Below are 115343 nucleotides of genomic sequence, written 5' to 3' on the forward strand. Positions count from 1 at the left end.
GGACCTTCCGTCGACCGCGCTGAGGTCGGAGGGTCCAGGCAGGTTCGAGAGCGGCGAGCACCGGCAGCGGACGGCCCGCGGACCGCCCAAGGGCTGAGTCGACACCGCCTCCGACCCTAGGGTCGGCCTTGCAGCGTCGCAGAGGGGCGCACCGCCGATCGTAGCGGTGTGCTTCCGGGCCGCTGCGCCCCAGCCAACGACCGCCACCCATCGACTCGAATCGACGACGACAGGACCTTCTCGCCATGCACTCTCTTCGACCCAGGAACTCTCTTCTGCTCGCCTTCCTCCTTCTCTTGCCGCTCCCCGCCCTAGCACGGGACGGCGACGTCTCGGGCACCGTGACCGATCAGACCGGCGCCGCCCTGCCGGGCGTGACCGTGGAGGCAGCGAGCCCGGCCCTCGCCGACGGCCCCCGCTCCGCCAGGACGGACGCCGAAGGATCCTTCGTCATCGGCAATCTGCCCGCCGGGGACTACTCGGTCTCCTTCAGTCTCAGCGGCTTCGACACCCTGAACCGGGACGGCGTGTCGATCTCCGGTGCCGGCGGCGCGAACCTGGATGTCCGCCTGCGAATCGAGAGTCTCATCCAGGAGGTCACGGTCGTCGGAAGCAAGCTGGGCACGGGCAGGCAGGAGTTCGGCGTCAGCGTCGCCCATCTGGGCGCCGACCGCATCGACTCCGACGCGATCGTCAACGTCGAGGACGCCTTCCACCGGGCCGCGAACGTCTACGTCGGCGCCGCCGAGCAGGGCGGCTACGCCATCCGCGGGGTGAACAACAGCGGCCTGGAGTCCGACCACTCCAACGGCACCGCCCTGGCCTCCGTCCTCGTCAATCAACTGGCGCTCGCACCGCGCACGAGCGACCATCTGAACCCGTCCCTGTTCGACGCCGAGTCGGTGGAGATCCTCCGTGGACCCCAGTCGACCCTGCAGGGGCCGAACTCCCTGATCGGGTCGGTGCTCATCAACTACAACCGGCCCGCGTTCGACGGCTACGACGGACGCGTCCGGGTCGAGGGCGGCAGTCTCGATACGGAGCGGATCCAGTTGATGCAGAACGTCGAGCTCGTCGACGGGATTCTCTCCGCGCGCGTCGTCCACGAGGACCGCTACATCCGCGGAGCGGTCTCGAACATCGTGAACGGCGCCGACGACCGGCACCGCACGGACGTCGAGACGACCCGCGTTCTGCTGGCCTTGAGACCGCGGGCCGACGAGAGCCTCCGGTTCGACCTCACCTGGCTCCGGAGCGACTCGGACTCGATCCCCTGGGGCTACCACATGGAAGACCCGGCACGGGGGATCACGATGGAGGACCGGCAGCAGGTCTGGAACCGCGAGGACGCGTTTCCTTCCAAGATCGACCTCCTGAACCTGGAGGCGCACATCGACCTCGGCGAGCGCTGGGCCCTCGACGCCGTCGTCGGCGCGAGCGAGTTCGACGGCGCGCAGCTCTTCGACGCCGACTTCACGCCCTGGGACATTCTGAACGTCGACGCGTGGAGCCAGGACGACGTCGCGAGCCAGGAGATCCGCGCCTCGTACCGCGGCGCCGGCGTGAACGTTCTGCTTGGCGCCTTCCACTCGCGGTCCGACTTCGGCTACGGCTTCACAGGCGCCGGCTTCTTCCCCGACGGACTGGGCAACATCGTTCCCTTCAACCGGACGACCAGATTGACCGAGGACGTCGAGCAGACCGACTTCTTCGGACGGATCGAGTGGGATGCGACGGATCGGGTGCACCTGACCGGGGGCGTCCGGCTCAGCCGTGACTCCAGGGCCAACGTCAACTTCGCGGACAACAACGGCTTCATCACCGAGCTGGACGCCGAGACGGACTTCGAACAGGTGCTCCCATCCGCCTCGGTGACCTTCGACGTGGCCCAGAACACCTCGCTGGGCGCGTCGTACGCACGCGGCTTCAAGGCCGGCGGGTTCGCCTTCGGGCTCCTGCTCGGGCTGGCGGAGCCGTTCGACGAAGAGTTCACGGACAACTTCGAGTTGTTCCTGAGGCACCGCATCGCCAACGGCCGCATGATCCTGAACGCGAACCTCTACCGGATCGACTGGACCGATCAGCAGATTCCGTACACGCCTCCGGGAGGTTTCCCGCAGTTCGACTCATTGGTCGCGAACGCCGGCGAGTCGCTTCTTCAGGGCCTCGAGATCGAGACCGAGGTCTTCGTCAGCAACGCGCTGAGCCTCTTCGGGTCGCTCGGCATCTCGGACTCCGAGTTCGTGCACTTCGTCCTCGACGGCGTGGACTACGCCGGCAGGGCGTTGCCGCAGGCGCCCTCGTGGAGCGCCTCCGCGGGTCTGAACTGGCGCTCGCCGGCGGGCTGGTTCGCCGGCGGAACGCTGAGCTACGCCGACGACGCCTACAGCGAACTGGCGGCGCCGGAGATCACGCGGCTGAAGACCCGGACGCTGCTCGACGGCCGGTTCGGCTACCGGCGCGGCGGCTGGGCGCTCTACGCCTGGGGCAAGAACCTGCTCGACCACCAGTACGAACGCCAGTTGTACAACGGCGCTCCGTTCGGACTGCCGGGCGCCTACGGCATCTTCGGTCGGCCACGGTCGGCCGGTGTCGGCATCGACTTCAACTGGTAAGGAGGCGGAGCGCCGGCAACATCCAACGGGGAAGAACCCATGCCACAGAAGAACGAAGGCCTCGAAGTCACCGGCCTGAACAAGACCTACCCGGGCGGCATCCGGGCGCTGGAAGACGTCGACCTGACGGTCGAGCCGGGCCTCTACGGCCTGCTCGGCCCGAACGGCGCCGGCAAGAGCACGCTGATGCGGACTCTGGCCACGCTGCAGGCGCCGGACAGCGGCACGATCCTGCTCGACGGCGTCGACGTCCTGGCGGACCCGGACTACCTGCGGCGACGCCTCGGCTACCTGCCACAGCAGATCGGGACCTACCCGACGGTCACCGGCCGGCAACTCCTGGACCGTTTCGCCAATCTCAAGGGGCGCACGAACGCCGCCGAGCGGCGGCGCGAGGTAGCAGGACTCCTGGAACAGGTGAATCTCAGCCAAGACGCCGACCGGGCCGTCGCGACCTACTCCGGCGGCATGCTGCGCCGCTTCGGCATCGCGATCGCCCTCGCCGGGGATCCGCGCCTGCTGATCGTCGACGAACCGACCTCGGGCCTCGATCCGGCGGAACGGAGCCGCTTTCACCGGGTGCTCGCCGACATCGCGGCGGACAACGTCGTGCTGCTGTCGACCCACATCGTCGACGACGTCGAGAGCCTGTGCGAACGGCTGTCCATCCTCGACCAGGGCCGGATCGTCGCCGAAGGAACGCCGGCGTCCCTGGCCGCGGAGCTCGAAGGCCGCCTGTGGTCGCGCGTGGTTCCCCGCGGCGAGCCTCTGCCGGAGGACGCCCTGCACGTCTCGGCGAAGCCCACGGGCTCGCTGGTTGTCGTCGAGGCGTCTTCCCGCCCCGACGACCGCTGGGAACCCCAGGCGCCCCGCCTGGAGGACGTGTACCACGCCGCCATCGCGCACGGCAGCGGGCGGCGGGAAGCGAGGGTCGCGTGAACACCCTGCGTTTCGTCGCCGCCCAGGCGTGGCAGGAGTTCCGGGCCGGCTGCCGCGGGCCGCTGCTGGCGATCGTCTTCCCCGGGCTCATCGGCTACGCGCTGATCGTCATTCTCAACGCGGACTACATGCGTGAGATGGGCGCCACCGAGGTGCCCCGCAACAGCCCCCACGTGATCTACCTGATGATGGCCGGGCAGGCCGTCTGGATCTTCTTCGTCTGGGCCTGGCTCTTCGGCCTGAACGTGGTGCGCGACCGGAACGCCAGCCTGCACGAGGTTGTCCTGTCTACACCTGTTTCCCTGCCGGCGCTGCTCTTCGGCCGCTACCTGGGCGCCCTGGCTCTCTCGACCCTCCTTCCGGTCGCGACGGCCATCGGCTTCTGGCTGGTTCCGGCGCTCGGCGCCCTGGGGATCATCCCGCCGGACGCCGTGGGTCCGCACCCCTGGTTCGCGATGGCGCATTCGCTTCTGCTGTTCACCCTGCCGACCGCGGCCGGAGTCGGCGCGCTGTTCCTGTGCGCGGCGATCTGGACCCGTAGCATCGCGGGGCCCTTCGCGGTCGCGGCCATGCTGATGCTGGTCTGGATGGTAGCCATGGTCGTCGTTCGCGGCGGCGACGCCAGCCCGGCGGTCGCGACCCTGCTCGACGCCTCCGGCTTCGCCGAGATCGAGGAACAGACGAACCTGATGACGCCGCGCGAGAAGGCGGTCGCCGTCATCGAACTGACGCCGCCCCTGCTCGTCAACCGCCTGATCTGGACGCTGCCGCCGTTACTCCTGTTGGCGGTCGTGCTGCGCCGCGTCAACCGGGAACGCCTAGCGCTCGAGAAGGCGCCGGCGACGCGCCGGCGAAGGTCGCAAGCGAGCGGAGCGCGAGCGAAAGCGCCGCCGGAGTCCACTCTTCCCCCGGGCCCCGCGGCCACGCCGGCCTGGCTCCGGGCAACCTGGACCGAGGCGGCATGGCACCTGAAACTCTCGTTCCGGGGCTGGGGCACGCCACTCGCCCTCGCCATGATGGTGGCGACGGGCGTCGGCGGCGCCTTCGTTCACGTCGTCCTTCACGCCGACGGCCCGCTGCAGCCCCGCTCCGGACTCGTCGAGCGGATGATCATCGAGTACTTCTACCTCGTGGTCGTCTTCATGGTGGCCGCCTTCGTCGGCGTCATGGCGCGCCGCGACGACCGCACCGGCTGGAGCGAGATCAGCGACGCAACCTCGGCGCCGGTCGGCACACGCGTCGTCGGACGGGCGCTGGCGTCGCTCTGCCTGACAGTCGCCTTCGCCCTGACTCCCCTCGTCGCGGTGTGGATCGTCACCGGATTGGCGCTTCCCGGCGCCTTCAGCCTCGCCAATCCGGCACCGTTCTTCGCCCTGCTGCTGGCGCCCGCGCTGCTGGAAGTCGCCGCGGTCGTGCTGCTGGCGCATGCGCTGATTCGCCACGCGGGAGCCGCGCACGCCGTCTCGGTCATCTGCGCGTTCATCATCGTGGTCAACCACGAACTGGCCGTCACGACCTATCCGCCGGCGGAGTTCGGGGTGCCGGCGCACGCTACAGTGTCCGAGTTCGCCGGCTGGGGGCCCTGGATGAACCACATTCTGACGGCCGACCTGTTCAAGCTGGCCATCGTGGTGGTTCTCCTTGCCGTGGCGTGGTTGGCGTGGCCGCGAGGCACCGCGCTGACCGTGCCCCTGCGCTGGCGAACCGCTCTCGGCCGGGTCCCGGGTGGAGCGGGAGTGCTGGCGGCGGCTGGCGTCGTCCTGGCCTTCGGCACCCACACCGTGCTGTACGAGCAGTTCGTCACCCTGGGCGGCTACCAGTCCGAAGCCAGCGAGACCGCGGAAGACGCCGAGTGGGAGAAGCGGTGGTGGGCGTCGGCGACCCCGTTCTCGACCGCCGGCGGCGAAGCGATCGTCGACGTCGATCCCGCGGGGCGCACGGCCACCGCCCGGTGGCGTCTGGACGGCGTCCGCTCCGCCTCAGGGCTTCTTCACGGAGCGCTTCCGGACGGCGCGGAGATTCAGCGCGCGACCGTCGACGGCGAACAGGCGGCGGTGACGGTCGCCCTCGACCAGTTCTCGCTTGAACTCGACGACTGCGGCCGGACTGGAGAGGAGGGCTGCACCGTGAAGCTCGACCTGACCGTTCGCGACGAGGGCTGGGCGGACCACGGCGAGAGCAGGTGGCTGCACGAATCGGGCGTCTGGCTGCGCGCGGCCGATGTCCTGCCGGCGCTCGGCCACGATCCCGACCGGCTGGTGCGCGCGCCGCATGATCGCGAGCTACACGGGCTGCCGGACGATCCCGCCGCCGTCGACGCCCACGCGCTGTCGCCCGCCATGGGAGTGGCCCCCGCGGGCGAATGGAGCTGGACGGTTCGTTTCGCCTCCACCGAAGACGCGGACCCGTCGCGACAGGCGAGGACGGCGACCGCGGGTCAGGTCAGCGGCCCGCTCGACTTCGCCGCCGCCTGGTGGCCGCGAAAGCCCCTGGAAGCGAACATGGACGGTGTGGCCGTGTACCACGGTTCGATGCGTTCGAACGATGTCGAGGTCGTCCTGAACGACGTGACCGGGATGCGGAGCTGCGTGGCCAGCCTGCTCGGAAGGGCTCCGGCCGTCGGCGCCGTGCTCCAGGCGCCCCGTGAGCTGGGAGCGACAGCGCTCCACGGCGGGCTGTTGTGGCTGCCGGAGCACGAGGGATGGGACGTCGCCGCCGACGGCTTCGGCCACTGGCGACGACGCGCGACGCTCGCGGCTGCCCTTGCGGCGCGGCAGCTCGCGGACGATGCCGGCCTGCGCAAGGAGCCCGGCGAGGACTGGCTGCGTGTCGGCGTGTCGGGCTGGATCGGCATGGAGTGCGTGCGCCGCGCGGACGGCAGGGACGCCTGGCTGGCCCTGCACTCCCGAGCCAGTGGTCAGGTCATCGAGGCGTTCGGCGCGCTCGATGCGCCCGCGATCAGCGTCGAGGCCGCGGGCGACGTACCGTGGATTCGTCACTACACGCCCCTGGCCACGGCGGCGTGGGTCGAGTCCATCGGCCCGGCCGAAGCGGTCGCGGCCATCGACGAGGTGATCGCCGCGGTCCGCGCCGGCGGAGCGCTGCCCGAAGCCCTGGCGGCCGCGGTCGGCGAAAAAGACGCCCGCGCGCTGCTCGGACCGCCCGCGTCCTCCGACGTGCTGGTCGCGGAGTCCGGGCGAACGGTGGAGATCGAGGGTCAACGCTGGCTGTGGCGGGACGGCGGTTGGGAACCGCTCACCGTGCCCATCCACGTGACCCAGCGCTACGAGGACGGCAGCGAGGAGCGCCACCGGATCGGACCGGTCCCGACGGCCGCCGACCCCGAGGCGCCGTTCACGATCATCGACGCCTGGCCGTCGTTCGAGCGTTCGCCGACCGACAACGTCTGGCGCGGAGAAGGAGGAGGAGAATGACCGAATCGCACGAATCGAACACGGGGGCCACGCCCCTTCTCGAAGCCCGCGGACTGTCCAAGGACTACGGCGACACGCGAGCCCTCGACTCCCTGGACCTGGCGATAGCGCCCGGAGAGGTCTATTGCCTCCTCGGCCCCAACGGCGCGGGGAAGACCACCACGATCAACCTCTTCCTCGGGTTCGTGGCGCCCTCGGCGGGTCAGGCCCTCGTGTCCGGCCTGAACGTGTCCACTCACGACCGCGAGTCCAAGCGCCGGGTCGCCTACATCCCGGAGCAGGTGATGCTGTATCGAAACCTCAGCGGGATCGAGAACCTCGAGTACTTCGCCGCGTTGGGCGGCCAGGGATCGCTGGGTCGGGAGCGACTGGTCGAGATTCTCGTCGAAGCCGGCCTGGACGGGGAAGCGACCGGGCGACGGGTCTCCACCTACTCCAAGGGCATGCGCCAGAAGGTCGGCATCGCGATCGCCATCGCCAAGGAAGCCGACGCGCTGCTGCTGGACGAACCGACGTCCGGTCTCGACCCCACGGCCTCGAGCGAGTTTTCGGCGCTGGTCGAGCGGCTCAGGAATCGCGGCGTCGGCGTGCTGATGGCGACTCACGACCTGTTTCGCGCAAAGGACACCGGCACGCGAGTGGGCATCATGCACTACGGACGCCTGGTCACGGAGCTGAGCACCGCCGAGATCGGCCATGCCGACCTCGAGCGCATCTATCTCGAACACGTACGCGACAACGGAGCATCGCCATGATCCGTCACATCGTCCGCAAGGAGTTCACCGACACGATCCGGGACGGCCGCTTCCGCTGGTGCGCGATTCTCGTGGGGTCGCTGCTGCTGGTCTCGCTGGCCCATGGGTGGGTCCAAGCGCGGAAGGCACACGAGGAGCATGCGGCCGCGCAGGCCACGGCTCGCGAGCACTGGGAGACGCAGGGCGAGAAGAACCCTCATTCGGCGGCGCACTACGGCGTCTATGCCTTCAAGCCCCGCCTGGCGCTGTCCTTTGTCGACGAAGGCGTGGACCCCTTCACCGGTACGTCGGTGTGGCTGGAGGCGCACCGGCAGAACGACTTCCTGTTGCGTCCGGCCCAGGATGCAACGGCGGCGCAGAGGATAGGGGCTCTGACGGCGGCACAGGTGCTGCAGCATCTCGTGCCCCTGCTGATCATCCTGTTGACGTTCGGCGCCTTCGCCAGCGAGCGCGAACGGGGAACGCTGCGCCAACTGCTGGCCACCGGCGTCGGCTGGAGGGAGCTGGCCCTGGGCAAGGCGCTGGGCACTTCCGGTGCGCTGGCGCTGCTGCTGGTGCCGGCGGCCCTTGCAGGGGCGGCGGCCCTGGCCGTTGCGAACCCGGGTCCGGTGGCATCGCCGCTGGCAAGAGGCGTCGTCCTGGCCTGCGTCTACCTGGCCTACTTCGTCGCCTTCCTGGCGCTGTCTCTCGCCGTGTCCGCGAGGGCGAAGTCGGCGCGAACCGCGCTGGTGTTCATGCTGGCCGTGTGGGTGGTCAATGGGCTCGTGGCGCCGCGCGTCGCGGTGGACCTGTCGAAGTGGCTCTACCCGACGCCCTCCGCCTTCGAGTTCGCCCGTACCGTGGAGAGCGAGATGGCCACGGGCACCGACGCCATCTCCCGTCCGGACCGCGCCGAGTCGACCGAGCGTCTGCTCGCCGAGTATGGAGTGGAACGGGTCGAGGACCTGCCCATCAACGCGGTCGGCGCTTATCTGCAGGAGAGCGAGGAGTTCGGCAATCGGATCTTCGACCGCAACTACGGCGCGTTGTGGGACACCTTCAGGCGTCAGGGCCTCCTGCAGGAAGCCCTGGCGGCTGCGGCCCCGTCGATCGCGGTTCGCACGCTCTCGATGGGGTTGGCCGGAACGGATGTCGAGCAGCACAGGCACTTCGCCGAAGCCGCGGAGACGTACCGCCGCGATCTGATGCGGCAGATGAACGGCGACATGACCGAGAACTCCCTGACCGGCGACTTCTCGTACGCCGCGGGCGCCGAGCTCTGGGAATCCGTGCCTCCGCTGGAGTACGAAGCCCCGCCCCTGGGCTGGGTGCTGGGCAACCGGATCCTGTCGCTTGCCGTGCTCGGCGCGTGGCTGGCGGGCGCCGTCCTGTTCGCGTCCGCTCAGGTCCGGCGGGCGGAGGTCTCCTAGGTGACGGCGCGAACCGTCCTGAGGAACGAGTGGCGTCTGCTGATGGCCGATCGGCCGCTCAAGATCGCCCTCGGGCTCTTCGTCGTCCTGCTCGGCTACGCGCTGACGAACGGGGTCGTCTGGCTGCGGTTCCAGGAACGCACCGTGGAGGCCACGACGAGCGGCAACGTCGAGCGCGCGAGCGCCCTGGAACAGGAACTGGAAGCCATCGAAGCCGGCGGCCAGCCGTCTTCGCCCTTCGCCGACCCGCGCTCGCCCCTCGTGCTCGGCGGCCCCTCAGGCAGCCAGACCGCCGTGCTGGCGCCGGGCCCTCTGACGGCCCTTGCGATCGGACAGAGCGACCTCCTTCCCTACTACTACGACGTCAACGTCTACACCAACGAATCGTCGTTTCACCAGAACGGCGAGGTCGAGAACCCGCTCAACCTGATGGTCGGACGGTTCGACCTCGCCTTCGCGGTGGTTTACCTGCTGCCGCTGCTCGTTCTGGCCCTCAGCTTCAACGTCCTCTCGGAGGAGCGCGAGCAGGGGACGCTGGCGTTGACCCTCTCGCAACCCGTGTCGGCCCGCAACGTCGTGACCGTCAAGCTCGCTTTCCGGGCGCTTCTGGTCGTGGGGACCGTGCTTGGCGTCTCGCTGCTCGGCGCCCTGGCTACCGGAGGCTTCGGTTCGCCCGACCGGATTTTCCTCTGGAGCTTCACGGTCGTCACCTACTCGCTCTTCTGGTTCGTGCTCGCGGCGTGGGTCAACACCCTGCGCCGATCCTCGGCCTGGAACGCGACGGTCCTCGTGGGCGCGTGGCTGGTGCTCGTGGTGGTGCTGCCGGCAGCGATCAACGCCGCGGCCGGCCTGCTGCACCCATTGCCGTCGCGTGTCGAGATGATCACGGCTCAGCGCGAGGCATCGAACGACGCCGTGAACCGGCGAAGCGAGTTGCTCGCCCGCTACCTGGAAGACCATCCGGAGATGGCCGAAGGCGTGGTCGCCGACGAGCCCGGCCTGGGCGCGCTCTCCTGGGCCGCCACAGATGCCGTCAACAGGCGCCTGGAGGAAGTCACGGCGGAACACGATGCACGCCGCGCCGAACAGATCGCCCTGGTGCGCCGCTATCGCTTCCTGTCGCCGGCGCTCCTGGCGCAGGAAGTCCTCCTCGACGCCGCGGGGACGGGTGACGCGCGCTTCGCCCACTTTCAGTCCCAGGTGAGAGAGTTCGCCGAGCAGTGGCGGGAGTTCTTCGTACCCGCAGTCCTCGCCGACGAGCAGATGAACGCCGGCGTCCTTGCCAACGTGCCGAGGTTTGGCTTCGCCGACGAAGGAATCAGCGATGTCGCCCGCCGCGCGACTGCGCCGCTCGCCGTCCTGGGCGGACTCCTCGCGCTGGTGAGCGCGGCCGCGGGAGTCGGACTCGGCCGGGTGCGAGGCGCGGACTGAGCGAGGGATACGATGCACAGCCGAAATGCCCAGAACGATGATCGCCGCCGGCGGCCTGTCAGCCCTGCTGCTCGCCGCGCCCGCGACCGCCCAACGCGGCGCCCCGGCCGGTGAGTGGCCGAGCTACGGCGGTGACGTAGGGTCGACCAAGTACTCGCCGCTCGATCAGATCGACGCCGCGAACTTCGGCGAACTCGAGGTCGCCTGGCGCTGGCGGTCGGTCGACGGATTCCTCAGCAAGTCGGAGGCGGGCGGCGAGTGGTACGCCGGCAGCGACGTCATCTTCAGCCGGCTGAAGGACGACGATCCGCTGCTCTGGCGCGCAGGCCGCGCTCCGTACATCCGCAACCTGAAGGCCACGCCGCTGATGCAGGAGGGGCTGCTGTTCCTGAACACGCCGATCTCGATCGGCGCCGCGGTCGACCCCGGCACGGGCCGGACGGTCTGGGCGTACAACCCAAAGAGCTACGAGAGCGGCACGACGACGATGACCGTCGTCTGGAACCAGCGCGGCGTCGCTTACTGGACGAACGGAGAAGAGGGCGACGACGCGGACAGCCGCGTCTACTGGGGCACGGGCGACGGCTACCTGCTCTCGGTCGACGCCCGTACCGGCCGCCCGAACGAGGACTTCGGCGACGGCGGGCGCGTCGACCTGATGAAGAACCTGCCACGCGCGAATCGCGGCGAGCGGGACTACCTGAACGCTTTGCTCTACTCGATGCAGTCGCCGCCGGTCGTCGTCCGGGACGTCGTCGTCACCGGCGCCTCGATCGCCGACCGCCGGATCACGAAGGAGTCGATCCCCGGCTGGGTGCGTGGCTGGGACGCGCGCACCGGCGAACTCCGCTGGGTGTTCCGCACCGTGCCCCAGGAGGGCGACGAAGGCGTGGAGACCTGGGAGGACGAGTCCTGGCGCTACTCGGGCAACGCGAACGTCTGGACGATGCTCTCCGGCGACAACGAGAACGGCATCGTCTACCTGCCGACCGGCACCGCCACGAACGACTTCTACGGTGGCCACCGGCCGGGCGACAACCTCTACTCGGAGAGCCTGGTCGCGGTCGATGTCGAGACGGGCGAGAAGCTCTGGCACTTCCAGGCCGTCCGCCACGGCCTCTGGGACTACGACTTCCCGGCCGCACCGACGCTCATCGACCTCCCGGGTCGAGACGGAGCCGGCCCCCGACAGATCGTCGCCCAGGTCAGCAAGCAGGGCTTCCTCTACGTCTTCGACCGCGTGACGGGCCAGCCGGTCTGGGAGATCGAGGACCGCCCCGTGCCCCCGGCGACGATGCCCGGCGACACCGCGGCGCCGACCCAGCCCTTCCCGACGAAGCCGGCGGCCTTCGAGTACCAGGGCGTGACGGAAGACGACCTGGCCGACTTCACGCCCGAAATCAGGCAGATGGCTCTCGACGTGATCGAGGACTACCGGATCGGTCCGCTCTACACGCCGCCGTCCCTGCCCGAGCCCGGAGGCAAGCGGGGAACAATCTTCCGGCCGTCTGCCGGAGGCGGCGCGAACTGGTACGGCGCCGCGGTCGATCCGGAAACCGGCTGGCTCTACGTGCCGTCGCGGAACGCGTTCAGCATGGTCACCTTCTACACGCCCGATCCTCTGGAAGGCGGCACGCTCCGCTACACCCACGGCGGCCGCGGCCGGCGTCCCGCGATGCCGGAAGGTCTGCCGCTGTTCAAGCCCCCGTACACGCGGATGACCGCGATCGACCTCTTCACCGGCGAGCACGTGTGGATGAAGCCGCTCGGCAACAACGACACGCTGCGCAACCACCCGCTTCTTGTGGACCTCGACCTGCCCCCGCTCGGCGGCGACACCTACACCGGACCGCTGCTGACGAAGACGCTGCTGATCCACGGCCAGCACGCCCCGGAGGACGACGGCGGCAACCGCCTCGTCGCCCGGGACAAGCGGACTGGCGACGTGGTCGCCGAGGTGCCGCTGCCGGCGCGCGGGCTCGGCACGCCGATGACCTACCTCTGGGAGGGCAGGCAGTACATCGCGCTGACGGTCGCCGGCAGGCGCGAGACGGACGGCGTACCGGAGCTGATGGCGTTCGCGCTGCCTTGACGCTTCCCGAAACACACCGTCCCGTCGGAGCGTCCTGACAGTTATGAAAAACGCTCTCAGCTTCACGATTCTGGTCGCCGGCCTGGCCGGCTGCGGCAGCGACGGCACGCCGCCCGAGGCCGCGGTCGTCGACGGTCCGGGAACCTCCTCCATCAAGGGCGAGGTCTGGGCGGACAACTGGTTCGCCTTCTACCTGGGCGACCGGCTGATCGTCGAGGATTCCGTGCCGATCACGACGGAGCGGTCGTTCAACGCCGAGGCCTTCGTCTTCAACGCCGACTACCCCTTGCAACTCAACTTCGTCGCCAAGGACTTCAAGGAGAACGACACGGGCCTGGAGTACATCGGCCGCGGCAACCAGCAGATGGGAGACGGCGGACTCATCGCGCAGTTCACGGACGCTGAAACGGGGGAGCCGGTCGCGATGACCGACTCCGCCTGGCGATGCCTGGTGATCCACGAGGCGCCGCTCGATCGCGCCTGCGAAGACGAGGCCGACCCGGCGCCCGGCGTCGGCCCTTGCCAGTTCACGGCGATGGCCGAACCCGAGGGCTGGCGGGAGCCAGGATTCGACGACACCGAATGGCCGTCAGCCGTCGAGCACAGCGCGGCGGCGGTCAGGCCGAAGGGCGGCTACGACGCGATCGACTGGTGGGACGACGCGCGCCTGATCTGGTCGGCCGACCTCGAGACGCAGAACACGCTGCTCTGTCGCCTGACGGTGCAGCAACCCCCGACGCGAGTCGTTCGGCCTAACGCCTCGCCATGAACGCGGCGACGGCGTCGCGGTGAGCGTCGCTCTGGTAGGCCGCCTGGAGTTCTTCGATTTCACGGCGGTGGATCTCGTCGAGATCATGCGATGAGCCGTTCTTCGTCAGCAATCGCTTGATGGCGCGCAGCGAGCTGTCGGCGTTCTCGCCGATCCGGGCGGCCATCTCGAGCGCTCGATCCAGCGTCTCGTCGTGCGGCACGACGGCGTTCGCGAAACCCATCGCCTCGAGTTCCGAGGCGTCGTAGAGACGACCGGTCAGGCACATCTCGCTCGCCTTCGCCCAGCCGACCCGCTGCACCAGGAAATGCGAGGAGCAGAGCTCCGGCACCAGCCCCATCCGCACGAAGAACATGCCGACGCGGGCGCGCTCCGAGAGCACGATGACATCGAAGGGCAGAGCCAGCGTGATCCCCACACCGACGGCGACGCCGTTGATCGCGGCGATCATCGGCTTCGACTCCCGCACCAGTTCCACCCAGGGGCGGGGCGGCCTGCGGTCGGCCTCCGCCCCGGCCTCGCCGCCGTCGAGCCGGGCCTTGAACTGCGCTCCGATGTCGGCGCCCGCGCAGAACCCGCGTCCCGCCCCGGTGACGACGATGGCCGCCAGATCCGGGTCGTCGTTGGCGGCTTCGATCGCGTCGACCAGCTCGAGGTTCATCTGCCGGGTCCAGGCATTCAGCTTGTCCGGCCGGTTCAACGTGAGGATGCGGGTACGGCCCCGGTCCTCGACCAGGATTTGCTCGTAGTTCGTCACGGTCATGGATGATCTCCCGATCTGCCCTTGGTCAAACTGTGCGGGGCGCGGCGGGCGCTCAGGCTCCGCCCCGTACCGGCTCGATGCGTGGTGGCGGCGCGGTCGCCTCGGCCTGCCGCCGCGCCAGAGAGAGCCGGGCGCGGCGCGCCACGAACCAGACGCAAACGAGGAATAAGGCGATCGCGTTGAGCCTGAGCGGCAGGATCATCGTCGTATGCACCGTCTCCGGCGACGACTGCATCTGGTGGATGCTCCGCCACCAGTTGACCGAGAAGTAGACGAGAGGCGCGTTGACCGAAGCGACGATGCTCGCCGCCGCCGTCCAGGGCGCGCGCCGGTGCTCTTCGGCGAAGCGGCGCAACGCCAGTACGCCGAGGAAGGTCAACCACATGACGAACGTGAAGGTCAGCCGTGGATCCCAGGCCCAGTAGACCCCCCATGTCGGCTTGGCCCAGACGATCCCTGAGAGCAGCCCCGCCGTCTCGAGGACGACGCCCACCTCGATCACGCCGACGAGCATGCCGTCGATCCAGGCCTTGCGTTTCCACAGCCAGGCGGCGCCCACGAAGCCGGCACCGCAAAAGCAGACCAGCGCGTTCCACTGCAGCGGCACGTGAACGTAGAGGATGCGGTAGACGTCGCCCATGAAGCGCTCCCTGGGCGCCACGAAGAGGCCGAGGTAGACGCCCGCCACGAGCAAGGCCAGACCGACGAGTCCGAACCAGTGCTCCCAGGCCCAGGCGCGCTTGGAGGTCGCGGTCGTCATCGCGCGGGGACGTTAGCACCGGACACCTTGATACGGTCGGCGCTCGATTCCAGGCGGAGGGCTTCGAACGATGGCGGATTCCACAAACATCCTCGGCAGGCTGGGCGTATGGACCGGTCTCGACGGTTTCTCGGCGTCCCAAGCGGCCGAGTTCGCGGCCGCCATCGAAGCCCAGGGTTATGGCGCGCTGTGGACTCCCGAGGCGATCGGCCGCGACCCGTTCGCTCTAGTCGCCTACCTTGGCGCCCGCACCGAGCGAATCACCCACGCGACGGGCATCGCGAACATCTACGCCCGTGACGCGATGACGACGAAGGCGGTCCACAAGACGCTGTCCGAGATGCTGCCGGGCCGCTTCGTCCTCGGCCTCGGCGTCTCCCACCCGCACCTGGTCACCCACCTGCGCGGACACGAGTACAAGCCGCCGGTGCCGAAGATGCGCGAGTACCTCGAGGCGGTCGGCAAGGCCTTCTACCGCGGCCCCGAACCCGAACAGGAAGCGCCGATCGTGATCGCCGCGCTGCGGCCGCTGATGCTGAAGCTCGCCGCCACTGGCGCCGACGGCGCCCATCCCTACCTGGTGACGCCCGAGCACACGCGAAGGGCCCGCGAGATCATGGGCGACGGGCCGCTCCTCTGCCCCGAGCAGAAGGTGATCCTGACCACGGACGCCGAGGCGGCCCGCAAGATCGGCCGCGCCAACCTCTACGTCTACCTGCGAGCCCCGAACTACCAGAACAGCCTGCTCGAACTGGGCTACACCGAGGACGACTGGCAGGAGTTCCAGGCCAGCGACCGCCTGGTCGACGCCCTGGTCGCCTGGGGCACGGAAGATCAGATCCGTGAACGCATCCAGGCCCACTGGGACGCCGGCGCCGATCACGTCTGCATCCAGGCCTTCCGCCCCGACGGCAAGCCCGGAGCGGACCTCGACGCCCTGGCGACCCTAGCCCCGGGCCGCTAGGACTCGTGATCTCAACGAAGGAGACGACCGTGAAGAACCGACCCTCCGCCACCGCCATCGTCACCGCCGCCCTCCTCGCGCTGGCCGCAATCGCCTGCGCGCCGGCCGAGGAAGCCCCGGAACCGGTCGACCTCGAGGCGCCCCTCGCCGATCTCGCCGAAGGCTGGAACACGATCACTCCGGGCGGGAGCACGACCTGCTCCGACGGCTCGCCCTTCCGGTTCTTCGTCCGCAAGGCCGATCCGACCCAGCTCGTGTTCTACCTCCAGGGCGGGGGCGGCTGCTGGAACGCTCAGACCTGCGACCCGCAGGGCCGGCCGACCTACACGATGACCGCCATCGAGGAGATGCGCTCTCCGAGCGGCACGGAACCCGAGGAAGGCGCGGCCCACGGCATCGCCGCCTTCAACCACCCCGAGAATCCGTTCGCCGACCACAGCTTCGTGTTCGTGCCCTACTGCACCGGCGATGTCCACATCGGCGACCGGGACACGGCCTACGAAGTCCCGGCGACCGAGGAGGAACCGGCCCGCCAGGTGACGATTCACCACCGCGGCTACACGAACGGCCGGGCGGCTCTCGACTGGACCTACGAGCACTTCCTGGGCCCCGAGACCGTCTTCATCACCGGTTCGAGTGCCGGTTCGATTCCCTCGCCGGTCTACGCCCGCCACTTCGCGGAGAACTATCCCGACGCCCGCGTGACCGCCCTCGGCGACGGCGCCGGCGGCTATCGCAACCTCACCGACAGCAGGCCGCACGAATCCTGGGGAACCCTGGCCGCTCTCTCCCACTTCGAGAACATGAACGAGGTTGACAGCGACAGCTTCTCGTTCGAGGCGCTGTACATCCAGGCCGCCAAGGCCCACCCCGAGGCGATGTTCACGCGCTACGACACCGCGGAAGACGACGTCCAGATTCAGTTCCTGGAGATCGCCGGCACCGATGTCAGTGGCGGTCTGCAGCCGCTGCTCGACGCGAACGAGGCCGACATCGACGCGGCGCTCGAGGGCCAGGACAACTACCGGAGCTACATCGCGGCGGGCGAGTTGCACACGATCATGCTGCGGCCCCAGTTCTACACGTACGAGTCGGACGGCGTGAAGATCCGTGACTGGGTCGCGTCGCTCGCCGCCGGCGAAGCGGTCGACGACGTCCACTGCGGCGACTGCACCGGTTCACCGGAGCCAGCTGCCATGGAGGCCGGCGAAGCGACCGGGCCCTAGCGCGGCGGGCCTAGTCCGGGAAGAGGCTCCGGTCGAGGCCGGGGATGATCTTCAGCGCGTTGCGGAAGTAGACCTTCTCGAGTACCTCGTCCGACAGGCCGAGCCCGTACATCTTCCAGTGGGCGTGGCGCTTGCGGTAGTAGTCGAAGTACTCGTCCCGCGTCTCCAGCACGCGGAAGTAGACGTGGTACCCGTCGATCGGATCCCAAGAGTCCTTGCCCATCAGGACGCGGTCCTGGTACTTCTCCATGAAGGCCGCGCCCGTTATCGGCTGGCGGCCGAGTTCGGCGAGAACCGCGCCGAGCTCCGTGTAGACGTTCGGCAGTTCGTCGAGCAGCTTGCCGAGCCGTCCCAGGTCGTTGCCGAACCAGCCGAGATGGGCGTTGATGAACGTCGTGTTCGGGTGATTGCGGAACAGGTTGTGCTGCTCCTCCATCGTCTGGTCGAACGGGGCGAAACGGGTCGCGTCGTCGCGGCGCCGGTTCGGGAACTGCTTGAGTTCCAGCCAGCGCTCGTTGTGCTCGTCCCACGGGTCCCAGAACGGCGACGGCTCGCCGACGTGGATCAGGACGGGGATGCCGAGCTCGCCCGCCATCGCCCACACCGGGTCGATGCGCCGATCGTCGGCCGCCACCCGGTTGCCGTCGACGTCGGTCTGGAACATGCTGAGGTTCTTGTAGATCTTGAGCCCCTGCGCGCCGGCATGAAAGTCCGCCTCGAGCTGCGCCGCGGCCGCCTCGCCCCAGCCCGGCTCGCCGATGCCGGAGAAGTCGACGTTCGCGTAGACGACGAACCGGTTCGGGTAGCGGCCCTTCGTCGCGGCGAGGTTCGCCTTGAGACCCTCGCCCGAGCCGCCGCTCAGGTTGACGAACACGGCCATGTTCATCTTGTCCATTTCCTTGACCATCTGGTCGATCCGGGCCGGATCGCCGCCCCGCAGGTGGCCGTGAGCGTCGACGAAGGGGAACTTCGCGCGCGTCACCGGACCGCCCGGCACCTTGAGCGTCGAACGCGGCTCGTAGGCCTCCACGGTCATGTCCTGAGCGGCGGCCGGCAGCGCCGCCACGAGCAAGAGGGAGGCGAGCAGAAACGAAGTCGGACTAGCGACCGAAATCGACGCGTTCGAGCGATATGTGACCGGCATGTTCTCTTCCCTCGGGTTCCTGGTTGCTAGCGCCCCGAAACTCCTCGCAGGCTCGGCGTTTCGGCCCATCCCGTCCTCTCCCAAGGGCTTGCGCCTCGACTCACACGTAGCGTTCCACGGCGCAAGCCCTTGGTCGATGCGGTCGGAGTCTACGGCAGGTTTGTCACATCGCACGCGTATACTCCCCGCGATGTCCATCGTGCGCGCCGCCGAGGTCGTCGTGCTGCTTTGCACCGTGTACATCGCCTGTGGGCTGGTCTTCGCTCCCTTCTTCGCCTGGCGCGGAGTCGGCCGCGTCGATCCCTCAGCACGATCGGCCGGACTCGGCTTCCGGCTCATCATTGTCCCAGGCGTCGCCGTGCTCTGGCCCGTCCTGCTGCGGAGGTGGCTTGCCGGCCGATTGCCGCCTTCGGAGCGCAACGCTCATCGCGATGCGGCCACCGGTCGACCGAGGCAGGAGTCCGGGTGATCCGCGGCCTGCGGCGGCGTCACCGGCTGATCTGGACGGTGCTGTTCCCCATCCTGGCGGTCCTCGTCGCCGCCGCGGTCCTCTTTCGTCCCGAGCCGCCGCTCGTGGACGCTCTTTCCGAACCGCGTGAGGTGGCGGCGGTTGGCGTCGAGGCTCACGCGCAAGATGAAACCGAACCAGCGCGGAACGAAGATCCGTGAGCGCGGAGTACCAGGCGGTCCTCTGGAACCGCAACAAGAAGCTCTACGACCTGACGATCGCCGTGGGCGTGGTGATCTTCCTGGGCCTTTTCGTGGGCATCGGCATCTCGATCCGGCCACAGGCGACGATCGAGACCCTCCTGATCCGCGGTTTCGGCGCCGGCGCCCTGCTGGTGCTTCACGTCGTGCTCGCCATCGGACCGCTTTGCCGGCTCGACCCGCGGTTCCTGCCCCTGCTCTACAACCGCCGGCACCTCGGCGTTTGCGCGTTCCTGCTGGCTCTCGCCCACGGCGGGTTCTCGATCGTCCAGTTCCACGGCCTCGGGGTCTTCAATCCACTGGTCAGCGTGCTGGCGAGCAACGGAAACTACGACAGCCTGACCCAGTTCCCGTTCCAGGCGCTCGGCCTGGCGGCGCTCGTCATCCTGTTCCTGCTGGCGGCGACCTCGCACGACTTCTGGCTCGCGAACCTGACCGCGCCGGTCTGGAAGTCGCTCCACATGCTGGTCTACGTCGCGTACGGACTGATCCTCGTGCACGTCGCGCTGGGCAGCCTGCAGGCCCCGGAGCGACCGCCGGTGCTGGCCATTCTGCTGGGAATCGGCTTCGTCGGCATCGCCTCGTTGCACCTCGTAGCCGGCTGGCGCGAACGCGCTCCGACGCCGGCCGCCGCGGCGGAGGGCTCCACGGTCGACGTCTGCGCCATCGCCGACATTCCACTCGACCGGGCGCTGATCTTCCTCCTCAGCGGTGAGCGAGTAGCCGTGTTCCGCTATCGCGCCGACGGCGGCGAGCGGATCGCGGCCGTCTCCAACGTCTGCCAGCACCAGAACGGCCCGCTGGGCGAAGGCCGGGTCATCGACGGCTGCATCACCTGCCCCTGGCACGGCTACCAGTACCGTCCCGAGGACGGCTGCTCGCCGCCGCCGTTCACCGAGACGATTCCGACTTTCAACGTCCGTGTCGCGGACGGTCGGGTGCTGGTTGATCCCCGACCGAACCCGCCTGGAACCCGCGTCGAACCGGCCCGGATCGACGCTGCGGCCGGCGCCGGAGAACCTGCGTGACCGACGACCGCCATGACGAGCTCTACGTCGGCTACCTCGACGAGGCGCCCCCTGGCATCCGCCGGTTCGCGCGCCGGCTGGCCGTCGGGCTGATCGCCCTGGCCGCGGCGATCGGACTCGGTCTGGCGCTACTCCTCGAGCGGTTCGACGAGGGAGTGTTCGAGTACGGCACCGTGCGCGACTACTCCGGCGAACTGGTCGTCGATCCCCATCCCCGGCTGATCACGGCGGACGGACCAGCGGACGGCTACCTGCTGGTGGGCGTGGGCAAGCGCGAACTCGAGGTGGACGAACCGTCGAGATGGCCCTGGTCGCCCGCGCCGCCCAGGGACATCGAGCTGTCCGGCACACTGATACGGAACCCGGAGGCGACGATGCTCGAAGTGCACTCCTTCGTGATGTCGGACCAGGTCACCGTCGCCGCTGCTGAGGAAGCGTCCGACCCTCCGGGAGACTCGCAGACCCTCATCGGTGAGATCGTCGACACGAAGTGCTACCTGGGCGCGATGAAGCCCGGTCGCGGCAAGCCTCACCGCGATTGCGCCTCCCTCTGCATCCGCGGCGGCATACCCGCGGCACTGCTGGTCCGCACGATGAGCGGAGAGCGGCAACTGGTTCATCTCCTGCACGCCTCCGGCCGACCCGCCGGCCCGGAAGTGCTCGACTGGGTGGGCCACCCTGTCGAGATCACCGGACTGCTCCGGCGCGAAGACGACCGCCTGTTCCTCACGATCTTCGGCGCCGAGGCGATTCGCGCCACGACGCGGACCGGCTCATGACCGAAACGGCCAGCCTTCTCTCCGGGGACGCCGAGTCCCCGGCCATCCCCAGCCCCGAAGCCTTGCCTGAGGGTCGAATCGAGGCAGGCAGCTACCGGCTCCGCTTCGCCCGCACCGCCGCCGACATCGACCGGCTGCTGGCGCTGCGCTTCAAGGTCTTCAACCTGGAACTCGGCGAGGGCCTCGACGACTCCTTCGCCACCGGCCGCGACACGGACGACTTCGACTCGAGTTGCCACCACATGCTGGTCGAACGGACGGACGGCACCATGATCGGCACGTACCGGATGCAGACGGCCGCCATGGCGGCTCGCGGCATCGGCTTCTACTCGGCCACCGAGTACGACCTGGACGCCCTGCCCGGAGGCGTACTCGACCAGTCGGTCGAGATCGGCCGCGCCTGCATCCACCGCCGGCACCGGAAACGGACCGTTCTGTTCCTGCTCTGGCAGGGCCTGGCCCGCTACATAGTCCACAACCGGCTGCGCTACCTGTTCGGTTGCTGCTCCCTGACCAGCCAGGATCAGGCGGCCGGCATCCGGCTCTACCGGCAGCTCGTCGGGGCGGGCAAGGTCCGGCCCGACCTCGACGTACCGGTCCTCGAGCATGCCCGCTGCGAGGCGCCGTCCGAGATCGTCGAGGAAGGTCCGAAGGTCGAGATACCGCCCCTCTTCGCGACCTACCTGCGCTACGGCGCCCTGGTCTGCAGCCGGCCGGCCATCGACCGCGACTTCAAGACGATCGACTACCTGGTCCTGATGGACACGGCCACCCTCAGCCGGCGCATCCGGCTGATCTTCGGACTCGGCGAAGTCCCGCCGCCGGCTTCGGCGACACCGGCCGCCACGTAGAACGGCCAGGCCCGCCCCAGGCCCCGTGTCCGGTCCCAGCCCCCACTTCCCCAAGCGCACCGCGCGGCTGTGGCGGCTGGTCTGGCGGGGCCCGGCCCTGCTCCTGCTCACCCTGGCCGCGTGGTTGCCGCTGTTCGTCCTGAAACCGTTTCTCGCACCCCGCCGTTACCCGGCCTGGCGCAACCTGCGCGCAGGCATCATGCGCCACTGGGGCCACTCGTGCCTGGCCGTACTCGGCTGCAAGGTCACGGCCCGGGGCGCGTCTCCCGCCGCGCCCTGCCTGCTGGTCTCGAACCACATCTCCTACGTCGACATCCTGGTCCTCGCCGCGCACTCGCCCGCTCGCTTCGTCGCCAAGGCCGAGGTCGCGGACTGGCCCCTGGCCGGAACCGTGTGCCGGACGGTCGACATCATCTTCGTGGACCGAGGCCGGCGGCGCGACGTCACGCGGGTCGGCGATCAGATCGCCGGGGCCCTGGAGGCGGGCGATCCGGTCATCCTCTTCCCTGAGGGCACGTCGACCCCCGGCGACGCGGTGGCGACCCTCAAACCCTCGCTGCTGGCGCCCGCCGCCGTCCAGGAACTCCCGGTCCACTGGGCCGTCCTGCGCTACGAGACCCCGCCTGACGAGGATCCCGCCTACCTGAGTGTCGCCTGGTGGGGCGACATGCCGATGACGCCTCACGCGCCCGAGCTGCTCAAACTTCGTCGGATCGATGCCGAGCTCGAGTTCGGAGCAGAGCCGCTACGGAGCGCCGACCGCAAGGAACTCGCAGGCCGGCTGCGGCGCCGGATGACGGCTGTGTTCAGGCCCATGGTCTCGAGTGAGGAAGCAGCGGCATCGACCGGCGACCGCCGCTTCCCATGACGCCCCCCAGGAGGCGCCGGCCCTGGCTCCGGATCGCGCTCGTCGCCTATGCCGCCGCGCTGCTCGCGTCGACCGCCGTTCGCGTCGCGGTGCCCGAACCTCCGCGTCCCGAGCACCGGAACGCGATGGACATTCCCGCGCCGAGCGGCGGAGGCACGCTAAGGATCGCCTGGAAAGAGACGCAGGGTGGCGACGAGGCCGGACTGCCGCTCGTGCTACTCCACGGTTCTCCCGGAAGTGCCGACAACTTCAGCCAACTCCAGGCGATCTGGATACTGAAGGCACTGGCCGAGCAGGCTCGCAACACGGGCCAGAGCAACGAGGTGGAAGACGCCGCAGAACGAGACGCAGACCTTGCAGCGCCGAACTCGCAGGTCGACACCGACGAGGAACGAAGCGTCGTCCGGATCTACCTCAGAATCCCGGACCGTGGCCGGCGGACCATTACGCCCGACCTGCCAGGCTTCGGCGCCTCCGACCATCGCGTCGCCGACTACTCCTCCCGCGGTCACGCCGACTCCACGCTCAAGCTGCTCGATCGGCTGGACGTCGAACGGTTCCACGCCCTCGGCTTCAGCATGGGGGGTGCGGTCGCGCTCCATCTCTCCGACCAGGCGCCCGACCGGGTGGCCTCCCTCATCCTGATGTCCTCGATCGGCGTCCAGGAACTCGAGCTCCTCGGCGACTACCGGGTCAACCACGGGCTCCACGGTCTGCAGCTAGGCCTGTTCTGGGGAGTTCGAAACCTCGTTCCCCACTTCGGCGCCCTGGACATGGCCGTCGCCCGCTCCTACGCCCGCAACTTCTACGACACGGATCAGCGGCCGCTGCGCGGCATCCTGGAGTCCCTCGAGGCGCCGGTCTTCATCATCCACGGCGCGCAGGATCCGCTGGTGCCGGCCGCCGCGGCGCGGGAGCACCACCGGATCGTGCCGCACAGCGAGCTTTGGATGCGACCGGACAGCCACTTCTTCCTGTTCCGCGGCGGCGAGCACCTGGCGGACCGCATCGAGGACTTCCTCAGCCGGGTCGAGGCCGGCGAGGCGTCGACCCGCGCCGATGCCGAACCGGAACGGCTGCGGCGAGCGGCGCTGCCGTTCGACGACCTGGACCTACCGCCCTTCACCGGGCCCGCCCTGCTGATCGTCTTCCTGCTCCTCGTGTTCGCCGCGTACGCCAGCGAGGACCTGACCTGCATCACGGCAGGCCTGCTCGTGGCCCAGGGTCGGCTCGACTTCCCGGTCGCCGTCGCCGCCTGCTACGTCGGCATCCTGAGCAGCGACCTCGGCATCGCCTGGCTGGCGCGTGTCCTCGGCCGGCCGGCTCTCAGGCTGCCACCCTTCAAGTGGTGGGTCAGCGAAGCCAGGTTCGCAGAAGCCTCCGCCTGGCTGCGGCGCCGAGCGCTGGCGGTCGTCCTGGTAAGCCGCTTCCTGCCCGGAACGCGGCTTCCGACCTGCCTCGCCGCCGGCATCCTGCGCACGAGTCTGCTCCGCTTCTGCTTCTACTTCGCGCTCGCCGTGGCGATCTGGACCCCCGCCTTCGTCGGCGTCAACGCGCTCCTGGGACGCGAGGCGGTCGAACGCTTCGGCGGCCGCCTGCCGGGGGGCCTTCTCGGCGCCGCGCTGGCTCTGGCCCTCGTCATCTTCACCGTCCGCAGCGTGGTCGTACCGCTCTTCACCTGGCGCGGGCGCCGCATCTGGCGCGGCCGGCTGCTGCGCATCCGCCACTGGGAGTTCTGGCCGATGTGGGCGTTCTATCCGCCGCTCGCGCTCTACATCCTCTGGCAGGGCCTGCGGCGCCGCAGCCTGACGGCGTTCACCGCGATCAACCCCGCCATGCCGCTCGGCGGCCTGCTGGGCGAGTCGAAGAGCGACATCCTCGACGACCTGGCCGGCATCGGCGAGGCGCTGCCCGCCTGGAGGCGCCTGCCGCCCGGCCGCCGGGAGGAACGCGTCGCGGCTCTACACCGGTTCCTGGAGGACGAGAACCTCGACTACCCGGTCGTGCTCAAGCCGGACACCGGCGAGCGCGGACGCGGCGTCGCCGTGGCGCGCTCCGACGCTAAAGCGGCGACGTTCTTCGAAGTCACGCCCGGGCCCGCGCTCGCGCAGGAGTACGTGGCGGGCGAGGAGTACGGAGTGTTCTGGGCCCGCCATCCAGGCCGACGTGACGGGCACGTCTTCTCGATCACCCACAAGGTACGGCCCGCCGTGACCGGCGACGGAACCAGGACCCTCGAACGGCTGATCCTCGACGACCCGCGCGCCGTCGCCATCGCGCACATCTACCGGCGCGAACAACCCGAAGCGGCGACGCACGTCCCCGCGGCCGCCGAGAGAGTCGAACTGACCCAGGTCGGCGCCCACTCGCGCGGAACGATCTTCCTGGACGCCAACGACCTGCGCACGCCGGCACTGGAACAGGCGATGAACGAGATCTGCGCCGCCTACGACGGCTTCGACTTCGGCCGCTTCGACGTGCGCGTCCCGAGCGCCGAGGCCCTCCGCCGCGGCGAAGGTCTCCGTGTGCTGGAAGTGAACGGCGTGACCTCAGAGGCCACCCACATGTACGACCCCCGCTACGGCTTCTTCGCCGCCCATGCGATCCTGCGGCGGCAGTGGAGGTTGGCCTTCGACCTCGCCGAAGACCGCATCCGCGCCGGCGCCGAACCGGCCACTGTGCCCGAGATTCTCCACGCCGTGCGGGTGGAGCGACGAGCCCGCCGCAAGAGCACGACATAGCCGCGCTCCAGACTGGGTGCGCCGGCGCCCTCGCCGGCATCCGCCGAAGGCGGAATCCGTACTGACGGTCGCGCCTACCCGGTCTTCGCGGGCGCCTTCTTCTTCACCGCCCGCCGCCGCGGCTTCGGCTTCTCCAGCGCGTCGAGCCGCGCCTCGATCGCGCTCAGCCGTTCGACGACGGCCTCCAGGTCCGCCTTGCCGGGGACGCCGAGGGTCTCGAGCCGGCGCTCCAGGTGCTCATCGATTCCCGTCCGCGCCTTGGCTCGGGTCTGTTCGATCCCCTTCTCGGCCGCGGATCGCACCTGCTGAACCTTCTCCTCGGCCTTGTCCCGCCAGTTGCCCAGGGACTCCCGCCCCTGGCTCTCGACCTTCTCGCCGCGCGCGACCAGCCGGTCGAAGACCTTGGCGCCCACATCTGCCGCCTCGCCTGCTACGCCGGCGCCGGCCAGCGCCACCTTGTGGGCCGTTTCAACGGCGGACTCGACCACCGACCGCGGTTTCGAGTCGCTATCCCTGGTTTCCGTCGCGGATGCTGCTGTCATCTGATTCTCCTTAGCCGTCGCTTCACAGTCTCGATGGGGTTGCGGTAGTCCACCGTGCCCAGACCGCGGTTGGTCAGCTTGTAACCGATCAACGCCTGCAGCTTCTCGGGCATTTCCACCACGACGTCCCACGGCACGCCGACGAACTGGTTCTCCCGCTGCTTGAGCCACGCCAGGTTGAAGTTGAAGTTGAGGGAGCGTCGATACCCGTTCTCTGTCGAGTTCCCGCCGCCCCGGTGCCAGACGGCGCCGTCCCACAGGAACAGGGCCCCGGCAGGCATCTCCACCGTCACGGTCGGCACGTCCGGGTCGACCGGATCGGCCGAGCGGTGACTGCCGGGAACGATCTCCGTGGCGCCGTTCTCCGCCGTGAATGGATCGAGCGCGATCAGCGTGTTGGCGATCAGGGGGAAGTGCGGACGCGCAAGCGGATAGTGGCCATCGTCCTGATGCATCCGCTGGGGACGATCGCCAGGCCCCGGCCGCATCGCGGCGACGCCCGAGACCTGGTAGTCCGGGCCGAGCACCGCCTCCACCAGCCCCAGCAGACGGTCGTCCATCAGGAGTTCGTCCACGGCCCGCGTCTTGGCCAGCAGGTTGTGCGTGTGGATCGTCTGCTGGCCGTAGTCGTCCGTCATGCGACTGCCGATCTCGTCGAAGACGGGGGCAAGATCGCGGCGCAGCCGCTCCAGCATCTCTTCGCTCAGAAAGCCGGGCTCGACCGTGTAGCCGTCTTCACGAACGCGGCGTGCTGCTCTCTCGATGTCCATGGTTTCCTGTGAGTGGTGGTCCGATTACGTTGCGCGGCAGCGTAACATTGGGCCAATGAAGAGCTATACGAAGAAACCGAGGTTGTTGTTGGCCACCGTTCTGGCGGCGGTGGTCGCACTGTTCGCCTTCACCGGCGCCTACGCCCAGAGCGAGGCCGTCGCAAAGACGTTCGAGGCGAGCGACGGCACCACGATCCACTACCAGGTACAGGGCCGCGGCGATCCGATCGTGCTCCTGCACGGCATCACGTCCTCGGGCGACTCGAACTGGCGCGCCACCGGCATCATGGACCGGCTGGCCGAGGAGTTCCAGGTCATCGCGGTCGACCAGCGAGGACACGGCGAAAGCGGCAAGCCCCACGATCCGGCGATGTACGGCGAGCAGATGGCCCGCGACGTCGTCGAGCTGTTGAACCACATGAAGCTGCAGCAGGTGAACGTGATCGGCTACTCGATGGGCGGCTACATCACGATGAAGCTCGTGGCCCTGGCGCCGGACCGGTTGATGTCGGCCGTCGTGGCCGGCGCCGGCTGGCCTCACGCCGACCTGCGCGACCAGCACCTCTTCGACGATCTCGCCGGATCGCTGGAGACCGGCAAGGGCGTCGGGCCTCTGGTCGAACTGCTCTGGCCCGCCGAGCAGCCGCCCACGCCGGAGCAACTCCAGGCCATGGGCAACATGATGCTCGGCACGAACGACCCGATGGCCCTGGCCGCGGTTGTCCGCGGCATGGCCGGCCTCGACGTCAGCGCCGCTCTCCTCCGCGTCAACCAGGTCCCGATCCTGAACATCATCGGCAGCGAGGACCCCCTCAAGCCCTCAGCCGACGCCCTGGTCGGCGTCATGGGGGATCACCGTCTGCACGTGATCGAAGGCGCCAACCACCTCACGACGCTGCTCAACCCCGAGTTCTTCGACACCGTCCGAGCCTTCCTCATCGAACTCTGCAACTGCGCGTAGTGGCTCCGGTTCGGAGCCGCTGTCAGGCCGAGAGCTGCGTCTCGACGAGGGTGGTCCAGTAGCGCATGCCGACGGGAAGGACGTCGTCGTTGAAGTCGTAGCGGGGGGTGTGGAGGCCGGCGCTCTCGCCGTTCCCGAGGAACATGAACGCGCCCGGGCGCTCCTGGAGCATGTAGGCGAAGTCTTCGGATCCCATCACGGGAGCAAGGCTGGTGGTGACTTCCCTGCCCACCTCGCGGGCGGCGTTGGCGGCCTTCTCGGTCTGCTCGGCGTGGTTCACGGTGGCCGGGTAGTAGGGGCGGTACTGGAACTCGAAGCCGGCGCCGTGGGCGGTACAGATGCCGCGACCGATCTGGTGCATTCGGCGCTCGACCAGCTTCTGCACCTCGGGCAGGAAGGCACGGACGCAGCCGCCGTGAACGACCCGGCTCGGAATCACGTTGTCCGCGTGCCCGCCGTGGACCCGGGCCACCGTGATCACCGCGCTATGGAGCGGATCCACGTTGCGGGCCACGATCGTCTGCAGGGCAAGCACGATCTCGGCCCCGATCGGGATCGGATCCACCGTGCCGTGGGGAAACGCGGCATGTCCCCCGGCGCTGGTCACCGCGAACTCGAACACGTCGATCGCGGCCATCAACGGCCCGGCGCAGAGGCCGAAGTTGCCGACGTCCATTCCCGGGTAGTTGTGAACGCCGTAGACCTCCTCGGCCGGAAACTGCTCGAACAGTCCCTCCTCGATCATCACGCGGGCGCCGCCGTCCTTCTCCTCCGCTGGCTGGAAGAAGAAATAGACGGTGCCGTCGAAGGACCGGTGCTCGCTCAGGTGCTTCGCGGCGCCGAGCAGCATCGCGGTGTGGCCGTCGTGGCCGCAGGCGTGCATCTTGCCGGGGTTCCGGGAGCGGTGCTCGAACTCGTTCTCCTCCTCGATCGGCAGAGCGTCCATGTCCGCGCGGAGCGCGATGCTGCGATCGGACGAGCCGGACCTGAGCACGCCGACGACCCCGGTGCCGGCGAGGCCGCGATGGACCTCGAGGCCGCCGAAGGACTCGAGCAGCGCCGCCACCTTGCCGCTGGTTTCCACCTCCTCGAACGCGAGTTCGGGGTGGCGGTGGAAGTCCCGGCGCCAGGTGCGCATCTGTTCGTGCAGCGGATCCATGAGCTTGGATGGTAGCGGAGAACTGAAGTCGACGAAGAACCTGACGGTACACTCCGCTGCCGGGCCGCCGCCTCCCTCCGGTGCGCCCTTCCACTCCAGTTCGAGCGCCCGAGATGACGACCCAGGATTCAGAGTCCAGGCCCCGCAGGCACTCGTACGACGCCGCCGTCATCGAGCCGAAGTGGCAGCAGATCTGGCGCGAGCACGAGGCCTTCCGCACCCCGGATGACCCGGAACTCCTTCGGAGCCGGCCGAAGTACTACGTTCTCGACATGTTCCCCTACCCCTCCGGGGCGGGGCTGCACATCGGCCACCCGGAGGGTTACACCGCAACCGACGTGGTGGCGCGCAGGAAGAGGATGCAGGGCTACAACGTTCTCCACCCGATGGGCTGGGACGCCTTCGGCCTGCCGGCCGAACGCGCCGCGGTCCGCGAGAACCAGCACCCCCGGGTCATCACGCAGCGCAACATCGCCAACTTCCGCCGCCAGATCGAACGCCTGGGCTTCTCGTACGACTGGGAGCGCGAGGTCGACACGTCGGCCGTGGACTACTACCGCTGGACCCAGTGGATCTTTCTCGAACTCCACAAACGCGGTCTCGCCTATCTCGAGGACGTGCCGGTCTGGTGGTGCCCGGCGCTGGGGACCGTGCTCGCCAACGAGGAGGTCAAGGACGGCGCCTACGTCGATACCGGAGACCCGGTCGAACGGCGGACGATGCGACAGTGGATGCTCCGGATTACTGCCTACGCCGAACGCCTGCTGGAGGACCTCGACCAAGTCGACTGGCCCGAGTACGTCAAGGAGATGCAGCGCAACTGGATCGGCAAGTCCCACGGCGCCGAGATCCGGATGCCCATCGAAAGGCACGGCGACAGCTTTCCTGTGTTTACGACCCGGCCCGACACCCTGTTCGGCGCCACCTACTGCGTGCTGGCGCCGGAGCATCCGCTCGTCGAGCGGATCACGACCGCCGGGCAACGCGCCGCCGTCGAGGCCTACGTCGACGACGCGACGAACAAGACCGAGCTCCAGCGCACCGACCTGGCGAAGGACAAGTCGGGCGTGTTCACCGGCGCCTACGCCACGAACCCCGCGACCAGCCAGCCGATCCCGATCTGGGTTGCCGACTACGTCCTGATGAGCTACGGCTCGGGCGCGATCATGGGCGTCCCGGGCCAGGATCAGCGCGACTGGGACTTCGCCGTGGAATACGACCTGCCGATCGTGCGCACGGTCGAACCGCCCGCCGGATGGGAGGGCGACGCCTATCTCGATGACGGCCCCGCGATCAACAGCGGCTTCCTCGACGGCCTCCCGGTCGACGACGCGAAGGAGCGAATGATCGAGTGGCTCGCCTCTGAGGGCCACGGCACCCGGCGGATCGAGTACCGCCTGCGCGATTGGCTCTTCTCACGCCAGCGGTACTGGGGCGAGCCCTTCCCGGTGCTCCACGTGCTCGACGACGACGGCCAGCCCACCGGCGAGATCCTGCCCGTGCGGCAGGAGGACCTGCCCGTCGAACTACCCCCGGTCGACGAGTTCAAGCCGACCGCCGACGGACGGCCACCCCTGGCCCGCGCCGGCGACGACTGGCTCATCGTCACCCTGCCCGATGGCCGCAAGGCGAGGCGGGAAACGAACACGATGCCGCAGTGGGCCGGCTCCTGCTGGTACTTCCTGCGCTACATCGATCCGAAGAACACGGAGGCGCCCTGGGCACGCGAACTGGAGCGCTACTGGATGCCGGTCGACCTGTACATCGGCGGCGTCGAGCACGCGGTGCTCCACCTGCTCTACGCGCGTTTCTGGCAGAAGGTCCTCTACGACGCGGGGCTGGTCTCGACCTCGGAACCATTTGCCCGCCTGTTCAACCAGGGGATGATCCTGGCCTACAGCTATCGCGACCGGGGCGGCAAGTACCACCACCCGGACACGGTCGACTGGCGGGACGACCGCGTGTTCCTCGCCGGCACGGACGAGCCGCTGGAGGCCCGGGTCGAGAAGATGTCCAAGTCGAAGCTGAACGTGGCCAATCCCGACGACGTGATCGAACGCTGGGGCGCGGACACCCTGCGGCTACACGAGCTGTTCATGGGGCCGCTCCACCAGCAGAAGCCGTGGCAGACCAAGGACGTCGATGGAGTTCACCGTTTCCTGAGCAGGACCTGGCGTCTGGTCGTCGACGAACGGGCGGGAAACGTCTCGTCCAAGGTAAACGACGCCGCACCGGAGACCGGCGGCGAACTGAACCGCCTGCTGCACAAGACGGTGCGCAAGGTGGGCGAGGACATCGACTCGCTCGACATGAACACGGCCATTTCCCAGATGATGATCTGGGTCAACGCGGCGACCGCCGCCGACACGGTTCCCCGTCAGACGCTGATGACCTTCCTGAAGGTCCTGTCGCCCTTCGCCCCCCACCTCGCCGAAGAGTTGTGGTCACGGCTCGGCGCCGAGGGACTGATCTGCCACCAGGACTGGCCCGCCTACGACCCGGCCCTGGTCGTCGACGAGACGATCAACGTCGTCGTCCAGGTCATGGGCAAGAAGCGCGACGTCCTCCAGGTTGACGCCGGCGCCGATCGGGCGACTCTGGAAGAACTGGCCCTGGGGTCCGAGAAGGCCCGGCGCTTCATGGACGGCAAGGAGCCACGCAAGGTGATCGTCGTTCCGGGGCGGCTGGTCAACATCGTCGTGTGAGTCGGAGAGTTTCGGTTATCATCGCCCGCCCTCGGAGCTATCTCGGTTCGTCCGCCCTCCGAGCCCCTAACCCAGCGAGACCACCATGAAGAGCGACATCCACCCGAAGCTGCACCCCGTCGTGTACATCGACCCCTCGGCCAACGCCGAGTTCATCTCCCAGTCGACGATGACCAGCGACACGACCCGTGAGATCGACGGCGTCGAGCACTACGAGATCCGGCTCGAGATCTCGTCCGCGTCCCACCCCTTCTACACGGGACGCCAGCACTTCGTCGACAGCGCCGGCCAGATCGAGAAGTTCCAGCGCCGCTACGGGAAGAAGTAGCGCGCGGCGCCGCTAGCTCAGCGCCCTCCACACCTGGGCGACGGCGAAGCAGAGCACGAAGCCCATGGCGACGGGCAGGAGGGCCGAGACGGCCGTCCAGCGGACGCTGCGCGTCTCCTTCCAGATCGTGTACAAGGTGGTCGAGCACGGGTTGTGCACGAGCGAGAAGAGCATCAGGCAGACGGCGGTGAGCAGGGTGAAGCCGCCCGCTTCGAGCACGGCCGCGGTCGCCGTCTGCGAGTCGAGCTCGAACATCACGCCGGCGCCGGCGCCGACTCCCGGCACGCCGGCCACCAGCACCGTCAGCATCAGGATGGTCGGGATCACGATCTCGTTCGCAGGCACCGCGATGATGTAGGCGACGAGGATGATCCCGGACAGGCCGAGCACGAAACCGAACGGATCCAGGGCGTCGATCAGCCACACGGCCAGGGACCCGTCGCCTGCCCGGATGTTGCTGAGCAGCCAGATGACCGCCCCGGCCGGAGCCGCGAAGATGACCGCGCGCCAGAGCACGATCAGCGTGCGGTCGATGATCGAGGTGTAGATCGTCTGTAGCACCCGCGGCGGTCGGTACGGCGGCAGCTCCAGTGAGAACGCCGACGCCTCGCCGCGAAGCACGGTGCGCGACAGGAACCAGGACACCGCGAAGGTCAGGATCACGCCGAGCACCGCGACGGCAACCACCGATAGCGCTGAAACGGCGCCCGCGACGTGCGCCGGCACCAGTCCGCCGATGAAGATCGAGGCGATCAGGATCTGGGTCGGCCAGCGTCCGTTGCAGAGCGCGAAGTTGTTCGTGATGATCGCGATCAGGCGCTCGCGCGGGCTATCGATGATGCGGGTGGAGACCACGGCCGCCGCGTTGCAACCCCAGCCCATCGCCATCGTCAGCGCCTGCTTGCCGTGAGCGCCGACGCGGTGGAACATGCGGTCGAGGTTGAACGCCACCCGCGGCAGGTAGCCGAAGTCCTCCAGCAGCGTGAACAGCGGGAAGAAGATCGCCATCGGCGGCAGCATCACGCTGACCACCCACGCAGTGGCGAGATAGACGCCGTCGATCAGGAGCCCGTCGAGCCACCAGACGAGGCCGAAGGCGGCGGCCACATCCTTCAGCAGAGGATGCACGGTGTCGATCAGGAGCGACGCGAGCAGCGACGACGGCACGTTGGCGCCCGCGATCGTCAGCCAGAAGACGACCGTCAACATGAGCAGCATGAGCGGGAAACCGAACACGCGGCTGGTGACCAGGCGGTCGAGCCGGGCGTCGAAGTCGAAACGGCGGCGCTCCCCGTCGTGCGAAACGGCGCGGTCGGCGATGCGCGCGGCCTCGGCGTAGACCGCCTCGGTCAACGCCTGGTGGAAGTTCCGGCCCACCCGCCAGCGCAATTGGCCGGCCAGCTCCAGCACGGCCGCGCGGCGGCCCGGCTCGGGCGCGATGGCGGGTTCCGCCAACTCGGCGGCCGCGACGCGGGTCGCCTCTGGTTCGGCGACCGCAGGGACGCCGCCATCCTCGCGCACGCCCAGATCGACCAGTTCGGCCAAGGAACCGCTCTCCACCGCGGCGGCCAGGGTGCGGTCGCCGTCGAGTAGCCGGAGCGCAACCCACTGCGGATTCGGCAAGATCGGGAACGCGTCCTGAATCGCTCCGGACAACCGGCGGGTCGCCTCGCTCAGCGCCGGCGACCGGCCGCCCACACGCCGCGGACGGCAACGATAGGAACCCGTGGCCACCTCCGCGACGACCCGGTTCAGCTCGTCCAGCCCCTCGCCTGAACGAGCCGCCGTCGCCACGACCGGCACGCCGAGATCCCGCGCCAGACGCCGCGGATCGATGCTTAGCCCCTTGCGACGCGCCTCGTCCATCAGATTGAGGCAGACGACGGCCCGGTCCGTGATCTCCAGCACCTGCAGCGCCAGATTCAGGTTTCGCTCCAGCCGGGTCGCATCGACGACGATCACGGTCACGTCCGGGCGTCCGAAGAGGATGAAGTCCCGCGCCGTCTCCTCGTCGAGGCTGGACGAGAGCAGCGAGTAGGTTCCCGGGAGATCGACCAGCTTGTAGCGGTCGCCGCCGTACTCGAAACCGCCCTCGGCGCGGGTCACCGTCTTGCCGGGCCAATTGCCCGTGTGCTGGCGCAGGCCGGTGAGCGCGTTGAACACCGTGCTCTTGCCGGTGTTCGGGTTGCCGGCCAGTGCCACGACGTAGTCCCAGTTGCTCATGTCGACACCCAGCCGGACCAGGTTGCCGAGGTGATGCGCGGGGCAGTTGGCGCAGTCGTGTGCGAGTGCCGGTTGCGTCATGCCGAGGCCTGCTGAGGCAACTCCTGAACCTGGATCTGATCCGCCTGCGAGCGCCGCAGCGCGATCACGGCCCCACGCACCCGGTAGGCGATCGGATCACCCGACGGGCTGGCCATCTTCGCTTCCACCAGGGTGCCCGGAAGCAAACCCAGATCGAGCAGCCGGCGGCGCTCCATCCCGCGGCAGAAGCGCGAGAAGCCGACCACGAGAGCCTGCTCGCCGACGGCCAGGGCCGACAGCGATCCCGTGGCCTCGGAGAACACGCCAGCGCCGTCGCGCGCTTCGTCCGCGACCGGTACGGCGAAGATGTTCGCCGCGATGACCGGCGCCAGCACGACCTCGTCCAGGTCGGCTTCGAAGCAGATGCGCTCGGGCGCCACGGACGCGATGCGGAGTTTCATGCCAGGATGGACACCCTCGGCCACCAACTGCGCATAGACCGCGGCGGGCTCGTCCTCGACATGGACGACTTCGACCTCATCGCCGGCCTCGAAGTCCGTCAGGGCGCGCCCGGCTCGCGGCGGCAGATCGCCTTCCTCCGTCGGGATCGGGTCCCCGTGCGGGTCGAACGGCGGATGGCCAAGCCGCACCGAGAGTTCCGCCGCCTGTTCGGGGGAGGTCCGGTGCTCCCGGCGCTCGGCCTCGGGGTGCCAACGCTCCGGTTCCAGGCCGGTCTCGTCGGCGAGGTAGCGCTCCCACAGCCGGTGAATCCGGATCACGCGTAGCGCCTCGCTGCGTCCGTCGGCGGTCAGCCGGAATCCGCCCTCCGCCGAGACGATCAACCCCAGCATCTCCATGCGGGCGAGGAGTTCCGTGCTCCGCCGGCCCCCGAGGCGCAGGACGCCGACCAGGCTCTGGTGGGTCGCCTGACGCCCCTGGTACTCGCAGTCGAAGAGGTGCTTGAGCGCGTCCTCGGTGCGGGTCCGGTGCAGGGCACGCCAGCCGGAGCGCCAGCGCCACAGCCAGCCCCGATCCGGCCATGCCACGAGGACGGCCAGACCAGCAACGACCGCGAGAATAACGAGGGCGAGAAGAGGGTTCATGTTCTCGTGGCGGGCGTCTCGTCAACGAGGAAATTCGCTGGTGCGAATCAGAAGTTTAGTCTACACTAATTCTCGGAACCCGACCGCGGGAGCGGTCCGCGACGATGACGATAGAGTGACTCAGCAATGACGGCCTTCATGCAGTCGACCTGGAGTGTGCTCGCGGAGCTCGCACCCTGGCTGCTGGTCGGCGCCCTGCTCGCCGCGCTGCTGCACGTCCTGCTGCCCCGCAACCTGATCCGACGCCAGCTCAGCGGCTACGGCGGCGCGGTCAAGGCCGTGGCCCTGGGCGTACCGCTGCCGCTCTGCTCCTGCGGCGTGATCCCGGCCGGCATCGGCCTCAAGCGCACCGGCGCCAGCAACGGCTCGGCGATGGGCTTTCTGATCAGCACGCCGCAAACCGGTGTCGACTCGATCCTGGTCAGTGCGACCTTCCTCGGCTGGCCCTTTGCCCTGTTCAAGGTCGCGGCGGCGGCGGTGACCGGCATCGCCGGCGGCTGGTGGGTCGAGGCGATGAAGGACGACGGCGCTCCGGTCGAGGACGAAGCTCCGGCTGAGGAAGCCGGCGCCGAGTCGGGCGGCGGCCACCGAATCGGCGGGACGGTCGTTCCGAAGATCCGCGAGATGATCGATCACGGCGGCGAACTCCTGCAGAGCATCTGGCGCTGGGTCGCCGTCGGCATCCTCGTGTCCGCCGCGATCGAGGTCCTGCTACCCCAGCAGGCCTGGCTCGACCTGGCCGCCCTCGGAACGTTCGGCGCGGCCGCGGCGGCGCTCGTCATCTCCCTGCCCCTCTACGTCTGCGCCACGGCCTCCGTGCCGATCGCGGCCGCCCTGGTCGCCAACGGGCTGCCCCTCGGCGCCGCCCTCGTGTTCCTGATGGCCGGCCCCGCGACCAACGTCGCCACCGTGGGAGCGGTCTACCGCGGCTTCGGCCGCAAGGTCACCGCGGTCTATCTGGCCACGGTCATCGTTGGCAGCCTCGCCTTCGCCGTGCTGTTCGAGACGCTGATCGGCGGCGGCGCGCTCCAGGCGGGGCCCGCACACGTACACGGCGTGCCCTGGTGGGCCGCCACGTCAGCGATCCTGCTGGTGCTGATGTTCGGCTGGTTCGGCCTGCAGGAGTTCCGGCGCTGGCGGCGCAACGTGAGAGCGGACCGGTGGTCGACCGAGCAGGTGGCGGCCGGCGAGCCGGGAGGCAGGGCGGTGGAAATCGCGGTGACCGGCATGACCTGCGGCAACTGCGCGGATGCGGTCGAAACCGCTCTGCTGGCCGCGCCGGGGGTCCAGGCAGCGCGTGTCGACCTGACCGGCGGCACCGCCACGGTCTGGGGCGCGGCCGCCGCCGCGACGCTGCGCGAGGCCGTCCAGGACGCGGGCTTCGGAACTCCCTGAGTCATCCGGCCCGTCCGAGCTTTCCTCCGGTTTGCACGCGACGCCTCCCGGACATAACCTTCGCGCGCGGACATGAGAGCCGGAGTCGTACGCGAAACGCATCCGGGAGAGCGCCGGGTCGCCCTGGTCCCCGAGAGCGTCGCACGAATTCAAGCCAAGGGCGTCGACTTCCTGATTGAAGCGGGCGCCGGCGCCCGGGCCGGCTTCAGCGACGACGCGTACCGCGAAGCCGGCGCCGAGATCGCCGCGACGGCCGGCGAGGTTCTGGCCGCGGCCGATCTCGTGGTCCGCGTCCAGGCGCCGGATGCAACAGAGATCGACGCGTCGAAGGCGGGCGCGGCGGTCGTCGGCCTGCTCTTCCCGCTGACCGCCGCAGCCATGGTGCGACAGCTCCGTTCCGCCCGGCTCACCGCGATCGCCCTCGACCGGATTCCCCGCGTCACCCTCGCGCAGTCGATGGACGTCCTGAGTTCCCAGAGCACCGTAGCCGGCTACCGGGCCGCCGTGCTGGCGGCCTACCGCCTGCCACAGTTCTTCCCGCTGTTGATGACCGCGGCCGGGCGCATCGACCCGGCCCGGGTCCTGGTCCTCGGGGCCGGCGTCGCCGGACTACAGGCGATCGCCACCGCCCATCGGCTGGGCGCCGTGGTCGAGGCCTACGACGTTCGCGCCGTGGTCAAGGAGCAGGTCGAGAGCCTGGGGGCCTCCTTCGTCGAGGTGCCGGCGATCGAGGACGCCGAGACCGAGGGCGGCTACGCCCGGGAGGTCTCCGAGGAAAGCCAGCGGCGAGCCAACGAAGTGATCGCCGAGCGCCTGCGCTCGACCGACGCCTGCATCACGACGGCGTTGATTCCGGGTCGCCCGGCGCCCAGGCTGATCACGGCCGAAATGGTCGAGGGCATGCCGCACGGCTCGCTGATCGTCGACCTGGCGGCCGAGCAGGGCGGCAACTGCGAGCTGACGCAGCCGGGCGAAGAGGTCAACGTGAACGGCGTCACGATCCTGGGCCCGCTCAACCTGGCCAGCGACCTCGCCGCCGACGCCAGCCGCATGTTCTCGCGCAACACCGAAAAGCTCGTGCTCTACCTGCTCGTCGACGGCGAGTTGAGCTTCGACTTCGAAAACGAGATCGTCAAGGGTTGCGTGGTAACCCACGACGGCGAGATCGTCGACAAACAGGTCGCCGAAGCACTGGCCTGACCGCAACGGCAGGCCCGAACCCGCGCAAGGAGGAGCAACCGAAATGCTCGAGATCTTCCTTGGGCTGTACATCTTCATGCTCGCGGCCTTCGTCGGCTACGGCGTGATCAAGGGTGTACCCGCCCTGCTCCACACCCCGCTGATGGCGTTCACGAACGCGATCTCCGGCATCTCCCTGGTCGGCTCCCTCGTCGCCGCCGGCGCTCACTACAACAACGTGAGCACCGTGCTCGGCGCGATCGCCGTGCTGTGCGCGACGATCAACGTCGTCGGCGGCTTCTGGATCACGGACCGCATGCTGCGGATGTTCAAGAAGCAGGACCCGAAGGCTGACGCGGCCGGAGACGCCTGATCGTGGTCGACCAGGTCGAGACGCTCTATCTGATCGCGTCGTTCCTGTTCATCCTCGGGCTGCGGGGCCTGACCGCGGCCCATACCGCCCGCCGGGGGCTGATCCTCGCCGAACTCGGCATGGTGTTCGCCATCTGGGGCACCGTGATCCACCCGGACATCATGGCCCACCTCGAGATCGCCGGCTTCTTCCAGACATACAAGTGGATCCTGCTGACCTTCTTCATCGGCAGCGCCATCGGCATCGCGATTTCGGCGCTCATCCCGATGACCCGGATGCCCGAGCGGATCGCCCTCTCCCACGCCTTCGGCGGACTCGCCGCGGCGCTCGTCGGCGTCTCGGAGTACTACCGCGAGCAGGTCATCGCCGGGCACATGGACCACACGACGATGGCCGCGATCGGCTTTGAGGTGCTGTTCGGGGGTCTGACCTTCACCGGCTCGCTGATGGCCTTCGGCAAGCTCTCCGGACTCATCCCCGGCCGCAACATCACCTGGCCGCTGCAGAACCAGAGCAACATCCTGATGTTCGGGGGCACGTTCGTGCTCCTCGTCCTGGTCACGATCGATCCGTCGAACCAGGTCCTGTTCTACGCCATGGCCGCGATGCCCCTGCTACTCGGCATCCTGTTCGTGGCGCCGATCGGCGGCGCCGACATGCCGGTCGTCATCACCCTGCTCAACTCCTACGCCGGCCTCGCCGCCTCGGCTACCGGATTCGCGCTGGACAACAACGTCCTGATCATCGCCGGCGCCATCGACGGCGCCTCGGGCTTCATCCTTTCCGTCGTGATGAGCAAGGCAATGAACCGTTCGTTCCGCAACGTCCTGTTCGGCGCCTTCGGCAAAGTCGACGAGGAAGACGCCGCGATGGCCGCCGCTGGTGGCGAACGCGTCCAGGAGGCCTCCGTCGGCGACGCCGCCATGCTCCTCTCCGGCGCCGGTTCCGTCATCGTCTGCCCCGGCTACGGCATGGCGGTGGCCCAGGCCCAGCACGTCGTCGGCGAGCTCGCCGAGATCCTCGAAGCGAACGGCACGCAGGTCCGCTACGCGATTCACCCCGTCGCCGGCCGCATGCCCGGCCACATGAACGTGCTCCTCGCCGAAGCGAAGATCCCCTACACCTCGCTGATGGAACTCGAGGAGATCAACGAGGACTTCAAGAACACCGACGTCGCCCTCGTCGTCGGCGCCAACGACGTCGTCAACCCCGCCGCCAAGCACAACCCGGCGAGTTCGATCTATGGCATGCCGGTGCTCAACGCCGACCTCGCCCGTTCCTGCATCGTGCTGAAGCGCTCCATGAGGCCGGGCTTCGCCGGCATCGAGAACGAACTGTTCTTCGCGCCCAACACCGTGCTGACGTTCGGGGACGCGAAGGACACGCTGACGAAGGTAGTTGAGGCGTTGTCGTAACCCTGTCCTCCTGGTTCAGGGACACCCACGCCACCCGGAAACCAGCACTACCGTGATCCCTACGGAGACGTGGCCCCTTATCGCTTGCTCGCCGCCAGTTCCGCTTTGAGACCCGCGATCTCCCGCCGGGCCTCCTCCAACTGAGCGGAGCGCTCGAATGCCTCCTCGCAGGTCGGCAGATACGCGTCGCTGTCGGCGTCGAAGAACCGAAGCTCGTCGCGTTCGAGCCGAAGTTCGAGGCCCAGGTCGCTACGGTAGCGGAGGCGGCCGTCCAACTCGGTGACGGCCTTGATCGGCCGATACCGGCCGTCGATCAGCCGCGAACCCTTGAGCGCCGGGTCCAGGTAGTCACCCGTCGGGTCGTACTGCCAGTACTCGCCGACGCCGAGTTCACGGTACAGCCGGCGTTTGCGGCCCTCGTCAACCGCCTGGGTTGCCTTCGACGTGATCTCCAGCACGAAGTCGGGCGTTCTACCGCCCTCCGCCCACACCAGCCAGTTGTCCCTCGGCGGTAGCTTCGGCGAGCCCAGAACGACGAAGACGTCGGGCGCTACGGTTCGTTTCGGGTCGCCCTCGACGTAGTAGAGCAGCATGTCCACGCCGACGTACACGTCCGGGCGATCCCGGAAGTGCCACCCAAGCGCCTGACGCGCATCCATCGTGGCCATGGCGTGACGTTCGGTCTCAGCCATGGGGATGCCGTCCGAGCACGGGTACTCAACTGCAGCGAGGGCGATCTGGCTCTTCGTTTGAACCATCGGGGTGGACCTTTCGAGTCGCGTAGCGAGGGTGTGGGAATCTCGACGACCGCGACTCACGGTAACACCTCCTCAGACATAGACGGATTCGGGAGGAGATTCCGAGCGCGTAGCCCTCGGTCCTACCCGAGCCGCGGGTCGAGACGGAACCGGCGAAGCACACCAGGCTTCACACGGTCGTATTGCGGATGCAGCGGGTTGATGACGACGTTCTTCTCAAGCGGGTTGACGACGCTCGGTACGGCGATCGCCAGGTGGCGGCTCAGGGCGGACGCCCCCAGGCTCTGGCTGTCCGGATCCGCCCGTTCGACCTCGAGATGGGCGATCGAGTCGTCCGGTAGCGTCAGATCCACGATCCGGTAGGCGGGATGGTCCACACCGAAGGGCAGGCCGACCAGAATCTCGAGCACTGCCAACGACGAGGTTTCGCTGCAGTAGACGGCCCGCACTCCAGGCGGACTCCACCTGCCGCCACGGCGCAGAGCACCTTCGCCGCTAAGGATCGTGGCCACGTCCGGCGCCCACTGCGTCCGGGCAAGCCGCCAGACCTTCACGCGAGGCTCACAGGGGAATGCCGTGCGCGAGACGGTGGAGGAGGGTCAGAACCTCCTCCGCGCCCACTTCGGTGTCGGAATGCTCAAGAGGCGTTTCGCCGCCCAGTGCGGGATTGCTGTGCTTCAGCCAGTGGACGGCGCTCTCGTGGTTGTAGTCGAAGAACTCGAGCGCAGCGTTGTACACCCGGGCCAGCCGCGCCGCCCGGTCGCTTTCGTGGCGGGTGAGACGCCCCTGCTTGAGCCGGCGGAGCATCGTCTGGCGAGGAATCCCGACGATTGCCACGAGCTCCAGATCGGAGATCGATAGCAGCCGCTTCAGGTCGGCAAGGATGTGCGCGGAAGCGCCGCCCCGGATCTGCTTGAGATCCGGAACGCTCAGTGGCTCTGCTTGTGCCGCTCTTGTCTCCATTTGGTACAGACTATCGTACCAAATGGATGCCCCTTACTCACCGAGGCAGATGCCGAGGTCGCGGGCCGTGGCAACGACGTCGGCTTCGAGCGGGACGCTCTTCATGCGGCTCACGGCAAGTTCAAGCGGCACGGCACGCACGGTCGGCGGATCGAGCGAGACCATGACGCCGAACTCTCCCTCCTCGATCTGACGCACGGCGGCGGCGCCGAAGCGCAGCGCGATCAGGCGATCGTACGGGATCGGCTGACCGCCGCGCTGGAGGTGGCCGAGGGTGACGGTTCGCGTCTCCTTGCCGGTTCGCTCGTGGATCTCCGTCGCCACCCGCTCGGCGACGCCGCCGAGGCTTTCGGTCCGGCCACCGATCCGCTTCGACCAGGTGAAGTCACCGCCGACGGGCCGCGCGCCCTCGGCCGCGACGACCACCGCCCAGTGCCGCCCCCGCCTCTCGCGCGCCATCAGGTGATCGCAGACTTCCTCGATGTCGTACGGGATCTCCGGAATGAGAATGACCTGGGCCGTCGCCGCGACTCCCGCGAAGAGGGCGATCCAGCCAGCGTAGCGGCCCATCAACTCGACGACGAAGATGCGGTCGTGGGCCTCGGCGGTCGAGTGCAGCCGTTCGATCGCGGCCGTCGCGACGTCGACCGCGGTGTGGAAGCCGAAGGTGACGTTCGTGCCGGCGAGATCATTGTCGATCGTCTTCGGCACGCCAACGACGGGTATGCCGTGCTTGTGGAGCTTGAGCGCGAGGCGCATGGAACCGTCGCCACCCACCGCGACCAGCGCGTCGAGTCCGAGACGATGGAATCCCTCCACGGCCTCTTCGGTCACATCCTCCACGACGACCGAGCCGTCGTCCTGCTCGACCCGCCGTTCGAAGGGGTAGGCGCCGCTGCGCGTGCCCAGGATCGTGCCGCCGAGATGCGTCGTGCCGCGCACGGCGGGGCGATCGAGGATCCGGATCTGGCTCGGATCGAAGAAGGCGCCGTAGCCGCGCATCAGGCCCACGACCTCCCAGCCGCGCCGGATCGAGGCCAGCGTGACCGCCCGGATCACCGCGTTGAGGCCGGGCGCGTCGCCGCCGCCGGTGCTGATGCCGATCCGCTTCATCGAACTGCGGAGAATCGCACAGCGAGGCGGCTACCGTCTACTGGCCGAGCTATCCCTCGCCGTAGACGAAGCGCTCGACCTCACCGTGAACCCGGGCCACCGTTTCGCGGGAGGGGCCGGGAGTGATGGCGGAAACGCCTACGGCAAGGAGAGTGTTCGCGAGCAGTCCCCAGAGCCCGCCGTGCATGCCCAGCGGATGGGCGCCCCAGGGCAGCGCGAACCCCAGGTTCAGCGGCAGCGTCAGGGCCAGGGTCAGAAGTCCGGCGCCGAGGCCGGCGAGGACTCCGGCCCGGCTCAGCGAGCGCCGGCCGGGAAAGCAGACGCCGACGATCGCCGGCATGAGCTGCAGGGCTCCGGCCCCGGACAGCGTGACGATCGCCACCAGCAGGTCACTCTCCGTGATCGAGAGCGCGAAGGCCACGGCGAGGAGTGCGAAGACGATCGCGCGCCCGACGAAGACGTAGTGGGCCTGACTCCGCCCGCGCGCGATGTAGCGCTGGTAGACGTCGCGGGTCAGGACGGTCATGTTCGCGTGCAGAATGGAGTCCAGAGTGGACATCGCGGCAGCCGCCGCGCCGGCGAGGATGATCCCGGTGAGCCACGCCGGCGCGTGCTGGAAGAGAAGCTCCGGGAAGACCCGGTCCGCCTGCTCGAGTTCCGGCATGACGAGCGCCCCGCCGAGGCCGACCAGCGCGGCCGGGATGTACAGCGTCATCAGGTAGATCGGCGTCGTGGCACCGAGCAGCTTGAGGGTCTTGCCGTCCACCGCCGTGTAGTAGCGGATCATCATGTGGGGCTGGAAGATGATCCCGAACGACAGTGTGAGGACCATCCCGACCCACATGCCGGGCGTGAAGAAACCCTCGGGACCGGGCAGGGTCAGCATGTCCGGCCGCTCGCTCGTCACCCGCTGCCAGAGCTCGACCGGGCCGCCGAAGAGCTCGAAGGAGAGCACGAGCGCCCCGGCCCAGATCGCCACGTACATCCACGCGCCCTGGAACACGTCGGTCCAGTAGACCGCGCGCAGGCCGCCGACCATCAGGTGGACGACGGCGACCGTCAGCATGATGAGCACGCCCAACTCGAACGGCACGCGGCCGTCGGTCGCCACGTCCATGATGTAGCCGAGGGCGAGCGCCTGGACCTGGATGTAGAGGATCGTGAACAGGACGGACACGACGGCGACCGCCACGCGCACCGCCTCCGACTCGTAGAAGTCGGCCAGCAGATCGGCGGGCGTGATGTAGCCGAACGCCTTGCCCAGCGCCCAGATGCGCGTCCCGATGACGTAGGTGGCGGCCCCGACCAGCAGGGTCCACGCGCCGGCGGACCAGAATCCGATGCCGTGGGTGAAGAAGAAGCCGCCGGAGCCGAGAAAGGCGAACGCCGAGTGATAGGTGGCGACGACGGTCAGGTAGAGGACGATGAAGCCGGTGCGCCGTCCGCACAGGAGGAAGTCCTCCATGTCGACCGTCATGTGACGGTTGGCGACGACGGCGACGCCCAGGGTGATCAGCAGGTAGACGCTGATCAGGCTCGTCGCGACGACCCAGGTCTCCATCAGCGCTGCCTGAACGGCTTGGTAGCCGAGTGAGGCCGCGTCATACGCCGCGGCGGTAGGCCCAGATCAGCACAGCGATCAGGGCCACGTAGACGCCGAACAGGGCCAGGTACAGGAACGGCACGCCGAGAACGCTCGGCTCGACCCGGTTCAGCAGCGTGTGGGTGACCGGCGGCATCGCCAGCAGGAAGACCGCCCCGAAGGCGATCGTGGCGATCCAGCCGTCGCGGGTGCGCGGCAGGAAGCGGGAGGGGCGTCGTGGTTCGTTCATCGCGGCGGCGTTTCTGCCGCGCAGGGAGCCTAGTCCGGGTTCTCCATGCGGTGATACATCCGCCGCACCTCCACCTCGGAGGGCTGCCGCTGCGGAAACGCCGTGGCGGAAAGGTCCAGCGTTCCGGATACCTCCTCGGCCGGCACGCCGGCCGCGTGCTTCTCGGCCGTCCGCTCCCAAAGGACGCGGTAGTACTCCTGCGACTTGTCGATCGCGCTCAGGTCGTCGAGCGGCAGGCCGTGCCCCGGAACGACGAGGTCGAAGTCCAGCGCCTTCAGGTTCTCCAACGTCTCGGCCCACTCGTCGACGTAGCCGTCGCCCATGAAGGACGGGCCGCCGAACAGGATGTCGCCGGTGAAGACGAGTTTGTCCTGCGGGAAGTAGACGACGACATCGCCGCCGGTGTGGGCACGGCCCACGAAGACGATCTGGATCTCCCGGTCGCCCCGGAACAGGGTCATCTTCTCGTTCATCGTCACATCGGGCGGCAGCGGATCGATCTCGTCGAAGTCCGCGGCATGGGCGGCGAACATCGAGCGATAGGCCTCGAGTCCCGCGCGCTCTTCCTCGTCCTCGGCCGCCTCGATCTGCTCCGCGAGTTGCGCCAGCCTCCCGTCATTGCCCGTGATGCCCTGGACGTAGGTCGGCTCCTCCAGCGGCGCGGTCGCCATCTTCATCCGCGTGTACTCGTGGCCGATGATCGGCACGTCAGCGAACTCCTGGTTGCCGTGGGCGTGGTCCCAGTGGAAGTGGGAGTTGATGACGGCGGTCACCGGCTTGTCGGTGATCGCCGGAATCGAGGCGATCAGGTCCCGCGCCTTGGCCGGCGTCACGTGGGAATCCACGACGACGACGTCCTCGTCGTTGACGACCACGAGCGCGTTGCTGTTGAACACCCGCGCCGTCGTCTGCGTCAGCCAGATACCGTTCCGAACCTCCATGAACCGGTGGGTGTCGGTCGTCGCGGTCCAGTCCTGGGCCCACAGCGAACCCGCCGCGGACAGCGTGACCACGGCCAGCGCGGCACGAATCGTCAGTCGAAGAGCGTGTCTCATGGATCCTCCCTCTTGCTGTCTACAATACCCGCATGAAGTTCCCCTTCCTCAGGCCTCCCGTCGCGGCCCGACCGGCCCTCGCCCTGATCTGCATCGCCGCCTTGGCCACCGCTGTGCCCGCGCGCGCTCAGGAGGGCGACGGCGAACCCGCGGCCGCCAAGCCGCCCTCTCCGCCCGGCCGCTGGGAAACCAGCCACTCGATCGAGGTCGGCGGCGAGGCGGTGGAGTACGACGCCGTCGTCACCGGCATCCAGCTCGACAACGACGACGGCGCCCCGGCCGCGCAGCTCTGGTACACGGCGTACTTCCGGACGAACGGCGCGTCGCCGCAGGAGCGCCCCCTGGTGTTCTCCTACAACGGGGGCCCCGGCTCGGCGTCCTTCTGGTTGCACATGGGGATCATGGGGCCGCGTCGCGTGGTGACCCCCGATGTCGGCCCGCAGGGCGCACCGCCCTACCCTCTGGAGGACAACGCCTGGACGATCCTCGATATCGCCGACATCGTCATGGTCGATCCCGTCGGCACCGGCTTCAGCCACACCCTGGGCGAGACTCCCGGCTCCGACTACTGGGGCATCGACGAGGACGCGAAGTCGCTTGCCCAGTTCATCCGGCGCTTCCTCAGCGCGCACGACCGCTGGAACTCGCCCCGCTACCTGCTCGGCGAGAGTTACGGCACCACTCGATCGGCCGTCCTCGCCAGCCACCTGCAGCGCGCGAACATCGACCTGAACGGCATCGTCCTGGTCTCGGCGGTCCTGCAGTTCAACACGATCCAGTTCGCGCCCGGCGACGACCTCCCCTACATCGTCAACCTGCCGTCCTACACGGTCGCCGCCCGCTACCTGGACGCGCTGCCGAAGAAGACCCCGGCGGACCTCGAGACCCTGATGGCCGAAGTCGAGGAATGGGCGCTCACCGAGTACGCCACCGCGCTGCTCCGGGGCAGCACGCTCGACCCGGACACGCGCGCCCGAGTGGTCGACCGCATGCACCGCTACACCGGGCTCTCGCGCGACTTCATCGAGAAGTCGGACCTGCGGGTGACCGCTCCGGCCTTCGAGGCAGAGTTGCTGCGCGACGAAGGCAAGGTCGTCGGCCGGCTGGACGCCCGCTTCACCGGCCCCGCCGGAGACACGCTGGGCGCCCGGCCTTCCCACGATCCGCAGTCCACGGCGATCAGCTCGGCCTACACGTCGGCGTTCAACAGCTACCTGAGGAGCGAACTCGGCTACGACGGCGACCGCGAGTACGTCCCGAGCGGCGGCGTCCGCGACTGGAACTGGGGGCGGGTGAGCGCGGGCCGCTTCTCGCGCGGCGACGGCACACCGAACGTCGCTCCCGACCTGGCCGCCGCCATGCGCCGGAATCCGGCGCTCGAAGTGCTCCTGATCAATGGCCTGTACGACCTGGCGACGCCCTACTTCGCGGCTGTCTGGACGATGGACCATATGGGTCTGCCGCCGGAACTCAGGGCGAACATCCACCGCGAGGACTTCGCCGCCGGGCACATGATGTACGTGGAGCAATCCCTGCTGCCCCAGTGGAAGGAGACGCTCGACGCCTTCGTCCTGCGGACTTCGGGCAGCGGAGCGCGGGACGCCGAGTAACCGGCGCGTCTCGCCCACCCGTTCCCGTCCCGGAATCGACGGGACTGATACAGTGTTACAAGTTCGTCCGCACCGGAGCCTAGCTCGTGCCATCCGCCATGAAGCCCGATCTCAGAGTGGTGCTGGCGCTCCTTAGCGCCGCCGCGCTAGCGCTGCCTGTGGCGGGCGTCTCTGAAGAGTCGGGCGAGACAAGCGAGGCGGCGCCCCTGGCGCTCACGCCGTCCGAGTACAACAACACGGTCGCCGACCTGCTCGGTTTCCCCAGAGACGGAGAACAGTGGCCAAGGCGACCGGCCGTCGCGGACCGGATCAGCCCGCGGCGCACCGCCAGCAAGGGCGTGTTCTCGCCTCCCCCGCCGCCCGATCCCTGGCCATGGCCGTTCCCGGCCGAGCCCGGCGCCGACGGCTTCGAGGGCATTGCACAGGGCCAGAGTCCATCTTCCTACCAGGTGGAAGAACTCCACCTCGCCGGGATGCACTTCGGGGCCTTCGCCCTGCTCTCGCCGACCTTCTTCAACTGCTCAGGGTGGTCCGACCTGCCGGCCGCGGAGCGCGAGGCCTGCGCCGCCAGGAGCATTCTCCGCTTCGCCGAGCGGGCGTATCGCCGGCCGCTGCGCGACGGAGAACGCGGTCGGATCGAGGCGTTCTGGCAGGCGCAGATCGCCACTCAACCGATCAACGAGGCGGTGGCGCTCACCGTCGCCGGCATCCTTCAGGCCCCGGCATTCCACTTCAAGCTCGCGCCAGGCGCGACCGACGCGACGCAGCTCGATCGATGGCAGTTGGCCGCGCGGCTCTCCTACTTCCTCTGGGACTCGATACCGGACGAGGAGCTGTTCCGTGCCGCAGCCGCAGGTGAACTCGAGACGGCGGAGGGCGTCGAACGGCAGGCACGGCGCCTGCTCGACGATCCGAAGGCCCGGCCGGCCGTCGTCCACTTCCACCACCAGTGGCTCGGCACTGAGCAGGTCCTCCTGATCGCGCCCGCGCGTCGCGCCTTCGGACCGCGGTTCGGCATTTCCCGAACACTCAAGAACGCGCGCGACGACGACACGAAGTGGCCGGCGATCATGGGACCGATCCGGCACTCCATGAAGCTCGAAACCGAGCTGTTCGTCGAGGAGGCGATCTTCGACCGCGCGGGCACTTTCACGGAACTCATGACCGGCAACCACGGCTACATGTCGCGCGGCACCGCGCCGATCTACGGCGCAACGACGACTGCGGACGAAGGGCGCGCCGCCGTGACACGGCAGATCGAGTACGTCTCCGTATCGATCGGACGCAAGAAACCGCTCACCCTCGATCCGGTCGTGCTGGACCCCAGCCAGCGGGCAGGCGTGCTGACCCTGCCGTCGGTTCTGGCCATCGGCGCCTACGCCGTGCAACCTGGCCCGATCCCCCGCGGCGTGCGCATCCTGGAACGCGTCGCCTGCATGGAAATGGGCGATCCGATCGAAGGCGTCGAGAGCGCGCTGCCGCCCGACGCGCTCGGCGTCGAGAGCACGAATCGCGAACGCACGGCCGCCGCCACCAAGCCGAGCGAGTGCAACTCCTGCCACCGCCGGATCAACCCGGCCGGGTTCGCCTTCGAGCACTACGACGCGATGGGCGCCTGGCGCGCCGAGGACAACGGACAGCCGGTTGACGCCAGCGGCTCGCTCCGGCTGCCCGGCGCCGAGGAACTCACGTTCGCCGACGGCGTCGAGTTCGCGCACGAGCTGGCGGCGAGCCGCCGCGTGCGGGACTGCTACGCACTCCACTGGACGCGCTACGCACTCGGCAGCCACCTGGCGAGAAACGCACCCGGGCTCGAACCGATCCAGGAGCGCTTCCGAGAAAACGACTCGGTCAAGGAACTCCTCGTCTCCATCGCCACCAGCGACCTCTTCCGCGCTCGTTCCGCCGGGGTAGGCTTCGAAAGCGGCCCATGATCTCGAGACGCCACCTGCTGCAACTCGGAGGGCTCACCGCGCTCGGCACCGGCTGGCCGGGCGGCGCCCTGCGCGCGCTGGCCCAGAGCCCGGCCCAGGTCCGCCGCCTGATCCTGATCAGCCACTGCCACGGCTGGCCCTACGCCACCTGGAAGATGCGCCCGGACGGCGTCTCCGAGAGCGAACCCTGGTCTGTCGACCTGGAGCAGATCCCGGAGACGGCATTCAGCCGGCCCCTGGCTCCGCTCTACGAGCACCGTCGCCGCATCCTCGCCCTGGACGGCCTGTCCCTGGCCACCGCGGAGCTCGACGGCGGCGGCAACCGGCACGACCGCGGCTGGGTCCACGCCTGGACCGGCAACAACGCGGACTTCGGCGCCCGCGACACCCGCTCGAGATCGGCCTCCCTGGACCAGCTCGTCGCCGCGCACCTGGCCCGGGCGGACCGCCTGCCGTCGCTGGAGGTCTCGGTCGACGCCGCGCTCGAAGCGGGCCGGCCGATCAGCTACAACAGCGGCGGCGTGCGGCTGCCGGCAGAGAACACGCCGCTACGGGCCTGGAACCGGGTCTTCGGACCGGCGTCCTCGGGCGACACGGTCGGCGCGTACCGGCGCAGCACGCTCGACTTCGCGTACCAGGAGTACCGGGCGGTCGCCGCTCGCTTCGACGCCAACGACCGTGCCCGGCTCGAGTCCCACTTCGGCCTGGTCGACCGGCTCGGCCACCGGCTCGAGGGCCTGGCGACCCTCTCCTGCGACGCGCCTCCCCGGCCCGCCGCATCGTTCGACCGCTACGACCTGCAATTCGACGCCTTCGCCGACATCATCGCCGCCGCCTTCAGTTGCGACATCACGCGGGTCGTCTCGTTCTCCCTTGGCGAAATGCCGACCGCGGAGTTCGGCGCCGACCACATCAGCGACAAGGTGCACAAGGGCATCGCCCACTACATCCACGAGGATGTCCGCAAGCACGATGCGATGACGCACTACGCGGCCTACCACGGCCAGCAGGTCGCCCGTCTCGTCAGCACCCTGGAGTCGATCCCGGACGCGGGCGGTGGTTCGCTGATGGACAACACGCTGATCGTCTGGGGCTCCGAACTCGGCGACGGCTGGCACGGCTACCGCAACTACTGCCCCGTCCTGATCGGCGGCTCCTGGGCCTTCGACACCGGCCGCTACCTGCACTGGCCCCACGAAACACCTGCCCAGATGCGGGTCCCGGCCCAGGTGGCCCCCGGCGGCCTCACGCGATTCGCCGGCGTCCCGCATCAGCACCTCCTGGTCAGCATCGCCCGCGCGATGGGCCTGGACGTCAACCACGTCGGCCTCCACCACGCCTACGGCCAACGCGGCGACCACATCTCCCTCGTCGGCCCCCTCGCCGGTCTCAAGGCGTAGCGCACGCGACGCGACGGCGTCGGTGGCACCCGCCTGCTGGGAGGTCCGGAGGGGAGGGGGCTCCCAACACGGCCATGGACTGGTCAGTGGCCCAATGACGAAGCCGAGCCAAGGCAACGCCTCCCAGCCTGCCGGGGTCCGAGGGGTCTGCCTCCAGGTGGCTCGGAACGAGCGACGGCCGACGACCCGACAGTGACCTACGCCCAACCGGAGCGAGTGGAGTGCAGTGAGCGCAAGCCCCTCGGTCGTCCGACCAAGCGCGAACGGCACCTGGAGGTAGACCCCTCGGACCCCAACAGGCAGGCGGGTACAACCGAGGCCCGTTCGGACGACGCTCCGCCTACTGCGGCAGCGCGAAGGCGAGGAGCTCGGACTTGCGCGGCGGGTGGCGCGGTGTTGGGCGCGTCGCGCCGGCGACGGCCACGGCTTCGACGGGGGTGCCGGGGCCGGGGCGTTCGCCGCCGCCGGCGATGAGGATGTACTGGCGGCCTTCGTGCATGTAGGTCATCGGGCCGCCGTGAAGGCTGCGGTCAACTTCGAGCTGGGCCAGGAGGTCGCCGGTCGCCTTGTCGAAGGCGACGAGGTAGCTGCCGTTCGCGGAGCGGTCGCCGAGTTCGTCGACGATCGGTTCGATCGAGATGACCAGGGTCTTCGTCACCAGGACGCCGCCTTCGGTGACGACGCCGTCCTGGGGCGGTGTGCCGAGCCGGCCCAGGTTCAGGTGCCTGATCGCGGGGTGGTCGCGGGGCCCCTCCCCCAGCGGCACCTGCCACAGCATCTCGCCGCGGTTCATGTCGAACGCGGTGATTCGCCGGTAGGGCGGCTTGAGCAGGGGCAGGCCCTGGACCTTGGGCATCGGCCGGCGATTGATCGAGTACCGCCAGTCTGAGCGTGCCGGGTCGGGGGGCGAAAGCGAGATGGCGCCGGGCCTCGTCAGCGAGGGCACGTAGAGGATGTTCGTCTCCGGGTCGAAGGAAGCGCCGGTCCAGTTCGCGCCCCCGCCTGGGCCCGGATTCTGGAGGTAGGCCCGCTTGCCGTCCTCGCCGTGAACGATCGGCGGCGTGAAGACGGGACCGATCACGTAGTCCCGGATCACCTCGAACGCCTCGGCGCGAAGCTCGGGCGTGTAGTCGATCAGGTCGTCGTAGTCGATGCCGAGGGTCTCGAACGGCGGCGGCCTGGTCGTGAACGGCTGCGTGCGGGACAACTTCTCGCCCGGAATCCGCGAGTGGTAGTCGACCGGCGCCTCGACGATCGGCCAGACATGCTCCCCGGTCGCCCGGTCGAACACGTAGGTCATCGCCACCTTCGAGACGACCGCCACCGCCTTGATCTCCCTGCCGTCGACCGTGACGTCGATCAGGTTCGGCGCGGAGGCCAGGTCGTAGTCCCAGACGCCGTGGTGGATCGTCTGGAAGTGCCAGACGACCTCGCCGTTGCGGGCGTCGAGGCAGACGATCGACTCGGCGTAGACGTTGTCGCCGTGGCGGTCGCCGCCGTAGTAGTCGTTTGTCGGCGTCCCGAACGGCAGGTAGACGTAGCCGAGTTCCTGGTCGGCGCTCATCATCGACCAGACGTTCGTGTTGCCCATCTTCCGCCAGGACTCGTTCTCCCAGGTCTCGAGGTAGGGCTCGCCCTCTCGCGGCACGGCGTGGAACGTCCACTTCAGCTTGCCGGTGCGGATGTCGAAGCCGCGCACGTCTCCGGGCGGGTTGTTGTTGCGGAGCGGAAAATCGAAGACCGTGGCCCCGACGACGATCGTGTCGGCCACGACGACCACCGGCGCCGTCCAGTTCATGTTCCGGTTCGCCCGCCCCGGAAGAAGGCCCTGCATCAGGTCGACGACGCCCTCCTCGCCGAACTCCGGATCCGGTCGGCCGGTCTTCGTGTCGATCGACACCAGCCGCCCGCCGCGGGTCGCGATCAGGATCCGCTCCGCCTCGCCGTCGGTCCAGAACTCGATGCCGCGGATCTGGACCAGGGAACCCCGCTGCTCGATCTCCCAGTCCCTCGGATCGTGCCGCCACAGCAACTCGCCGGTCGCTGGGTCCAGCGCCGCGACCTGACCAAGGTTCGTCGCGATGTAGACGACGCCGTCGATCATCAGCGGCATGCTCCGGTAGGGCCCGGGCGTCTTCTCGGACACGTCGTTCAGCAGGACATCGGCCGACTCCCAGCGCCAGGCGACCTCCAACCGCGAGAAGTTGTCCCGGTCTATCTGGTCCAGAGGCGAGTACCGGGTGGAGCCGCTGTCGCCGCCGAAATGCCGCCACTCCCCGCCTTGGGCGCCGTGCTGGGCGACCGCCGGCGCGGCGACGAACACCGCCAGAACAACGGCGCAACCCGCGCCAACCCGCCGACCGAAACTCGACATCCGCACCCCCGTGTCTTGGATCGGCGCATCCTACCCGGTGGCGGGTGTCGGTGCGCCGGCCTTCTGGCCGGCATCCGGTAGTAGGCTCCGCCGACCCCGATGACCGCGAACACGACAGCCATCTCCTCCGTCACCGCCCGCGAGGTGCTCGACAGCCGGGGCAACCCGACCGTCGAAGTCGAAATCACCCTCGAAGGCGGCGCCCGGGGGCGCGCCATCGTCCCCAGCGGAGCCAGCACCGGCCGACACGAGGCGGTCGAACTGCGCGACGGCGACGCGGCGCGCTACGGCGGCAAGGGGACGACCGCCGCCGTTCGGCACGCGAACGGCGAGATCGCGGCCGCGGTGCGCGGCCTCGACGCCGCCGACCAGGCTGAACTCGACCACCTGCTGGCCGAGCTCGACGGAACGCCCAACAAGGGCCGTCTGGGCGCCAACGCGGTGCTCGGAGTCAGCCTCGCCGCGGCCCACGCCGTAGCCGCGGCGCGTGGCCTTCCCCTCTACGCCTCGCTCGGCGGAAGCGATGCCCGCACGCTGCCCGTGCCGATGCTCAACATCCTGAACGGCGGCCAGCACGCCGCCGGCTCGACCGACTTTCAGGAGTTCATGGTCATGCCCACCGGCGCCGGCTCCTTCGCCGAGGGCCTGCGCTGGGGCGTCGAGATCTACCACCGGCTGCGCGCGATCCTCCACGACCGCGGCTTCTCCGTCGCGGTCGGCGACGAGGGCGGCTTCGCGCCCGCGCTCGGCGGCAACGAACGCGCGGTCGAAGTCATCCTGGAGGCGATCGAAGCGGCCGGTCGCCGGCCCGGGGACGACATCCGGATCGCGCTCGACCCGGCGACCAGCGAGCTCTACAACGACGAGACAGGGCGCTACAGCCTGGCGATCGAGGGCCGCGAACTCGAGAGCGGCGAACTCGTCGACCTCTGGGCCGACTGGTGCCGAAAGTACCCGATCATCAGCATCGAGGACGGCCTGGCCGAGGACGACTGGACAGGCTGGAGCGAACTGTGCCGGCGTCGCGGAAACGACGTGCAACTGGTCGGCGACGACCTGCTGGTCACGAACATCGATCGCATCGACCGCGCGATCGAGGAACGCGCCTGCAACGCCTTGTTGTGCAAGGTGAACCAGATCGGCTCTCTGACGGAGAGCAGGGCCGCGGTCCAGCGAAGCCGCTCGGCCGGCTGGGGCGTCGTCATGAGCCACCGCTCCGGCGAGACGGAGGACGTGACGATCGCCGACCTCGCCGTCGCCTGGAACACCGGACAGATCAAGACCGGCGCGCCCGCCCGCAGCGACCGGGTCGCCAAGTACAACCAGCTCCTCCGGATCGAGGAACAACTCGGCGACCGCGCCGTCTATCCCGGCCTCGACGCGTTCCCGCATCGGCGATCGGCGTAGCCAGTCCCAGGACGTCAGGCGCCGCTCAGAAACACCGCCACATCCGCCACGTTCGTTCCCGTCGCTCCGGTCCGCAGCAACGCGCCGCCGGCATCCAGCGCGCGGTAGGAGTTGTTGTCCTCGAGCGCTGCGACCGGATCGACACCGGCGCGTTGGATGCGGCGTATCGTCGACGCGTCGACGACGCCACCCGCGGCATCGGTAGGGCCGTCACGGCCATCCGTACCAGCGGCGAGGAAGACCCAGTCGTGGCGATCGGCGAGCGAACCTTCCTCTGCTTCGAGCGCGAAAGCGAGGGCCAACTCCTGGTTGCGGCCGCCCGTGCCGCTGCCGCGGACGGTGACCGTCGTTTCGCCGCCGGCGACCCAGGCGCGGAACGGCGTGGCAGCGAAGCGTGCCGCGAGCATCGCACCGACTTCTCGTGCCTCGCCTTCGAGAGGCTCGGGCTCGACTTCGACACCCTTGCCGCAGACCGCGGCCATTGCCCCCACGCTGGTTCGGTTGCCGCCAACGATCCGGTAGACCGCCTCGGTGAAGATCGGATCGCCCGGTTTCGGCGTCTCTTCCAACTCGCCGCGGATGCCGGCCTCGAATCGTTCCCTTACGGACGACGGACACGTCTCCAGCACGTCGCACCGCTCCAGAACCGCGAGGGCATCCGCAAACGTCGACGGATCGGCAGCCGTCGGACCGCTGCCGATGACGGACGGATCGTCGTCAATCACGTCGGACAGGGCCAGCGTCACTACGCGGGCTGGGCGCAGCTGGCGCAGCAGTCCTCCTCCCTTGGTCGTCGACAGGTGCTTGCGCACCGCGTTCAGTTCATGAATCGTGGCTGCACCTCGGAGCAGTTGGCGCGTCACCTCCAACTTGTCCGCCAGGGCGATCCCGGCAGGGGGTGCCGGCAGCAACGCCGACGCACCGCCGGAAATGAGAACCAGCGCCAGATCATTCGCTCCAAGAGTTCCCGCACGCCGCTGGATCTCGCGCGCCGCGGCGAGGCCCCGCTCGTCCGGCAAGGGGTGTCCCGAGCGTAGCGCCTGGAACCGGGCACGGCCTCGCTCCGCCTCGTCGTGTGTCACGAGCAGGACGTCCGAGGCATGGACCCGGTGCCCCAGCCACTCGACCGCAGCTTCGGTCATCCCGAACGCGGCTTTCCCCACCGCCAGCACCGCCACGCGGCGTCCGACCACGGTGGGCAGATCGAACTCTTCGAGCGCCAGGGAAGTCGAGGCAACCGGATCGGCTGCCGCGACGCCGGCGAGGAAGGCCTCCGCGGCCCGCTGTCTGAGAGCCTCCGTCACACGCCAAGGATACGGCGTCTGGATACCGCTGGCGGTAGAATGGCCGCCCAGCCGGGGACGCCATGGACTTCTCTCAAGCGCCGCCTTCCGCCGCCTGCAGGATTGGCTGGCAGTCCCCGACGCCGGTTCCGGAGGGTCACAGCTTCAATCGCTTTCTCAAGGCCACCGGCGGTCGCCTCCAAGCCCACGGCCTCGAACTCGCCGCCTTTTTCGAGCCGGATCGAGTTGCCGCGACCGGACTGCCGGCCGAGGCGATGCCGAGTCCGCTGGAGATCGCCTTCCTGCCGAACATCCGTGCCCAGGTGGCAGCAATGGATCACTGCTTCCGGCGCGCCATCGACGAACTCGGCTACCCCGTACCGTTCCACTTCGCCTTCGCCTCGAAGGCGAACACGGCGGAGGAGATCGTTCGTTCGACGCTGACTGCCGGCGCACACCACGAGATGTCGTCCGACGTCGATGTCGAGATTGCGCGCCGCATGATCCGGGCCGGGCTGCTGCCCGAGGATCGGTTCGTGCTCGCGAACGGATTCAAGGGGCCTGGAAGCGCCTACGCCCGCAACCTCCTGGAGCTAGGGCGCGAACATCCGCGGGTGGTCCCGATTCTCGAGGACGCCTCGGAACTCCAGGGCTTCATCGACTCGGGCGCGGAGTTCGAGTTCGGTGTTCGGATCAAACGGCCGCGGGAGGCGAGCGGGGCCGGCGACCGGGACTCGCGCTTCGGCGTCGACACTGATGAAGCGGAACGTCTGGCAGCCCAGATCGACAAGGCGTCCGGAGCACGTTTCGTTCTCCTGCACGCGATGTTCGGTTCGCCCAGTGACACACCGGCGGAGTTCGCTGCGGCCCTCGAGCCCGCCCTCGATCTCTACGCAAGGCTCGGCGACCGACACCAGCATCTGCGCTTCTTCGACTTCGGTGGCGGCGTACCGGGACGCACCACTCTCGACGACAGCTTCGACTACGACCGCTTCGCCCGGCGACTGCTTGAGTTGGCAGTCGAGCGCTGCGCGGCGCACGGCACCAGGCCGCCGGAACTGATCGGCGAGTTCGGCCGCTACACGGTCTCGGAACACGCGGCGCACCTGTTCCAGGTCATCACCGTCAAGGAGAACGGTGCAGCGCTTCCGTGGTACCTGGTCAACGGCTCGATCATGACGTCCTTCCCGGACACCTGGGCACTCGGCGAGCACTTCATCTGCCTGCCGCTCAACCATCTCGACCGCCCTTTCCGCCGTGTGCGCCTGGGCGGCGTCACCTGCGATCGCGACGACGTGTACCCGCCTCGCGGCAGCGCCGTGCCCCTCTTTCTCCCGGACCTGACCACGGCCGAACTGCGCGAAGACCCCCTTCACGTCGGCTTCTTCGCGGTGGGCGCCTACCAGGAGATGCTCGGCGGCGTGCGGGGCAGCAAGCACTGCGTCCTTCCGGAGGCCACCGAGATCCTGATCGACCGGAACGGAGATGGAGACCTCGTCTGCGATGTCCTTCCGGGCCACACGACCGAGGACGTGCTGCACAACCTGGGTTACGGACGCCCGGGGCGCAAGAACCCGCCTCGGACCGCGGCGCCGATGCCGCTCGGCTGAACGTGCCCGTGCCCAGGAACCTGGAATGCGCCGCCCTTGCCCTTGCGCTTGCAACTGCCGCAGTCGTGACCCCTCTGGCCGCGGAGGAAGGGTCGCCGGTGTTCGTCGACCGCGCCGCAGAACTTGGAGTCGACTTCACCCACGACAACGGCATGACCGGCGAGCTCTACTTCGCCGAGAACATGGGTGGCGGGGCGGCCCTCTTCGACGCCGACGGCGACGGCGACCTGGACCTCTATCTCGGTCAGGGTCACCGGCTGGCGCCCCGCAACGACGCCGCAGCGTCTTCCGTATCCGGGACCGCCGGCCCCCGGGACCGCCTGTTCCGCAACAACCTGGAGAAAGGCGCACTTCGCTTCACCGACATCACCGAAGAGAGCGGCCTCGATGCCCGGGGCTACGGCATGGGAGTCGCCGTCGGCGATATCGACAACGACGGCGACTCCGATCTCTACATCCTGAACCTCGGACCCAACGAACTCTGGCGCAACGACTCCGAACCCGGCGCGATTCGCTTCACCAACATCACCGCCGGCAGCAACACCGCGGACCCCCGCTGGAGCGCCGGCGCCAGCTTCTTCGACCTCGACGGCGATGGGCTGCTCGACCTCTTCGTGGGCAACTACGTCGAATTCCGGGTCGCCATCCACAAGACCTGCAGCTCGCCGCAGGGCCTGCTCGACTACTGCGGCCCGAAGGCCTACCGCGACGAACCGAACCGCGTCCTGCGGAACCGGGGCAACGGCGTTTTCGAGGACTGGACGTTTCGCCTGGGAGTCGGCGATCTGCGGCGCCCCACCCTCGGTATGGTGGCGACCGACCTGAACGGCGACGGCACGATCGACATCTACGTCGCCAACGACCAGAGCCCGAACACCCTGCTGCTCAACCAGGGAGGCACCGCGCTCGTCGACGAGGCGGTGCTGGCAGGGGCCGCGGTCGACGCCGAGGGGCAGCCGGAAGCAAGCATGGGGGTGCTCGCCGAGGACTTCAACGGCGACGGCCTGGTCGACCTCTTCATGACCCATCTCCAGCACCAGACGAACACGCTCTACGTCAACGAGGGCGACGGGTTCTGGGAAGACCGCACCCGCCGTAGCGGCCTCGGGCAGCCGAGTTTCGTCTACACCGGTTTCGGCACCGCCGCGATGGACTATGACCTTGACGGAGAACTCGACATCTACGTCGCCAACGGCGCAGTCAAGCGAATTGAGGAGCAGGTCCGAACAGGCGATCCGCACCCTCTCCGGGAGCCCAACCAGCTCTTTCGCGGCCTCGGAGGCGGCCGATTCGAAGAGGTGCCAGACTTCGAACGACCGGCCGTCACCGAGGTCGGCCGGGGCGTCGCCAGGGGCGACCTGGACAACGACGGCGATCCGGACCTGGTCGTCGTGAACAACGGCGGACCTGTCCAGGTCCTGATCAACGAACGGGCACCAGACGACCGCGACTGGCTGGGCGTCGATCTCCGACTGGCGCCTGCCGGCGAAGCTCGGCTTGGCCGCCGCGCCCTGGGCGCCTGGCTGGGGACGGTGGAGGCGGATGAAGCCCGGAGCTGGCGCCGTTTTCACACCGACGGTTCCTATGCGTCGGCCAACGATCCGAGGGTGATCGTCGTCTTCCCGACCGGCCCGCCGACGACGCTGGTCGCGCGCTGGCCCGACGGCGCCACCGAGACCTTTCCGGTCGAAGTCGCCCGCGAGTACGTGACCCTGGTACGAGGCGAGGGCTCAACCGAGACGCGCAAGAGGACGCCGTGACCAGCCGCGAGCCCGCCATCGCGGTAGCGGTGGCCGCGGTCCTGGCGGCCGGCCTCGCTCTCGCACCTTCGGCGAGCCGTGCGCAACCACCTCTCGAGCCGGTTGAGAGGCCGCGGGTCGACAGCTACGAAAGACCGGTGCAGGAGCAACTGCGCACCGCTCGCGAAGTCCTCGACCGGCTGCTCGAGGATCCCGACGCGGATCGCCTCCAGCTCACTGCCGCCTTCGGACACATCGGGCAGCTCTACCTGGTCTACGACTTCTGGCGGATTGCCCGAACCGCGCTCGCCAACGCCGAGAAACTCGACCCGACTGATGCCCGGTGGCCCTACTACCAGGCCATCGCGAGCACTTACGACGGCAACGATGAAGGCGCCGTGGCGGCGCTCGACCGCGTCCTCGGGCTCGTTCCCAACGACCTGGCCGCCAGGACCCGCCGCGCTTACGCCCTGCTGGACCTCGGCAGCTTCGAGCATGCGGCGGCGGAGTGCCGCCGCATCCTCGAACTCGACCCCGGTCACTCAGCCGCCTACCTCGGCCTCGGCCGGATCGAGTTCGAGGCCGGAAGGTTCGAAAAGGCGATCGAGCACTTCGCCAGGGCTCTCGAGGGCCAGCCCGAGGGCTCGGCCATCCATCACCGAATCGGCCTCGCCCTGCGCCGTCTGGGACGCCGGGAAGAGGCGGCGGACCACCTGGCACGGAACCAGCAAATTCCGGTCAGCTACGCCGACCCCCTCTACTCGGCCATGCAGGCGCTCAACGTGAGCCGCAAGGCCATCTTTGCCCGCGGCGCCGAGGCGATGCGCACCGGCAATCCGGAAGTCGCCCTCGTGGCGTTCGAAGCGGCGCTCCGGGCCCTGCCTGACGATCCCGAGACCCTGTTCAATGTCGCCATGGCGCTAGTCGACCTCGGCGACAAGCCCGCCGCCGAGGCGCGGCTACGGGAGGCGATCGCGCTGGACCCCGACTACCGGGAACCCCGCTTCAACCTGGCGCTGATCCTGGCCGAACGGAACGACTTCGCGGGGGCCGAACAGCACTTCCGCCGGGCCACAGAGATCGACCCGGACGACCTGGACGCCAGAACGCGGTGGGCGGACACCTTGACCCGGCTCGGCAGGGCGGACGAGGCGATCGAGGTACTTGATGCAGTCCTGGCCGCCGACGGTGCCCTGCCCTCGGCCCGGCTCGCGCTCGGGGCGGCCCACCAGGCCAGGGGCCGCCTGGAAGCGGCCCGGACCGCCCTGAACCAGGTCCTTGAAGCCGCGCCGGGCGCTCGCCAGGAGCGAGCCGAGGCTCACTACCGTCTCGCCACACTCCTGGAGGGGGAAGCAGGCGCGACTGGAGACCCCGCCGCTACCGAGGCAACTGCAAACGCCATGTCTCACCTGCGCGCGGCCCTGGAACTCGACGCCGGCTTCGCCGAGGCCCATGTCCTGCTCGGACGCCTCCTCGGACAGCAGGAACGCTACGCGGAAGCGGCGGGGCACTTCGCCCGCGCCCTCGTGCGGAACCCGTCGAACCCCGACTGGCACCGGGACCGCGCGATGGCCCTCCTCCTCGCCCGGCGCTACGCGGCCGCGCGGGGGGCCCTGACCAGCGCCAGGCGCGCGCTCGCGAACTCCGCCGACGATCCGCTGGTGGCGGCCGAGCATCTCGACACTCTGCTGGCGCGCCTCCTCGCGGCCAGTCCGGATCCACAGATCCGGAACGGCCGCGAAGCGCTCGCCATCGCGCAGCGCCTGATGACCAACCGACCGAGCATCGAGCACGCCGAGACGGTCGCCATGGCCCTGGCCGAGATCGGTGAGTTCGAGCGAGCCGCCGAACTCCAGCGGCAACTCATCGCCGAAGTCGAACGTCAGGGCGCGAGGCCCACGAATGGCCAACAACAACGTCTCGAGTCCTATCTGGCCGGCGAACCGGTCCGGGAGCCGTGGTTCTCTCCCTGATCGCCCTGGCGGCGCTCGGCGTGCCGGCCCAGGAACCGACAGCCGGCACGGGGATCCGATTCGTCGAGGTCGCGGACGCCTGGGGAGTCCAGTTCCGTCACCGCAACGGCGCCAGAGGCGACTTCTACATGATCGAGACGCTGGGAAGCGGCGTCGTCGCCTTCGACTACGACGGCGACGGCGACGACGACCTCCTGTTCGTGGACAGCGGGCAGCCTGAGCCCTACGGGGGCGAACCCGGCACGACGACCCTGCTGCGAAACGACCTCGGCCGCTTCACCGACGTCACCGAAGCCTCCGGCCTGCATCTCGACGGTTACGGTATGGGGGCGGTCGCGGGGGACGTGGACGGCGACGGCGACCCCGACCTGTACCTGACTGCCTTCGGCCCGAATCGGCTATGGCTCAACGACGGCGACGGCACGTTCAGCGAGGCAGCCTCCGAAGAAGCCGCCCCAGACCCGTCCTGGAGCGCATCGGCCGCTCTTGGCGATGTGGACGTCGATGGCGACCTGGACCTCTACGTGACGAACTACGTCGACTTCGGCTACGACAACAACAAGGTGTGCGGCGAAAGGGAAGCCGGCCGGCGCTCCTACTGCCACCCGGACGTCTACGGCGACCTGCAGGATCGCTTCTACCGAAATGAACTTGTGGAACGCGGCAGCGCGGCCTTCGTCGACAGCACGGCCGCCACCGGGATCGAGGGCGTCCTGGGCGCCGGTCTCGGTGTCGTCATGACCGACCTCGACGGCGACCGGCGGCCGGACATCTATGTCGCCAACGACATGGACGCCAATCTCCACTTGCTGAACCGGTCCGAGAACGGCGTTCTCCGCTTCGTCGATGACGCGCTGCTCGCCGGCACGGCCCTCTCCCACCGCGGCCAGCCGGAGGCCGGCATGGGCATCGCCGTCGGCGATGTCGATTCGAACGGCTTCGACGACCTCGTGGTGACCCACCTCGACCGCGAAACGAACGCCCTCTACGCGAACCGCGGCGACGGCGTGTTCCTCGATCAGCGCTTCACGGCCGGAATCGCCGAACCTTCGCAGCCGTTTGTCGGCTTCGGCGTCGACCTCGCGGACTTCGATCTCGACGGTGACCTCGACCTGGGGATTGCCAACGGTCACGTCCTGCACGACATCTCGGACCACGCCCAACGCCCGAGCGACGCCCACGCCCAGCCGAATCAGATCCTGGAAAACCACGGTGCCCGCTTCCGTGAAGTGAAGCCGAGCGGGCTTTCCGCACTCGGTGTCAGCCGGGGCCTGGTCAGCGCCGACCTGGACCAGGACGGCGACCTGGATCTCGTGATCGCGAACTGCAACGGTCCCGCGGAGGTCTACGCCAACGAGAGTGTCCGTCAAGGCGCGAGCCTCCGCGTCGGTCTGCTCGATCGTGGCAGCCCGAACCGGCGGGCCATCGGCGCCGTGCTGAGACTCCGCGCCGGCTCGGGATCGCAACAGCGGGAGATCCGGGCAGGTTCGTCCTACCTGTCTCAGAACTCCCTGATCCAGACGTTCGGCGTGCCCTTCTCCGACGTTGGGTCGGCCGCGAAGGAGGAGGAAACCGCCGGCGTCCGTCTCGATGTCCTCTGGCTCGACGGCGCGAACCTGCGCCTCCCCGGCCTGCCGGCCGACTCCCGGATTCGCGTGGTCCGCTAGACGGTTCTCGCCGGCGGCGGGAGCCCGGCAGCGGTAGCATCGCGGCCGACGATGAATGCCTCAGCCAAGCGACTCGGAGTAGTTGCCCTGCTCGCGTTGCTCGGCGGCTCCACTGCCCCGGCGCAGGAGCCGCCGCCCGCGCTGCGGGAGGCACTGGCCCTGGTCGAACGGGGAGACGCCGGGGAAGCGGTCGCGGTCCTGGAGGAACTGGTCGCCGAGCCCAACGCTCCGGACATCGCCACGGCAGCGCTGGGGGCGCTTCTTCTCGAGACCGGGAACGCCGGGCGCGCGCTCGACGTCCTGGCTCCGCTCGCCGAGCGCGACCCACCCGATCCCGCGGTTCTCTTCAACGCAGGGCGCGCCGCCGAGGCACTGGGGCGACTCGAGGACGCGGCTTCCCTCTACCAACGATCGATCGATCTCGAGCCGCGGTCGCCAGCCCTTCGAGCCCTGGGGATGATGATCGGACGCCTGGGTCGCGCGGGCGACGCCTACGAGTATCTGCGCCAGTGGACCGCCACGAACCCGAACGACCAGGACGCGAGGCTGGCGGCCGCGTGGGGTGCCGTCGCACTCGGGCGCCCGCCGGACGCGGAAGCGCTGATCGAGGGCCTCGATCCGCAGGAACCGCAGGTGCAACTCCTGCGCGGCCGCATCCTCCTTCTGCGCGACGACCCCTGGGGCGCCCTGGCCGAGCTGCAACCATTGGCAGAAGAGCCTCCGGCGCCCCTCGAACGAGGCATTCGAAGCGCTCTGGCCACTGCCTATCTTCTCGTCGGCGAAGCGGACGGCGCCATCGAGCAACTTGAGAGCCTGTCCCCTGAAGATCCCGAGTTGGCCGGCCGGCTGGCTCGCGCCTACTACCAGGCAGGTCGGACCAGAGACGCGATCGCCACGCTGGCTCCTTTCGTGGAGCCCTTGACGACGGTCGAACCGCCCGCGGACGCTTCCACCGACCTGGCCAGGGAGCTGGCATACGACTACGGGCGCTTCCTTCACGCGATCGAAGAGACTGAACGGGCTCTGCCGTTCCTGCGTCTCGCAGCCGACCTGGAGCCGGAGCTGGCTGAGACGTTTCGGGCTCTAGGGCAGGTGCTGTCGGCGCTGGGGCGGCGCGACGAAGCCCGGGAGGCCGTCCAGCGCTACCAGGAACTCGCCGCCGCGTCCGACCCGCTCGACATGCCGCAAGGCGATCTGGAAGATCCGACCGGGCGAGAGGTCCGAATCGCACTCCAGCGCGCCGGTTCCGGCGATGTGGATGGCGCGCTCGAGGCCCTTTCCCGTGAGCAGAGACGGGCTCCCGCCGACCCCCGACCGGCCATCGCAGCTTCCTCCGTTCTGCTTCATGCGGGCCGCGGCCCGGAAGCGCTCGCGGCCGTGGAACAGGCCCTCGTCACGGCCCCACGAAACCCGGATGGGCTGTATCAACGCGGCGTGGTGCTGATGGCCATGCAGCAACTCGACGAGGCCGAGTCGATGCTCCGCCAGGCGCTGGCCGCAGCTCCCGGGCACATCGCTGCGCTCTCGGATTACGCCGTGCTGCTGATGAGCCAGGGCCGCGAGAACGAAGCCGCCCAGCACCTGCGGAGGGTGCTGGAACTCCGGCCCGACGATCCCCTCGCGCGGCGCCATCTCGACCAGATCCAGGGATCATCGGCGAGCGACGGAGACTCGGACTCGAATGTCGAGGCGCTCCGGAACGCGGCAGAAGTCGATCCGGACAACGCGGAAGCGTGGGTCAGGCTCGGCAACGCGCTGCTCGTTGAGCGGAGCTTCCGCGCCGCGGAGGAACCGCTCCGCCGTGCCGTAAACCTCGAACCGTCGAATGCGGAGGCGAGGTTTGCCCTGGCCTCCGCCTTGTGGGAGAACAATCGGCCGGAGGAGGCGGAACTCCACGCACGCGAAGCAGCGACCCTGTTGCCCGCTTCTCCGGCCACGCATCGCCTGCTCGGTGGCGTCCTGCTCTGGCGTGGCGAGTACCTGAGGGCCGCGGAGTCGCTGGAGCGTTCCGTGTCGTTGTCGGAGCCCGATGCCGAGAGGCTCCTGGAACTCGCGCGGGCCTGGGAAGGCGCCGCCGGGGCCGAGCCCGGGAAGTCGGAGGAGCTGCTGACACGGGCCGAAAGCGCCTACCGACGGGCGACGGCAATGGCGCCCGAACACAGCGAGGCGGTTTACGGTCTGGCCCAGGTGCTGCGACAACTGGGGAGGCCTGAAGAGGCCGCGGAGCAGATGGCGAAGTACCGGACGCTCTACGAACGCGACCAGCAGGACACTCGGGAGCGCGGTCGCGCCTCGGAGACCGGTGGGCCGCCGCTCTAGAGTCCACGCAGGAGCGCCCGTACCGCTTCCAGATCCGCCGCGTACCGTTCGCGACGGCCCGGCGCCGACGCCTCATTCAGGAACCGCTCGAGAGCCGGTCGCGCGATCTCGCGCCGTCCCGTACGGGCCGCGGTTGTGGCCAGGTTGTAGAGCACGTCCAGGTCCCCGGGCCCGACATCCACCGATCGCTGCCAGGCCTCGAGGGCCTGGTCGACCCTGGCCTGGTTGAACAGGGACATGCCCAGGTAGTTCCAGGCCAACGCCAGTTCCGGGTTGAGCGCCAGTGCCTCCCGAGCCTCGATCTCGGCAACCGGCCAGTCGCGATCGTGAAGTGCCGCGAGCGCCAGATTCTGCCGCGCCACCGGATTCCGCTCGTCCGTCTCGATCGACTGGCGGAGAACCCCCCGGGCTCGATCCGTCATCCCGGCTTCGGCGAGCACCAGCCCGAACACGTTGAGGGCTTCCGGGTCGTTCGATTCGGCGTAACGCTCCATCAGCCGCACCGCGTCGGCCGCTCTGCCGACTTCGGTCAACGTGAGCGCCAGTTGACGATGCAGGGAAGCCGAAGCGAGCCGGCGCCGGTCGGCGTCGATCATGACCCTCAACGCCTCCGCAACCTCCCCCTGTTCGAGCAGGGCCTGGGCCAGGATCGTGTAGCCGAGCCCCATCTGCGGTCGCTGCTCGACCGTTCGGCGGGCCAGCCGCTCCGCCTCCTCGAGGTCCCCCGCCTGGAAGGTCTCCGAGTACGCCTGGATCGCCCGGTCGAGCTCGACCAGCCGCTTCGGATCGTCCTCCGGACCGTAGGTCTCGGGGAGGGCGGCGCCGCCGGACGAACTGAGATAGCCGAGGCTCTCCAGCACCCGCCGCTCCTCTTCGCTCACGGCGCCAACAGCGGGCGGCCACTCGGACTCCGCCGGCAGCAGGTCCGCGAGCGTGGCTGCCACACGGGACTCGGAGCGGTGCAGGTTCCGCGCTTCGGCCGGATCCGCTTCCAGGTCGTAGAGTTCCGCATCGGGTAGCGAGACGTACTTCAGAAGGCGCCCGCCGTCCGCGCCGGTCGTCTCCGGCTGGCGTGCGATGACGCCCCGAAGCGGTGCCCAGCCGCGGTGCAGGTTCGCCTGCAACGCCTCGAAGTAGGTGGAGCCGTCGCCGGCGGTGTCCGGCCCGCCGTCTGGAGCCGCGGGCCCCCGCCACAGGCTCCGGCCCGCCATGTCCGGCAGTGCCGAAGCGTCGATGCCCGCGGCCTCCAGCATCGTCGGCAGGACGTCGATGTGGCGCACCGGCTGATCCAGCCGGGCCGGCGCCAGTTCCGCGGCCCAGAACACCAGGGGCACCTTGAGGGTCGCGTCGTAGGCGAAGAGGCCGTGCGTGCTCTCGCCGTGCTCTCCCAGCGACTCGCCGTGGTCCGAAGTCACGACGACCAGGACGCCCGCCGCCGCGCCGGCCGGCGTCACGCGTGCCAGCAGGCGACCGACGTGGTCGTCCGCGGCCGCAACCTCACCGAGGTAGGGATCGCCGGCAAACCGGGAAGCGAAGGGCTCCGGCGGCTCGTAGGGCGCGTGCGGTTCGTAGAAGTGGGCCCAGAGGAATCGCCGCTCCCCCTCGTTCCGCGTCCACCAGGCCGAAGCCGCGGCCACCACCTCGGCCCCTCCGCGCTCCGCGATCGCAAAGCCCGGCGCCGAGCCCTCCGGATAGGAGTCGTCGTAGAGCTCGAAGCCGCGGTCGAGCCCGTAGCGGGCGTCCAGCGGAAAGGCGGCAACCACCGCGGCCGTCCGGAACCCGGCGCCCAGGAACGCCTCGGCGGCGGTCGGGACCCTCTCCGGCAGCACGAAGCCGGCGTTGTCGCGCACGCCGTGCTGGTAGGGCAACTGGCTCGTCAGCAGGTTGACGTGAGACGGCAGCGTCATCACGTTGTGGGCGTACGTGCGCTCGAACACCCACCCCTCCGCCGCCAGCCGGTCGAGGTGGGGAGTCTGCGCGGCCGCGTTACCCGCGAAGCCCGTCGCGTCCGCGCGCAGCGTGTCGATCGTGATCAGGACCACGTCCCGGGCGAACCCGGGATCGGGCGCCGGCGGCCAGGCGGCTGCTGGCCGGCTCGCCGCAGGCTCGTGCTCATCGCCGGAAGGGCCGCACGCCGTGACCGCTAGCGCCGCCAGCAGAACGGCGTACCATGCCTTCAGAGCGATTCCAGGTACTCCGCGAACTGCTTCGCCTCGTCGGCCCGCGGATCGTCCGGCGCGAGTTCGATCAGCTTGCGGAAGTCCTCCAGGGCGGCCTCGTTCTGCATTGCCGCCATCCTGGCGAGGCCGCGGTAGTAGTAGGCGTCGGCCCACTCGGGCTCGCCCTCGATCGCCGCGGTCAACTTCTCGACCGCCCCCTCGAAGTCGTTCTGGTTGTAGAGATCCACGCCCTCACGCAAGAGGATCTCCGGGTCGGCCTGCAGGTCCTCCGGCAGCCGCGCGAGGTACTGCTGCGCCTCCTCCGAGCGGCCGAGGGCGGTCAGGCGTCGGCTGATCAGCCGTAGCGCGTCGACGTTGTCGGGCGCCAGGGAAAGCGCCTGTTCCAGGTTCGCGATCGCCTCGTCGTCCCGCTCCAGGCGCGCCTGGTTCTGCGCGATGATCACGAGAACCGAGACCTTCGCCGCGTCCGGCAACGACGGCAGAGCCTCGCTGAAGACCTGGATGGCACCCTCGAAGTCCTCGATACGGATCAGGTCATTGCCCTGCTCCAGGAGTCCCCGCGCCGCCTGGGCCGCTGCGTCGTCGGTGAGGGCGGCAGCCCCGTCCGCTCCGGCCCGGGCCGGCTGCAGCGCCGTCTCCAGCACTGGACGGTCCGCGCCGGTGGCGTACTCGTTGAGCGTCACCGTGTGCTCCGTCGGAACGAAGCCGGGTTTGGAAACCAGCACGATCCACTCGCCGCTCCGGAGGCCGGCCCGCACCCAACGTCCGCGGCGGTTCGTCACGACTTCTTCCTCCGGACCGGCGCCGTTCAGGGTCAGCTTGATGCTCGCGCCTTCGACCGCGTTGCCCTCCGAGTCCTCGACGGTGCCGCTGAGACGACCGCGGCCCGCCCAGCCCTGAGCCGAGAGGAGGGTGGCCAGCAGGAGTCCGGCGATAGTCGCCGCGGCGATTCGGATGCGATAGCTCATGAGTTCCCCCCAACGTCCCCGAAACCGCTGATCCTGTGACCATGCTACTACCATGTCGCCCGGTTCGCCGGAAAGATATCGCCCCAAAACGAAACCGCCGCCCCCGGGAGTAGCCCGGAGGCGGCGGTCATTCGAAGCAGAAGGCTACGGCCGGGGACGGACGGTGCTTGCCCGCGCGCCCCCGACGTTGCCCTGGTTGCCTAACGCCAGTTCAGGCGAACGCCCAGGCGGTAGATCCGCGGAGCGATGTTGTCCGCGAGGTTGCCCGAGTTCGAGATGCCAACCCGGTCGTTGTACGACAGCCCGGTACCCTGGTTCGTCAGGTTGAAGATGTCGATACCGAAGGTCAGGTTGATCGGCCCTGACAGCGAGAATTCCTTCTCGAGCCGGAGGTCGATGACCTGGACATCATCCAGCCGGATGTCGTTGAAGTCCTTAACCAGGTTGATGTCCGCGCCGCCGTCACGCAGGGCGACGTTGCGGTAGTACCCGATCGGCGAGCCCTCGCGCCCCGTCAGGTTGGCGGAGACGTTGAAGCCCCAACCGCGGTCCGGAGCGACCTGGTACATGCCGTTCAGGTTGTACGACCAGGTCGACTGGAGGTACCGCTGGCCCTTGCCGGAGCCGCTGGAACCCGTCATGTAGAGCTGGCCGTCCACGTCGCCACCACCGCGGCCGTTGTTCCGGCTGGTGCGGTCGAAGTAGGAGTTCGGCACGTTCCACTCGGCCTTGCCGTACTGGAAGAACCCGCGGGCCATCCAGCGGTCCGCGAGCCGCTTCGTCAGCGTCAGGCTGTAGCCGAGGTAGTCGCGCGAGCGGACCCCGTTCTCCAGGTGGCTGCCGAAGTGAGTCTCGACATCGTCAACCCAGTCGTAGACGTTCTCGCTGTAACTGCCGGCGCCCCGTGGCAGGCTGCCGGTGATCGTGCCGATCTGCATGAAGTCCGTGCCCTGCACCAGGCGGCGGTTGCCCGCCCCGTCGGTGACGTAGCTCGGATCCCAGGTCAGGTCGTCAACGCTCCGGGCGGTGAGCTGAAGGCCGACCACCAGCTCCGGCAGGAAGGAGTGCTCCACGCCCGCGAGAATCTCGGTGGTCGTGGTCGCATCCATGCCGGAGTCGACCGTGCTCCAGACCCTGAGCGGATCCGTGGTGTCGACGTTCGTCCAGATGTGCGCGTCCGTCACCGAGTCGCGGAGGGCGAGCGAGTAGCCGAGCGGCGACAGCCGGTTGATGCTGTTCGTCGGCAACTGGTCGGCGAACTGCGAGTAGCTCGCGCGAACGAGCGTGTCGCGGTCCTCGCCAAGGGCGTAGGTGAAGCCGAGCCGCGGAGCGATCGACTCCCAGGTGAAGCCGGCGCCGCCTCCCGGGTACGAAAGGCCCGGAATCAGCTCCGGACGAGTCGGATGCGCCGGAAGCTCGTACGCCTTGTTCTCGCCGCCCTGCTCGTCGTAGCGGAGACCCGCGTTGATCGTCATCTGCCCAAGCGAGATCGTGTCCTGAACCCACAGCCCGGTGTACTCGGCCAGCAACTGGCCAACGTCGTCCCGCGCGTAGTAGGTCCACTCCCGATCGAGCCGATGCCAGGTCTGGTTCGGGCCCCAGCGGAAGATCGAGTTGTTCTCGTAGGTGCGGTACCGGCCACCGAACCGGAGTTCGTGCGTGGCGTTGGCGCCGCTGGTGAAGAAGTACGTGCCGTCGACCTTGAACAGGTCGTTCGGGGACGCGGCGAAGCCGGAGAGGTAGTTGTTCGCCCAGATACCGTCGTCCCGTTGCGGATCCGGAGCGTCCGGATGGAGACCGTTCTCGTCGGCCCGGTTGCTCCTGGCGAAGAGGCCGAAGCCGAAGTCGCCGTGCATGTACGTGCCGGTGAAGAACAGGTTCGCCGACGCGACGTGCTGGTCCTCGAGGCGATACTGCGCCGAGGGGCCGCGCTGGTTCCAGGTCGTTGCCGGCGGCCGCGTGGTGCCGGCGCCGCGCCCGAACTTCAGCTTGTCGCCGTTGTTGTACGAACCGACGATCGAGTTCCCGTCGCTGATCTGGCCGTTCACCTTGATCACGGTGTTCTCGAGCAGCGTGTCGTCGGCCGTACCGGAAGCGGCGTTCTGGCCGATGTCGTTCTGACCCCAGCTACCCCACAACCAGAGGCGGTCCTGGATCGCGGCGCCGCCGGCCTCGAAGCCGAAGTCCTCGATCTTGCGGACGCGAGCGCCAGCCAACTGGGTCTGGCCGTTGCTCTTGTAAAGCTCGCCGTCGATGTTCGGCTGCGACGCCTTGAGAGCGCCGCCGAAGTAGCCGGTGGCCGCCGTGTTGTAGAACCGCGCCGAACCGCGGAACTCGTTCGTGCCCCGCTTGGTCACCAGGTTCACCTGGACGCCCGAGCCATTCTTCGTGACGTCGGTGCCGCCGGTCGTGAACGACATCTCGGCGAACTGGTCGAAGTCGTAGTAGGTCGGCGACGCGCCGGTGGCGCGCATGTCCGTGATCTCGGCCCCGTCCATCTGGAAGTCGTTCTGCGACGAGGACACGCCAGCCGCGCGGAAGTTCGCCTGCTGGCCGGACTCGTTGCCGCCGACGTTGACCCGGTCGACGATCACGCCCGGAGTCTGCGACAGGACCGCCCACGGATCGCGCGCGGTCGGGATCTTCTCGAGCTCGACCTGGCTAACGTTCGTGCCAGCCGAAATCTGCCGCTCGTCGAGCAGCGGGCTCTCGGAGGTGACGGTGATCGTCTCCTCGAGCGCCGCGGTGAGAGTCAGCGGCACGTCGGTGTTCTGGCCGAGACGGATGACGACATCCGGATACTCGATACCGCCGAAGCCGTCGAGTTCCGCGATGACCGTGTAGCCGCCGGGATCGAGCCCGAGGAACCGGAACCCGCCCGTGGCATCCGTGAACTGCGTCCGGTCCGCGCCGATGCCGCTGACCGTGACGCTCACGCCCGGCAGCGGAGCACCGGACTCGTCGGTGACCGTGCCGTACAGATTGCCCGTCGCGGACTGGCCGAAGGCCGCCCCTCCGACGAGCAGACAAAGGATGACGCCGAACGTCGAAACGGTGCGTCTGCTCATACGTTCAATACTCCCTCCAAGGTGAGTTATACGGAGGGCTTCAGGCGTCCTGTACGGACACCAGACCGCCTCCCGCAGTTCGGAACGAGCCGAATCGGCTCGACCAATCGTGACAACTTTCCGCAAGGCACGTGCCAGAACGGCCGAAGCCGAGGCACGAGGAGGGACGAGCGAAAACTCGCGCCTCCCAAGCGTTTCCGGGCCAGTCGACTGAACGGCCGCGCCATATTGGCGCGACTCGGGCCACAAACCCATCCAAAGGAACGGTCACTATTCAACCCCTTGAACGATCTGTCAAGTCCCTCGTGGCTCAAAGCCTACGTCCGTTTCCGGTGATCAACGGCCACTCGACAGCCCTCTGTCGGCAGCGCTTCTGCAAAGCTCCCGTGTTGAAGCGCTGGATCCGACCTCGATCGGCGGCAATCGCCCAGCCGCCGATAAGGCGCCCTGACGGTTGCCTGACCCGGACCAACCTGCTGAATGCGGGAATCGTACAGTAACGGGAGGGCGTTGTCCACAAGACATGAATCCACCTGCTGCAAGCCGAGCTCCGGCTCGATCCCCCCTCGGTACCGCCGTGGTCTGGGCGCTCGCCAGCTCCGCGGCCGCGTGCACCGCCTACGTGCCCTTCGACGGTTCGCAGACGCTGGTCCCCGAGTTCGAACGGCGTCTCGGTCCGGGGTGGCAGGAACGGGTCGTCGTGCCGTTCGCCATGAGCGACGAGTTGCGCACCGCGATCGACGACCGGATCAGCCCCGCCGGGAGCGAGACGCGGCGACGGGACGAGGTCCTCGACTTCATCTTCGGCTGGCTCGGCCTCGAGTACGAGCTCACTCCCACCCGGACGGCCGCCGAGACCTTCGGCGCCGCCAGGGGCAACTGCCTCTCCTTCGTCAACCTGTTCGTGGCGGCGGGGCGCGAGCGTCGCCTCAACCCGTTCTTCGTCGAGGTCGAGGACTACCAGCGCTGGAACTACCAGAACGGCGTCGTCGTCAGCCGGGGTCACATCGTCGCCGGCATGTACGTCGACGGCAACATGGCCACCTACGACTTCCTCCCGTACCGGCCGAAGTCCTACCGCAGCTTCCGGCCGATCAGCGACCTGGCGGCCGCCAGCCACTACTACAACAACCTGGGGGCCGAGGCGCTGATGGCGGACGACGTGGAGTCCGCCGAGCGCTGGCTCGACATCGCGATTCGTCTGGCGCCCGACTTCGACAAGGCGATCAACAACTACGGGCTCGTCCTGATGCGGACGGACCGCGTCGGCGACGCCATCGCGACCTACCAAGAGGGCATCGAGCTTCATCCCCAGAACGTGCCCCTGCTGACCAACCTGGTCCGCGCCTACCAGATCGAGGGCAGCCACGGCCGCGCCGGCGAACTGCTGGACACCCTGGAGTCGATGAACCGTGCGAGCCCCTTCTTCTACGTCTACCGCGGCGACGCGGCCCTCGCCGCAGGCGACACGGCGACCGCGCTCGACTACATGCGGCGGGCGCTCGCAGCCGACTCCGAGCTGCCCGAAGTCCACGTCGGGCTGGTCCGCGTGTACCTGGCGACCGGTCAGATGCGCGAGGCGAAGCACCACGTCGAGCGGGCCCTGAGGCTGGACGCGACCCACGAGGAGGCACGGAGGTACGCCGCGATGATCGAGCGCGGACCTCGGTAGACGGAGGACCGCGGGAACGGAGATAGGTGCTAGCCTTGATTCTGTTCATGTCCGACGCCGCCAAGCCTGAAACTGCAGCGCGGGCGTCCTTCTCCGGCCGGCTCGCCTTCGTGGCGACTTTGGGAGTTCTTGCCTTCGCGGCGCCGCCCATGGCCGCCCAGGAACCTGCTCCCGGCGACCTCCGCCAGTTCGAAGACCGTGAGTTCGTCTTCGAGGTCCAGGTGCCTGTCAACGTCATCGCGCGCGACGGCACCGCCGTCCGGGGGCTGACCGCGGAGGACTTCCAGATCCTGGACGAGGGCGAACCGCAGGAGACCACCGGTTTTCGCGTGATCGACCTGGAACAGATCGCCCCCGACGACCGGCGGGTCATCGAGACGGACTACGGCGTACCACCCGCAGCGAGGCGACACTTCCTCTTCCTGTTCGACCTTTCCTACTCGGCGCCGACCTCGATCGCCAAGGCGCAGATCGCGGCAAAGAGCTTCGTCGTGGACAACCTGCACCCGACCGACCTGGCCGCCGTCGGCATTCACTCCGTCGAATCCGGGCCGCAACTCCTGGTCACCTTCACGCCCGACCGGGCCCAGCTCGCGCGAGCCATCACGACCCTCGGCAATCCCAGACTCCTCAGACTGGCGACCGAGGATCCGCTGGGCTTCCTGATCGACGCGCCGGGACGGGCGACAGACCTGACTTCGGCCCTCGACGTCGGCGGCGTGAACGCGGGAATCACCGAGATGGAGCGCAGCATGAGCAGCTACCTCCAGGTCATCGGAAGGGAAATGGCCAAGTCGGAGAGGAACTACGCGCGAGGGCAGATTTCACGCTGGGCCGACACCCTGCACCAGATGGCGCGCATCCTGTCCACGGTCGAGGGCCGCAAGCACCTGGTGCTGTTCTCCGAGGGCTTCGACGGCAGGTTACTGTTCGGTCGCGGACCGGACTCCTCCGACGAGGAGTTCCGGCGCGAGACCGACCTGATCGAGCGCGGGCAGATCGCCCAGGTCGATACCGACCAGCGATTCGGCAACACCCAGCTCCTGACCCAGATCCACCAGATGCTGAGCGAGTTCAATCGCGCCAACACGGTGATCCACACGGTCGACATCTCCGGCCTGCGGGCCGACTCGCTCGAGGAGAACCGGATCCGCTCGGTCGGACGCGACGCCCTGTTCTACCTCGCCGACCACACCGGCGGCCAGGCGCACGAAGACGCGAACGACTTCGGCGCCGAGTTGCGGGAAGTGCTCGAATCCTCCGCCGTCACCTACCTGCTCTCGTTCCAACCTTCCGACCCGGGGGACGCGGGCGATCACCACCGGCTGCAGGTAAGGGCCCGGGCGCCCAGGGGCGCTCAGCTCTCCCACCGCATGGGCTACTACACGCCCAGACCCTACGGCGACCTCCACCCAATGGAGAAGCGTCTGCTCGCCTCCGACCTGATCGCCGCCGCGGCCGAGCGGGACGACCTGACGATGGACGTCCTGGCCGCGCCGTTCCGGGCCGGCCCGAACCAGGCCTATGTGCCGGTCATCGTCGAGATCGATGGCCACAGCCTGCTCGAAGACCACGGTCGGCCCCGGCTCCCGGTCGAGATCTACGCCTACGTCACCGACGACAAGTCAGAAATGCGGGACTTCTTCAGCCGCGTCGTGACCCTCGATCTGACCGGTCGGGAGGACACCTTCGCGAACACCGGCCTCAAGTACTACGGCAGCCTCGACCTGCCGCCGGGCGACTACCTGCTCCGGGTCCTCGCCCGCAATGCACTGACCGGGGCCACCGGCGTCGAGACCATAGCCCTCCACGTCCCGACCTTCGAGAGCGGCGAACCGACCCTGCTTCCCCCGTTCTTCCACGAAGAGCCCGGCGCCTGGTTCCTGGTCCGCGAACAACCCGCGGACCAGTACTCGAAGACCACCGTGTACCCGTTCACGGTCAACGGCGAGCCCTACGTGCCGTCGGCGGTCCCCCTTCTCCTCGAGGGCGGCGGCGGCCAGGCGGAGATCTGTCTCGTCGGCTACAACCTCGGCGAAGGCGACCTCTTCCTTCAGGGCACCGTGCTCGACGGGGACGGAGAACGCATGGAGGGCGGCGCGCTCAGCCTGCGCGAACGAACCGTCACCGGCATACCGGGCCTCGACAAGCTGGTCGCGGCCTTCGATCCGGTCGACCTGCCGGCGGGCGACTACACTCTGAGGGTCACGGTGACCGATCCGGCGACCCAGGCTCGACCGTTCAACTCGATCCCGCTTAGAGTCCTCAACTGAGCGGCCGGCCCGTGGCCCCTTCGCCGCTCCGCAGCGCGTCATCTCTTCAGGATCTAAGGAGTCCGAGCATGAACGACCACCGTCGTATCGTCTCTCCGCTCACACGCATCCGACTCGTCAGGACCGCCGCCGCCGCGACCTGCGCCGCCGCCCTGCTCCTGGCCGCGGCCGACGCCGACGCCCAACGCAACCGCCGGCGCCAGGCGCAAGCTCAGTTCAGCGACACGACCACCGTAACGGTGGTCGAGGTGCCGGTCCAGGTAGTCAGCAGCGGCGCCCCCGTGCGCGGCCTCACCCTGAACGACTTCGAGCTCCTGGACGGCCGCAAGAGGGTCGAGATCACCGGTTTCGACCTGGTCGACCTGTCGGTTGTCGAGGGCAAGCCCACCCAGCAACAGGTTCCGGTCGCCGCAAGGCGGCACTTCCTGCTGTTCTTCGACCTGTTCTACTCGGCCCCCGACTCGGTCGGCCGCGCGCAGCAGGCGGCAGCCGATCTCGTCCTGACATCGCTGCACCCGACCGATCTGGTCGCCGTCGCGGTGTTCGACACGCGGCCGCGGCTGGTGCTCGGATTCACCTCCGACCGCAGCCAACTCCGGCAGGCGATCCGGTCACTGGGGCAGGTTCAGGTCAGCGAAACGGTCGTGCGCGACCCGCTCGGTCTCGTCATTTCGGACATCGGCGCCGCTCTGGCGGCGGGCGACGAGGTGGCCGGTGCGACGCAGACCGCCGCCGGCATCAGCGCCGGCGATGTGCTCGCCGAGACACGCCGCGAACTCCAGAACCTCCAGGAGCAGGCCGAGCGCGGCAACGAAGCCAGCAGGATCGCCGCCATGACGGAGGGCATGAGCGCCCTTTCGAACTGGATGGCCTCGGTCGAGGGCCGCAAGCACGTCGTGTTCCTTTCCGAAGGCATGCCGACGAGGGTGCTGTACGGCAACCAGGGCCAGACGGACGAAGACCGCGCGGCTCTGCTAGCCGACAACGAAGCGGTGCTGCAGGGCCGAACCCAGGAGGTGGATCAGCAGAGGACGTTCGGCGATTCCTCCGCCCAGAGTTCGATGGAACGCATGCTCAGACAGTTCCGAGAGGCGAACTGCACGATTCAGGCAGTCGACGTCAGCGGTCAGATCGCCGGCGAGGCACGGAGCAAGCGCGCTTCCCTGCTTCAGATGGCGAACGACACGGGCGGCGAGATGTTCTCGAACTTCACGAACCTGGGAGACGCGATGGCCGAGATGCTGGAGCGCACCAGCGTCACCTATCTGCTCGCCTTCCAACCCGACGACCTCAAGCAGGACGGCAAGTTCCGCCGTCTGCGGGTGCGGCTCAAGGATGCTCCCCGCGGTACGCGGGTCGTCCACCGTCCCGGCTACTACCCGCCCAGGGCCTACGAGCAGACGAGCCAGTTCGAGCGCGCGCTGGGCTCGGCCCAGGCCGTGATGGGGGGCGTCGAGACCGGCGACATCGACGCCGCTGTTCTGGCCACAGGGTTTCCCGCCGACAGCGGCAAGCCGTACGCCCCGGTCCTGATCACGGCCCGCGGCCAGGATCTCCTGGCCGGCCTGGAAGACGACGTGCTGCCGATCGAGATCTACGCCTATGCGCTGGACGAGAACGGCGTCGTGCGCGACTTCTTCTCGACCCGCATGGGCCTCGATCTGGCGCAGGCCGGGGCCGCCATCCGCCAGAGCGGGATCAAGTACTGGGGGCACTTCGACATCGACCCTGGCGTCTACTCGGTGCGGGTCCTGCTGCGCAACGACGTCACCGGGCGACGGGCGCTGGCGACCGCCGTCCTCGAGGTGCCCGGCGATGGCACCGTCCTGCAACCGCCCCTCTTCCCGGAACCGCCGACGAAGTGGCTCCTGCTGCGGGAGGACGCGTCCGAGCAACGGCAGGACGTCGCCTTCCCCTTCCTGCTGGACGGCGCGCCATTCATCCCGGCCGCCCGACCCGAAGTCAGCCGCGGCGGCGAAGCCCAGATCAGCCTCGTCGCGATGAACCTGGCGGCGGGCGCCGTCTCGGTCCGCGCGCAGGTCTTCGGGGCGAACGGAGAGAGCATCGCCGGCGGCGGTGAGGTCGTGCTGGAAGCGAACCAGGCGAACGGCGGCGCCCTCTCCCGGCTAAACGGGAAGTTCCTCGCCGCGAAGAAGCTCGACCCGGGCGACTACACGCTGGTCGTCACCGTGACCGACTCGGCGAACGGACAGCACTCGTCCTCGACGTCGATCCGGGTGCTGTAGGCCGCCGGGATTTCGCGCTGAGGCGGGTGTCAGTGAGCTGGCCTTCCGGTCGGCTCCGCCTGGCGGCTGCTACGGACCGCAGAACGCCATCAGGTCGCTCGCCGCGGCCGCGGTCTTGCGGAAGGGGTTGCTGTTCGTCCACGGCGCCCCGCCATCCGGCGGACGGACCTCGATGTTGAACGCCAGGTCCGTCACCGGCGCGACGAACACCCACCGGCCGCATCTTCCGGGGGGCGGTTGCAGGACCTTGATCAGCACCTCGGCGTTGTTGCGGTCGAAGAAGTAGAGCACCGCCGACTGCTCGGAGTCCAGACCGTAGTCCCTTGCTCCAACGATCTCCGGTTCGCCGTCCTTGAGGAACTCGACGCACATCGCGACCTCGTAGCCGCCCTTGAGCGTGACGACCGGTTGCGGTTCGCAGTCCGAAAGCTCGTTCGTCCCGAGCGCCTGGCGCACGGAGGCCGGCCGGAAGCCGGCCTCGACCAGGTCAACGCCCGCCGCCGCCGAGCCCGCGGAACCCGCCATCGTGACGGCGCCGGGCTCGCAGGGAAAGTGCTTCAACGCACTCGCAGTTGAGGCATTGCCGTCGCCGCGCGGATTCCTGTGCTCCCAGAACCTGTCGGTCCCCACTTCGTCGATCCGCAGATTGAAGGCCAGCGTCGTGACCGGAGCGACGTACACCCAGATGTAGTCGCTGATCCTGCAGGTGTCCAGCACCTTGACCAGCACTTCCGCGTTGTCCCGGTCAAAGAAGTACAGGATGCCCGACTCCCGGGACTCGAGGTTGTAGTTCTTGGCGTCCTCCTTGACGAGTTCTCCCTCGCCGTTCCGGTACTCCACGCACATGCTCACCGTGTAGCCGTGGTCGAACGTGATCAGCGGCTCGCTCGGCACGCAGTCCGTGAACTCCGCCGAAGGCAGCACGATGGTCACCACGTTGCTCGGGGAACGGCCGGCGTCATTGAACGACCGCACCCGGAACTCGTAGCGCCCGCCCGGAGTCAACCCCGTCACGTCGGCGGTCGCGGTGTTGGCCGGCACGGTCGAAACGGTCCGCCAGCCGCTGCCGGCTTGGCGGAGCTGGACCTCGAAGCCCGTCTCGTCATCGGACCGGTCGACCCAACTCAGGCGGACGCTGGTGGGTCCCGTCGTCATTCCGGTCAGGTTGCCCGGCGCGGTCGGTCCGGTTCCCGGCGGAGGCGGAGGTTCCGGATCGGGATCCGGATCCGGATCGGGTCCGGATCCTCCAGGCAGCGAGTCGCTCAAGCGCACCGCCAAGCCGATCGTGCTCCGAACAGCCCGCTCGTTCTCCCGCTCGCCGGCGACCCCGAACGTCACCTGCCGGCCGCTGATTCTCGGCTGAACCCGCACGGTCGAAAACCACGGCTCCACTTCTCTGCTGCCGTAGCTCATGATCGTGGCCTTGTCAGGCGGGTTCGGAGCCGACCCACTGAACCACGTGTGCCCGAACGCGTAGGGCGCGATCATCGCGTTGTTTCGCCGGTCCGGATTCGAGAAGTAAGCACCGGCGTTCGCAGGATCGTGGTGCGCGCCCAAGTTGTGGCCGACCTCGTGAGCGAAGGTCCCGTCACCGCAGTCCTGCATCACCGTCAGGCCGTAGCCTTCCGGCGAGAAGGACGCCGCCGTGTGGCGCTTCTCGAGCAAGTAAGCGTTTCCGCAGACATCGTTGACCTCAGAGGTCACGAAGATGTGAACCAGGTCCGCGCGGTGCTCGGCCCGCAGCGCCTGCACTTCCTGATTGTTGCGGAGCCTGCGAAGCACCGCATTGCCCACGCGTGAGATGGCCAGCGAAGCCGGAGCCTGTTCGTGATGCACCAACTGGGCGACCACGTCCAACTGCCCGTTTCGGAACACCGTGTTCAGGTAGTCGATCGATGCCTGCACGGGGGCGTCCACCGAGCCGTCGCGGGCCTCGTAGCGCTGGCGGGCCGCCTCGCTGTAGACGATCAGAATGTCGAGGTGGTTGTGGCTCGACGCCTGAACGACGCGCTCCGGATCATCGCTGCGCTGCGCCTCGATCGCGGCCACCGGCAACGGCCGGTCCGGGGACATTCCTCCAGGGCAGTACTCCTCCTTCGGCCTGCGCGCCATTGTGGTCCGATCCTCGATCCGGCCACGACCGTCCGGCCGGGCCGAAATGCGGTACTTCGCGCCGCCCGGCACGCCGAAGTGGCCGGCCAGGTGGTCGTTGACGATCGTGAAGACGACGCTCTCGTAGTCCGAGCCGGCAACCTTGCCCGCCCACATCGCATCGCCGCCGCCACGGTCCTCGAAGACGCTCAGTTCGGCCACCAGCAGGCGGCCGTCGGGTACCTCCACTTCCAGGCGCCCCGGAGCGGACCGGATGAGGTCGAGGTCGAGTTGGACCGCATACGGCACGACGCCCTCGTCCACCACCACCGGGTCGACGACCATGGGCCCGAGGTCCAGCAGGCGCTGAGCCTGGCCGCTCGCGTCCGTAGACAGCAGGAAGAGCCAGAGCGGCAGGAACCGCCATCGTCGAGACACGGCCCGGCCCGGGGAAGCCCGGGGCGGGACCAATGGAGAACCGACCATGCAGACGGGCGTAGCGACCAGCGGCATGGACCTCGTTACGGCTCGCAGGCGAACGCCACGATGTCGCTCTTCGCCGCGGCAGTCCGGTTGAGGCGGTTCTCGTGCGTCCAGGGCTTGCCGCCGCCGGGCGGCTCGATCGAGAGGTTGAACGCCAGGGTCGTCACCGGCGCCACGAACACCCAGCGGTGGCCGTTGATCCTGCAGCCGTCCAGCACCTTGATCAGCACTTCCGCGTTGTCGCGGTCGAAGAAGTAGAGGATGGCCGACTGCTCCGAGTCCAGCTCGTAGTCCCGGACCACCTCCACCACCGTCTCGCCGTTCCTGATGTGCTCGACGCACATGTTGACCGTGTAGCCGCCGCGGAGGGTCCGCACCGGCTGCGGCTCGCACTCCGCCTCTCCCCCGGCGGTTATCGGCAGGGACACCGTGACCGGAGACCGCGGCGCAGGGTCGACCACCGCCGACGCCGGGGATGGAGCGGGCGAGAGCGGGAAGCCCGCGTCGACGAGGTCCACTCCGGCAGTGCCATCGCTGGCATCGCCGTCATCCGCAACCGTCGCGGCCGAAGCAGCCGGACCGCAGGGGAAGGCCTCGATGTTGCTTTCCGTCGTCGCTGTGACGCCGCCGCGCGGGTTCCGGTGTTCCCACCGCTCCCCCGTCGCCGTCTCGTCCACGTAGAGATTGAACGCCAGCGTCGTCACCGGCGCCACGAACACCCAGCGGTGGTTATTGATCCTGCAGGCGTCGAGCACCTTGATCAGCACCTCCGAGTTGTCCCGGTCGAAGAAGTAGAGAAGACCCGACTCGGCCGAATCGAGGCCGTAGTCGACCGCGTCGGCCTGCACCGTCTCGCCGTCCTTCTCGTACTCGATGCACATGCTCACGCTGTACCCGTGGTCGAAGACGATCTGCGGAGCCGTCGGCACGCAATCGGTGAACTCCGCCGAAGGCAGCACGATGGTCACCACGTTGCTCGGGGAACGGCCGGCGTCGTTGAACGACCGCACCCGGAACTCGTAGCGCCCGCCGGAGGCCAGTCCGGCGACATCGGCGCTCGTGCTGTTCGCCGGCAGGGTCGAAACCGTCCGCCAGCCGCTGCCGGCCTGCCGGAGCTGGACCTCGAAGCCGGTCTCGTCGTCCGACCGGTCCACCCAGCTCAGGCGGACGCTGGTGGGTCCGGTCGAGGTGCCGGTCAGGTTGCCCGGCGCCGTCGGTCCGGTTCCCGGCGGTGGGGGCGGCTCCGGATCGGGATCCGGATCCGGATCGGGTCCGGACCCTCCAGGCAGCGAGTCGCTCAAGCGCACCGCCAGACCGATCGTGCCCCGAACAGCCCGCTCGTTCTCCCGCTCGCCGGCGACACCAAGCGTCACCTGCCGGCCGCCGATTCTCGGCTGAACCCGAACGGTGGAGAACCACGGCTCCACTTCCCCGCTGCCGTAGCTCATGATCGTGTCCTTGTCCGGCGGGTTCGGAGACGATCCACTGAACCAGGTGTGCCCGAAGGCGTAGGGTGCGACCAAGTTGTTGTTCCGGCAATCCGCATCTTCGAAACACCCGCTGGCATTCGGTGGATCGTGATGCCCGCCCAGGTTGTGGCCGACCTCGTGGGCGAAGGTCTCGTCTCCGCAACCCTGCATCACCGTCAGGCCGTAGCCGTCCGGCGAGAAGGATGCCGCCGTATCGCCCTTCGCAAGAAGGTGGGCAATACCGCAGACGTCGGTAACCTCAGCGGTCACGAAGATGTGAACCAGGTCCGCCTGATGCTCGGCGCGCAGCGCCTGCACTTCCTGATTGTTGCGGAGCCTGCCCAGTACCTGACCACCCGAACTCGAGATCGTCAGCGAGGCCGGAGCCTGTTCGTGATGCACCAACTGGGCGACCACATCCAGATCGCCATTGCGGAACACCGTGTTCAGGTAGTCGATCGATGCCTGCACGGGAGCGTCCACCGAGCCGTCGCGGGCCTCGTAGCGCTGGCGGGCCGCCTCGCTGTAGACGATCAGCATGTCGAGATGGTTGTGGTTCGATGCCTGGACCATCCGCTCCGGATCGCCCGTCCGCTGCGCCTCGATCGCGGCTTCCGGTAACGGCCGGCCCGGAGTCACGCCCCCGGGGCAGAACTCCTCCTTCGGCTTGCGCGTCATCGTCGACATGTTCTCGATCCGCCCGCGTCCGTCGGGCCGGGCCGAGATGCGGTACTTCGCGCCGCCCGGAACGCCGAACTGGCCCACCAGGTGGTCGTTCACGACCGTGAACACAACGCTCTCGTAATCCGAGCCGACGACCCGGCCGGCCCACATCGCGTCGCCGCCGCCACGATCCTCGAAGACGCTCAACTCGGCAACCATCAACCCGCCGTCCGGCGCCGGTACTTCCAGGCGCTGCGGAGCGGAACGAACGAGGTCGATGTCGAGGTCGACCGCGTAGGGCACGACACCCGGTTCCGCCACCGCCGGGTCGACGATGACGGGGCCCAGGTCCAGTAAACGCTGCGCCTCGACGTTCGCGCCGGGTAGCAGCAGGAAGAGACAAAGCGGCAGCAAACCCCACCGCCTGGAAACGGCCGGGACCGGGAAGCACCCGAACCGGCCCGAACGAGAAATAGTCATGAAACCACTATAGCGGCCGGTCTGGCCGCCGCGTGGCTTGCTTCAACGAACGTTGACGCCGCCCCTCAGGAAGGACTGACGGCCGCCGACATCGTCCCGCAGACCGATCCCCAGGTCGTGGTAGCCGCTCTCCATCGTGAGTTCGAGACCGTAGCGCCAGGTCGCGCCCTCGATCTCGGCCAGGCGGTCCTCCGGCACCGCGATGTTCAGCTCCGTCCGCTGCGGTGCGGTCGAGTGGTCCTTGTCGTCCCGAGCCGCCATCCAGAGCTGGATGCGGCCGTGGTGAACGCCGTTACGCGGGATGAGCGTCAGGTCCTCCCAAGCCACTTCGATGACCAGGGGAACATCGTAGTTCCCGTCGGGCCGACGCTTCGGCGGCAGGTTGTGAAGCCGGACGCCCAGGGGATTCTCCAGCATGTTCAGGTTGAGCGCGGACAGCGTCCCCTCGATCATCCGCGATTCGAGGGTCTTGTCCCGGTAGCCGTTCCGGTGGCGAACCTCCGCCCCCCGGGGCTTGTTCTTCCAGATCACCTCGATCCGGTGGTAGGCGCCCTCGCCGGCCAGGTCCGGCATGTAGCCCAGGGCGTAGTAGTTGCGGAAGTCGGCGGCGATCCGAAGCAGCTCGGGCATCACCCGGTTCGCGTTGACGATCGCCCGGCCGCCCGTTTCTTCCGCCATCAACTGCAGCGGACTCTGGAGGTTCGTCCGGGCGATCGTGTCGATCTGGGCCATCTGGCCGGGCAGTCCGGCGACCTGGCTGTCGACCGTGCCCTGGGAATAGACGGTCAACCCCCGCGCGTCGATCGCGTAGAAGCTCGCCCGGTTCGCGTTCGCCGACGCGGCGAGCTGCTGGAAACGGCGCGACATGTCGTACTCGGTCATCTCAATCAGCGAAACCGCCTGTTCGTAGACGCCGTGGAGAAAGTAAAAGATGTCCTCCGCCGCGATCATCGGAATGCCGTCGGCGACATAGACGATCGCCTTGCGTCCCGGCGCGGCGGACAGGTTCTCGACCAGCCGCATCAGGCCGTCGATCGCCATGTTCGTCTCGTTCCGCACCGAGCCCGCGTAGTTGATCAACTGTTCGCGGGCCAGCGCCGCTCCGCCGCCAATCAAGCCGCCCCGGCGCGCCGCCTCGATCCGGCGCTCGCTGTCCGTCCGGTTCTCGATCTCCGTGTTCACGTCGTTGATCACCTCGAACAGATCGCGGCGCTCGCTGTTGCGGTGCACGCGCTGGCCGGTGAGTTCCTCGAGTTCGAGCAGCGCCCGCCACACCAGGTTCCGGTCGTTCGTGAACGGCATCCGCAGGTTCAGGTAGCGGTCGAAGCTCGCGAGCATGATCCGGTCCTCGGGCCTCAGGTGCTCGCGGATGAACGCCCGCAGCTCGCGCATCACGCGGTTGCGGTTCGGCGGCGTCAGGTTCAGGTTGTCGATGTAGATGACGACATGGAGCGCCTGCTCCGGCGGCACGGCCGCCGGCTGCCGCGCCGCCGCCTCCCGTGCGAGCGGATCCTCGGGCGGCGGTGGCGACAGGGGCTCCGCCGTCAGTTCGCCGCCGCGGCGCACCAGGAGGTCATCGCCCTGCTGCTCCACGGCGTAGAAGTTGCTGATCGGCACCGGCCGTCCATCCACCCGGAGTTCGAAGTCCTCGGGGCCCAGGCCCAGCACCGGCTTTCCCTCGGAGTCGGTGACGTAGACGTCGACGTTCACGACTTCGACGTTGACGACCTCGACGAACCCGGCACCCGAGGGCGATCGCGGTTCTCCGGGTTGGGAGACCGCGGGAAGCGCGACGGCCAGCCCGGAAAGCACGGCCGCGAGCTGGTTGATCCAGCGACGGATCGCGGTGGAGTCCGCAATGGTCATGCGGTGAGCCTACCGCTTTACGTTGGCGCACCCGCTTTTTCCGGCCGCAAGCTCCTACATCGAACCGTCGATCCGCCGCAAGGCGTCACTGTCCGGCCATCGCCGCAGCGCCTCCGCGAGCACGGCTTCGGCGGACCGCTCGTCCCGCATCACCCGAAGGGTGCGGACCGCCTCGGCATACGACGCCGGCGCCGGGTTGACGGTGACCATCTCCTGGAGCGTCCTGCCGGCCTCGGCCGCTCGACCCCGGGTCGCGAACAGGAACGCGAGCGACGAGTAGGCCCCGAGCAGTTCGCGGTCGAGGGCGATCGCTTCCCGGTAGGCGCGCTCCGCCTCTTCCGCCCTGCCGAGCGTCCCGAAGGCCGTTCCGCGATGCAGGTGGAGGCGTGCGAGAAGGGGCTGATCCTCGCGGTCGCCGAACTCGGCGAGCGCCTCCTCGCTCCGGACGAGCGCCTCTTCGAACCGTCCCTGCGCGTTCAGAAGGCGGGTCCGGACGATCAGAGGCGCTACGCGCGGTCCGCGTTCGGCCAGCGCCAGCGCCAGGTGTTCGGCCGCCGCCTCCAGGTCTCCCTCGACCAGAGCCGCCTCGGCCAGGACCTGCGGCGCCAGGGGCGAACGGTCGGCGACCGCCAGCGCATGCTCGCGCGCCTCGGCGACCCGCCCCATGCGTAACAGGATCTCGGCAACCTTGACGCCCGAGGCCCCGGCATCGCCGCCGGACGCCTCGAAGGCTTGCCGGTAGGCGTCGAGCGCCGCCCCCGGGCGGCCGCGGCGCTCCAGAATCTCTCCCAACTCGTGCCAGGCCAGAACGAGCTGCGGCTCGGTTTCCAGAACCGTCCGGAGCACCGATTCGGCTTCGGCCAACTCGCCGCCGGCAGCCAACCGGGCGGAGCGCGCCAACTCCTCGACGATCCCGATCCGGCTCTTCGGATCCGGCAGAGGGCCATCGCCGGCCCGAGCGCCCCCGGAAAGGTAACCGAGCGACTCGAGCCGCCGCCGAATCTCCGGATCGTCCTCGGCCGGCGAGGTCAGGGATCGGTCGATCTCCGCGAGCGCGGCGCGCATCCGCCGCGCCGCCGCCCGCTCCTCCTGGATCACGTTGTTCCGCTCTCCCGGATCCACGGAGAGCCGGAAGAGTTCCGGGTCGGGCGACTCGATGAAGTGGAGGTCGTCCTCCACGACCGAGGCGAGGTCGCTCCAGCCGAAGTGGATGCGGGGGTAGACGCTCTCGGAGACGATCTGCCGGGGCGCCGCGCCCCGCGACCGTTCCTGAAGTTCCAACAGGTTGCCGCCGGGAAGCTCCCGCGCATGCTCCAACCCCAGCAGCGAGTGGACCGTCGGCGCCACGTCGGCTAGCTGCGCGTTGGTCGCAACGCGCTCGCCGGCGCGCGCGCCGCCCGGCAGCTTGACGATCAGGGGCACCTGCAGCACCTCGCGGTAGATGAGGATCAGGTGATCCATCTCGCCGTGGTCCATCAGGCCCTCGCCGTGGTCGGAGAGGAGGATGATGAGTGCGTCTCGGTAGAGACCGAGTTCCTCGAGCCGGCGAAGGAGTTCCCCGACGACCGCGTCGGCCGCGGCGATCTCGCCGTCGTACGAATCGTCGTAACGCTCCGCGAACGGCGACGGCGGATTGTAGGGAGCGTGGGGCTCGTAGAGATGGACGAACAGAAAGAACGGGGAACCCGCCGCGTCGCCCAGCCAGTCCGCGGCCGCGGCCAGGGTTTCGGGACCCGGGCGCTGCAGCTCGCCCAGGTCCCGGCCGGTCATGAACCTGACGCCATCGTCGTACACATCGAAGCCACGACCGATACCGGTTCCCGCGCGCAGCACGTAGGAGGAGACGAAGCCGCCGGTGGCGTACCCGCGCCGCCCAAGCGTCTCGGCGAGCGTCGGCACGGCTTCGTCCAGCCGGTACCCGGCATTGTCCCGGACGCCGTGTTGCGGCGGCAGGAGGCCCGTGAACAGGCTCGCGTGCGCCGGCAGCGTCACGTTGACGTGCGTGAACGCACGCTCGAACAGGACCCCATCGGCAGCCAGCCGATCGATGGCCGGTGTTTCGACACCCGTGTAGCCGTAGGCCGGCAGCCGGTCCGAACGCAGAGTGTCGATCGAGATGAGGACGACGTTCGGAGACTCCATGCCGGCCCCGGACGTTCCGTCGGAAGCAGGCGGCGATGCGCAGCCCGCGAGCGCGCCGGCGCACGCCACGGCGATGGCCGCCGCGCGGCTCACTTCAGATCGAGCGTCCGGCTGAGGGTCTGCGGCAAGCCGGTCACGTCGCCGAGCGGCGTCCACACCTCGACCGTCTCGCCGTCGTCTTCGACCTCGGTCACCTCGACCCAGCGGGCCTCGCGCAGTCGCACGACGACTTCGAGCTTGCCGTCGGCGGGCGCGGGCCGGCCCTGTTCGGAGGTCCAGAAGTTGTACAGAGCGACCTCCGCCGAAGCGCCCGGCTCGATCACCTGGAGGAAGAGCTGCTGCTCGTAGACCGGCAGCGCCCGGCCGTTCAGTTCGACGTCGAAGCCGAAGCTGTAGACGGCCCGGCTGCCCCTGTTGTCTATGGTCGCGACCAGTCGACAGAGGGTCTCCGGTCCGGGCGCCGCCGGCGTCACCTCGAACCCGCCGAGCACGACCTCCGGCTCGTCAGCCGCGGATGACGCGGCGACCGGCCCCGGGCCGAGAGCCAACACCGTCATGACCGCCAATGACGCCACCGGCTGACGCCATGACGAGATCCTGGCGGCGGAAGCCCCGGCCACGGCCCCTGTGTTCGACACCCCATGGATAATACTGAAGGGGACTCTCCGACCATGCCCACGAACCTCCTGGCCCGACTGCCGACGCTGCTTGCGTTTCTGGCCCTGTCCGGCTCCGCGGATCTTCCCGCCCAGTTCGGAGAACAACTCACCGAAGAGGACGATCCGACCCTCCGCCTCGGCGACCTGCCCACGGCGGAGCGCGCAGCCGAGCCGGCGTTCTACGACCGTGTCCGACGCCTCATGTCCGGCAAGCCGAAGGCGCGCAAGCGGGCGGCAAGGGCGTTGGCCAGGGCCGACGAGTCCGTCCTCATCCCCCTGGTCGACGCCTACTTCTTCTCGCCGGACGAAGCACGTCCGGAACTGAGGCAGGCCCTGGAGGATCTCTCCGGCAAGCAGTTCGGCAGCCGCTACCGCGACTGGTTCGAGTACGTGGGAGGCCGCGAAGACCTCGACGCGCCCCCGGGGTACACCGCCTGGAAGGGAGAGCTGTTCTCGCGCATCGACCCGGCTTACCGGCGCATCCTGAGCCCGGAGACGACCGTCCGTCTGAGACTGCGCGAAGTCCAGTGGGGAGGCGTTCCCCTGGACGGGATTCCCACGATCGACGATCCCGAGTCCGTTCCCGCCGACACGGCCCGCTTCATGCGCGACACGGACACCGTCTTCGGCGTCAGTCTGGGCGGCGAGCACCGCGCCTACCCGGTCAAGGTCCTGAGCTGGCACGAACTGCTGAACGACACGGTCGGCGGCCGGCCGATCGCTCTCTCGTTCTGCACGCTCTGCGGCTCCGGGATTCTCTACCTCGCGGAGGACACGAGCGGCAGCCGCATCCTGTTCGGCACCTCGGGCCTGCTCTACCGCTCGAACAAGCTGATGTTCGACCACGCCACTCGCAGCCTGTGGAGCAACCTGACCGGCGAAGCGGTCGTCGGGCAGCGTGCCGCCGAGGGCGCGCGGCTCGAAATGCTGCCGATGACCCTCACCCGGTGGGATGCCTGGCGGCAACGCCACCCCGACACGACGATCATGCGCCCCGATCCGGCGGCGGCCCAGCGAAGCGGCTACCGGTACATCGAGGGCGCCGCCGACGAGGCCCGCGCCGGCGTCGAGTTTCCGGTGTGGAGGCGGAGCGACGCACTGGAGCGGAACGAGCGGATCTACGCCCTGCGGCTCCACGGCGAAGCGAAGGCCTACCCGCTCGACAAGTTGCGGGAGGAGATCCTGATCCACGACACGCTGGGCGGCGTACCGATCGTGATCGTCCTCGACTCCGCGAGCGGCGCCGTACGCGCGTACGAGCGCGGCGACCGCAGGTTCCGGATCCCGGGGATTGCGCCGGTCCGCCAACTCCGCGCGGAAGACGGCACGGTCTGGCGGCTGGCCGAGGAAGGGCTGGCGCCCGCCGCGGGCGGCGACCTGCTGCCGCGGGTCCCCGGCCACATCGCCTTCTGGTTCGGCTGGTACGCGTTCTACCCGGACACGGCCGTCTACTGAACGCCCGCCGGCGGGCCCAACAAACCACGCAGTTCGCCCGCCCCCCGGGCCGCCTGGACCGCCGCCGAGTCGCCGACCACGAGCAGCGCGATCCCGTCCATGTCGATGTAGCGCTGCGCCACGCGCCGGAGGTCCGTGACGGTCACCGTGGCGAGGCGCTGCCGATAGAGGGACCAGTACTCGTGAGGGCGGCCCAGCAGTTCGTCCTCCGCGTAGCGGCCGGCGATCACCTCGGCGCGGTCGAAAAGCAGCGGCAGCCGAGCCGCGAGAGACCGTCTGGCGGTCGCGATTTCCGCATCGGCTACATCGCCCCGTCGCAGCCGTCTGAGTTCTTCGAGCACCGCCGCGGCAGCAACCGCGACGGACTCGGGCGCCGTCTCCAGGAAGATCCGGAAGTCGCCCGCCCCGGGGACCGGCGGTTGTCCTCGAACACTCCCGGCCGGGACCACGTCCAGGTCGAACCAGGTCAACACGCGATAGGTGAGGCCCTCCTCGAGCTGCAGTCGCGAGCGCAGGCGAGACACCGCGCCCGGACCGTCCAGAATCTCCGCCAGCAACATCAGAGCCCAGCGGTCGCGGCTGTCCCAGGAGCTGAAGACGGCGCCTCGGTGGCCAAGCGCGAGCGCGGCCTGCGTGCCCGGCCGGTCCACGAGCCACCAACCCGGATACGCGGCAGCGATCTCCGGCCGGGTACGTCTCTTCGCCGCGCGCGGAGATGCGGGCTCCGCGGACGCTTCAATCGTCTCGCTCGCCGTCCCGTCAGACGCCTCCCAGCCGCCGAAGAGTTCATCGAGCCGGGCGACCAGAGCCTCGCCGTCCACGTCGCCGGACACGGCGATCACCGCGCCCTCGGGACGCCAGTGCCGGCGGTGGAAGCGGATCAGCGCCTCCCGCTGGAACGCCGCCAGGGAGGCCTCCGTCAAGCGCCGGCTCCGCGGCGAGGCCGGCCCGTGAACCAGGCGCGACCACTCCCGATCCAGGACGGTGCGTGGGTCGTCTCCTTCCGCGAGCAGGCTGACGCGGAGGCTGTCCTTCGCCTGCGCCAGCCGCTGCTCGTCGAACCGCGGCTCGAACAGGATCGACGCGAGGAGTTCCAGGCCCCGGTCGAGCGCCTCGGAACCCGTGTCGAGCGCCAGCACGGTGCGGGTCCAGGAGCTGCTCTCCTGGAGCCGGACGCCCAGCGCGTCGACCTCGTCGTCGAGTTCCTCCGGACCGAGTTCGCCGGCGCCTCCGCGCCGGGCCATCGCCGCCGTCATCGAGGCCAGCCCATCCTCTCCCGGCCCCTCGTTCCGGTCGCCGACCGGTAAGGCCAGCACGACGTCGACCAGAGGCAGGGTGCGATCGGGCACGACATAGACGGGCAGGCCGTTCCTGAGTTCGAAGCGGAGTCCGGCGACCGGAGGCGGATCGAAGCGCGACGGCGCGAACCGGAGACCTTCGGGCCGGTCCGGAATCGCCTGCGCGTGGATCTGTGCAGGGGTCAGCGGGCACGCCACAACGACGGCGAGGGTGAGCAGCCGGAGCACGTCAGCTCCCCCCGGCCCGGGTCAAGGAGAGGACCGCCCGTTCGGCCGAAACGAGGTAGCGGTCGACGACCCGTTCCAGATCGTCACCGGAAGCCGCGGACGCGGCGTCCAGCCATTGGGCCAACTGCCCGTAACCCCCGAGAACTTCGGCCACAGCCAGACGGTGGGCCATGCCGGCGTCCTGTTCGAGTTGACGCCACGAATCGGTCACTAGCTGCCGGCGGACACGCGCAAGTTCCGAGTCGTCGATGCCGCCGGCGCGCACCCTGCCGAGCAGCCTGTCCCAAGCCGTGGTCAACTCCTCGAGACTCGCTCCACCACCGGCCTCGATCCGTACGGCGAAGTAGCCTCCGAGCTTCCGGGACACATGCTCCGCGGACGCGGCGTAGGCGACCCGATCCCCTCCCACCACGAGTTCTCGGTAGAGCCGTCCCGAGCGGCTGTTCAACAGGCCAGCCAGCACGTCGAGTGCGACCGCGTCGCCGGCCGCCGCGAACGGCACCGTGGGGTATCGGATCTCGACCTGGCTCCGGCAAGTGCAGGAACCTTCCAGGGAGCCGAGCGCCGGCTCCGCCACTTCCGGCCGGGCCAGGGTCCCCGCCATCCGACTGCCGCCTCCGAGCCGCCCGAAGTAGCGCTCCGCGAATTCCCGAACGCGTGGCACGGACAGGTCGCCGATCAGAACCGCGACGATCCGTTCGGGGCGGTAGGCAGCCTCAAAGTGCGTCCGCGCGTCCTCGGGAAGCAACCCCTCGACCTCGAGACGTTCGCCCCCCGGCGAATGAGCGTAGGGATGTCCCGCACCCCAGTACGCGGCGTCGAACAGTTCGAACCAGGCCGCCGTCGGGCTCGAGTCGATGCGCTGGCGGCGCTCCTGCTCGACTACCGCCAGCTCGCGACGAAAGCCGCGAAACACGGGCTCGAGCAACCGGTCGGACTCCAGCCAGAACCAGAGTTCGAGTTTCTCCGTCGGCACCAGTGTCTGAAAGGCGGTCGAGTCGTGCCGGGTAAACGCCTCGATCCCCACCACGCCGGCCCGCGTGTAGTGACCGGCGTAGGCGCCCGGCAACTGAATCTCGGCCAGCCGCTGCTCCACGTCGGCCAGGCCGGCTGCCGCGGCACCCCGGCGAACAGACTGCTCATACAACCGCTCCCACCGCTTCAGGAGGGGCGCCTCGGCCTCCCAGTCGCGAGTTCCGATCGTGCGGCTACCGGCGTACAGGAGGTGTTCCACGACATGCGCCAGACCGCGGCCGGTCGGCGGGTCCGCCGCCGACCCGCTTCTAACCGCCCAGACGGCGGCCAGGAGACGCCTTCCGGGCCGCTCGACCACCAGGAAGGTCATCCCGTTGTCGAGTTGGAAGTGCGCGGGCTCGAGCTTCGGCGGTGGAGCCTGGCCAATAGCGGCCGGCGTCGCAAACGCCAGGGCGCCCAATGCCGCCAGCCATCTCGCCGACTTCACGGTGGTTCCTCGACGAGGAGGTAGGCATCCGGCGGCGGATCGACGATCCGCGTGCGAGCACCGGACGGCCAGCGGAGGTCGAGTCGCAACGGGTTGGCGTCCGCCGAAACCGTCCAGCGCAGACGGTGTCCGCTCGAGGACTGGTAGCTGTCGCCGCGGACGATCCACCGCCGTGCTGGCGGCGGTCCACTTCCGGCCGACAGGGTCGCCACGGCGCCCACCGCCTGCGTGTTCGGCGACCGGCCGCGCAGTTCGAGGCCCAGCCACGTGGCGCCCGCCGGCCTGGCCGCGTCGTTCCGCCACAACCGCGCCGGACCGTCGTTCGCGGTCACCGCCAGGTCGGCGTCACCGTCGTTGTCGAAGTCCGCGGCTGCCGTGCCGCGGCTGACCAGGGGCTCCTCCTCGGCCCAGGCGCACCGCGCCTCGCCCAACCGCCCGCGGCCGTCGCCGGCAAGACCGCGTAACAGGAGGTTCCGCTGCCGGTGCTCCGTGTTGTCCCGCCGCGGCGAGGCGAAGATGTGGCCGTTCGCCACGTAGACGTCGAGCGCGCCGTCGGCGTCGAAGTCCTCGGCGACGATCCCGAACCCGAGCAGGTTGAACGACGGTTGACCGAAACCCGTCGTCGCCGAAACGTCTTCGAACAGCATTCCGGACGCCTGGCCGGCGTTGCGATACAGCGTGTTCGTCTCCACGTCGAAATTGGTCACCGCCAGATCGGGGTCGCCGTCGACGTCGAAGTCGGCCACGGCCAGGCCCATGCCCGCCTCGGGCCGTCCGCTGCGGTTGACCGCGGTGCCCGAGAGCAGGGACAGGTCCTCGAAGCCACCATCGCCCAGGTTCCTGAACAGAAGGTTCAGCGTCAGGTCGTTCGCGACGTAGACGTCGGGCCACCCGTCCGCATCCAGATCCGTGAACAGAACGCCCAGGCCCTTGCCGTCGGCCCCACCGAAACCTGCCTCTTCGGTCGCATCCTCGAATGAGCCGTCACCACGGTTCTCGTAGTAGCGGTCGAGCTGGCCCGAGAACAGGGAAGGGTCGCACACCTCCGGCGGGGAATCCGGCCCATCCCGGCGACAGTCCAGTCCGTGCTCCGGGTCGTAGTCCAGGTAGCGGCTGACGTAGAGATCGAGATCCCCGTCGCCGTCCGCGTCGGCGAGCGCCATCGACGATCCCCAGGGGCGCTCGTCCTCGCCCGCCGGCGAGAGCGCCTCCGCCGCTGCGAAGCGGCCGGCGCCGTCGTTACGCAGGAGCACGGTCGGCCCGTAGTGCGACACGAGCAGGTCGACGCCCCGGTCGCCGTCGACATCGGCCGCCACGACGCCCTGGCCGTAGCCGCTGGCGAGGTCTCCGGCACCGGCCGGGACGAAGTGGAACTCCCCCGCTTCGTCCGGGCCCAGGTTCCGAAACAGCCGGTCAGACGCCGCCGCGCCGACGTCCGGCGGAAACGGCCCCGACTGCACGAGGTAGAGATCGAGCCAGCCGTCGCCATCGAAGTCGATCCAGGCGACGCCGGCGCCCATCGTCTCGGGCAGGTGCAGGCCACCGGCAGCGCCCGCGTCGTGCTGGAAACGAAGCCCCGTTTCGGCGGCCACCTCGGAGAAGCTGAACCCGCAGTCCTCCGGGCCAACGGCCAGGCAGGGCTGGAACGCGAATGACTGGACGGCGACAAGGACGACGGCCAACCGCCGGACACCGCCTCGCCAACCCATCCGGCGACGGTAACAGTCCTGCCGGCACCGTAGACTTCCCCGATGGAACTGGTCTGCGGCGCACACACGCTCGCGTTCAGCGATCGCCCCCTCGTGATGGGCGTCCTGAACGTGACGCCCGACAGTTTCTCGGACGGCGGTCTCTTCGACGGTCCGGACAAGGCGCTCGAACACGCTCGACGAATGGCGGCGGAAGGCGCCGACCTGATCGACGTCGGTGCCGAGAGCACGCGGCCGGAAGCAAATCCCGTAACGGCCAAGGACGAGTTCGCGCGCCTGCTGCCGGTGATCGAGGGAATCGCCGCGCTCGATCTCGGTGTGCCCCTGAGCGTGGACACGGCGAAGCCCGAAGTCGCCGACCGGGCGCTTGCACAGGGCGCACACCTGATCAATGACATCTCTGGCGCCGGCGAGGCGATGCTCGAGGTCGCGGCGCGGCACGAAGCGCCGGTGATCGCGATGCATATGCAGGGCGAACCCCGCACGATGCAGAGAGAACCCCTGTACGACGATGTCGTGGCGGAGATCCGCGACTACCTCGCAGAACGCGTGGCGGCCGGGCGCGAACGCGGGGTCGACGTGCTGGTAGATCCTGGGATCGGCTTCGGCAAGACGCTAGAACACAACCTCGACCTGCTCGCGAACCTGCGCGAGCTGCGCGAACTGGACACGCCGATCGTCCTCGGCGTATCCCGAAAGTCCTTTCTCGACCGGCTGCTCGGCGGCGTGCCGGTCGACCAGCGGCTGGCCGGAACCCTGGCGGTCAACGGCTGGGCGACGGCTCTCGACGTCGTCGACGTGCTGCGAGTCCACGACGTGCGGGAGCACCGGCAACTGGCGGAGAGCATCGGCGCCCTGCGCCGCCATCGCCGGGCGCCAGCGCCTCGGCGGCGCGTTCTTGCGCGGGGGATCCCCTGCCAATGCCGCATCGGTGTCACCGCGAGGGAACGCTCGGCGCTCCAGGATCTCGTCGTGGACGTGGAGGTGAACATGGCGCCCGCGTTCCTGGGCGCGCCGGACGATCTCGACGGAACCACGGACTACGCCGAGATCGCGGAACTCGCCCAGGCTGTGGCAACAGGCGGCGAATTCCGACTCGTGGAGACGCTTGCGGAGCAGATCGCGATCGCAGTGGCCGGCACCAACTCAAGACCAGCGCACGGCCCGGCCTACGGCAAGCGGATCGAGTCTCTGCGGGTCCGCGTTTCGAAGCCTGGAGCAGCCCGCGAGCTCGGCGTCGCCGAAGTCGGCGCCGAGATCGACTGGCGTCCATGACCCGCGCGTTCATCGCCCTGGGCTCCAACCTGCGGCCGCGGAGCGCGAACCTGCGCGCGGCCCTCGGTCACTTGCGCCGGCTCGCGGAGGTGAGGTCGGTCTCGACCTTCCACCGAACCGAGGCGGTCGCCGAGCGCGGTGTCCGCGCGGCGGACCCCGAGTTCCTGAACGCGGCCGCAGCGCTCGAGACTGACCTTGGCGCCCACGAACTGCTGGCAGCCCTGCTCGGGATCGAGGCCGCCCTCGGCCGCGACCGGACCGCGGGCGCCGCCGGGCCCAGGACGATCGATCTCGACCTGCTGCTGTTCGGCGACTGCATCATCGACGCGCCCGGTCTGGTCGTGCCGCATCCACGGATGCACCGGCGCCACTTCGTCCTCGAACCCCTGGTCGAGATCGCCCCGAACGCGTGGCACCCGGGCCTGCGAAAGACTGCGGCCGAACTCCTGGCGGAGTTGGTCCCGGCTAGTAGCTCTTCGGCAGGCCGAGAACCTTCTCGGCAATGTGGCAGAGGATGAGCTGCGGGCTCACCGGAGCGAGGCGCGGGATCATCACTTCCCGCATCAGCCGCTCGACGTGGAACTCCTTCGCGTAGCCCATGCCGCCGTGCGTCATGACCGCCTGGGTGCAGGCTTTGAAGCCGGCCTCGGCGCCGAGATACTTCGCCGCGTTCGCGTAATGGCCGCAGGGTTCGTCGCGGTCGTAGAGCGACGCCGCCTGCATCGCCATCAGGAACGCGGCCTCCAGCTCCATCCAGCACTCCGCCAGCGGATGCTGGATCGACTGGTTCTGACCGATCGGCCGTCCGAAGACCCTGCGCTCGCGGGCGTAGTCCGCCGCCCGCTCCAGCGCGTTGCGGCCCACGCCGACCGCTTCGATGCCGATCAGAATCCGCTCCGGGTTGAGGCTGTGCAGAATGTACTCGAAGCCCCGTCCCTCTTCGCCGATCCGATCCTCAGCCGGCACCTCGAGCCCGTCGATGAACAGTTCGTTCGAGTCGACCGCCGCGCGGCCCATCTTCGGAATGCGCCGGACCTCGACCCTGGTCCGATCGAGCGTCGTGTAGAACAACGAAAGGCCCTTGGTCGCCTTCCCGGTCTCGGCCCTGGGAGTCGTCCGCGCCAGAAGCATGACCCGGTCAGCCTCCTGAGCGGTCGTGGTCCAGATCTTGCGGCCATGGACGATGTAGCCGCCATCCGGCTGCCGCTCGGCGCGGGTCGTGATTGCCGTCGTTTCGAGCCCAGCATCGGGCTCGGTGACCGCGAAGCACGTCTTCGCCCGACCTTCGATCAACTCGGGGAGGAAGCGGCGGCGCTGCTCCTCCGTCCCGAAGACGACGATCGGGTGCGGCCCGAAGATGTTGATGTGGATTGCCGAAGCCGCGCTCATGCCGCCGCCCGCGCGAGCCACTTCGTGCATGACCAGGGCGGCTTCGGTGACGCCCAGGCCCGAACCGCCGTACTCCTCCGGCATCGCGATACCAAGCGCACCGCACTCCGCCATGGCGCGGTGGAACTCGTTCGGGAACCGCACCTCGTTGTCGACCTCGAGCCAGTACTCGTCGTCGAAACCCGCACAGGTGCGGGCGATCCCCTCACAAAGCGCGCGCTGCGGTCCGGAAAGCGTGAAGTCCATTCAGCCAGCCGGAGTCGGCAGCAGCACGTACCGCGCCAGAACGGCGAAACCCCCGATCAGGATCAACGCGGCGGTCCAGATCAGGGCCAGCCGCTGCCACCTTTCGAGGTGGTCGAGCCCCCGCACTCGGCGCAGAACGGCGCGCAGCAGGAAGGGAAGGCTGGCGCCCCAGGCCAGGAGCAGTCCCAGCAACAGCCAGGAGGTGGGCGAGAAACCCTGGAGCACCGCCAGTGCTCCGATTGCAAAGAGGAGCGCGAGCCGCACCACGACGCGCACGAAGCGCAGGCTGCCCGCCTGCTGCCGCCTGAGCTTCTCGCGCCGGTCGCCGAAGTCGATCGCCATGTTCGCTTCCCGGTCTCCGCTCCCGAGCGAGCCGCTAGTCCCCGGCCAGGTCGAGCAGGAAGGCGTAGACGAGCGCCGTCTCGCGGTAGCTGTCGTAGCGACCGGAGGCGCCGCCGTGTCCCGCGCTCATGTTCGTCTTCAGCAGCAGCAGGTTGTCGTCCGTCTTCGTGGCCCGCAGGCGGGCGACCCACTTGGCGGGTTCCCAGTACTGGACCTGGGAGTCGTGCAAACCCGTCGTCACCAGCATGTTGGGGTAGTCCTTCGCCTCCACGTTGTCGTAGGGCGAGTACGAGAGCATGTAGTCGTAGTACTCACGCTCCCTGGGATCGCCCCACTCGTCCCACTCGAAGGTCGTCAGCGGGATGGTCGCGTCGAGCATCGTGGTCACGACGTCGACGAACGGAACGTGCGCAACGACGCCGTTCCAAAGGTCGGGCCGCATACTGAACACCGCGCCCATCAGGAGACCGCCGGCGCTGCCACCCATCGCGTAGATCCGCGTCGGATCCGCGTACCCGGCGTTCTTCAGGTGTTCGGCAGCGGCGATGAAGTCGGTGAACGTGTTCTTCTTGTGGAGTAATTTGCCGTCCTCGTACCAGGAACGCCCCATCTCTTCGCCGCCGCGGATGTGCGCGATCGCGTAGACGAAACCGCGATCCAGCAGGCTCAACCGCTCCGAACTGAACCCCGCGTCCATGCTGGCGCCGTAGGAACCGTAGCCGTAGAGAAGCAGCGGACTGCCGCCCTCGGCCGGACGCAAATCCGGCCGGTAGACGACGGAAACCGGCACCTCGGTGCCGTCCGTCGCGACCGCCCACAGCCGCTCCGTCCGATAGTCGGCCGAATCGAACCCGCCCAGCACCTGGTCCTGCTTGCGCAGGGTCCTTTCCCGCGTCGCCGGGTCGTAGTCGAACACGGACCGGGGCGTCGTCAGAGACTGGTAGACGTAGCGCAGCGTGCGGGACGACGGGTCCGGGTTGACGCTGAGACCGGCCGAGTACGTCGGCTCGCCGAAGTCCAGGTCGTGATCTTCGATTCCGTCGACACCCACTTCTTCGATCCGTAGCTGCCGCAGCCCCTCCCGACGCTCTGCCAGCACCAGGAAGCGGTCGAACAGTTCGAACCCCTCGAGCAGCACGTCGTCGCGGTGCGGTGTCTCCTCCCGCCAGGAAGCACGTCCGGTGGCGTTCTCGGCGGTCGACATGAGGCGGAAGTTCGGGGCCTCGTCGTTCGTGCGGATGAAGAAGCGCTCTCCGAGATGATCGACGCTGTACTCGTGCCGCTCACTTCGCGGCTCGAACACGGCGAAGTCGCCGCCGGGATCGTCGGCCCGCAGAGTGCGCACCTCGGTGCGGAGCGTGTGGCTGGAGACCGCCATCAGGTACTCGCGGGACTGGCTGCGCCGCAGGAAGACGCTGAAGGTCTCGTCCGGCTCCTCGTAGACCAGTTCATCCGCGGCATCCGAGCCCAGGCGGTGCCGAAACACCTGATAGGCGCGCAGGGTGTCGGGGTCCTGGCGGACGTAGAACACGGTCTCGCTATCGGCGGCCCAGACGAGGTTCGCGGTGACGTCGGGGATCTCGTCAGGCAGCGTCTCCCCGGTCGCCAAAACCTTGAAGCGGACCGTGTAGAAGCGGCGCCCCACATCGTCGACGGCAACCGCCAGGATGCGGTGATCCGGGCTGATCGACGTGCGAACGGCTGTGTACTCCTTGCCCTCGGCGATCTCGTTCACGTCCACGAGGACTTCTTCCGCCGCGGGATCGGCGGCGCCGCCGAACACCTCGCCGTCCGCCGAGCGGCGGCAGTGGATCGGGTACTGCTTCCCCTCCTCGTAGCGGGTGTAGTACCAGTAGTCGCCGTCGCGGTAGGGCACGGACGAGTCGTCCTCGACGATGCGGCCGCGGATCTCCTGGAACAGGGTCTCCTGAAGATCCTCCGTATGCGCCATCACACCCTCGAGATACGCGTTCTCCGCCTCCAGGTAGGCGATGACTTCCGGATCTTCCCGTTCCCGAAGCCAGTAGTACTCGTCGACCCGAACGTCGCCGTGGATCTCGAGTTCATGCGGCCGCGGCTCGGCGAGCGGCGGCTCGCCCGGTTGGGGCGCCGGGGCGCTGCAGGAGGTCAAGGCGAGTGTGATCGCCAGTATGGCGGCGCCAGCCGGCACCGCGGGTCGGAACGTCGTCTCTGGTGCCCTTCGCATAGGTACGGAAGTCTAGCGATCAACTTCGCTCCCACAGCAGAATGGCCGCGAACAGATCCTCGAGCGCGGCGCCCACCGACTTGAAGAGGGTGATCTCGCCTTGGGCGTTGCGGCCGGCGTGCTCGCCCCGGCACAGCTCGTAGAGGTCAGCGGCGACGTCGTCCGGGGCGAGGGCGCCCGATTCGATCGGCTGGGTCAGGTCGCCGGCCTCCACCAGGGCACCGGCCCGGGTATCGACGAAAACAGTCGATCGGCGGATCGCCTCGTCGTCCGCCTCGCGCATGGCCGGCGTGAAACCACCGACCAGATCCACATGAACACCGGGTTGCAGCCACGAGCCAAGCACCAGGGCCTCCGTCGCCAGGGTCGCGGTGCTGACGATGTCCGCCCGACGCACGGCGGCCTCCAGGTCAGGCGCGGCGACCGTCCGGAGCCCGTGAACCAGAGGCGAGCGGGACGCCTCCAGCGCCTTCTCGGGGCGGCGGCCCCAGAACTCGATCTCGAGGTCCGGCCGCACCGCCGCGTGGGCTGCCGCCAGGTGGGGCGCCAGGTTGCCGGTGCCGACGACGAGCAGACGCCGGGCATCGGTGCGCGCGAGGAACTTCGATGCCAGCGCCGAGGCGGCCGCCGTGCGCCGTAGCGTCAACTCCAGTCCGTCGATGAGCGCCAGCGGCCGCCCGGTGACGGCCGAGGACAGGATGTAGCTGGCCTGCACCGTCCCGAGATCGCGCGACACGTTGCCGGGGAAGACCGTCGCAACCTTCACTCCAAGGTAGCCGCCGGCGGTCCAAGCCGGCAGCAGCAGCAGCGTCGCCTCAGGATCGCCGGCCGGCGCCGGGACCCGATGATGGTGGCGCACCGGCATGTCGCACCCGCGGTCGAAGCCCCGTTCCAGAGCCTCGACCACCGCGCCCCATGGCAGCAGATCGGCGGTCTTGGGGGCGTCGAAGATCTTCATGCGAGTAGCGGAGGATAGTCTCATCCGCCATGGACGTCTCAGGAGAGCTTGAACACGACGGCTACGTGATCCTGGAAGGAGTCCTGGACCGGCAGCAGGTCGACACACTACGCCGTGAACTTCAGCCCCACTTCGACCGTCGCCTGTTCGGCCGCAACCCCTTCGAAGGCCACGACACACAGCGCGTCTACGGCCTGCTCCAGAAGTCCCGCCTGTTCGATCCCCTGGTCGAGCATCCGGCGGTGATGGCCGCCTGCGAGAGTACGCTCGGCCCCGGTTTCCTGCTCTCGGTGGCGCACGCCATCCTGATCCATCCGGGTGAAGCGGCTCAGAGCCTGCACCACGACGACTCGTTCTACCCCCTGCCCCGGCCCCGCCAAGCGCTCGGCGTGAGCACGATCTGGGCGCTGGACGACTTCACCGAGGACAACGGTGCTACCCGCATCGTGCCCGGCAGCCACCGCTGGGACGGTGAGGAGCCCGACGAATCAGCGGCGGAGCCGGTCATCATGCCGGCCGGCTCGCTGCTCATCTTTCTCGGCACCCTCTACCACGGCGGCGGCGAGAACCGATCGGCCGGAACGCGCCTCGGTCTGACCATTCAGTACTGCCCGCCGTGGGCGCGCCAGCAGGAGAACTTCATTCTCAGCGTTCCCGCCGGCGACGTGCCCAAGCTGTCCACGAGGGTCCAGGAACTGATCGGCTACGGCATTCACCCACCGTTCATGGGCCACGTCGATGGACGGCATCCCCTGAAGGCGCTCAATCCATGATGAAGAAGCTCGCACCGTTGCTTGCGCTGGCCGCGCTGCCGCTCCCCCTGAGCTGCGGTGCACCGGCCGACGCTCCGGAAGCCGAAGCGACCGGCGGAGAAGCCACCGGCAGCGCCGTCTCCGAAGGCACGCCCCGGCTCGTCCTCCTGATCGTCGTCGACCAGATGCGCGGCGACTACCTGGAGCGCTTCCGCCCCCTTCTGAACCACGGGCTGGCCCGGCTGCTCCAGGAAGGCATCGTCTTCACCGACGCCCACCACTTCCACGCCGCCACCGAAACCGCCCCCGGCCACGCGACCCTGGCCACGGGAGTGTTCCCGAAACGGCACGGCATCATCGCCAACTCCTGGTTCGACCGCGAACGCGGCGAGGACGTCTACTGCTGCGGCGACCCGGACCACGGCGTCTCGCCGCGCAACATGCTCGTGCCGACTCTCGGCGACCTGCTGAAGGCCGCGTACCCCGAAACCAGGGTGTACGCCGCCAGCGCCAAGGACCGCGCCGCGATCCTGATGGGGGGGCATCACGCCGACGGCGCCTGGTGGTACGGCCGGTCGAGGGGCACCTGGGTCACCTCGACCTACTACGGGGACCAGGAGAACCAGCCGGCGTGGGTCGAGGCCTTCAACGACGAGGACCGCCTGGCTGCCCACTTCGCCAACGCCTGGACGCCCCTCGTCCCGCTCGAGCACACCTCCGCGTACGACATCGAACCCCTCGACCGGGGCCCCGTCATCGACACGTTCCCCCATGCGGTGGGCGGCTTCACCGTCGAGCGCGGAGCTTTCTACGCCGACGTCTACCGGTCGCCCTTCGTCGACGGCTACCTCGAGGACTTCGCCGAGGCCCTGATCGAGGCGGAGAACCTGGGCGCCGATGAGTTTCCCGACCTGCTCGCGGTCAGCTTCTCCGCCCTCGACACGGTGGGTCACGGCTATGGCCCGAACGCCCCCGAGACCCTTGATGTGATCCTCCGGCTCGACCGCACGATCGGCGAGCTGCTCGACTTCGTCGACGAGCGGATCGGCCTGGAGAACGTGGTCGTCGCCCTGTCTTCCGACCACGGCGTCGGCGAAGTCCCCGAACTCGTGGTCCGCGACGGCGGTGACGGCGGCCGTTTCGGAACCGAACAGACGCTCTGCCTTCAGCGCCTCCAGTCGCGTCTGAAAGGCCGCTTCGGCGGCGGCGAGTTCCTGCTCGACACCTTCTACCTCGACGGTGAAACGATCACGACCGAAGAGGCTAACCGGGGCGCGATCGAGGACGAGATCATCGAGGCGATGAGCGACTGCGCGCTGATCGCCGAGGTCGTCCGGCCGGCGGAACTCGACCCGGCGAATCCCCTCCACGAGCTGTACCTGAACGGCTACTACCCCGAGCGCAGCGGAGACCTGATCCTGGTGCCGAAACCGAACGTGCTACCCGTGCCGGCATCGGCCGTCGTCGCCAGCCACGGCTCGCCGTACGCCTACGACACCCACGTGCCGCTGATCATCCGCCGCCAGGACGGCGCCGGCCGCGTCGTCCCGGAGCGCGCCAACACGATCGATCTCGCCCCTAGCCTGGCGCCGATCCTGGGCCTCGACGCCGAAGGCTTCGACGGCGTCGACCGGCTGGCCGGACTCTAGGAGCACACGCCGCGGCAACCGGAGGTCCGACATGCTGAAACGTCAAACCACCACGGTCGAGCACACGCCGGGCTTCCCGGCCGCCGTTACGGCCGCCCTGTGCCTGCTGTCGGTCCTGCTGCTCGCCTGCCAGGCAGGGGCGCAGACCTACGCTGAGAAACTCGGCTTCCCCGCCGGTACCCGTGCCGTCATCCTGCACGTCGACGACGCCGGCATGTCGCGCGACTCGAACGTCGGCACCTTCCGTTCGATCCTGGAGGGCGCCGCGAACTCGATGAGCGTCATGATGCCCTGCCCGTGGGTACCCGAACTGGTTCGGGGGCTGAAGGAGAACCCGGAGATCGACGCCGGCCTCCACCTGACTCTGACCTCCGAGTGGGACGGCTACCGCTGGGAGCCCCTGGTCGGTCGCGAGGCCGCGCCCGGCCTGGTCGACCCGGAGGGCGCGATGTGGTCGAGCGTCGCCGAGGTCGTCGCCAACGCGACTCCCGACGAGGTGGAGGCCGAAGTGCGCGAGCAGATCCACCGCGCCCGCACGATGGGCTTCGAGCCCACACATCTCGACTCGCACATGGGCACCCTCTTCGCCACGATGGACTTCCTCGAGCGCTACATCAAGGTCGGACTCGACGAGGGCATCCCGCTCATGTTCCCCGGCGGCCACAACACGATTCTCGAAGCCCAGTACGAAGCCCAGGGACGCGATACGCCGCCAGGCCTCGGCCGCGCCACGGAGCTCGGCCAGCGAATCTGGGACGGCGGCCTGCCGGTCCTCGACGACCTCCACAACCTGAGCTACGGCTGGGTGCCCGAGAGCGGCGCCGACGCCACGGACGAGGAACTGACCGAGTACAAGGTGGAGCGCTACATCCAGGGCCTGCGCGACCTGCGGCCCGGCGTGACGATGGTCATCATGCACTCCACCGACCCGAGCCCGAACTTCGAGTACATCTCCAGCTCCGGCCCCAGCCGCAAGGGCGACATGCTGGCGATGCTCGACCCGCGGGTACAGCAGGTGATCGAGGAGGAGGGCCTCGTCCTGACCACGTTCCGTGAGCTCAAGGAAAGGCGGGATCGCGTCGACCAGTAGTCGGAGGCTCCCGCCCCTTCGAGATCACTCCGCCGAAGATGTGGCGGCGGCCTGGTTGGTTCAGGCGCGGCGGTTGCTCGACTCGATCGACTGGCCGCCTGACTCGGTGAGGATCGAAGCGATGGCAGAAGGACCATTTGTCGTCGTTGACGCTTGCCAAGGGCGCACCGAAACCGCCGATGCCATTCTCGACTGGGCACTCGAAGCGGCAACCCGGGTACTCCGAGGCGATCCCCAACCGTCCGACGCCGAGGTCTACAAGGCGGTTCGGGCGATTCTGAGCTAGGCCTGGCCAGCGTCGCAGCTAGCTCGTGACGCGCTGGAAGTTGGGCGGCCGGCGCTCGACGAAGGAGGCGACGCCTTCCTTGAAGTCGCCGCGCTGGAGGCTTTCCGCCATCAACTGGTTCGACTCCCGCATGGCCTCGCCCGCGTCCATCATCAGGTGGCGGTACACCTGCTGCTTGATGACCTTGAGCGAGGTCGGCGCTGAGCGCTCGGCCAGGGCCTTGATGTAGTTCTCGGCCTCCGTGACGACCTGGTCGTGCGGGACGGAGCGGTTGACGACCCCCATCTGGGCCGCCTCCTGGCCGTAGAAACGGCGGCCGGTCCAGAGGATGTCGAGGGCATTGGCCGGACCGGCGACGCGCGGGAGAATCCAGCTCAGGCCGTGCTCGGCGATCAGGCCGCGGTTGACGAAGGCCGACGTGAAGACGGCGCGGTCGGAAGCGATGCGGATGTCGCAGAGCATCGCGACCGCGAAGCCAAGACCGGCGCAGGGCCCGTTGATCGCGGCCACGATCGGCTTGCGCACCGCCATCAGGTAGTTGTAGGTGACGCCGAAGTTCTCGGCCCCCATCTCCTCGATCGCGCCGGCCTGCGCGTCCTCGAAGGCGTTTCCGCCGCCGCTGCCGCGCTCGCCCTGGCTGGTAGCCTGGAGACCCTGCATGTCGGCGCCGGCGCAGAAGCCCCGTCCGGCGCCGGTCAGGACGATGCCGACCACTCGCTCGTCCGTCTCGGCGGCCGCCATCGCGTGCTTCAACTCGGCCATCATGCTGCCGGTGATCGCGTTCAACTGCTCCGGCCGGTTGAGAGTGATCGTGGCGATCGGATCCTCCACGTCGTACTTGATCAGTTCGTACTCGGTCATGCGTTGGCCTCCAGCCGCTGGTTTGAGTGAGCGGGCAAGAGTAGCGCAACGCGGTCGGCGGCTAACATGACCACGGCCCACCCCGCAAAGACAAGCGCGGGCGCATCGAAGGAGAACCTCATGCTTCGAACCCAGACTGAGGGCGGCGGCCGCACCAGCGTTCCTGTGTTCCCGGTCCTGGCGGCGGCCGCACTGCTGGCGGCCTGCGCCGGCCCGGATCCAGAGCCCGAACCGCGCCCCACACCGCCACCCGGCACCGCCGAGCGGCTCGACATCGTCGACCGCGCCATCGAGTTCCACGGCGGAGCGCTCTTCGAGCAGTCCCGCGTGAGGCTGACGGTAGCGTCCCGCTCCGGGAGCTTCGACGTCGACTCGATGGCCGACGGGGACCGCTTCGAGCAGCGGATCCGCGGCTCGAACGGCAGTAACGAACGCGAGTACCGGCGCGACAACACGGCGCTCGAGGTAACCGAGGGCGGTCAGCCGATGGAAATGGACGAAGCGGAACGCGCCCGCGCCGAGAGTTACGTCAACCAGCGCATGTACTTCCTCTTCCTGCCCTACAAGCTGAACGATCCCGGCACCTACAAGGAGGATCAGGGCCTCGAGGAGTGGAACGGAAGGCCACTGCACCGCGTCCGCGTCACGTTCGAAGCCGGCACCAGCGACGGCGCGGACAGCGCCTACGTTTACTGGTTCGATCCCGAGACGGCCCGCCTCGAGCAGTTCGCCTACGACTACAGCGAAGGCACCGGGCTCCGCTTCCGGGTGCTCACGAACTACCGGCGGATCGGCGGGCTTCTGTTCTACGACGCGGTCAATTACGGGCTGAACACACGCGACGGCGGCCTGACCGTCGACGACATCGACCCCGCATACGTCGAGGAGGAGCTGCCTCTCGTCTCGCAGATCGAACACCGTGACATCGACGTCCAACGGACCGGTGCCAGTTGAGGCCGCGCTTCACTGCCGCCCTCGCCGGCTTCACGGGTCTGCTGTTGTCCGCATCCTGCGAACCGCCGGCAATCGAGGAGACGGTCCAGGAGTTCGATCCCCAGACCGTCACGGAGGCGGTGCTCGAGGTTCTCGACCTGCAGGTGGAAGCCTGGAACGACGGCGACATCGACGGCTTCATGGCCGGCTATCTGAACAGCGATGAACTGCGGTTCACCTCGGGCAACGAGGTCCACTACGGCTGGAGGCAGACGCGCCAGCGCTACCACGAGCGGTACCCCGACCGCGCCGCGATGGGAACGCTCGCCTTCGAGAACCTGGATGTCCGTGTGCTCTCCGAGCATGCCGCCATGGTCTACGGCCGCTTCCGGTTGACGCGGGAATCCGACGAACCGACCGGACTGTTCACCCTGCTGCTGGAGCAGCACGGCGAGCAGTGGCTGATCGTCGCCGACCACACCTCCCAGTAGCCTCCCTACCCAACGATGAAAGAGCCGAGCGTCATCCTGGTGGGTACGGCGTCGGTCCTGACCCTGGGACTGGCCGGATTCGCTCTCGAGGGGCCAGGCATCCAGGCCGAGATCCAGGCTCGGACGGCGGCGGCGCTCGCCGACGTCGGCGTCCGGAACCTCAGTGTGCAGACGAACGGCCGCGATGTGACGCTCTCCGGCACCGTCGCCTTCGCCGAGATCGGAATCGAGGCAGCGCGGCGCGCGGCAGCGGCACCCGGCGTGCGCCGCGTGGACAACCGGCTCGAGATGGCCATGGGTCCTTCCTTCGAGTTCGCGCCCGACGGCGACATCTGGTTGCTCAGGGGCAAGATGCCGACACCCGAAAGCCGGCAGGAGTTGTTCGACGCAGCCGCCGCGATCGTCGGTCAGGGAAACGTGATCGACGAAACCGAGGTCGATGGCGCCGTAACCGAACCGTCCTGGCTCGGGGCGCTGCCCAGGTTGATCCAGCTTCTACGCCGACTCGACGGCGCTCCGGGACTACGTCTCGAGGACCGAGTGCTGACGCTGACCGGTCACACTTCCAGCGAGGGACTGCGGGACCACCTGATGCGCGAGATCGCATCGATCGAGGCGGCGGCCAATGCCGGCTGGCAGATCGCCGATCGGATGAGGATTTCGCCGGTGGCTACGAACCACGAAGCGGAGAGCCGCATCAGCCGCGTGCTGGAAGGCGGGCGGATCCAGTTCGAGGCCGGCACGTCGACCCTCACCGAGGAAGGCAGGGCCATCGTCGACGAGATCGGCGCCGCAATAGCCGACATCTCCGACATCCGGGTCGAAATCCTCGCCCACGCCGACGCTGACGGCGATTCCGCAGGCAACCGGACGCTCACTCTTGAGCAGGCAAGGGCCGTGCGCGATGTCCTCTCGGCCAGCATTCATCCGGATCGGCTTCTGGCGGTCGGCTACGACAGCGACCGTTACCCCGTCGCCGAGGACGACTACGCGGCGGACGGCACCGGGCTTTCGACTCCCCGCATCGAGTTCCGCGCGCTGCACCGACCCTGAACCGACGTCGATGCTCTACGTCCTCCTGGAGATCTGGATCTGGGTCGTCGCCGCGGCGCTCGTCGGTGCAATCTTCGGCTGGTGGATCCGGAGCATCCGGGCCGCCAGGGAAGTTGCACGAGAAGCCCTGCTCTGGCAGCGACGCGTCGAACGGCTTAGGAGACTCGCGGCCGGTCTGAAGCAGACGACGGGAGACGAAGGAAGAAGTCCGGACGGCCCGTGAGTAGTCACCGGCCGGTGCGGAGATCGAACTCCGACGGCGCCACGGCGACGCCGGCCCGGTGCTGCAGGGCGCGTGAAGTGACGTCCGCAAGAACGTCCGGCCGGTCGGCTGCGATGTCCCATTGCTCGCCCGGATCGAGCGCCAGGTCGTAGAGCAGCGGCGGGTCGTGTTCCGTCCGCGCGCCTGCCAAACCGTACTCGCCCTCGGTGATGAAGTGCGCCTTGTAGTTGCCCGCCCGGTAGGCGTAGAGCTCGCTGCCGCGGTAGAACGGCACTTCCTCGCGCGGCCCCTCCCCGTCACCGCGAAGCACCGGGGCGAGATCGAGGCTGTCCATCGGCCTGTCATCCGGGATGGCCCCGCCGGCCAGACCGAGGAAGGTTGCGAACAGGTCGCTCGTCGAACCGATCTCGTTCGTGACCACATCGGGGGCGATCGTCCCGGGCCACCAGAACAGCCCAGGCACCCGCATGCCGCCGTCCCAGGTCATCCCCTTGCCCTCGCGCAGCGGGCCGGCCAATCCCCCCTGGGTGCGAAAGGCGGTCCACGGACCGTTGTCGCTGCTGAAGAAGACCAGGGTGTTCCCGGCGATCCCCTCCTCCTCAAGCGTGTCGAGGATCCGGCCGACGCTCCAGTCGATCTCCTCGATCACGTCGCCGTAGAGCCCGGCGCGGCTATGGCCTTCAAACTCCGGCGCCCTGAACAGCGGCACGTGGGGCATGCTGTGCGGCACGTAGACGAAGAAGGGCTCGTCCCGGTGCTCGCGGATGAAGTCCACCGCTTCCTCCGCGTAGCGCTTCGTGATCGTGGTCTGATCCGCCGGCTGCTCCAGCGTCTCCGTGACGATCTCGCCGCCCTCGTCGCGCTCAGAGCGGATCAACGGCACGTCCCAGTACTCGATCTTCGGATCCAGGAAGGCGGCGCGACGCTCTTCCCTCCCCGGCAGCGTCGACATCATGTCGTTCGAGTAGGGAATCCCGAACCAGTAGTCGAAACCGTGTCGGGTGGGCACGTACTCCGGACCATCGCCCAGGTGCCACTTGCCGAACATGCCCGTGGCGTAGCCCAGGTCGCGGAGCACCTCGGCGATCGTGATCTCTTCGTCCTGGATCCCGCCCACGTAGTTTGGGAACAGGACCCGCGCCTGATCGCCGTAGAGCCCACTTCGCACGCCGAGCCGGCCGGTGAGCAGTCCCGCCCGGCTCGGCGAGCAGACCGAAGCCGTGACGTAGAAGTTCGTCCACCGCTGGCCTTCGGCCGCCATCCGGTCCAGGTGCGGCGTCCGGATCACCGGCGCGCCGTAGCTGCCCAGGTCTCCCCAGCCCAGGTCGTCGGCGAAGACGATGACGAAGTTCGGAGGTCGTGCTGACGACGACGACTCCGGGGATTCCTGAGCACATGCAGCGAGGACTGTGAGCAGCGGGAAAGCAAGACGGGCTGTTCTCGACATGGCGCGAGTGTAAGGGACCACCTGAAGACAGTAGGATCGCCAACTTCCGCCTACCCCAACCGACCCGAGACCCCCATGACCCCACCCCCGATCGACGAAGCCCGCGCCCTCGACCACCTGATGGACCTGCTAGCCATTGAGGGCCTGAGCGGCCGCGAGGGCAAGGTCGCGGCCGCCGTCAGGGAGAAGCTGCTCGCCGCGGGCTGCGAGCCGTCCTGGATTGGCCACGACGACGCGAACGAGCGGATCCCCGGCGACTACGAGGTCGGCAACCTGATCGTCGACCTGCCCGGCACACGGCCCGGGCCGCGGCGGCTGTTCATGGGCCACATGGACACGGTGCCGCTTTGCCGCGGCGCGGTGCCGGTGCGCCGGAACGGACGGATCGAGGCGGAAGGGGACACGGCGCTCGGCGGCGACAACCGGACTTCGATCGGCGCCCTGGTGACGATGGTCGAGACCGTGCTCGCTCGGGACGTTCCGCGGCCGCCGATCACGGTCCTCATGACGGTCGGCGAGGAGGTCGGCCTCTGGGGCGCGCGGACCGTGGAACTCGAGCGACTCGGCCGTCCCCAACTGGGCTTCAACATCGACTCCGGCGCTCCCCATGTGCTCATCATCGGCGCCACCGGCGCCGACCGCTGGCAGGTCGACATCCATGGCAAGTCCTCGCACGCGGGAGTCCATCCCGAACACGGAATCTCCGCGGCGCTGATCGCATCGCGCGCGGTGGCCGACGTGGCCGGACAGGGGTTCTTCGGCAAGATCGAACTTCCGGCCGGCCGGGGCACCTCGAACATCGGCCGGATGGCCGGCGGCGAAGCGAGCAACCAGGTCACGGATCACGTCTTCGTGTCCGGCGAATCGCGCAGCCACGACAGGGCCTTCCTCGCGCGGATCACGGCCGCCTACCGCGACGCCTTCGAGCAGGCCGCCCGGAGCGTCACGAGTTCCGACGGCCAGTGCGGCCGCGTCGACTTCCGGGCCGAGACCGACTACGAGGCGTTCGAGATGCCCAAGGACTCACCGCCCGTGCAACTCGCCGCGGAACGGGTCCAGGCGGTTCTCGGCGTGGACGCCGAGTACCTCGTCGCCAACGGCGGTCTCGACGCGAACTACCTGAACGCCAAGGGTCTGCCCACGGTGACCCTGGGCGCCGGCCAGCACAACCCTCACACCGTGGACGAGTACGTCGACGTACAGGAGTACCTCGACGGTTGTCGAACCATCGCCGCCATCGCCGCGGCCTGAGACTGGAGGCACCTGAAATGAACACCCGCATGTTGCACGAGAAGGTGATCGTCGTCACCGGCGCCGGCCGCGGCATCGGCCGCGACATCGCCCTGCTCGCCGCCGCCCAGGGCGCGGCGGTCATCGTCAACGACCTGGGCGGCTCCGAGCGCGGCGACGGCACCGACCAGACGCCCGCGCAGAGCGTCGTCGACGAGATCGCGGCGGCGGGAGGACGGGCCGCCGCGAACTACGAGAGCGTCGCCGACTTCGATGGCGCCAATCGCATGGTGGAGCAGGCGCTCGACGAGTTCGGCCAGATCGACGGCGTCGTCAACAACGCCGGCATCCTCCGCGACGTCATCTTCCACAAGATGGACGAGAGCGACTGGGACGCCGTGATCGCCGTGCACCTCAAGGGCAGCTTCAACGTAGCCCGGGCCGCCGCGCCCCACTACCGCAAGCAGATCGGCGGCGCCTTCGTCCACATGACCTCGACGTCGGGGCTGATCGGCAACTTCGGCCAGGCGAACTACGCCGCCGCCAAGCTCGGCATCGTCGGACTCTCAAAGTCCCTCGCGCTCGACATGCAGCGCTTCGAGGTGCGCTCGAACTGCATCGCCCCCTTCGCCTGGTCAAGGTTGATCGGCACGATCCCGACCGCCGACCCGGCGCAGGCCGCGCGGGTCGCGAAGATGAAGGAGATGACGCCGGCACTGGTCGCGCCGCTCGCGGTCTACCTGCTGAGCGACGGGGCGAAGGAGGTCAGCGGCCAGATCTTCGCCGTGCGCAAGAACGAGATCTTCCTGATGAGCCAGCCGCGACCGATCCGATCCGTCCACAACAGCGACGGCTGGACCCCGGAATCCATCGCGGAGCGCGGGATGCCGGCCCTCGCCGGATCGTTCTTCGACCTCGACCGGACGACCGACGTCTTCACCTGGGAGCCGACGTAGCCGCTAGGGAAGAAGGCCTACAACTGCCAGACCAGCAGCAACTGCACGGCGCGCTCGTCTTCCTCCGTGCCGAGCTTGTTGCTCCAGTACTGGTACTCGATGCCCGCGAACAGCTTGCCGGCGTCACCGCCGAACGCCTTTCCCGCGTCCCAGCGGAACTGGGGCTGGGCGAGGATCGTGCCGCCGGACTTGACGCCGAACTCGTTCGTCGTGCCCCAGATGTACTCCAGGTGGCCCGTGATCTGGAAGCTCTGTTCACCGATGGAGAAAAGGAAGAGTCCGTTCACGTCGAAGGCATAGCTGTCGTCGGTCTTCGGCGCGCCGCCGGCGCCGACGCCGCTGCTGCCGTCGACGTACAGCATCAGGTCCGTGTTCAGGAAGATGAACCCTGGCGCCTTCCAGGCCAGGCGCAGCCCCGGCAGGTACTTGACCACCTTCGCGTCGCCGGCGGCGTTCAGGCCGGCGATGAATCCGACATCCGCCAGTGGACCGCCCCCGACCGTCTTGCCGGTCATCTTGCCGAGACTCAGCGTCGGGTACCACTCACCGTAGAAGTCCCGCTCGTTGAAGCCGTCCCGGCCCCTGTCGTCGAGGTAGTCGATGAAGAAGAAGCTGTCGCCGTACTTCCACTGCGTGGCCTGCTGCAGCGTGAGGACGAAGCTCTCTTCCTCCTGAGCGGAGAACGGGTTCAGCAGTTCCCCGAACTGGAAGTGGAATTCGGTCTGCGCGGCGGCCGGAACGGAAGCCGCGATGAGGGCAGCCAGAGCGGCGACGACGAAACGGCGCCGCCCCCCGACTCCTCTTCGCCAGCCGCCTCCTGGCGTCACGCCACCTCGAACAGCCCCGCGGCGCCCATGCCGCCACCGATGCACATCGTGACGACCACGTTCTTCGCGCCGCGGCGCTTGCCCTCGATCAGGGCATGGCCGACCATGCGCGCGCCGCTCATGCCGTAGGGATGGCCGATCGAGATCGCGCCGCCGTTCACGTTCAGCTTCTCGTTCGGGATGCCCAGCCGGTCGCGGCAGTAGATGACCTGGACCGCGAACGCCTCGTTCAGCTCCCAGAGGTCGATGTCGTCCACCGTCAGGCCCTGGCGCTCCAGCAGCTTGGGCACGGCGAAGACGGGACCGATGCCCATCTCGTCCGGCTCGCAGCCGGCGACCGCCATGCCCCTGTAGATGCCGAGCGGCTCGAGGCCGCGCTGTTCGGCCAGCTTCGAGTCCATGACCACGCACGCCGAGGCGCCGTCGGAGAGCTGGCTGGCGTTACCGGCGGTGATCGTGCCGTTCTCGCGCACCGGCTTGAGCCCGGAAAGACCCTCGATCGTCGTGCTCGGCCGGTTGCCCTCGTCCTGGCTCAGTTCCACTTCGCCGAAGCTGATGTCGCCCGTCGCCCTGTCGAGGATCATCTTCGTCGCGTTCATCGTGATGATCTCGTCGTCGAAGGCGCCCGCTTCCTGCCCGGCCGCGGTCCGCTGCTGGCTCTGCAGGCCGTACTCGTCCTGCTGCTCGCGGGTGACGTTGTAGCGCTTCGCCACGACCTCGGCGGTGTCGATCATCGGCATGTGAAGATCCGGCTTGTTGTCCCGGATCCACGGGTCAGGCGCGCGGAAACCGTTCATCTTGTCGTTCTGAACCAGGCTGATCGAGTCGATGCCGCCGGCGACCACGACGGGCGCCCCGTCGACGACGACCTGCTTGGCGGCGGTGGCGATCGACATCAGGCCGGAGGAGCACTGCCGGTCCATCGTCATTCCCGACACCTCGACCGGCAGGCCGGCGCGGATCGCGCACTGGCGGGCGACGTTGAAGCCCTGGGTGCCCTGCTGCATGGCGCAGCCCATGACGACGTCGTCGACCTCGCCCTTCTCGACGCCGGCGCGTTCGATCGCCGCTTCGATCGCCGCCGCGCCCATCGTCGGCGACTCGAGGTTGTTGAAGGCGCCCCGATAGGCCTTGCCGATCGGCGTGCGGGCGGTGGAAACGATGACGGCGTCAGTCATGGAAAGGCTCCCTGGCGTGGATGGTGGCTGTGTAGTCGGTCCTTCGGACCCCCGAGACTAGCACCTACCGTCCGGTCGGTCGGTCACTCCTCCAGCCAGGCGTTGAAGGACGGCTTCCGCTTCCCGCGGAACGCCGCCACACCCTCGCGGGAGTCCGGGTGATGGTCGGCCATCGGCGTCCGGGCCGCGATGTCCTCGAGCGACTGCTCCCAGGTCTGGTCGGCGGCGTTGTAGAGGCTGCGCTTGAGCAGCCGCATCGCCACCTGCGGCCCGTTCGCGAGCTCGCGCGCCAGATCCATGGCGCGCGGCATCAGCTCGTCGGGCTCCACGACCTCGTGAACGAGCCCGAGTTCGAGCGCCTCCGCGGCGGGAACGAGCCTGCTGCGCATCAGGAAGTCCATCGTCTTCGGCAGCCCCATCATCTGAAGCAGCAGGTAGTGGCCGCCCTCGTCCGGAAGAAGCCCGAAGCGGAGCGTGCCGCTGCCCATGCGGGCCGCGCTCGAGGCGATCCGGAAGTCGCAACTGAGCGCGAGCGAGAAGCCGGTCTGGACCGCTACGCCGTTCATCGCCGCGATCGTCAGCTTGTCCATGCCGCGAATCGCCGTGTTGATGGGCTGCGAGATCTTGCGCAGCCCGTTGATCGTGCCGAGGACGTTGTCGTGGCCCCGATGAATGTCGGGCACCAGGGCCTCGCCGCGCCGGCCCTTGTCCTGTCCGCTGATGTCGTCGCCGGCCGAGAACGCCCTGCCGCTGCCGACAAACAGAACGACCCGAACCGAGTCCTCCATCGCGGCCTGCGTCAGCGTCTCCAGCAGGTCCCGCTTCATCGGCGCGTCCATGCCGTTGAGACGGTCCGGCCGGTTGAAGGTGATGACCAGGATCCCCGGATCCTCGGTGGACACCTCGAAACCCCTGAACTCGCCCGTCTGGATCATGCCTGCATCCTCCACGTTTCGTTGTCGTTCCTCCTCAGGCGGCGGCGATTGTCGCACAGGGCGGGGCGCTGGAGCGGCACCGTGCCCGTGCTACCCTGCCCCGACACGCTCGCCGGCTGCGCACGCCCCGCGAGCAGCGCAGAAAATCAAGGGAGGATCCACCTGATGAAACGCACCATCAGCGCGCTCACGCTCGTGCTGACCGGCGCCCTGCTGCACGCTTCGGCGTACGCATCCGGCACGATCGCCGCCGGCAAGGGCATCAACCCTCGCGACGCCTACACGATGGGCAAGGCGCTCACCTTCCAGAAGCTCGTGTGTCCCTCCTGTCCCCTGCAGAAGCGTGACCTCGACCGGGACCGCGCCCTGAGCCTGAAGAACAGCCTGGAGGCTCGCGACGAGGCCGAGAAGCCGGGAACCGACGACGACGACCACATCAACGTGCTCTGCCCAGGGGCCGGCGAATCCGCGTGCGCGGAAGCACCGGACGAGCAGGAACTCGTTCATTTCTACCTGACCCGCCGCTACAAGCTGTAGCCCGGAACGAGAGGACCGAACAGGAATGAAGAACAGGTTCCCTGCACTTGCGGCCGCGTCACTGCTACTGGCCGCGACCGCCGCTCCGGTGTTCGCCGAAGGCTCTCCCTGGCTGCCCGCGCCCGGATCGGGCACGGTCACATTCTCCTACGTCTCCCAGGAGGCGACCGACTACGAGCGCTCCGAGCGCTGGCGAAGCATGGAGGGCGCCGACTCGACGACGATCCAGCTCCCCGGAACGCTCGGCCTCGACACCGTCTGGATCAACGGGACGTACGGCATATCCGACGCCCTCGCGCTCGACTTCCAGATCGGCACGTCGGACAGCCAGTACCCCGGGGGCGGCCCCAAGCACCCGGACAAGGACGACCTGAGCGGGCTCCAGGACGCGAGAGCCGGCCTGACCTGGCGGTTCCGGGACGAGGTCGTGAGCTCGGGCCCCAGCATGGCGCTGCGGTTCGGCGCCATCCTCGCGGGCGACTACGACACCGGCTACATCAACTCCCTGGGCGACGGCGGCAACGGCGCGGAGGTCTCTCTGCTGATCGGCAAGTACGTCGGTGAGCGGGGCGTCCTGTCCGCCGAGGTCGGCTACCGCTACCGCACCGACGACATTCCGGAGGACATCATCCTGAATCTCTCGGCCGGCGTTCTGGTCGGAGAGCGAGTCGGTCTGAGCGTCGGCTACCGGATGACCGACGGCGGTTCGGGGCTCGACATCGGCGTTGCGCCCTTCTCCCCGGCCCGCTTCCCGGAGCTTCAGGAAGACATCGACCTTCTCTACGGCACGGTGAACATCGGCCTCACGGGCAGCGCGAGCCTGGCGTTGACCTATGGCGACGTCATCGGCGGCCGCAACACCCCGAACTCCGAGGTCCTCGGCCTCAGCGTCGGCTTCACCTTCGGCGGCGGCGGGTTCTGACTCCGGCGCCCGTCAGGGCGCGTTCAAGCTCCAGTCGTACTCATAGTCGATCGAACCCGCGAACCCCTCGAGACGGGCGGCGAGTTCTTCGTCCGCGTACTCGATGAGGTGGGCGACGACGGACTCCTCTGTGTTGCCGAAGTCCTCGGTGTACCAGTCGTAGATGCTCGAGATGACGATGAAGTCCTCGTCCACGAAGTCGACGCCGCGCGGGTTGTTCACGTAGTCGTGCGCACCCTGCTCGAGTAGCTCTTCCGTGTTGGCCGCGGTGAACGCCGTCGCCAGCAGGTGGGGGCAGCCGTACGCGGCGCAGTTCACCGCGTAGTGGATCCGCTTGTCGCGCCAGAGCGGACGGAGGATGCCGTGCTCGATGTCGTCCAGGCTCAGATCCCGGCCGTTCACCTGCGCGTGCGGGTCCTGCCACGGGCCGGTGTTCGGAACGACGCCCTCGTGAATCTCCTTGATCGAATCCACCGGGTACTCCGAGAGCACCACCTGGACCGTCAGGGCGTTGTAGAGGTTGATCCAGTACGCCATCTGTTCGGCTCGGGAGTAGGCCAACGGATCGAGCCCCTGCAGGTAGTCGAGGTAGTCGCCCAGCTTCGCCGTGTCCGCGGCGCTGGCCGCGATCGCCGCGTAGTCGAACAGGTTGACTCCC

At 68.7% G+C, this 115343-nt stretch carries 90 protein-coding genes (2 of these 90 only partly in view); 52 read left to right on the forward strand and 38 right to left on the reverse strand.

The genetic code is table 11. The annotated features are described in order from the left end of the window. From OXG83_08880 to OXG83_08920, 9 genes are all read left to right on the forward strand, one after another. A protein-coding gene (locus OXG83_08880; GenBank protein ID MCY3965140.1) for a hypothetical protein crosses the window boundary here: on the forward strand, positions 1 to 97 show its 3' end. Its footprint begins 281 nt before the window's first position; only the last 97 of its 378 coding nucleotides appear in the window; its start codon lies off the left edge, out of view; the stop codon is at positions 95 to 97. 148 nt (positions 98 to 245) lie between these two features. Next, positions 246 to 2615, forward strand: a complete 2370-nt coding sequence (locus OXG83_08885; GenBank protein MCY3965141.1) for a TonB-dependent receptor — start codon at positions 246 to 248, stop codon at positions 2613 to 2615. 39 nt (positions 2616 to 2654) lie between these two features. Beyond that, entirely contained in the window at positions 2655 to 3554 is a 900-nt protein-coding gene (locus OXG83_08890) for an ABC transporter ATP-binding protein (GenBank protein ID MCY3965142.1), read from the forward strand. Next, positions 3551 to 6988 (forward strand): ABC transporter permease, encoded by a 3438-nt coding sequence (locus OXG83_08895; GenBank protein MCY3965143.1) that lies wholly within the window; start codon positions 3551 to 3553, stop codon positions 6986 to 6988. Before OXG83_08890 ends, OXG83_08895 begins: the two co-directional genes overlap by 4 nt. Further along, complete coding sequence (locus tag OXG83_08900) at positions 6985 to 7743, forward strand: ABC transporter ATP-binding protein (GenBank protein ID MCY3965144.1); 759 nt, start codon at positions 6985 to 6987, stop codon at positions 7741 to 7743. Before OXG83_08895 ends, OXG83_08900 begins: the two co-directional genes overlap by 4 nt. Further along, on the forward strand, positions 7740 to 9152 hold the full coding sequence (locus tag OXG83_08905; GenBank protein MCY3965145.1) for a DUF3526 domain-containing protein: 1413 nt from the start codon (positions 7740 to 7742) through the stop codon (positions 9150 to 9152). The genes OXG83_08900 and OXG83_08905 overlap by 4 nt, the downstream gene beginning before the upstream one ends. Beyond that, complete coding sequence (locus OXG83_08910; GenBank protein MCY3965146.1) at positions 9153 to 10583, forward strand: DUF3526 domain-containing protein; 1431 nt, start codon at positions 9153 to 9155, stop codon at positions 10581 to 10583. Positions 10584 to 10608: 25 nt separating this feature from the next. Then, positions 10609 to 12675 (forward strand): pyrroloquinoline quinone-dependent dehydrogenase, encoded by a 2067-nt coding sequence (locus tag OXG83_08915; GenBank protein ID MCY3965147.1) that lies wholly within the window; start codon positions 10609 to 10611, stop codon positions 12673 to 12675. 43 nt (positions 12676 to 12718) lie between these two features. Then, on the forward strand, positions 12719 to 13444 hold the full coding sequence (locus tag OXG83_08920; GenBank protein ID MCY3965148.1) for a PEBP family protein: 726 nt from the start codon (positions 12719 to 12721) through the stop codon (positions 13442 to 13444). Here OXG83_08920 and OXG83_08925 read toward each other — a convergent pair. Both OXG83_08925 and ccsA read right to left on the reverse strand, forming a co-directional pair. Next, a complete protein-coding gene (locus tag OXG83_08925; protein ID MCY3965149.1) occupies positions 13428 to 14207 on the reverse strand; it encodes an enoyl-CoA hydratase/isomerase family protein in 780 nt (259 codons plus the stop codon). The two genes, OXG83_08920 and OXG83_08925, sit on opposite strands and share 17 nt — an antisense overlap. 52 nt (positions 14208 to 14259) lie before the next feature. Beyond that, entirely contained in the window at positions 14260 to 14967 is a 708-nt protein-coding gene (ccsA, locus tag OXG83_08930) for a cytochrome c biogenesis protein CcsA (GenBank protein ID MCY3965150.1), read from the reverse strand. Between the two features lie 70 nt (positions 14968 to 15037). Here ccsA and OXG83_08935 point away from each other — a divergent pair, with 70 nt between their 5' ends. Next, on the forward strand, positions 15038 to 15931 hold the full coding sequence (locus OXG83_08935; GenBank protein ID MCY3965151.1) for a TIGR03620 family F420-dependent LLM class oxidoreductase: 894 nt from the start codon (positions 15038 to 15040) through the stop codon (positions 15929 to 15931). A 29-nt stretch (positions 15932 to 15960) separates the two neighbouring features. Beyond that, positions 15961 to 17157 (forward strand): pectin acetylesterase-family hydrolase, encoded by a 1197-nt coding sequence (locus OXG83_08940; GenBank protein MCY3965152.1) that lies wholly within the window; start codon positions 15961 to 15963, stop codon positions 17155 to 17157. A 10-nt stretch (positions 17158 to 17167) separates the two neighbouring features. Here the strand turns inward: OXG83_08940 and OXG83_08945 are convergent, their stop codons facing one another. After that, positions 17168 to 18301 (reverse strand): amidohydrolase family protein, encoded by a 1134-nt coding sequence (locus OXG83_08945; protein ID MCY3965153.1) that lies wholly within the window; start codon positions 18299 to 18301, stop codon positions 17168 to 17170. Between the two features lie 190 nt (positions 18302 to 18491). Between OXG83_08945 and OXG83_08950 the strand changes: the two genes are divergently transcribed. The 7 genes from OXG83_08950 to OXG83_08980 are packed head-to-tail and all read left to right on the forward strand — an operon-like array spanning position 18492 to position 25276. After that, positions 18492 to 18770: a hypothetical protein gene (locus tag OXG83_08950; GenBank protein ID MCY3965154.1), complete on the forward strand. Its 279-nt coding sequence runs from the start codon at positions 18492 to 18494 to the stop codon at positions 18768 to 18770. Continuing rightward, complete coding sequence (locus OXG83_08955) at positions 18767 to 18970, forward strand: hypothetical protein (protein ID MCY3965155.1); 204 nt, start codon at positions 18767 to 18769, stop codon at positions 18968 to 18970. Before OXG83_08950 ends, OXG83_08955 begins: the two co-directional genes overlap by 4 nt. Further along, entirely contained in the window at positions 18967 to 20037 is a 1071-nt protein-coding gene (locus OXG83_08960) for a ferric reductase-like transmembrane domain-containing protein (protein MCY3965156.1), read from the forward strand. Before OXG83_08955 ends, OXG83_08960 begins: the two co-directional genes overlap by 4 nt. Next, the gene (locus OXG83_08965) at positions 20034 to 20816 is read left to right on the forward strand and encodes a hypothetical protein (GenBank protein ID MCY3965157.1); all 783 of its coding nucleotides are present in this window, start codon (positions 20034 to 20036) and stop codon (positions 20814 to 20816) included. Before OXG83_08960 ends, OXG83_08965 begins: the two co-directional genes overlap by 4 nt. Beyond that, on the forward strand, positions 20813 to 21667 hold the full coding sequence (locus OXG83_08970; protein MCY3965158.1) for a GNAT family N-acetyltransferase: 855 nt from the start codon (positions 20813 to 20815) through the stop codon (positions 21665 to 21667). The genes OXG83_08965 and OXG83_08970 overlap by 4 nt, the downstream gene beginning before the upstream one ends. Before the next feature lie 25 nt (positions 21668 to 21692). Next, a complete protein-coding gene (locus OXG83_08975; protein ID MCY3965159.1) occupies positions 21693 to 22535 on the forward strand; it encodes a lysophospholipid acyltransferase family protein in 843 nt (280 codons plus the stop codon). Then, positions 22532 to 25276: an alpha/beta fold hydrolase gene (locus tag OXG83_08980; GenBank protein MCY3965160.1), complete on the forward strand. Its 2745-nt coding sequence runs from the start codon at positions 22532 to 22534 to the stop codon at positions 25274 to 25276. Before OXG83_08975 ends, OXG83_08980 begins: the two co-directional genes overlap by 4 nt. 74 nt (positions 25277 to 25350) lie before the next feature. Here the strand turns inward: OXG83_08980 and OXG83_08985 are convergent, their stop codons facing one another. Further along, on the reverse strand, positions 25351 to 25818 hold the full coding sequence (locus OXG83_08985) for a phasin family protein (protein ID MCY3965161.1): 468 nt from the start codon (positions 25816 to 25818) through the stop codon (positions 25351 to 25353). Continuing rightward, entirely contained in the window at positions 25815 to 26588 is a 774-nt protein-coding gene (locus OXG83_08990) for a phytanoyl-CoA dioxygenase family protein (GenBank protein MCY3965162.1), read from the reverse strand. The genes OXG83_08985 and OXG83_08990 overlap by 4 nt, the downstream gene beginning before the upstream one ends. Positions 26589 to 26676: 88 nt before the next feature. On the opposite strand from OXG83_08990, the gene OXG83_08995 reads away from it, so the two are divergent. Next, a complete protein-coding gene (locus OXG83_08995; protein MCY3965163.1) occupies positions 26677 to 27549 on the forward strand; it encodes an alpha/beta hydrolase in 873 nt (290 codons plus the stop codon). A 22-nt stretch (positions 27550 to 27571) separates the two neighbouring features. Here OXG83_08995 and OXG83_09000 read toward each other — a convergent pair whose 3' ends face one another. Further along, positions 27572 to 28708 carry a M20 family metallopeptidase gene (locus tag OXG83_09000; protein ID MCY3965164.1) on the reverse strand — a complete coding sequence of 379 codons (1137 nt, stop codon included), beginning with the start codon at positions 28706 to 28708 and terminating at the stop codon, positions 27572 to 27574. A 113-nt stretch (positions 28709 to 28821) separates the two neighbouring features. Here OXG83_09000 and leuS point away from each other — a divergent pair, with 113 nt between their 5' ends. Further along, positions 28822 to 31413 (forward strand): leucine--tRNA ligase, encoded by a 2592-nt coding sequence (gene leuS / locus OXG83_09005; GenBank protein ID MCY3965165.1) that lies wholly within the window; start codon positions 28822 to 28824, stop codon positions 31411 to 31413. An 85-nt stretch (positions 31414 to 31498) separates the two neighbouring features. Further along, a complete protein-coding gene (locus tag OXG83_09010) occupies positions 31499 to 31741 on the forward strand; it encodes a type B 50S ribosomal protein L31 (GenBank protein ID MCY3965166.1) in 243 nt (80 codons plus the stop codon). A gap of 12 nt (positions 31742 to 31753) precedes the next feature. Here OXG83_09010 and feoB read toward each other — a convergent pair whose 3' ends face one another. Next, positions 31754 to 34045 (reverse strand): ferrous iron transport protein B, encoded by a 2292-nt coding sequence (feoB, locus tag OXG83_09015; protein MCY3965167.1) that lies wholly within the window; start codon positions 34043 to 34045, stop codon positions 31754 to 31756. After that, a complete protein-coding gene (locus tag OXG83_09020) occupies positions 34042 to 35088 on the reverse strand; it encodes a metal-dependent transcriptional regulator (GenBank protein ID MCY3965168.1) in 1047 nt (348 codons plus the stop codon). Before OXG83_09020 ends, feoB begins: the two co-directional genes overlap by 4 nt. Before the next feature lie 126 nt (positions 35089 to 35214). Here OXG83_09020 and OXG83_09025 point away from each other — a divergent pair, with 126 nt between their 5' ends. From OXG83_09025 to OXG83_09040, 4 genes are all read left to right on the forward strand, one after another. Then, positions 35215 to 36483 carry a permease gene (locus OXG83_09025; protein MCY3965169.1) on the forward strand — a complete coding sequence of 423 codons (1269 nt, stop codon included), beginning with the start codon at positions 35215 to 35217 and terminating at the stop codon, positions 36481 to 36483. A 72-nt stretch (positions 36484 to 36555) separates the two neighbouring features. Then, positions 36556 to 37683 (forward strand): Re/Si-specific NAD(P)(+) transhydrogenase subunit alpha, encoded by a 1128-nt coding sequence (locus tag OXG83_09030; protein MCY3965170.1) that lies wholly within the window; start codon positions 36556 to 36558, stop codon positions 37681 to 37683. Between the two features lie 43 nt (positions 37684 to 37726). Continuing rightward, positions 37727 to 38035 carry an NAD(P) transhydrogenase subunit alpha gene (locus OXG83_09035; GenBank protein MCY3965171.1) on the forward strand — a complete coding sequence of 103 codons (309 nt, stop codon included), beginning with the start codon at positions 37727 to 37729 and terminating at the stop codon, positions 38033 to 38035. Between the two features lie 2 nt (positions 38036 to 38037). Beyond that, positions 38038 to 39450 (forward strand): NAD(P)(+) transhydrogenase (Re/Si-specific) subunit beta, encoded by a 1413-nt coding sequence (locus tag OXG83_09040; GenBank protein ID MCY3965172.1) that lies wholly within the window; start codon positions 38038 to 38040, stop codon positions 39448 to 39450. A 77-nt stretch (positions 39451 to 39527) separates the two neighbouring features. Here OXG83_09040 and OXG83_09045 read toward each other — a convergent pair whose 3' ends face one another. The 7 genes from OXG83_09045 to OXG83_09075 all read right to left on the reverse strand — a co-directional run bounded on the left by OXG83_09045 (position 39528) and on the right by OXG83_09075 (position 45171). Further along, positions 39528 to 40208, reverse strand: coding sequence for a Uma2 family endonuclease (locus tag OXG83_09045; GenBank protein ID MCY3965173.1), 681 nt, complete (start codon positions 40206 to 40208; stop codon positions 39528 to 39530). 122 nt (positions 40209 to 40330) lie between these two features. Next, positions 40331 to 40762: an RES family NAD+ phosphorylase gene (locus OXG83_09050; protein ID MCY3965174.1), complete on the reverse strand. Its 432-nt coding sequence runs from the start codon at positions 40760 to 40762 to the stop codon at positions 40331 to 40333. A 7-nt stretch (positions 40763 to 40769) separates the two neighbouring features. Beyond that, complete coding sequence (locus OXG83_09055) at positions 40770 to 41171, reverse strand: DUF2384 domain-containing protein (GenBank protein MCY3965175.1); 402 nt, start codon at positions 41169 to 41171, stop codon at positions 40770 to 40772. Between the two features lie 33 nt (positions 41172 to 41204). Next, entirely contained in the window at positions 41205 to 42284 is a 1080-nt protein-coding gene (locus OXG83_09060; GenBank protein ID MCY3965176.1) for an ATP-dependent 6-phosphofructokinase, read from the reverse strand. A gap of 49 nt (positions 42285 to 42333) precedes the next feature. Further along, on the reverse strand, positions 42334 to 43845 hold the full coding sequence (locus OXG83_09065) for a sodium:solute symporter family protein (protein MCY3965177.1): 1512 nt from the start codon (positions 43843 to 43845) through the stop codon (positions 42334 to 42336). A gap of 40 nt (positions 43846 to 43885) precedes the next feature. Next, positions 43886 to 44116: a hypothetical protein gene (locus OXG83_09070; GenBank protein MCY3965178.1), complete on the reverse strand. Its 231-nt coding sequence runs from the start codon at positions 44114 to 44116 to the stop codon at positions 43886 to 43888. Between the two features lie 29 nt (positions 44117 to 44145). Further along, positions 44146 to 45171 carry an MBL fold metallo-hydrolase gene (locus tag OXG83_09075; GenBank protein ID MCY3965179.1) on the reverse strand — a complete coding sequence of 342 codons (1026 nt, stop codon included), beginning with the start codon at positions 45169 to 45171 and terminating at the stop codon, positions 44146 to 44148. A 32-nt stretch (positions 45172 to 45203) separates the two neighbouring features. Between OXG83_09075 and OXG83_09080 the strand changes: the two genes are divergently transcribed. The 3 genes from OXG83_09080 to OXG83_09090 all read left to right on the forward strand — a co-directional run bounded on the left by OXG83_09080 (position 45204) and on the right by OXG83_09090 (position 50115). After that, positions 45204 to 46781 carry a hypothetical protein gene (locus OXG83_09080; GenBank protein ID MCY3965180.1) on the forward strand — a complete coding sequence of 526 codons (1578 nt, stop codon included), beginning with the start codon at positions 45204 to 45206 and terminating at the stop codon, positions 46779 to 46781. A gap of 98 nt (positions 46782 to 46879) precedes the next feature. Then, entirely contained in the window at positions 46880 to 48715 is a 1836-nt protein-coding gene (locus OXG83_09085; GenBank protein MCY3965181.1) for a DUF1592 domain-containing protein, read from the forward strand. Then, on the forward strand, positions 48712 to 50115 hold the full coding sequence (locus tag OXG83_09090; protein MCY3965182.1) for a DUF1552 domain-containing protein: 1404 nt from the start codon (positions 48712 to 48714) through the stop codon (positions 50113 to 50115). The genes OXG83_09085 and OXG83_09090 overlap by 4 nt, the downstream gene beginning before the upstream one ends. 340 nt (positions 50116 to 50455) lie before the next feature. On the opposite strand, the gene OXG83_09095 is transcribed toward OXG83_09090, so the two are convergent. Continuing rightward, a complete protein-coding gene (locus OXG83_09095; protein MCY3965183.1) occupies positions 50456 to 52489 on the reverse strand; it encodes a PQQ-binding-like beta-propeller repeat protein in 2034 nt (677 codons plus the stop codon). A 99-nt stretch (positions 52490 to 52588) separates the two neighbouring features. Here OXG83_09095 and eno point away from each other — a divergent pair, with 99 nt between their 5' ends. Beyond that, positions 52589 to 53896 (forward strand): phosphopyruvate hydratase, encoded by a 1308-nt coding sequence (eno, locus tag OXG83_09100; GenBank protein ID MCY3965184.1) that lies wholly within the window; start codon positions 52589 to 52591, stop codon positions 53894 to 53896. 14 nt (positions 53897 to 53910) lie between these two features. Here eno and OXG83_09105 read toward each other — a convergent pair whose 3' ends face one another. Then, positions 53911 to 55200, reverse strand: coding sequence for a DUF4147 domain-containing protein (locus OXG83_09105; protein ID MCY3965185.1), 1290 nt, complete (start codon positions 55198 to 55200; stop codon positions 53911 to 53913). Positions 55201 to 55262: 62 nt separating this feature from the next. Between OXG83_09105 and OXG83_09110 the strand changes: the two genes are divergently transcribed. The 5 genes from OXG83_09110 (at position 55263) to OXG83_09130 (ending at position 64487) form a co-directional block, all read left to right on the forward strand. Further along, positions 55263 to 56789, forward strand: coding sequence for an arginine decarboxylase (locus tag OXG83_09110; protein ID MCY3965186.1), 1527 nt, complete (start codon positions 55263 to 55265; stop codon positions 56787 to 56789). Between the two features lie 65 nt (positions 56790 to 56854). After that, complete coding sequence (locus OXG83_09115; protein ID MCY3965187.1) at positions 56855 to 58549, forward strand: CRTAC1 family protein; 1695 nt, start codon at positions 56855 to 56857, stop codon at positions 58547 to 58549. Continuing rightward, positions 58546 to 60501, forward strand: coding sequence for a tetratricopeptide repeat protein (locus tag OXG83_09120; protein ID MCY3965188.1), 1956 nt, complete (start codon positions 58546 to 58548; stop codon positions 60499 to 60501). Before OXG83_09115 ends, OXG83_09120 begins: the two co-directional genes overlap by 4 nt. Next, positions 60486 to 62168 carry a CRTAC1 family protein gene (locus OXG83_09125; GenBank protein ID MCY3965189.1) on the forward strand — a complete coding sequence of 561 codons (1683 nt, stop codon included), beginning with the start codon at positions 60486 to 60488 and terminating at the stop codon, positions 62166 to 62168. Before OXG83_09120 ends, OXG83_09125 begins: the two co-directional genes overlap by 16 nt. A 51-nt stretch (positions 62169 to 62219) precedes the next feature. Beyond that, on the forward strand, positions 62220 to 64487 hold the full coding sequence (locus OXG83_09130) for a tetratricopeptide repeat protein (GenBank protein MCY3965190.1): 2268 nt from the start codon (positions 62220 to 62222) through the stop codon (positions 64485 to 64487). On the opposite strand, the gene OXG83_09135 is transcribed toward OXG83_09130, so the two are convergent. The 3 genes from OXG83_09135 to OXG83_09145 all read right to left on the reverse strand — a co-directional run bounded on the left by OXG83_09135 (position 64484) and on the right by OXG83_09145 (position 70703). Further along, positions 64484 to 66529 (reverse strand): sulfatase-like hydrolase/transferase, encoded by a 2046-nt coding sequence (locus OXG83_09135; GenBank protein ID MCY3965191.1) that lies wholly within the window; start codon positions 66527 to 66529, stop codon positions 64484 to 64486. The genes OXG83_09130 and OXG83_09135 overlap by 4 nt on opposite strands. Positions 66530 to 66663: 134 nt before the next feature. Next, the gene (locus OXG83_09140; GenBank protein MCY3965192.1) at positions 66664 to 67635 is read right to left on the reverse strand and encodes a carboxypeptidase regulatory-like domain-containing protein; all 972 of its coding nucleotides are present in this window, start codon (positions 67633 to 67635) and stop codon (positions 66664 to 66666) included. Positions 67636 to 67835: 200 nt separating this feature from the next. Beyond that, on the reverse strand, positions 67836 to 70703 hold the full coding sequence (locus OXG83_09145) for a TonB-dependent receptor (GenBank protein MCY3965193.1): 2868 nt from the start codon (positions 70701 to 70703) through the stop codon (positions 67836 to 67838). Between the two features lie 577 nt (positions 70704 to 71280). Between OXG83_09145 and OXG83_09150 the strand changes: the two genes are divergently transcribed. From OXG83_09150 to OXG83_09160, 3 genes are all read left to right on the forward strand, one after another. Then, positions 71281 to 72375 carry a tetratricopeptide repeat protein gene (locus tag OXG83_09150; GenBank protein ID MCY3965194.1) on the forward strand — a complete coding sequence of 365 codons (1095 nt, stop codon included), beginning with the start codon at positions 71281 to 71283 and terminating at the stop codon, positions 72373 to 72375. Between the two features lie 35 nt (positions 72376 to 72410). Beyond that, entirely contained in the window at positions 72411 to 74648 is a 2238-nt protein-coding gene (locus OXG83_09155) for a VWA domain-containing protein (GenBank protein MCY3965195.1), read from the forward strand. A 68-nt stretch (positions 74649 to 74716) separates the two neighbouring features. After that, the gene (locus OXG83_09160; protein MCY3965196.1) at positions 74717 to 76894 is read left to right on the forward strand and encodes a VWA domain-containing protein; all 2178 of its coding nucleotides are present in this window, start codon (positions 74717 to 74719) and stop codon (positions 76892 to 76894) included. A 69-nt stretch (positions 76895 to 76963) separates the two neighbouring features. Here the strand turns inward: OXG83_09160 and OXG83_09165 are convergent, their stop codons facing one another. The 5 genes from OXG83_09165 to OXG83_09185 all read right to left on the reverse strand — a co-directional run bounded on the left by OXG83_09165 (position 76964) and on the right by OXG83_09185 (position 86726). Further along, entirely contained in the window at positions 76964 to 79423 is a 2460-nt protein-coding gene (locus OXG83_09165) for a fibronectin type III domain-containing protein (GenBank protein MCY3965197.1), read from the reverse strand. Between the two features lie 83 nt (positions 79424 to 79506). Continuing rightward, positions 79507 to 82080: a M12 family metallo-peptidase gene (locus tag OXG83_09170; GenBank protein ID MCY3965198.1), complete on the reverse strand. Its 2574-nt coding sequence runs from the start codon at positions 82078 to 82080 to the stop codon at positions 79507 to 79509. 42 nt (positions 82081 to 82122) lie between these two features. Beyond that, positions 82123 to 83946 carry a VWA domain-containing protein gene (locus tag OXG83_09175; GenBank protein MCY3965199.1) on the reverse strand — a complete coding sequence of 608 codons (1824 nt, stop codon included), beginning with the start codon at positions 83944 to 83946 and terminating at the stop codon, positions 82123 to 82125. A 54-nt stretch (positions 83947 to 84000) separates the two neighbouring features. After that, on the reverse strand, positions 84001 to 86088 hold the full coding sequence (locus OXG83_09180) for a sulfatase-like hydrolase/transferase (protein ID MCY3965200.1): 2088 nt from the start codon (positions 86086 to 86088) through the stop codon (positions 84001 to 84003). An 89-nt stretch (positions 86089 to 86177) separates the two neighbouring features. Continuing rightward, positions 86178 to 86726 (reverse strand): hypothetical protein, encoded by a 549-nt coding sequence (locus OXG83_09185; GenBank protein MCY3965201.1) that lies wholly within the window; start codon positions 86724 to 86726, stop codon positions 86178 to 86180. 33 nt (positions 86727 to 86759) lie between these two features. Between OXG83_09185 and OXG83_09190 the strand changes: the two genes are divergently transcribed. Further along, positions 86760 to 88202, forward strand: coding sequence for a DUF3179 domain-containing protein (locus OXG83_09190; GenBank protein ID MCY3965202.1), 1443 nt, complete (start codon positions 86760 to 86762; stop codon positions 88200 to 88202). On the opposite strand, the gene OXG83_09195 is transcribed toward OXG83_09190, so the two are convergent. The 3 genes from OXG83_09195 to OXG83_09205 are packed head-to-tail and all read right to left on the reverse strand — an operon-like array spanning position 88196 to position 92899. Beyond that, positions 88196 to 89728 carry a pitrilysin family protein gene (locus OXG83_09195; protein ID MCY3965203.1) on the reverse strand — a complete coding sequence of 511 codons (1533 nt, stop codon included), beginning with the start codon at positions 89726 to 89728 and terminating at the stop codon, positions 88196 to 88198. The two genes, OXG83_09190 and OXG83_09195, sit on opposite strands and share 7 nt — an antisense overlap. Before the next feature lies 1 nt (position 89729). After that, positions 89730 to 91190, reverse strand: a complete 1461-nt coding sequence (locus tag OXG83_09200; protein MCY3965204.1) for a pitrilysin family protein — start codon at positions 91188 to 91190, stop codon at positions 89730 to 89732. Continuing rightward, positions 91187 to 92899 carry a CRTAC1 family protein gene (locus OXG83_09205; GenBank protein ID MCY3965205.1) on the reverse strand — a complete coding sequence of 571 codons (1713 nt, stop codon included), beginning with the start codon at positions 92897 to 92899 and terminating at the stop codon, positions 91187 to 91189. The genes OXG83_09200 and OXG83_09205 overlap by 4 nt, the downstream gene beginning before the upstream one ends. 42 nt (positions 92900 to 92941) lie before the next feature. Here OXG83_09205 and folP point away from each other — a divergent pair, with 42 nt between their 5' ends. Then, a complete protein-coding gene (folP, locus tag OXG83_09210) occupies positions 92942 to 94174 on the forward strand; it encodes a dihydropteroate synthase (GenBank protein ID MCY3965206.1) in 1233 nt (410 codons plus the stop codon). Continuing rightward, positions 94171 to 94692, forward strand: coding sequence for a 2-amino-4-hydroxy-6-hydroxymethyldihydropteridine diphosphokinase (gene folK, locus OXG83_09215; GenBank protein ID MCY3965207.1), 522 nt, complete (start codon positions 94171 to 94173; stop codon positions 94690 to 94692). Before folP ends, folK begins: the two co-directional genes overlap by 4 nt. On the opposite strand, the gene OXG83_09220 is transcribed toward folK, so the two are convergent. The 4 genes from OXG83_09220 to OXG83_09235 are packed head-to-tail and all read right to left on the reverse strand — an operon-like array spanning position 94640 to position 99315. Continuing rightward, positions 94640 to 95809, reverse strand: coding sequence for an acyl-CoA/acyl-ACP dehydrogenase (locus OXG83_09220; protein ID MCY3965208.1), 1170 nt, complete (start codon positions 95807 to 95809; stop codon positions 94640 to 94642). The two genes, folK and OXG83_09220, sit on opposite strands and share 53 nt — an antisense overlap. Continuing rightward, the gene (locus OXG83_09225) at positions 95810 to 96151 is read right to left on the reverse strand and encodes a hypothetical protein (GenBank protein MCY3965209.1); all 342 of its coding nucleotides are present in this window, start codon (positions 96149 to 96151) and stop codon (positions 95810 to 95812) included. It lies immediately after the preceding gene. 34 nt (positions 96152 to 96185) lie between these two features. Beyond that, positions 96186 to 98357, reverse strand: a complete 2172-nt coding sequence (locus tag OXG83_09230) for a S9 family peptidase (protein ID MCY3965210.1) — start codon at positions 98355 to 98357, stop codon at positions 96186 to 96188. Between the two features lie 19 nt (positions 98358 to 98376). Beyond that, on the reverse strand, positions 98377 to 99315 hold the full coding sequence (locus OXG83_09235; GenBank protein ID MCY3965211.1) for an ornithine cyclodeaminase family protein: 939 nt from the start codon (positions 99313 to 99315) through the stop codon (positions 98377 to 98379). 29 nt (positions 99316 to 99344) lie between these two features. Between OXG83_09235 and OXG83_09240 the strand changes: the two genes are divergently transcribed. From OXG83_09240 to OXG83_09255, 4 genes are all read left to right on the forward strand, one after another. Further along, on the forward strand, positions 99345 to 100088 hold the full coding sequence (locus OXG83_09240) for a phytanoyl-CoA dioxygenase family protein (protein ID MCY3965212.1): 744 nt from the start codon (positions 99345 to 99347) through the stop codon (positions 100086 to 100088). Further along, a complete protein-coding gene (locus OXG83_09245; protein ID MCY3965213.1) occupies positions 100088 to 101716 on the forward strand; it encodes an alkaline phosphatase family protein in 1629 nt (542 codons plus the stop codon). Before OXG83_09240 ends, OXG83_09245 begins: the two co-directional genes overlap by 1 nt. 31 nt (positions 101717 to 101747) lie before the next feature. After that, a complete protein-coding gene (locus tag OXG83_09250; GenBank protein ID MCY3965214.1) occupies positions 101748 to 102806 on the forward strand; it encodes a polysaccharide deacetylase family protein in 1059 nt (352 codons plus the stop codon). Positions 102807 to 102927: 121 nt separating this feature from the next. Then, positions 102928 to 103092: a hypothetical protein gene (locus tag OXG83_09255; protein ID MCY3965215.1), complete on the forward strand. Its 165-nt coding sequence runs from the start codon at positions 102928 to 102930 to the stop codon at positions 103090 to 103092. Between the two features lie 18 nt (positions 103093 to 103110). Here OXG83_09255 and OXG83_09260 read toward each other — a convergent pair whose 3' ends face one another. Continuing rightward, a complete protein-coding gene (locus OXG83_09260) occupies positions 103111 to 103953 on the reverse strand; it encodes an enoyl-CoA hydratase-related protein (protein MCY3965216.1) in 843 nt (280 codons plus the stop codon). Positions 103954 to 104073: 120 nt separating this feature from the next. Here OXG83_09260 and OXG83_09265 point away from each other — a divergent pair, with 120 nt between their 5' ends. From OXG83_09265 to OXG83_09280, 4 genes are read left to right on the forward strand one after another with little or no spacing between them, the layout of a single operon-like run. Further along, positions 104074 to 104907, forward strand: a complete 834-nt coding sequence (locus OXG83_09265; GenBank protein MCY3965217.1) for a hypothetical protein — start codon at positions 104074 to 104076, stop codon at positions 104905 to 104907. Beyond that, positions 104904 to 105377: a DUF4440 domain-containing protein gene (locus tag OXG83_09270; protein ID MCY3965218.1), complete on the forward strand. Its 474-nt coding sequence runs from the start codon at positions 104904 to 104906 to the stop codon at positions 105375 to 105377. The genes OXG83_09265 and OXG83_09270 overlap by 4 nt, the downstream gene beginning before the upstream one ends. 15 nt (positions 105378 to 105392) lie before the next feature. Beyond that, a complete protein-coding gene (locus OXG83_09275; GenBank protein MCY3965219.1) occupies positions 105393 to 106430 on the forward strand; it encodes an OmpA family protein in 1038 nt (345 codons plus the stop codon). Between the two features lie 10 nt (positions 106431 to 106440). Then, the gene (locus OXG83_09280) at positions 106441 to 106653 is read left to right on the forward strand and encodes a hypothetical protein (GenBank protein MCY3965220.1); all 213 of its coding nucleotides are present in this window, start codon (positions 106441 to 106443) and stop codon (positions 106651 to 106653) included. A gap of 4 nt (positions 106654 to 106657) precedes the next feature. Here OXG83_09280 and OXG83_09285 read toward each other — a convergent pair whose 3' ends face one another. Then, on the reverse strand, positions 106658 to 108100 hold the full coding sequence (locus OXG83_09285; GenBank protein MCY3965221.1) for a sulfatase: 1443 nt from the start codon (positions 108098 to 108100) through the stop codon (positions 106658 to 106660). Between the two features lie 75 nt (positions 108101 to 108175). Between OXG83_09285 and OXG83_09290 the strand changes: the two genes are divergently transcribed. Next, positions 108176 to 109351 (forward strand): M20/M25/M40 family metallo-hydrolase, encoded by a 1176-nt coding sequence (locus tag OXG83_09290; GenBank protein ID MCY3965222.1) that lies wholly within the window; start codon positions 108176 to 108178, stop codon positions 109349 to 109351. Between the two features lie 17 nt (positions 109352 to 109368). Then, entirely contained in the window at positions 109369 to 110286 is a 918-nt protein-coding gene (locus OXG83_09295) for an SDR family oxidoreductase (GenBank protein ID MCY3965223.1), read from the forward strand. A gap of 17 nt (positions 110287 to 110303) precedes the next feature. Here the strand turns inward: OXG83_09295 and OXG83_09300 are convergent, their stop codons facing one another. From OXG83_09300 to OXG83_09310, 3 genes are all read right to left on the reverse strand, one after another. After that, positions 110304 to 111113, reverse strand: coding sequence for a nucleoside-binding protein (locus OXG83_09300; protein MCY3965224.1), 810 nt, complete (start codon positions 111111 to 111113; stop codon positions 110304 to 110306). Then, on the reverse strand, positions 111110 to 112291 hold the full coding sequence (locus OXG83_09305; GenBank protein MCY3965225.1) for an acetyl-CoA C-acyltransferase: 1182 nt from the start codon (positions 112289 to 112291) through the stop codon (positions 111110 to 111112). Before OXG83_09305 ends, OXG83_09300 begins: the two co-directional genes overlap by 4 nt. Before the next feature lie 83 nt (positions 112292 to 112374). Then, a complete protein-coding gene (locus OXG83_09310; protein MCY3965226.1) occupies positions 112375 to 113226 on the reverse strand; it encodes an enoyl-CoA hydratase/isomerase family protein in 852 nt (283 codons plus the stop codon). A 165-nt stretch (positions 113227 to 113391) separates the two neighbouring features. Here OXG83_09310 and OXG83_09315 point away from each other — a divergent pair, with 165 nt between their 5' ends. Further along, on the forward strand, positions 113392 to 113763 hold the full coding sequence (locus OXG83_09315; protein ID MCY3965227.1) for a hypothetical protein: 372 nt from the start codon (positions 113392 to 113394) through the stop codon (positions 113761 to 113763). Between the two features lie 25 nt (positions 113764 to 113788). Beyond that, positions 113789 to 114685 carry a hypothetical protein gene (locus OXG83_09320; GenBank protein MCY3965228.1) on the forward strand — a complete coding sequence of 299 codons (897 nt, stop codon included), beginning with the start codon at positions 113789 to 113791 and terminating at the stop codon, positions 114683 to 114685. Positions 114686 to 114697: 12 nt separating this feature from the next. Here OXG83_09320 and OXG83_09325 read toward each other — a convergent pair whose 3' ends face one another. Then, on the reverse strand, positions 114698 to 115343 hold the 3' portion of the coding sequence (locus OXG83_09325; GenBank protein ID MCY3965229.1) for a DUF547 domain-containing protein. The gene runs 176 nt beyond the window's last position; only the last 646 of its 822 coding nucleotides appear in the window; its start codon lies off the right edge, out of view; it ends in the stop codon at positions 114698 to 114700.

This window comes from Acidobacteriota bacterium, assembly GCA_026707545.1.
GTDB lineage: Bacteria > Acidobacteriota > Thermoanaerobaculia > Multivoradales > Multivoraceae > Multivorans.

Excerpts from the sequence above, each read along its gene's own strand:
- OXG83_08885 (MCY3965141.1), top strand. The coding sequence starts at position 246 with ATGCACTCTCTTCGACCCAGGAACTCTCTTCTGCTCGCCTTCCTCCTT.
- OXG83_08890 (MCY3965142.1), top strand. The coding sequence starts at position 2,655 with ATGCCACAGAAGAACGAAGGCCTCGAAGTCACCGGCCTGAACAAGACC.
- OXG83_08900 (MCY3965144.1), top strand. The coding sequence starts at position 6,985 with ATGACCGAATCGCACGAATCGAACACGGGGGCCACGCCCCTTCTCGAA.
- OXG83_08905 (MCY3965145.1), top strand. The coding sequence starts at position 7,740 with ATGATCCGTCACATCGTCCGCAAGGAGTTCACCGACACGATCCGGGAC.
- OXG83_08915 (MCY3965147.1), top strand. The coding sequence starts at position 10,609 with ATGCCCAGAACGATGATCGCCGCCGGCGGCCTGTCAGCCCTGCTGCTC.
- OXG83_08920 (MCY3965148.1), top strand. The coding sequence starts at position 12,719 with ATGAAAAACGCTCTCAGCTTCACGATTCTGGTCGCCGGCCTGGCCGGC.
- OXG83_08925 (MCY3965149.1), bottom strand. The coding sequence starts at position 14,207 with ATGACCGTGACGAACTACGAGCAAATCCTGGTCGAGGACCGGGGCCGT.
- ccsA (MCY3965150.1), bottom strand. The coding sequence starts at position 14,967 with ATGACGACCGCGACCTCCAAGCGCGCCTGGGCCTGGGAGCACTGGTTC.
- OXG83_08935 (MCY3965151.1), top strand. The coding sequence starts at position 15,038 with ATGGCGGATTCCACAAACATCCTCGGCAGGCTGGGCGTATGGACCGGT.
- OXG83_08945 (MCY3965153.1), bottom strand. The coding sequence starts at position 18,301 with ATGCCGGTCACATATCGCTCGAACGCGTCGATTTCGGTCGCTAGTCCG.
- OXG83_08950 (MCY3965154.1), top strand. The coding sequence starts at position 18,492 with ATGTCCATCGTGCGCGCCGCCGAGGTCGTCGTGCTGCTTTGCACCGTG.
- OXG83_08970 (MCY3965158.1), top strand. The coding sequence starts at position 20,813 with ATGACCGAAACGGCCAGCCTTCTCTCCGGGGACGCCGAGTCCCCGGCC.
- OXG83_08980 (MCY3965160.1), top strand. The coding sequence starts at position 22,532 with ATGACGCCCCCCAGGAGGCGCCGGCCCTGGCTCCGGATCGCGCTCGTC.
- OXG83_08985 (MCY3965161.1), bottom strand. The coding sequence starts at position 25,818 with ATGACAGCAGCATCCGCGACGGAAACCAGGGATAGCGACTCGAAACCG.
- OXG83_08990 (MCY3965162.1), bottom strand. The coding sequence starts at position 26,588 with ATGGACATCGAGAGAGCAGCACGCCGCGTTCGTGAAGACGGCTACACG.
- OXG83_09000 (MCY3965164.1), bottom strand. The coding sequence starts at position 28,708 with ATGGATCCGCTGCACGAACAGATGCGCACCTGGCGCCGGGACTTCCAC.
- leuS (MCY3965165.1), top strand. The coding sequence starts at position 28,822 with ATGACGACCCAGGATTCAGAGTCCAGGCCCCGCAGGCACTCGTACGAC.
- OXG83_09010 (MCY3965166.1), top strand. The coding sequence starts at position 31,499 with ATGAAGAGCGACATCCACCCGAAGCTGCACCCCGTCGTGTACATCGAC.
- feoB (MCY3965167.1), bottom strand. The coding sequence starts at position 34,045 with ATGACGCAACCGGCACTCGCACACGACTGCGCCAACTGCCCCGCGCAT.
- OXG83_09020 (MCY3965168.1), bottom strand. The coding sequence starts at position 35,088 with ATGAACCCTCTTCTCGCCCTCGTTATTCTCGCGGTCGTTGCTGGTCTG.
- OXG83_09025 (MCY3965169.1), top strand. The coding sequence starts at position 35,215 with ATGACGGCCTTCATGCAGTCGACCTGGAGTGTGCTCGCGGAGCTCGCA.
- OXG83_09030 (MCY3965170.1), top strand. The coding sequence starts at position 36,556 with ATGAGAGCCGGAGTCGTACGCGAAACGCATCCGGGAGAGCGCCGGGTC.
- OXG83_09035 (MCY3965171.1), top strand. The coding sequence starts at position 37,727 with ATGCTCGAGATCTTCCTTGGGCTGTACATCTTCATGCTCGCGGCCTTC.
- OXG83_09045 (MCY3965173.1), bottom strand. The coding sequence starts at position 40,208 with ATGGTTCAAACGAAGAGCCAGATCGCCCTCGCTGCAGTTGAGTACCCG.
- OXG83_09055 (MCY3965175.1), bottom strand. The coding sequence starts at position 41,171 with ATGGAGACAAGAGCGGCACAAGCAGAGCCACTGAGCGTTCCGGATCTC.
- OXG83_09060 (MCY3965176.1), bottom strand. The coding sequence starts at position 42,284 with ATGAAGCGGATCGGCATCAGCACCGGCGGCGGCGACGCGCCCGGCCTC.
- OXG83_09065 (MCY3965177.1), bottom strand. The coding sequence starts at position 43,845 with ATGGAGACCTGGGTCGTCGCGACGAGCCTGATCAGCGTCTACCTGCTG.
- OXG83_09070 (MCY3965178.1), bottom strand. The coding sequence starts at position 44,116 with ATGAACGAACCACGACGCCCCTCCCGCTTCCTGCCGCGCACCCGCGAC.
- OXG83_09075 (MCY3965179.1), bottom strand. The coding sequence starts at position 45,171 with ATGAGACACGCTCTTCGACTGACGATTCGTGCCGCGCTGGCCGTGGTC.
- OXG83_09080 (MCY3965180.1), top strand. The coding sequence starts at position 45,204 with ATGAAGTTCCCCTTCCTCAGGCCTCCCGTCGCGGCCCGACCGGCCCTC.
- OXG83_09085 (MCY3965181.1), top strand. The coding sequence starts at position 46,880 with ATGAAGCCCGATCTCAGAGTGGTGCTGGCGCTCCTTAGCGCCGCCGCG.
- OXG83_09090 (MCY3965182.1), top strand. The coding sequence starts at position 48,712 with ATGATCTCGAGACGCCACCTGCTGCAACTCGGAGGGCTCACCGCGCTC.
- OXG83_09095 (MCY3965183.1), bottom strand. The coding sequence starts at position 52,489 with ATGTCGAGTTTCGGTCGGCGGGTTGGCGCGGGTTGCGCCGTTGTTCTG.
- eno (MCY3965184.1), top strand. The coding sequence starts at position 52,589 with ATGACCGCGAACACGACAGCCATCTCCTCCGTCACCGCCCGCGAGGTG.
- OXG83_09110 (MCY3965186.1), top strand. The coding sequence starts at position 55,263 with ATGGACTTCTCTCAAGCGCCGCCTTCCGCCGCCTGCAGGATTGGCTGG.
- OXG83_09130 (MCY3965190.1), top strand. The coding sequence starts at position 62,220 with ATGAATGCCTCAGCCAAGCGACTCGGAGTAGTTGCCCTGCTCGCGTTG.
- OXG83_09140 (MCY3965192.1), bottom strand. The coding sequence starts at position 67,635 with ATGAGCTATCGCATCCGAATCGCCGCGGCGACTATCGCCGGACTCCTG.
- OXG83_09145 (MCY3965193.1), bottom strand. The coding sequence starts at position 70,703 with ATGAGCAGACGCACCGTTTCGACGTTCGGCGTCATCCTTTGTCTGCTC.
- OXG83_09160 (MCY3965196.1), top strand. The coding sequence starts at position 74,717 with ATGAACGACCACCGTCGTATCGTCTCTCCGCTCACACGCATCCGACTC.
- OXG83_09170 (MCY3965198.1), bottom strand. The coding sequence starts at position 82,080 with ATGACTATTTCTCGTTCGGGCCGGTTCGGGTGCTTCCCGGTCCCGGCC.
- OXG83_09175 (MCY3965199.1), bottom strand. The coding sequence starts at position 83,946 with ATGACCATTGCGGACTCCACCGCGATCCGTCGCTGGATCAACCAGCTC.
- OXG83_09180 (MCY3965200.1), bottom strand. The coding sequence starts at position 86,088 with ATGGAGTCTCCGAACGTCGTCCTCATCTCGATCGACACTCTGCGTTCG.
- OXG83_09190 (MCY3965202.1), top strand. The coding sequence starts at position 86,760 with ATGCCCACGAACCTCCTGGCCCGACTGCCGACGCTGCTTGCGTTTCTG.
- OXG83_09205 (MCY3965205.1), bottom strand. The coding sequence starts at position 92,899 with ATGGGTTGGCGAGGCGGTGTCCGGCGGTTGGCCGTCGTCCTTGTCGCC.
- folP (MCY3965206.1), top strand. The coding sequence starts at position 92,942 with ATGGAACTGGTCTGCGGCGCACACACGCTCGCGTTCAGCGATCGCCCC.
- folK (MCY3965207.1), top strand. The coding sequence starts at position 94,171 with ATGACCCGCGCGTTCATCGCCCTGGGCTCCAACCTGCGGCCGCGGAGC.
- OXG83_09220 (MCY3965208.1), bottom strand. The coding sequence starts at position 95,809 with ATGGACTTCACGCTTTCCGGACCGCAGCGCGCGCTTTGTGAGGGGATC.
- OXG83_09225 (MCY3965209.1), bottom strand. The coding sequence starts at position 96,151 with ATGGCGATCGACTTCGGCGACCGGCGCGAGAAGCTCAGGCGGCAGCAG.
- OXG83_09230 (MCY3965210.1), bottom strand. The coding sequence starts at position 98,357 with ATGCGAAGGGCACCAGAGACGACGTTCCGACCCGCGGTGCCGGCTGGC.
- OXG83_09235 (MCY3965211.1), bottom strand. The coding sequence starts at position 99,315 with ATGAAGATCTTCGACGCCCCCAAGACCGCCGATCTGCTGCCATGGGGC.
- OXG83_09240 (MCY3965212.1), top strand. The coding sequence starts at position 99,345 with ATGGACGTCTCAGGAGAGCTTGAACACGACGGCTACGTGATCCTGGAA.
- OXG83_09245 (MCY3965213.1), top strand. The coding sequence starts at position 100,088 with ATGAAGAAGCTCGCACCGTTGCTTGCGCTGGCCGCGCTGCCGCTCCCC.
- OXG83_09250 (MCY3965214.1), top strand. The coding sequence starts at position 101,748 with ATGCTGAAACGTCAAACCACCACGGTCGAGCACACGCCGGGCTTCCCG.
- OXG83_09255 (MCY3965215.1), top strand. The coding sequence starts at position 102,928 with ATGGCAGAAGGACCATTTGTCGTCGTTGACGCTTGCCAAGGGCGCACC.
- OXG83_09260 (MCY3965216.1), bottom strand. The coding sequence starts at position 103,953 with ATGACCGAGTACGAACTGATCAAGTACGACGTGGAGGATCCGATCGCC.
- OXG83_09265 (MCY3965217.1), top strand. The coding sequence starts at position 104,074 with ATGCTTCGAACCCAGACTGAGGGCGGCGGCCGCACCAGCGTTCCTGTG.
- OXG83_09275 (MCY3965219.1), top strand. The coding sequence starts at position 105,393 with ATGAAAGAGCCGAGCGTCATCCTGGTGGGTACGGCGTCGGTCCTGACC.
- OXG83_09280 (MCY3965220.1), top strand. The coding sequence starts at position 106,441 with ATGCTCTACGTCCTCCTGGAGATCTGGATCTGGGTCGTCGCCGCGGCG.
- OXG83_09285 (MCY3965221.1), bottom strand. The coding sequence starts at position 108,100 with ATGTCGAGAACAGCCCGTCTTGCTTTCCCGCTGCTCACAGTCCTCGCT.
- OXG83_09290 (MCY3965222.1), top strand. The coding sequence starts at position 108,176 with ATGACCCCACCCCCGATCGACGAAGCCCGCGCCCTCGACCACCTGATG.
- OXG83_09295 (MCY3965223.1), top strand. The coding sequence starts at position 109,369 with ATGAACACCCGCATGTTGCACGAGAAGGTGATCGTCGTCACCGGCGCC.
- OXG83_09305 (MCY3965225.1), bottom strand. The coding sequence starts at position 112,291 with ATGACTGACGCCGTCATCGTTTCCACCGCCCGCACGCCGATCGGCAAG.
- OXG83_09310 (MCY3965226.1), bottom strand. The coding sequence starts at position 113,226 with ATGATCCAGACGGGCGAGTTCAGGGGTTTCGAGGTGTCCACCGAGGAT.
- OXG83_09315 (MCY3965227.1), top strand. The coding sequence starts at position 113,392 with ATGAAACGCACCATCAGCGCGCTCACGCTCGTGCTGACCGGCGCCCTG.
- OXG83_09320 (MCY3965228.1), top strand. The coding sequence starts at position 113,789 with ATGAAGAACAGGTTCCCTGCACTTGCGGCCGCGTCACTGCTACTGGCC.